Below are 115,343 nucleotides of genomic sequence, written 5' to 3'. Positions count from 1 at the left end.
TGTTTAAGCGCTGTTTTTCTAATTCTTCGGTTTTTTTTCTTTCGTTGATGTATCGCATTAAAAAATAATAACCTGTAGAAAAGCACATGAAGTAAATACAGCGGTAAAGCGATGGTGTAAAATACTGTAAATCAAGGGTAATCTTTCTTGTTCCGGTGTAATTAGTGTGGTGGATAATGGTATAATCAAGGATGATGGTTAAAATTAAATATCCTATAATTTCCAAAACAAGGAGCAAAGGAAGTTTCCAGGCCGTTTGCTTTGGCTTTTGTAAACCTATTGAAAGCACAACATGTGCATGTACATAAAAAGTAATAATATTGAGCGAATAATAAAGGATATAGGAAGCAAGCTGACCAAATTTTCCATTTATTAAACCAACAATGATGGATTCGTAAAAAATAAAGATGATCCAAATGATGATGTGAAGTTTTTTGCTGGCAATCCATTCCAGGATGCTGCGTTTTTTTTGATGCTCTTTTTCGATAATACGACTCATTTGGCTAGTAAATAGGGGAACGGCTATAAAATATGGTTAACAAAAAAACATATGTTTTAATGTTCTGATAACGAAAATACTAAAAATTTAGTTTTAAGAACGATTTGTTTTAATCGTTTTTTCTTTAATGTACTCCTGTATGCTCTCACGATAGCTATTGCCAATATTTATGGTGAGGTTATTAATCATTTTTAAGCTATTGCCTTCTACCTTTTCAATGTAATTTTTAGCAACAATGAATGAGCGGTGAGCCTGTGCAAAATTATGGTAGTCTTTTAATATTATTTTAATTTCAGATAATGCGATGTAAGAAACAATGGTTTCGTTTAAAGTAAATATGCGTACGTAATTCTGCAGACTTTCTATTGCAACAATATCTGTATACCTTACTTTAATTAAGTTGTTTTTTTCGCTTTTATTCCTCACAAAAAAATAATCATCTTCTGGCTTAATGCTTACGCTTTGCGTGCCCGGGTTATGTGGAAAAAGTCTGTTAATGGTTTCGGCCAGGCGGGCAAATGTGTAAGGTTTTAGCAGATAGGCACTTGCATACATCTCAAAAGCTTCGTAAGCGTATTTGGAGTGCGATGTGGTAAATATGAGTTTATCTGTTTTATGCCTGATTGCCTTTGATAATTCAATGCCCGAAATCATTGGCATATCTACATCCATAAAAACAATATCAACCGCATTTCCAGCTGTAATCTCATTAAGTGCCAGTATCGGATCGGTATAAGATTTGATTAGCTGGATGTTTGAGAGGTTGTTAATATAAGATTTTATACCGTTTACGGCATGGATATCGTCGTCAATTACGATACATTTTAATTTCATTAGGTGTGATGTTAAGATTCACGAAATTATGGCTTGCATTTTAAATAATGAAATTAAATTCCGCTTTGTATTGATTTTTAGTTGCATTGGTAAAGAATATGATACAAATATGATTTGTATGCTAAATAACTGCATCAGCGACACTTAGGTATATCTTCGACAAAAAATGAACAAAACAAACTGATTTAAACGCTTGTATTACAATATATTGCATTTTGATTCGTAATTATTAATACCTACATTGAATAACCTTTAAATCATACCTAAACCAGTGTCCCATGAAAAATATTGCCCGAACCACCAATAGATTGAATGTTTCCATCACAAAAAAAGTAATTGAATTACAAGAGCGGGGTTACGACTGCGACTTTCTTTTGTTGGCCAATGGAAACTTGTTGTGCATGCAAACCAATTTTAATTATCCATTAAATACAGTAGCCATTAAACAGATGGAACATGGATACGATTTTTTTAGCCATTCGTATAAACACGTGCATACCATCGAAACCGGTAATGGCGAAAAAGGGGTGCTATTAACCGAAAAAGCTTTTTAACGGGTTTTCGTTTTCTTACAATTTTATTCCTATGCAAGGGTTGAAATTTGTGGTGTAATTAAATATAAAAACATGACAGATTTAATAAACCCTTCTATACTGATCACCGGAGCAACGGGAAGTGTAGGTTTGGAATTGGCAAAACAATTGGCAGCTAAAGAAATTCCTTTCAGTGCCTTGGTAAGGTCGTTAGATAAAGCAGAAGCTCTAAAACATTTAAAAGGTGTGAAGCTGATAGTTGGCGATTTTAACGATCAGCAAAGCATTTTAAACGCCTTAAAAGGAATAGAAAATGTTTTTTTGTTAAGTAACTCGTCTGATGAAGCCGAGCATTTACAATGCAATTTTGTAGATGCAGCTGTTAAAAGTGGTGTAAAACATATAGTTAAGCTATCACAGTTTGCGGCAGAATTAAATTCTCCTGTGCGCTTTCTTCGCTACCATGCGGTTGTAGAAGAGAAGATAAAAAGTACTGGTTTGCAATACAGTTTTTTAAGGCCCAATTTGTTTATGCAGGGATTACTTGGCTTTGCCGATGCCATAAAATACCAGCAGCAATTTTTTGCCACAGCCGGCGATGCAAAAATTAGTTTGGTTGATGTTCGGGATATTGCCGCTATTGCAGTTGAAAGATTGATTACGCGCAACAAGGAGAGTGAAATTTTTAATATTACCGGACCTGAAGCCATTAGTCATAATAAAATAGCAGAAGTGCTTTCAAAAGTACTGCAAAAACAAATTAATTATGTTAATGTTGCTGATCAGGAGATGTTATCGGCCTTACTTCATTTTGGTTTTCCCGAATGGCAGGCCGAAGGTTTAATAGAAGATTATGCACATTATGCACGCGGTGAAGCGGCTATTGTAACCGACACAGTTAAGGATGTTACCGGTAAATTGCCAAGAAAGTTCTCCGAATTTGTTGAAGATTATAAATCATATTTCGAATAATTTTTTTTAGTAATGGCAGATTTATTTGTCGATATATAGCTATGCCATTGTTTAAAGGCTATTTAAGTTAACTACGTAATTTTAAAGCGATAGCAACTAGCCTTCGCTTTAAAATTGCTTTAAGCCTGGCAATAACGGTCTCCATAACACATCATTATTAGACAAAATCTGGCAAAACATTTAGGTGCACTTGTTGAAAAAACTTTCCAGTATTCTTTTTGTTTATATTTTATTGAATATATTTAAACAAAATAATGAATTATTCCATTTCAGATCTTGAACAGCTTTCGGGCATTCATTCTCATACCATCAGGATCTGGGAGCAACGTTATAATGCCTTAACGCCTTCACGATCGGAGGGCAATACCCGCTTATATGATGATAAACAGCTTAAAAAACTGTTAAATATCGCTAGTTTAAATAAAAGCGGTTTAAAAATTTCTAAAATCTGTAGTCTTTCCGAGCAGGATGTTGACCAACTTTTAAACGAACATTTTTCTTACCCGTCGGATGATGAGCATCTGGAATATTATATTTCCCAACTCATCAGTCATGGCTTAGCTTTTGATGAATTATCTTTTAATCGTTTACTTGATGATGGGATAGCCCAATTCGGACTCTCTGATTGTTACCGCAAAATAATTTATCCTTTACTGGTAAGGTTGGGATTGATGTGGCGCAAAGACGATATTTGCCCTGCACACGAACATTTTTTATCGAACATCATCCGGCAGAAAATATTTACCCACATTAATAATCTCCCACTGGCAAAATCGTCGAGTGGTACCTGGCTTCTTTTTTTACCTGAGGATGAAGACCACGATATCGGGTTACTTTTTGCAAATTATATGCTTAAAATGCACCATCATCAGGTTATTTTTTTAGGAAGTAAAGTTCCTTTAGATTCAATTGAAAAAGTATTCTCAACATTAAATGTGGATCATGTTTTACTTTTTATGGTAAAATCCAGATCAGAAACCACATCACAAAAATATATAGATCAATTATCATCCCTATGCTCATCCGCTAAAATTCATCTCGCCGGAAACGGCCAGGTAATCGGTAAATTAAAAAATATCGGTCACATCAATTGGTTTAAAACCCTTGATGAATTTGAAAAATTACTCCAATATCCCTAGTTACATGAAAGAAATCTTTGATCAATTATCGGCCGATTGTAGCAGGCTAACCACCAAAAAGTATAGCACAAGTTTTTCGCTGGGTATTTATTTTTTGGGTAAAGAACTGCGTTTGCCCATTCATGCTATTTATGGCTTTGTACGGTTGGCAGACGAAATTGTGGATAGTTTTCATCACTTTGATAAGAAATTTTTACTTGATAAATTTAAGCATGATACTTTTGAAGCCATCGATCTGGGCATCAGTTTAAATCCAATCCTTAACTCTTTTCAACGCACTATCAATCAATATCAGGTTGATCATGAGTTAATTAATTGCTTTTTTAAAAGTATGGAAATGGATCTCTCTGACCAGCAATACACGCCCGAACTGTACAACGAATACATTTTAGGCTCGGCAGAGGTGGTGGGCTTAATGTGCTTAAAGGTGTTTGCAAATGGCGACCCGGCAGAATATGAACGGTTAAAGCCTTATGCAATGAAACTCGGTTCGGCCTTTCAAAAGGTAAATTTTCTTCGTGATGTTAAAGCCGACCACCAGGGGTTAAACCGCACTTACTTTCCAAATGTAAATTTAGCTGTATTCTGCGATCGCCAAAAAAAGGAAATTGAAGATGAGATTGAGCAAGAATTTGCTTATGCCTTAAAAGGAATTAAAATGTTGCCTGCGGCCTCTAAAAACGGCGTATACTTATCTTACGTATACTATAGAAAATTATTTGTTAAAATAAAGCGGTTAAGTGCCGAAAAAATTATGACGGAAAGGATCAGGATTTCCAACACTCGAAAGGTTGGTTTAATGTTCGATTCGCTTATCCGAAATAAGTTAAATGCAATTTAAATGGAAGAACAAGTTATTCTTGTAAATGAGGAAGATGTGCCCAAAGGACAGATGGACAAATTGGAAGCGCATCAAAAGGGTTTATTGCACAGGGCCTTTTCAGTTTTTATTTTTAACAGCAACCGCGAGTTGCTATTGCAGCAAAGGGCCCTAAGTAAATACCATTCGGGTGGTTTATGGACCAACACCTGCTGCAGTCACCCCCGGATTGGCGAAAGCAATTTACAAGCCGCTAAAAGAAGATTAAAAGAGGAGATGGGGATGGACTGTGATATCAGTTACCTTTTTAAATTTACTTACCGTGCCGAATTTGCAGATGGTTTAACTGAGCATGAGGTAGACCATGTTTTTTTTGGGTTGAGCAATGATTTGCCCGTTATTAACCCTGATGAAGTGGAAACCTTTAAATATATGGATTTAGAAGCTTTGGCTAAGGATATCGAACATAATCCTGAAGCGTATACACCGTGGCTGAGAATCTGTTTAAATGAGGTTGTGAAGCATGCCTCAACTGCTAAAACAAAAAACGGGCATACAACCTAAGTCGTATACCCGTATCTAAATTAACGCTCTCGAGGACAAATATAGGACTAGTTTACAAAATTCCTAAAAGATTAACATTTCTTTTACTTTAAGATTATAGTTGGTTGTTTGGGTTTTTGTTAATAAAGAGAATAAGCTATTAATTTTTAGCGGTTTATGTATTTCACTTAAGAATTGGAATAATAAAATAATTTTCAGTAAATCCAATTTTCATTCCTTATCTGCAAATATTTTTAAGCCCGATGCTGAGTGGTTTGAGAATTACAAGACGTTATTTGAGAAAACATAACTAACATATTAACTACTGCAGCAGCCTCATTTATCAGTTGTATAATTTTTGGCATTTGGTGCAGTAATAAGTTTGCCTATGGGTTTTGCCCAATTCTTTTTTATCAATCACATGCTTAAGCGGACATTCTTTCTGGTTATACGCCTCCCAGTGTTTACTTAAGGTGTTTTCTTTTTTCCACTTCAAGAAATCGAAACTGTAATTTCTGGCTTCATTAACAAGGGCTTTTAGTTTTGCAGGTGTTAAGTTGGCAATTTTAGTTAAAGGATGGATTCGGGTACGGTATAAAACTTCATTTTTAATAATATTACCCACTCCACTAAAAATTTGTTGATCCAGTAAAACATCACAAACCAGGGCTTCGGGCATATTTTTTAATTTTTTAATGGCTGCAATGCAGTTCCATTCATCGGCCATAACATCATTTTCCCAATTGTAATGTTGGTTAACGTTTCCTTCTAATAGATCTACTTTGCAGGTATAAAAGTTAAGTTCATCTTTTTTAAAAATAAGTCCTAGCTTAAGTGGTATTTTCTTACTTTGATTAATTAAATAGCTTCCAAAAAGCATGAAATGGATGCGGACGGTAAAATCATCAAAACAGATCAGGAAATGCTTGCCCCAGCTCTTAAAGCTTTGGATCTTTTTGTGTAGAAGCCTGTCTTTGTCGAAATTTTTTGCATTGCCCGCTACCTCCAGTACTTCTGGCTTGCTCAAATGTAGCTCTTCAATTAATTCTCTTAATATGATAATAGATGGGCCTTCGGGCATGTTATTCGTTTTCTAATTTCTGAAATTTATATTTATCTTTTATGTAGCTGTTAAAATAGCGCCCTTTTGATCCGGAGGCTTTTAACATCTTATAAATCTTTTCGGGAACATTTTTATACAGGTATACCATATCGGTAACGAAAACTACCTTTAGTAATCTTTTAGCTGAATCATAACTGAAATGTTTAATTACCGATGATGGCATAACCTTTAAGTTTATGCGTTAAAAACAGCTCCTGTTAAGAATGGTTTTAATCGTTATTCAGCTCCGACTCTTCTTTTGCAACTTTAATTTTTTCCTTTTTAAGGTCAATCCTAATGATATTATATAAGCTCATGTAAACATTGGCAATCCATATGATGGAAAAGAAAGAAATAATATAACCACGCCAATCGGGGTAAATTAATGTGAATTTGGTAATGATCAGCAAAAGTGCGGTAACGTAATGACTGAAACAGTACTCGCAGGTAAAAACATAAAAAAACTTACGTTTAACCAGTTTGTTGCAGTTTTTTGACCGGTCTACACAAAATTCGCGTGCCTCTCTGAATATTTCTTCTTTTGTAACCGTCCACGCAATGCAGGCTACCGGTAATGCCATAACGAAGAGGTAATAGATATGTAGTTCCATTGATTTAATTGCTGTATATGTACAAACCTTAAACCCTTTAAAATGTTTAGTTAAGCAATAAACATTTTAAGTATATTTATGTTAGTTTAAATAAACCTAATCACTTATTGTTATGGAAAGATCAGAAATTATATCTCTATTAGAGGTTATTAATCAACAGGTTAGTTCTTCGGTTTTAGGTGGGATGGAAGATGAGTATGAGGAATTAGAAAGTATGGGATTAATCACAATCAACCGCGAATCGGTACAATGGTCGTCGGCAATGACGCCTGCCGGAAATGCATATTTAGGGCACGACTAGGCGATTTTAAATAGAATAGGGTTTTTTATTATCCTCGTCATTGCTGAGGAGGAACCCCGAAGCAATCTCTAATGCTGGTAATTCTTGCTAGAAAGATTGCTTCGTCAGCTGAAAAAGCCTTCTCGCAATGGACTGATTTATTTATGCTTTTTCAGAAGCTGATAAACATCTACCTACATAATTCCATCACATGCTTTACGACTAAACTTTGACGGTTTTATTGTCGGAATTCTGCTAAATTTGCTGCAAGTTTAGAATTGTGCCCAATGTAAACGGCGATTCTAATTGCAAATATGAACGATTTACAACTCAGAACAGTAAATGTAACCCGGTATGTTACGCCTTTGCGTGAGGGTGGCTCTATGCCAGCTATTGCAGAGGCCGATGATAATTTTTTATATGTACTTAAATTTAGGGGAGCAGGCCAGGGTACAAGGGCTTTAATTGCCGAGTTAATTGGTGGTGAAATTGCCCGCTTACTTGGTTTACGGGTACCAGAATTGGTTTTCGCCAACTTAGATGAAGCTTTTGGACGAACCGAACCGGATGAAGAAATTCAGGATTTACTAAAAGCGAGTGTTGGCCTTAATCTGGCATTACATTATTTATCAGGAGCAATTACTTTCGATCCAACGGTTACCACTGTTGATGCTACACTTGCCTCGCAGATTGTTTGGTTAGATTGCTTTTTAACCAATATGGACCGCACCTGCCGAAATACCAATATGCTGGTTTGGCATAAAGAACTTTGGTTAATTGATCATGGAGCAGCGCTATATTTCCATCATTCATGGCAAAACTGGAAAGAACAGGCCGTTAAACCTTTCTTTTTGGTTAAAGATCATGTACTGCTGCCCTGGGCCACCGAATTGGAAAGCGTACACGAAGCGTTTACTAAAATGCTAACCGCAGAGAAAATTGAGGCCGTAATTAAATTAATTCCTGATGACTGGTTGGAAGGCGAAACAAATTTCGAAACCAAAGATGAACATCGAAAAGCCTATACCTATTTTTTAACAGAGCGGTTATCACATTCGGATATATTTTTAAAAGAAGCGCAGCATGCAAGGGAAATTCTTATTTGAGTATGCTGTAATCCGCGTGATGCCGAGGGTAGAACGCGAGGAATTTATAAATGTGGGTATAATTTTATTTTGTGCTAAGCAGAAGTTTCTAAAAAGTGTTTTTGTTTTGGATGAAGCCAGGGTAAAAGCATTTTCTGCTGCTGTTGATTTAGTGGAACTGAAAGAAAATCTAGCTGCATTCGAAAGGATCAGTACTGCTGCAAAGGGATCTGGGCCTATCGGTCAATACGATCAGGCTTCGCGGTTCAGATGGCTCACCGCAACCCGAAGTACTGTTGTACAATGCTCAAAAGTGCATCCCGGTTTTTGCGATGATGCTGAAACAACCATGTTGCGGTTACACCAGGAGCTGGTTCTTTAATCATTTTCAACAACAATTAACCAGTTTATACCATTAAACAGTTAATCAATTTACCTTTTACCAAAATAACAATAAACCCCTTATTCCTTGCCTAAAGAATATTTTAAAAAACTTCAGGATTTGCTCAACATAGAGCGTGAAGAAGACCTGCAATCGTACTTAAAACTTACTGAAAATACTTCAGCCGCAGATCGCAGAGCTTTAGGTTTAACCTGGTACCCGATAGCGATCAGAAATACGGAAATTGGCCGGGGCGATTACTTAACGGTAGAGTTGGAGCGAACAACCCATCAGGATTTTTCTCATCAGTTTCGTTTTGGTTCTGCCGTTGTGCTATTTTCCAATCACGATGCAAAAGAAGACCGTGTTGAGGGGATTATAACCCATCAAAGTGCGAGCAGGATGAAAATCAACTTTAGGGTAGATGAATTACCTGATTGGACAAAGGATGGAAAGCTTGGTGTTGATTTACTTTTTGATAATAACAGTTACGATGAGATGCAAAATGCACTTAAACAGGCAACGCATTTGGCAGAAAATGATTCGGAGAATAAATTAATCAAAATATTGACGAAGGGTGAAAAACCATCTTTTCAAGGAGAAGAAAAGTTTATCATCCCAAATACTTTAAATGATTCGCAGCAATTGGCGGTTAACAAAATTATTGCTGCAGATCATTTAGCAGTGGTGCATGGTCCGCCCGGAACCGGAAAAACCACTACGCTTGTTCATGCCATAAAATCGTTGGCAAAACACAGTAATCAGAAAATACTGGTGGTGGCACCGAGCAATACGGCTGTTGATTTATTGACTGAAAAACTGGCTTTAGCAGGTTTAAATGTGATAAGAGTGGGTAATCCTGCCAGGGTTTCGGAAAAGTTACTGGCTGCCACGCTCGATCATCAAATGGCCGATCATCCGGAAATGAAAACCATTAAAGCCCTTAAAAAACAGGCCAATGAATATAAAAATATGGCCCATAAGTACAAAAGGAGTTTTGGCAGGGCGGAACGGGAACAACGTAAAGCCCTTTTTGATGAAGCACACAAAATTGGAAAAGAAGTAGAAAAAACCGAACAGTACATCATGGATAATCTGTTTACAAAAGCGCAGATTATTACGGCAACATTGGTTGGCGCAAACCATTATACTGTTCGGAATTTGAAATACAATACCATTGTAATTGATGAGGCCGGCCAGGCTTTGGAACCTGCCTGCTGGATTCCTATTTTAAAAGCACAAAAAGTAGTATTGGCTGGTGATCATTTTCAACTTTCGCCAACCATTAAATCAAACGAGGCCGCTAAAAATGGATTAAGTAATACTTTACTGGAAAAAATTGTAAAGCTTCATCCAGAATCGGTGGTTTTACTTGAGGAGCAATATCGGATGAATACCAATATTATGGGTTATTCCTCATCAGTATTTTACAATAACGCATTAAGAGCGCACCATTCGGTTGCAGATCGTGTTTTGTTTCCCGGCGAAAAAGCCATTCAGTTTATTGATACCGCCGGTTGCAGTTACGATGAAAAATTAGATGGTACAAGTACCACCAACTCTGATGAAGCCGCATTTTTAGTTAAGCATTTAACACATTTAGCAGAACGTTTAATCAGTGATCCACTACAAACCGGTTTTCCTTCGATCGCCATTATTTCGCCATACAAACAGCAGGTGCAGATTTTGAATGCTTTGGTACAGGAAAGTGAAATTTTGAATCCATACCTGAATCAGATTTCGGTAAATACAATCGATAGTTTTCAGGGGCAGGAGCGCGATGTGGTTTACATCAGTTTAACCAGGAGTAATGCGGAGGGCAGCATCGGCTTTTTATCAGATACACGGAGAATGAATGTTGCGATGACGAGGGCAAGGAAAAAGTTAGTGGTAATTGGCGACAGTTCTACCTTGTCGAAATCTAAATTTTATGCAGGGTTTATCGAGTACACCGAAAACCTTAATGCTTACCACAGTGCCTGGGAATTTATGGATTTATAATTAAACACTATTTGCAGCATCCTACAGTGCAAATTTTTAATAGCAGCTTTGGTTTTAAAGCCTAATCCTAAAATATAATTAAACCTTTTCCAGTTTCTTTTCTTCTTCAAGCTTGCCAGATATACTTGCACCTGCAATTAAAAGTTCATGAGTAATGGTTTTGGTATATTCAGTAATTTCCGATTTGAAATCTTTTACCGATGAACCTGAACGGATTTCTTCGAGCCTTTTTTCCCATTGTCCGGTAAGTTCTGCCTGTGCAATCTGTTTATCTTTAACCACTTCATAAACAGCCAAACCTTTATTTGTGGGTACGAGGTTCCGTTTTTCCCTTGTAATATACTCTCTTGTAATTAGCGTTTCAATGATGGATGCTCGGGTAGCAGGAGTACCCAAGCCACTATCTTTCATTGCGTAACGCAACTCTTCATCTTCAATTTCCTTACCGCAGGTTTCGAGGGCTTTTAACAACGATGCTTCATTGTACATCGATTTGGGTTTTGTTTGCTTCTCCAACAAAGTCTTTTCTGTTATTGGAAGCAACTCCCCAACAGCAACCTTTGGCAAAGCTGCATTGTCTTCATCTTTTTTATCGTCTTCCGGGTCATTAAATACTGCGCGCCAGCCTGCTGATCGGATAACCGTTCCGTTGGCAATAAATATAAGTCCTGATTGAATGGTGATTTTTGTCAGTTCCTTAAGGCATTCCTGGTGGAAAGCTTCTATCATTCTGCCCACAACCATATCATAAACCGCTTGTTTATCTGCGTTCAAGCCATAAGCCTGTTCTCCTGTAGGTAAAACCGCATGGTGATCGGTAACTTTTTTGGCGTTAACGCTTCGTTTATTTAAGGCCACTGTTTGCAGAAACTGTGCCTGTTTTCCAAAATCAGGATGCGTTGTAAACTTCGAAATCAAATCTGGTACGCCGGCATAAACATCATCACCAATATAGCGCGATCCGGTACGTGGATAAGAAACCAGTTTGCTTTCATATAAATTCTGCAATATGTTAAGGGTTTGATCGGCAGTATAGCCTTTTTTCTTATTGGCTTCTTGCTGTAAACTACTTAAATCGTGCAATAAAGGTGGTGGTTCTTTTCTAGGTTTGGCCTCTACTGCCGTAATATTTCCTCCCGTAGCAAAACCTGAGGCTACATCTTCTACCAGGGCAAATAGTTTTTCTACTTCTTCTTTATCTTTATAATTTGAGGTAGATATGGCTTTAAAAACCTGCTCATCTTTAATCAGCATAATGCTGATCTGGTAATAGGTTTGTGGTTTAAAGTTTTTGATTTCCAAAAAGCGCGCACAGATCATGGCCAGGGTGGGTGTTTGTACTCTCCCTAGGGATAATACGGTTCTGTTTCCGGCCGAAATACTTAAAGCCTGGGTGGCATTCATCCCCACTAGCCAATCAGATTCTGATCTGCAATGGGCGGAATTAAACAGAGTATCATAATCTGTTCCTGGTTTTAAATTCCTGAAACCATCTTTTATCGCTTCATCCGTTTGCGAGGAAATCCAGAGCCGTTTAAAAGGTTTTTTACATTTTAAATAGTAGTAAATGTACCTGAAAATTAATTCACCCTCACGCCCCGCATCCGTTGCTACAATAATCTCCGAAGCTTCATCAAAAAGTTTTTTAATGGTATCGAGTTGCTTCCTAACGGCAGGATCTTCCACAAAGCCATCTTTAGTTTTTATTTTTCTAATGGCGAGCTTAAATTTTTGCGGAAGCATGGGTAAATGCTGTTTTCTCCAGCCTATAAAGCCATAATCCTGTGGGGGTGCCAATTGTAATAAATGCCCAAATGCCCAGGTAAAAGAATATCCTTTACCTTCAATGTATCCATCTTTTCTGGTGGTGGCGCCAAAAACTTTTGCAAGTTCGCGGCCAACAGAGGGCTTTTCTGCAATTACAATCTTCATGAATGGGCTTATCTTTTCAACCCCAAAGATGATTAAAAAATTATCAACGGCTTAAAAAAATTACTCACAATGTCAGTTGCCTTTCGTTTTCAAAAACAATTATCAGGTAACTTTGTACAGGATTGGTGGTGTAAATTTTTATATCGAATTGACTAACAAATCGGTAGTAGATCAATCTAACAGCAACAATTGTTTATTAAATGAATGGATAAAGTTTACGAATTAGCAGGTTATAATATTAAAGTCGGTATTGAACCTCAGCTCATCCGTGTGTACAGTAATGCATCACTTTGGGACTACCTTGATGGTAAGGCAAACACACGCTTTGAACTGATGGTGGATACAATTAAAGCCGATTACGCACAACATTTTGGTAAAGAACTGGCTATCTCAAATAATTCGCTCATTGTAGAGATATTGGTGCATGTATATTGCGATTACCTTGGCTTATCGTTTAACCGCATAGTTCGCATAAAATGGATTCAGAATCTGGTTAAAAAACTGCTCACGCGTGCCGAAGTGGTAGATTGCGGAGAGAAATCGGTAGATAGCAACCGCTGGGTTTGGGATTTACTTGCAGGCAGCAAATCGCTTTTTATTGCCATTTTACCCAAAAACCTTAATTTCAGAAACATTAAAACTTATTAATCCATCTGTGCAGCAAAAATCTGTTCCTTGTTTAAGGCTACGCTGGCTGCAAGTGTTTCATTTAAAAATGCCGAATTATATTGCTGATCTGATTTATTAATGAAGAGTACCGTATGATCTGATATCGTATTGATTACCTTATCGGCCAGTTTAGCAGGCACTGCCGGACACCCCTGGCTTCGGCCCAGTCTGCCCAACTGATCAATACTTTGCTGACTCACATAACTTGCACCATGTACCACAATGGCCCGCTCTCTGGCGTTGCTGTTAAAACCCTGATCCATACCATCTAATTTGAGCGAACGGCCATGTTTGCCATAATAAATTTCTCCAGTTAGATAAAATCCCAAGCTGCTTTGGTTGGAATTGATGTTGTTCGAAAATGATGAAGGTTTATCTCCACCGCTATTCAGCCCATGAGCTACCCAAGTGTTTAACAGGAGTTTTTTATTTTCCAGATCGATAATGTACAAACGTTTTTTGCAGCTTTCCTGATCAAAATCGGCAATGGTTAAAATGGACCTGGCACTCACTAAGCCCGAATATTTCATGTTGTAAAATCCGGTAAGTGCCTTTTCAAAAACCTGTTCACTTAACCCTGCCGAATCCAGATGAACTTCATGGTATATATTTAAAATGTATTGATTGTAAATACTGTCTGCAGCAATATTTTTAACTGCTTCTTGTTGAGTGTTTGGATGCTCCACGGCTTTCCAACTTGTTCCGACAATGCTCATACCCACTAATAAAATCGCAGCAATGCCCAGGGTGTATTTCTTCATTCAGTATGGTTTATTGATATTGAGTAATTTATACGTTCGATTGGGCATTATGTTGCCCAAGTTGGTTTGTAGTGCTAAAAATACAAATTGTTTTTACAATTTAATGACTTAGCTTTAATAGTATAGCTTTTTGGAATATGATTTTAGCTTTATTCCGTTATTTATTCTAACAAAGCATTTCTTTCCGTGTTATCATAGGAAAACCAGGCGTTATGAAAATTCTATTAACCGGTGCAAATGGTTACATCGGTACAAGGCTAATTCCTTTGCTGCTCGAGGAATCGCATGAAATTGTTTGTATGGTGCGCGATAAGCGTAGGTTTATTGCTGAATCTGAATTGAGTGATCATGTTAAAATTATTACCGGCGATTTACTCCAAGCAGATACGTTAAATGAAATTCCTGAAGATATTGATGCAGCCTATTACCTGGTACATTCTATGTCATCCAGTCAAACTGGTTTTTCTGATATGGAAAAAGCTTCTTCTGAGAATTTTTCAGCAGCCATTCAGAAAACAAACTGTAAGCAGATTATTTATTTAACGGGTATAGCGAACGACGAACATTTATCTAAACACCTGGGTTCGAGACTCGCCGTAGAAGAAGAACTTAAATCATCAGGAAAGGCCTGTACCATTTTAAGGGCGGCCATTATTATTGGTTCTGGTAGTGCTTCATTCGAAATTATTAGGGATTTAACTGAAAAAATACCTTTCATGATTACGCCCAAGTGGGTAGAAACCCGTTGTCAGCCAATTGGTATCCGCGATGTTTTGGCGTATCTAATAGGGGTATTGCACAATGATAAAGCTTATAATCAAACCTTTGATATTGGTGGACCTGATATTCTTACTTATCGTGAAATGCTTTTAGGTTATGCCAGGGAACGCGGACTGAAAAGATGGATTATCACTGTTCCGGTTTTAACACCGAGATTATCTTCGTTATGGTTAAACATGATTACCCCAGTACCTTATTCACTGGCGAGGAGTTTGGTTGATAGCATGAAGAATGAAGTAGTGTGTAAGGATAACCGCATTGAGCAAGTGGTACCACGGAAATGTTTAACATACGCAGAATCCCTGCACCTGGCCTTCGAAAAAATCGATCAGAATTCTATCGTTTCCAGCTGGAAAGATGCTTTAAACCGTGGTTACCTGAACTCTAATTTTATGGACCAGATTAAGGTTCCCCAAAACGGAACGTTGCAGTATAAAGTAAAAGTGCCATTTGAGCGCAAAGCTGAAGAAGTTTTCGAGAATATTTGGAGCATTGGCGGCAGCAGGGGATGGTATTTTATGGATTGGCTTTGGCAATTGCGCGGGTTTTTGGATAAAATGTTCGGTGGCGTTGGCACGCGGAGGGGAAGAACTAGTAACATTGATCTTCAGGCAGGTGATGTGCTGGATTTTTGGCGGGTATTGCTGGCAGATAGAAAAAGTAAAAGGTTATTGTTATATGCCGAAATGAAAGTACCTGGCGAAGCATGGCTGGAGCTTAAACTGGTAGAATTTCACGGCAAATCATTTTTATCGCAAATCGCAACTTTCAGGCCTAAGGGCTTATGGGGCAGGATGTACTGGTATGCCATGTGGCCATTTCACATTGTGCTTTTTAAAGGTATGGCTAAAGAGATTACAACTTATAAACCGGGTAATTAAATCTATTTGCTTATTTTTGCAGAATAGAATATAAAAATGGCAAACGAAGAAAATGATTATTCATTCTGGACCAAATACAAAAGATTTGCCTCTACAGAAATCCTAATGTACCTAATTATGATTATTGGAATCGGATTAGGGATCATTTTTTTAAGCTAAACCCATTTTCCTCCCACAAAAATAGCACAAATGTGTTTCTTGTGTTTTTTTTAAAGTAGTAATTATTTCAAGCTAAGTGCTAATTTTAAATAATCTGAGGCATTAACATCGTTAATAAATTTCGAAAATTCAGTATACTGATCAGGAGGGAATGTGCCATCATTTAAAACCAGTTTGCGGTAATAGGTTAGTTTATTTCCGTTAACAGCTGCTTTGCAAACATATTCACCAAATACACTCTTAAAATGTTTATCCTGCGGTGTAATTAATGCGGTATTTACATTATCAGGAAGGGTATAAATAATGGTATCTTCATCAGTGTAGCCACGGTTAATGTAAACAGGTAAAGTTCTGTTCCTCATTTCAGGTATTGATCTTTTAACATTGAAAACATTGGGCTGCAAAAACATTTTATTACCGTTTACAGGTGCGTAATTCCTGATGTTGATGGAAATATCCTCTATCAATTTTGGGTTTATTTCTTTTTTCTGCGCCAAAGAAACCGTTTCAAAATCAATATTATCAATGTTGTAAGTTTCTTTTAACAACTTATGTTGTTCCGTTATGGATTTTCCGATCAGTGATTCCTGGTTATCGTATTGAGAACCTGCATAAACCGTTTTCATTTGTCCGGCAATACTTCCATCTTTTTGTATAGTTAAGTCGGCATTGCGTGTTTGCAGATTTTCGGCAGTGGTTAATTTTGGGGTATGCAATAATTTTCCGCCATCTGCGGTACAGGCCAGTACCAATCTATCATCGGTAAAGTCGCTTAAAAAGCCAAAGGGAATTTTCTGACTGGTGCATTCCAACCAGGTGGTATCGCCTTTTAACGGCATGCATAAAATAATGTGATTCCCTTGTACCATACTGGCATATTTGGGGTCCATGCTTTTCTTCTCTGAGCCAGCTTCTACCACGCAATAATAAGAATCTATATCTGCCGCATTAAGTAAACTTTGCATGTAATTTACCAATGCCTTACAATCTCCATAACCAAGTTGGTCTACTTCGCCGGCAGCAATAGGCTGAAAACCACCAATACCAATCTGAACGCTAATGTATCGCGTTTTATCCTGTAGGTACTGATAAATTTTGCGGGCTTTATCTTTTTCAGTTTTTTCGTTCTTAACCAGGTCCTTTATGGTTTGTATTGTGGTAGGCGGCAGCGATTTGCGTTCTCTTAACAAATCATCATAAATCCATTTGCCCAGTTCCTGCCAATTGGTATAAGTGCCTTTATGGTTGTAGTAATAAAAATCCTGAGGGGCAATCTGTATACTCGTGTTATACGTTTCGTGTGATGGGCTATAAGGTTCAGTTCTAACTGCTAATATGTTATTTGCTTTCCAAATGGTTTTTTTTTGCTTTTCATCAGTTGTAACCTCAGGAGTTCCGCTATAATTCTGCGTTTTTATTCTTACCTGGTCTGCAGGTTTACAAATAAAATTATAAGTGCTCTTTTCAACGGAAACATCATCTGCCGGTTTTGGGTTCCAATCGGGTATAATGAGGTTTTGTTTGTTTCTGATTTCGTAATTGTAAACGACGGTGTAGGGATATTGGTTTACAGCTGGCAGATAGTGTTTTACACGGCTATCAACAAAAAGCGAAAATCCATCAGCAGCACTCATATCAGAAAAATCGTTTTGGGAGAATTTATTGGTGAGCTTGCCTACGCTATTGTAAACTTCACCTTTTATCCCTTTAATTGCTATGTTTCTATCGTAATAAAGCACTAAACGCGCTTCCTCATCGCCATTTTGATTAAAAACTGTAATTGCCTTTTTAACGTTCAGCATTACATTATCCGGAGAACGCATATCAACGGTAGTTTCCTCATTTCGGATACAGGCATTAGCCCGGTTGCGTAAATTGGCAGGAATTAAATCGACATCATAATTATCTTGCGCAAAGCCAGAAACCGATACCAAAAGCAGGAAAGCCGCACTGAATAAAAATTTCATTTAATTTGCCTTTTTTAATAAAAATTCTGTCTTCTGGTTCTGAATAATTTTGCTGTAAAATTCTTTCAAAAACAGATATTCTTCTGGTTGGTAAATTGCATTGTTAAATTGCAAAACCTGGTTCATAGAAATGGTATTGTCTTCTAAATTCGTATTTAGTATATATTTTCCGCCGGCATTTGGTAAGCCAATGGCCATATCTTTTGGTTTTTCTATCAGCTGGTATTTTTCTGGTAAAGTAACATTGATAATGATGCGTTCGTCTGATGCCGCGCCTAAATCAACAGGGTAGGTGCGCTCATTTAAATTAAATGGATTTTTAGAAATGGTATTAATAAAAAACGGACTTAAATAGAATTGATTGGTGTTTGAGCCATCAGTTACCGTAAATTCTACTTCGTATTTTTCTGTAAGCGGATGTTCTACACTATCAATATTTATTATACTATGTTCAAGTATTTTAATTCTTGTTAAGCGCTCGTCTAACTTTTCTACATATTCATCTACAGAATTATAGCGCAAAATATCTTTTCTTTTATTGTATGCTGCATATCCCAGTGTATGGGTAGTCAAAGTACCTAGAATTTTTCCTTCTGGCGTCATTTTCCCGATCAGAATGTAACTGCTAACAGTTTTCTGACTTGCTGTTAAATCGATCCAGTAAGAAGGTTTTTTCAGGTTAATTACCCTGCCCTGATCATTAATACACCTCAATGGCAGTAAACCAAAAGGCAGGAGTGGCTCAGTGGCATCTAAAAGGTAACTTTTATCCCCGATATTTACTTTAGCAACAAGGTAATTAAAATCACTTATTACCGGATAAAGTTTGTTTACAGTTCCATTGTCGCGGGTAGAGAGAATCACCGCTTCGGCATCTAAATTGGCTGCTGAGAGGGCTGCGATTAAATTCAGATTGATATCCGCAACATTACCAGATCGGTTTTCGAGTGCTTTTTTAATATTGTCTACAGCGTATTTTCCGTAATAATTATCCCACTTAATCTGCTTCTTAATGTAATTAAATATGGCTTTTGCTTTCTCCAGATCATCATTGCTTCCCTTCGTAATTACCGGGATAAGATCTTTAAAAACATCTTTTCTTTTCATCTGCGCCCCTAATGATTTATCAGTTGATAATTCATAATCAACATCTTTCCATGTTTTGGTATAAGAAGTTTTGCTTCCATTTAAACTCTGAACATCAGAAAGCTCAAAATAAATGGCAGATTTAAAATTGCTGGGCGCCGTCATGTTATCTTCCTCAATAAATGCAGGAATATCTTTCATCAGGTAAGTAATTTTCGAACAATCTATTGCCGTGCCAGATAAACGCAGACATTCCTTGCTCAATTCTACTTTTTGATCAGTAAGTTTCTGAAATCCCCTTAAAGAAACATTGTAATTGTAAATTCCGGGTATGTAAACCAGGTATTCGCTCACTACCTTGGGTATATCACTTTGGAACTCCCAGGTTTTAAAGTTAAACATATTTGGCGACCTCAGTTTATAACTATATTCGATAATAGAACCTTCTTTAAGGTTGGGAAGGGTAAATTTGGTAAGCCTGGTATATTTAGAGCGGTTTTCGGTAAAAACAGCTTTTTTATCCATCACCGTTTCTACAAAATTATTTTGGATATAATTAAATGTAGAAGCTTTTAACTCGCTGATAGTTTCTTCGCGGGTATCGTCTTTATACGTAGGAATAATAATATTGGCTTCTTTAAAACCTTCTTTATTATATATTTTGATTTTTACGTGGTGTTCAAAAATCAGTTCCATACTTCCTGTATTGTCATCCCTTTGGATGGAAGCCGTGCCGAATTCTTTTAGCACTATGGCATTGGCGTTACTATCTAATTTTTTCCTGTCGAATTCGTAATCGTCGTAAGTAATGGCTCCGTAGTTAAAATTTTGTGCCTGAGCAGCCAGCGATAAAAATAAGAGAAACAGTAAGGTTAAGGTTTTATTCATTTGAGCGATAATAAATTGGTGCAATTTAACCCTACAAACTAACATTCAGAAATAATTTGACAATTAAATTTAGAAATTAATAAAGTTGTTTTAGAGAACTAATGAAACCTTTTTAGCACTTTTGAAAAAAATGAATTTGACATTCCGATACAAATCTAATGTCGCCAATCTCACATCATAAGAAATGAAATTAAATTTAAAGCGCCCTTTAGCATTTTTTGATTTAGAAGCTACTGGAATAAATGTTGGAGCAGATAGAATTGTAGAAATTGCGATTTTAAAAGCCATGCCGGATGGTTCTGAAATTGTTAAAACCTGGCGTGTAAATCCTGAAATGCCGATTCCTTTGCAAACTTCGTTAATTCACGGTATTTATGATGAAGACATTGCCAATGAGCCAACATTTAAAGCTTTAGCGGTAGAAATTGCCGAATTTATTGGCGAAAGTGATCTGGCGGGCTATAATTCCAATAAATTCGATATCCCGATGCTTTTAGAAGAATTTTTAAGGGCTGAAGTGGATTTTGATATGGCCAACCGCAAATTTGTTGATGTACAGAACATTTTCCACCAGATGGAACAACGTACTTTAAAAGCGGCCTATAAGTTTTATTGCCAGGAAGATTTAATTAATGCCCACGCTGCAGAAGCTGATGTAATTGCAACTTATAAAGTTTTACTCGGCCAGTTGGAAATGTACAAAGAAACAGAATTTGAAAGCAAACAAGGTGTTAAAAGTATTCCGGTTGTAAATGATGTGGATGCCTTGCATATTTTTACCAATATTAATAAGCCGGTAGATTTTGCCGGCCGTTTGGTTTACGATGATAACGATCAGGTGTGTTTTAATTTTGGAAAGCATAAGGGCAAAACCACTCATCAGGTATTTAGTGTAGAGCCAAGTTATTATGCATGGATGAAAAATGGTGATTTCCCTTTATATACGAAGAAGAAATTAGACGAAGAATGGGCAAAATTCAATGCCAAGAAATACGAAAACAGAGCTGCAAAACCACAAAATCCTGCACCTGTAAATAAACCTCCATACCAGCCTAAACCTCAACCCAAAAAAGAAAAACCCGCAGAGCCGATTAATACGGATATGTTGGAACAATTGAAAATGAAGTTTGGTAAATAAATATTTGATTAACTGTTAAGCTGCTTAATCGGTTACTGTTAATGTTTACTTATATAAATTAACCGCCAGGCGCCATGCGTTAAGCGCTATGCTAAGAAAAATGAAATCCTTACCAATATTTAGTTTATTAATATTAAGTGCGTTCTGTTTAAACGCGCAAACAACGTTGCCTATAGCAACTGAATTTCAGAAAACCTATCAAAAGGAAACCAGAAGTGCCAATGGCAAACCTGGCAAAAACTATTGGCAAAATAGCTCTAAGTACGATCTGAATTTAAATTTTAATCCTACCAGCAGGTTGTTGAAGGGTAAAGTGCAGGTAACCTATACCAATTACAGTCCTGATACACTTAAAGAGATCTGTTTTAAACTTTATCCGAATCTCTACAAAAAGGGAACACCTCGGAAATCAAAATTTGCAGAATCTGATCTTGGTGAAGGTGTTGCGATAGAAAAATTGCTTGCCAACGGCAAAGCAATAACCGATTTTAAAATAGATGGAACCACTATGACTGTTAACGTTGCAGCAGTATTGCCTGGTAAAACCATTAGTTTTTCAATAGATTACAATTATACCCTTAACAAGGGTTCGCATATGCGTACCGGTCAGGTAGATGAAGGTTCACATTTTGTTGCCTACTTTTTTCCCCGTATTGCAGTTTATGATGATGTTGATGGATGGAACAAATTTCCTTATACCGGTGCCGAAGAGTTTTACAATGATTTTGATCAATTTAATGCTTCGATAACGGTACCCGGTGGATATGGAGTTTGGGCTACCGGAGATTTGAAAAATCCTGCAGAAGTATTCCAGAAAGATATTGTTTCGAGAATGCTTTCTGCCGAAAAAAATGATGCTGTGGTAGATGTAATCACGGATAAAGACCTGGCAGATAAAAAAGTAACGCAGCCCAATACTTTCAACACCTTTAAGTTCGAAGCGAAAAATGTAACGGATTTTGTATTTGCTCTTAGCGACCATTATTTATGGAAATCGAGCAGTTTGGTTGTTGATCCAAAAACGAAAAGAAGAACCCGTGTTGATGCTGTTTTTAATCCAAAACATAAAGATTATTATGAAGTAATCGATTTTGCCCGTAAAACAGTAGAATCAATGAGTTACACCTTTCCGAAATGGCCTTTTCCTTATAACCACGAAACTATATTTGATGGGTTAGACCAAATGGAATATCCAATGATGGTAAATGATAATCCAGTAGATAATCGCGTAGATGCGATTACCTTAACAGATCATGAAATTTTTCATACCATGTTTCCTTTCTATATGGGTATAAATGAAACCAAATATGGATGGATGGACGAAGGTTGGGCAACAATAGGTGAGTGGTTGATCTCGCCAATGATCGATTCTACTATTGTTGATGAATATGGCGTTCAACCTACAGCATCCTCATCTGGAGGCAAAGATGATACACCAATTATGACCTTAACTCCTGATTTAAAAGGATCGGGATCATTTACCAACTCTTATCCAAAACCTGGCTTGGCTTATCTTTTTGTTAAAGATTATCTGGGTGATGAATTATTCACCAAAGCTTTGCATACTTATATTAAAAACTGGAATGGCAAACACCCAATGCCGTACGATTTTTTCAACAGTATAAACGAGGGTAGTGGAAAAAACCTGAATTGGTTTTGGAAAGCCTGGTTTTTTGAGGGCGGTGTAACCGATATGGCCATAAAATCAGTCGATAAAACTTCTGATGGTTATACAATTATAATCGAAAATAAAAGCATAAAGCCTTTGCCAATCGATTTAACTTTAACTTATAAAGATGGATCTACAGAAAATAACCACAGTACTATTGGTGTTTGGGAAAAAGGAAATCAACAGGTTAAAATTGAAATAAAAACCACTAAAAAGTTATCAAAAGTGTTAATGGGCAATCCACACACGCCAGATAAAGTAAAAAGCGATAATAGTTTCTCTGTAAATTAGAATGATTTGAGGAAGTTGAGTTTTCCTAGGCGATTTGCTTAGTAAATTCGACTTCCTAGCTATAGTTATTTGTTTCAAAATCTCATATTTAGGAAACACTTATTCTATCGTCATTCAAAGAGAATAAAGGTTTTATAAAAGCATTTGAAGTTTAGTAGATATTTACATCCGCTGACGTCATTCCCAACTCGATTGGGAATCGTAAAGCCTTATCATCATGCATTAAGATTCCCGCATGCGCGGGAAAGACGACCCTTCTTAGCGAAATTAGTTTTTGTTAATTGTTTATAGAAATTAAATAAATAAACGTTAATCTTTATATAAAAATATCGAAGTAAAATAATACATCCGCTGACGTCATTCCCAAATCGATTGGGAATCGTAAAGCCTTAGCATGATGCATTAAGATTCCCGCATGTGCGGGAAAGAAGACAGTTCTTCGCGAAATCAGCTATTTGAAATTGATCGCAGGACTATTAAACTTATTATAGATGCTGAAATGAATTCAGCATGACGACATTTTTAGTATTACGTGAATAAAATGCAATTATTCTGGCTTCAAAAAATCAATATTTCTTTTCAATCCTGCAAATTTGGTGCGTTTCACAGCTGATCCCTTAAACACTTTTTTGAAAACATCATCTGTAATTTCTGTTAAATCATTTGCATTCAAATCCAGTAATCCATTTTCAGGTTTAAAGGCGTTTTCGTTATGAACTTTTGAAAACCGGTTCCATGGGCAAACATCCTGACAAATATCGCACCCGAACATCCAATTGCTCATCTTCTCCTTAAATTCATTCGGAATCTCATTTTTAAGCTCAATGGTGAGGTAAGAAATACATTTCGTACCGTCAACAACTTGCGGGGCAATAATTGCATCAGTAGGGCAGGCATCCAAACAGCGGGTGCAGCTTCCACAATAATCAGCCTGGTAAGGATGATCATAATCCAATTCAAGGTCAACAATTAATTCAGCAAGGAAAAAAAATGAACCATCGGTTTTACTGATTAAGTTGGAATTTTTACCAATCCAGCCAATACCCGATTTTTTTGCCCAGGCACGGTCTAAAACCGGTGCAGAATCTACAAAGGCCCTTCCAGAAACCTCTCCAATGTTTACTTCAATAAAATGGGTGAGTTCTTTCAGTTTCTCTTTAATTACAGTATGATAATCTTGTCCGTAAGCATATTTTGATATTTTCGGTGCATCCGGATCTGATTGCTTTTCGTTGGTGTAATAGTTTAATGATAAGGAAATTACCGATTTTGCCCCATCTACCAGTAACCTTGGATCGAGGCGTTTATCGAAGTAATTTTCCATGTACTTCATTTCGCCATGTCGGTTTTGGTTCAGCCAGTTTTCAAGTCTCGGTGCTTCTTCTTCAAGAAATTCAGCTTTCGAAATGCCACAGGCCATAAAGCCCAAACGCAAGGCTTCATCTTTGATCAATTGGCTATATTTTGCAGAATTGTTATACACCTAACTGCAAAGATAAGGCTTAGGATTTAAAACATTTTCATTAATCGCTTGTTCTAAATACTGAAACTAAATTAATTGATTATGGTTCATCCAGAATGGCATAACAACTGGAATGGAGAACTTTTAGAGTATTAGCTATGGAAAATATAGATCCGCAACATACGGAATCAGGAGAAGCTCCTAAACCGATTGAAAAAGATTACGAAAGTCATAAACAAGATCCAGGACCAGCAAAGCCTGCTGTAACGGAAAAAGACGAAAACGGTGCGGGACAAGCCTTAAAATGGGTATTGCCAATAGCAGTTATTATTGGTCTGATTATCTGGTTTGTGATGAGAAAATAATTAGCTTTAGATTTAAAATGAAAATGCCGGCTCATTAATTTGACCGGCATTTTTTATGGCTTGTTATTTTAAAAGTTTAACCTGGTAAAGATCTTTTCGGCGGTCTTTAAGCACTTTTACTGTTCCGTAATGATGAAGTTCGTCCAGTAAGTGCAAATCGACATCCACTACCAGCACCATTTCTGTGTTGGGCGTAGCTTCTGCTTTTATTGCATTGGTTGGAAATGCAAAATCGGAAGGTGTAAATACGGCAGATTGCGCAAATTGAATATCCATATTATTTACCTTTGGTAAATTACCCACACAACCTGCAATGGCCACGTAGCATTCATTTTCAATCGCTCTTGCCTGTGCACAATGGCGAACGCGAGTATAACCGTTCTGTGTATCAGTTAAAAACGGAACAAACAGAATCTGCATGCCTTGATCGGCATAAATGCGGCTTAACTCCGGAAATTCTACATCATAACAGATTAAAATACCCACCTTACCACAGTCGGTATCAAAAACCTGTACTTTATCGCCTCCAATCATGCCATAATATTTCTGTTCATTTGGCGTAATGTGGATTTTTCTGTACTCATCTATTTTGCCGGTGCGGTGGCAAAGGTAGGTTGCATTATAAAGCTTGCCATCCTCAATAAGTGGCATACTACCTGTAATGATATTTGTATTGTAACTCAGTGAATATTCATGCATTTTTTGCACAATCTCTTCAGTTTTTTCGGCGAGTTTGCGCATGGCCTCAATTTCTGGTAAGTGATTGTAAGGTTGTAGTAATGGCGTGTTAAATAGCTCCGGAAACATTACAAAATCTGATTTGTAACCGCTCAACGCATCAACAAAAAATTCTACCTGCTCATAAAATGCTTCCATGTTAGGGAATAAACGCATTTCCCATTGCACCAATCCTAACCGGATAGTCATTGCTGATCGTGCTGAAGCATCTATACCCTGGTAATAAATATTGTTCCACTCAATTAGGGTGGCATATTCTTTTGATTCTTTATCGCCGGGTAAATAGTTTTTCAATACCTTTCTTACGTGAAAGTCATTGGAAATTTGGAAAGTTAGCGTGGGATCGTAAATTTCTTTGGATTTAACTTTATCGATATATTGTCGCGGACTAAGTTTTTCAGCATATTCGTGGTAACCTGGAATTCTACCTCCGGCAATAATACTTTTTAAATTCAGGCTTTCGCAGAGTTCTTTCCGGGCTTCATATAACCTTCTTCCTAAACGCAAACCGCGAAACTCAGGGTGAACGAAAATTTCGATGCCATAAAGTGTATCTCCGTTCGGATCGTGTGTAGAAAACGAGTAATCGCCAGTGATGAGTTTATAGGTGTGCCTGTCGCCATATTCATCATATTCAACAATAATGGCTAACGAACAGGCTACAACTTTATCATCAACAGCAATACAAAGCTGTCCTTCAGGAAAAATATTAACTAATTTTGCGATACTTGATTTTGGCCAGATGGAACCACCCATGCTGTCGTATGCCTGGAGCATAGATTCTTTAAGGTCTGCGTAATCTTCGAGCGTTAGCTTACGTAATTCAATATTCATAATGTTTGATTTGTAATTATTGAACATAAAAGTTGCCTTAATGTTTTTTTAAATCTGTTAAACAGGTTTTCTGTTCCGGGATTTAATATATTCCTTTTTAGATTAAATTATTATATTTAGATAATGACGGAAATGAAATATCATACATCATTCGGGGAAGTATTTTTAGAGTTTATAATGCACTTGGACCAGGCTTACTCGAATCTGCTTATGAAGCTGCCTTAAAATATGAAATAGAAAAGGCTGCATTACTTGTGAAAAGGCAGGTTTCATTACCTATGCACTATGAGGAAATTACAGTCGATGTTGGATATAGATTAGATCTTTTGGTAGAAAATAAGGTAGTTATTGAACTGAAATCAGTGGAGTTTATTATGAACGTTCATCATAAGCAATTGCTAACTTATTTAAAGTTGTCAGATTATAAATTAGGTATATTAGTCAATTTTAATACGGATAATATCGCGGATAGTATTTTCAGAAAAGCTAACCGATTAGATCTTTAAATACCTTGTGGCACTTTTCCCACAGATTTAGCAGATCAGGGCCGCAGATTGAAAATATTTTTTTATCAGTATCCTACATGTTCTATCTTTGATGATCTGTGTTTTTTATCTGAGTTAATCTGTGGGAAAAATATTGATGTTAAAACAACTTTCCGGTTTGCCCTGGGAAATTCTTTTTCAAATGTTTATAGGCAGCCTCGGTAACTTCTCTTCCTCTTGAAGTGCGCATAATGTATCCTTCCTGAATCAAAAATGGCTCATAAACCTCTTCAATAGTGCCTTCATCTTCTCCAACAGCAGTTGCAATGGTTTTTAATCCCACCGGGCCACCTTTAAATTTATCGATAATGGTTACCAGAATTCTGTTGTCCATTTCATCGAGGCCGTGTTCATCTACATTCAAGGCATCTAAAGCATAGCGGGCTATTTCGGTATCAATATTTCCGTTTCCTTTAATTTGGGCAAAATCCCTCGTTCTCCGTAAAAGTGCGTTGGCTATACGGGGTGTACCACGGCTACGGCGGGCAATTTCGTAAGCTCCTTCATCACTGATTGGGGTTTTTAATATCTCCGAAGAACGTAGAACAATCGTAGTCAGTAATTTGGCATCATAATAAGCTAACCTGGCATTGATCCCAAAACGGGCCCTCAAAGGTGCAGTTAATAATCCAGATCGGGTGGTGGCACCAACTAATGTAAAAGGATTGAGCGATATTTGAACTGAGCGGGCATTTGGTCCGGTTTCGAGCATAATATCGATCTTAAAATCTTCCATGGCCGAATAGAGGTATTCTTCAACCAAAGGAGATAGGCGGTGAATTTCGTCTATAAATAGAATATCACCTTCATCAAGCCCGGTTAACAAACCAGCCAAATCGCCGGGTTTATCTAAAACAGGACCCGAAGTTACCTTAATACCAGTTGCCATTTCATTGGCAATAATATGAGAAAGTGTAGTTTTACCTAATCCCGGAGGGCCATGTAAAAGCACATGATCTAAAGCTTCGCCACGAAGTTTTGCCGCCTGAACAAAAATCTTCAGGTTTTCCATCACTTTTTCCTGTCCGGTAAAATCTTCAAAAGCCTGTGGCCTTAAAACCCTTTCAATATCACGATCGGTAGGGGTAAGGTTGCTTGCTTCAGGATCCAGATTCTCATTCATACAGCAAATATAAAATTAAATGCTAAAAAAATTAGGATTTTTTAAATTTATCAGAAACCACCAGATCTTTTGAGCCGACCGTATATTTATAAAAGCCTTCGCCGGTTTTAGCACCTTTTTTGCCAGCAGCTACCATATTTACCAGTAAAGGGCATGGCGCATATTTAGGATTACCAAAACCATCGTTCAAAACTTTTAAAATTGCTAAGCAAACATCTAAACCAATAAAATCTGCCAATTGAAGCGGTCCCATTGGGTGTGCCATTCCAAGTTTCATCACCGTATCAATTTCATAAACCCCGGCAACACCTTCATATAAAGTATAAATGGCTTCGTTAATCATCGGCATTAAAATGCGGTTGGCTACAAAACCAGGATAATCATTTACTTCTACAGGAACTTTTTCCAAGCTTTGTGATAGCGACATGATGGTATTCGTTGTTTCATCGCTTGTGGCATAACCACGGATTACTTCTACCAGTTTCATCACCGGAACGGGATTCATAAAATGCATCCCGATTACTTTATCGCCCCGATTGGTTACAGCAGCAATTTGAGTGATGGAAATAGAAGACGTATTGGACGCAAGAATGGCATGAGCGGGAGCAAATTGATCTAATTCTTTAAAAATATTTAATTTTAAATCTACATTCTCGGTGGCTGCTTCTACAATTAAATCAGCATTTTGAAGGCCATCTTTTATTGATGTATATGTTGTAATGTTATCAATTGTTGCTGCTTTTTGCGCTTCGGTTAAGGTTCCTTTAGTAACCTGCCTGTCTAGATTTTTTGTAATGGTTTGTAAAGCCTTATCCAGTGCAGTTTGATTGATATCAATCAGGTTTACCTGGTAATTGAATTGTGCAAAAGTATGGGCTATGCCATTTCCCATTGTACCAGATCCGATAACTGCAATTTGTTTCATCTTTTAAAGGATTTAAAAAGCGAATTTACTTATTTGAAGCTGAGTTCCATCAATCATTATAATTAAAAATTCAAGCTTGAGTAACTGCTATGATGATGATTTTTGAATGTTTTTGTATTAATTTTTAATTTAATTTAAAAATTTTCATCATCAATTTTCTATCATGTCGGGAACGAAGATTACAGGTTGAAAATGACCTTTAACACAATAATTTTTTATTGCCTTATAAGCTTTTAAAATGCTGATTAACAAAAAATAAACTTAAATTTTATTGACTAAAATGTTAAATTTTTAAGGTGTTTATTGAATTGACGGAAAGTAGATATACATGGATATTACTTCATTTTAATGTCTTTTTTAAGGGTTTTTGAGCTATTAAGAAAAACAAAAACAGAATTAAATTGCTTTAAAATATAGAAAATAACCGTCGGCATTTTTAGAAAATGAAGACGCTTTAATAAAGGTACTTCCTAGTCAATTTAGGTTAGTTAATGATTAGTTAAAATAGAGATCTTGCTGGATAGCAGATCTCTATTTATTTTATCAACCCCTTAAGGAGCTAATCTGGTTTTGGTCCAGATTCCTTTAACTTTTTCGAAATTTATCCTATCGTGCAATCTGCTTCTTCTTCCTTGCCAAAATTCTATTCGTGTAGGTTTTACGATATAACCACCCCAGTGTGCAGGTTTAGGTATACCATCATCATTGCTTTTGGCTTTTAACGCTTCAAATTTTTCTTCCAAAAACCCTCTGTTTGGAATAATCTGACTTTGAGGTGAAGCTACTGCACCAATCTGACTGGCAATTGGCCTGGTGTTAAAATACGTTTCTGAGGTTTCTTTATCCAGTTTTTCTACTGTTCCCTCAATTCTAACCTGTCTTTCTAATTCTGGCCAGAAAAATACCAGAGCCGCATATGGATTTCGCTTTAGTTCTTTTCCTTTTGCGCTCAGGTAATTGGTAAAAAATCTAAAGCCATCTGTATCAACACCTTTAAGTAAAACGATGCGGGCATCTGGTCGGCCAGCTTTATCAGCCGTAGCCAAAGTCATTACATTCGGTTCGTATATCTGGGCATCAACAGCATGCTGAAACCACTTTTTAAACTGGGCAATAGGGTCTTGATCAACGTCAGATTCATCTAGCGAAGCGCTTTTGTAATCTTGGCGCAGGTTTTGTAGAAATTCATTTGTAACTTGCATTTAACAAAAATAGGCATCTTTTACGGTGTAACAAACGATTATCATCATGCTAAACAATATAAAACCAAAAACAGGCCGCCTGCTCATCTCAGAACCTTTTATGGCCGATCCTAATTTTAAAAGATCTGTAGTATTATTAACCGAACATGGCAATGATGGTACTGTAGGATATATTCTTAACCAGGTAGGAAATTTAATCCTTAACGACGTAATTCAGGATTTATGGGATGCGAAAAACTATATTTATTTTGGCGGCCCGGTAGCTGCGGATACCTTACATTTTATACATCGAAGTTTTGATAAACTACAGAGCGGAGAACCTATCGGCAATGGTTTGTACTGGGGTGGAAATTTTGAAACCCTTAAAATTCTCTTAAATACCAATGCAATAAGTACTGATGAAGTGAAATTTTTTATGGGTTATTCTGGTTGGGACCAGGGACAACTGGATCGGGAAATTGAAGAGAATGCATGGATGGTGAGCGATACTTTTAATCCTGATCTTATTTTTAGTAATGATGATGAAAAACTTTGGCGGGATGTGGTTGTAAATTTAGGTCCTAAGTATGCACATATCAGTAATTTCCCGGTTGATCCGAGTTTGAATTAGTTCTGAGTTGAGAGATTGGAGTATTGAGTTAATATCGCTTGTAATAAAAAAGAATTAACAACGTCGGGGATCCAGTTACAATTAATAATATAGTTGCTTCTGCTTTAACATAACTCCATGCCGGTTCTTTATTGATTTTTCTGGATAGAGAAATTATAATTAAAATAGGTGTACATATAGATATTGCCCACATGGTATATAAAAGTGAATACCAAATGAATATTGAGGTGAAATTATTGATGTTTAATTCATTAATTTCACCATAAACTATCAAAATAGAGCGGAAAGTATTAAAGAAGTAAATGATATAATCAATGTGATTTTGATTATTTTCTTTAATATTTTCATATTTTATTATTGTAAATTGAAAACTTACAACTGAGAACTCATTTCTTGAGCACTCTCCTCAACTTTTCTTCTCAACTCATCTTTATAAGCCTGCATTTTAACCGTTAAAGATTCGTCAGCCGTAGCTAAGATCTGCGTAGCCAGTAAACCTGCATTTTTAGCTGCATTTAAGGCTACTGTAGCAACGGGAATGCCATTTGGCATTTGTAAGATTGATAAAATACTGTCCCAACCATCAATAGAGTTTGATGATTTTACCGGAACTCCGATTACTGGCAATGTTGTAATGGATGCAACCATGCCTGGTAAATGGGCTGCGCCACCAGCACCAGCAATAATTACCTTTAAACCACGGCCTTGTGCTTCTTTAGCATAGTTGAACATGCGTTCTGGGGTTCGGTGTGCAGAAACTACTGTAATTTCATAGTTTATTCCAAATTCTTTAAGCACATCGGCAGCATCTTGCATCACAGGAAGATCTGATTTACTACCCATGATTATTCCTACCAAAAACCCCTCCGCCCCTAAAGGGGAACTTGAATTTCCATCGTTCATATCAATCGTTTTTTTTTTTACTCGTGTTATTTATTTATGCTATTGCCACCTTGTTATCGGTTTCCCCTTCAGGGCCTTTGAGTTCTAGACGTTCGTGTATATCGTTTAATTTTTATTCTTTAAACTTTTTGTTTTTCCATCCTGCTATTAGTTCCCCCTTCAGGGGGCTAGGGGGCTTATGCCACTACTTTTAATGTTTTTTGTACAAAGCGTGCTTTTTCAATGGCTTTTTCCCTGTCAATATCCACTATGGTTACATGGCCCATTTTGCGGAAAGGTTTTGTGTATTTTTTACCATATAAATGGACATAAACACCATCTATTGCCAATATTTTTTCTAGATTTTCATATTTAGCTACGCCTTCAAAACCTTTCTCGCCAAGTAAATTAATCATAATGGCATTGGTAATGCTACTGGTATCGCCAAGTGGCAGGTTATATATAGAACGTAAATGTTGTTCGAACTGAGAAACATAATTGCCTTCTATCGTTTGGTGGCCACTGTTGTGTGGGCGGGGAGCAACTTCGTTAACCAACAATTCACCATCTTTACAAATAAACATTTCTACGGCTAAAATTCCGGTAATGTTCATGGCTGAGGCAATATTTTTAGCAATATTCTCTGCTTTTTGCTGCAAACTTTCGGCAAAAGTGGATGGAGAAATTAAAAATTCTACAAGATTGGCTTCAGGATTGAATTCCATTTCTACCATAGGGAAAGTTTTCATATCACCATTGGCATTACGGGCCACAATTACCGCTACCTCTTTGTCAAAATCAACAAGTTTTTCAATAATACATGGTGCATCAAAAGCTTTATCAAGATCAGCAGCACTGTTAATTTTCATTACACCTTTACCATCGTAACCATCTTTTCGCAATTTTAAAATGTATGGAAAATGGAAAAGACTGTTCTCCATATCTTCTTTAGTATTTACAATCTGAAAAGGAGATGTAGGAATATCGTTTTCTTTGAAAAATTGTTTTTGTACGCCTTTATCCTGTATTAAGCGGATTACCCTCGATTGTGGGAAAACCTTTTTGCCTTCTTTTTCAAGTTGCTCCAAGGCATCAATATTTACTTTTTCAATTTCAATGGTAATAATATCTGCTTTCTTTCCGAAATTATAAACGGTATCAAAATCAGTGATTGAACCATTTTCAAAATAGTTGGAAATATTTTTGCAGGGGGCATCAGGATCCGGGTCTAAAACTAATGTGGTTACGTTGTAATTTATGGCTTGCTGAATGAGCATTCTACCCAATTGTCCGCCACCTAAAATACCCAATTTTAATTCGCTAATCTGTTTTGCCATGCGCTTGAAAATAATGCTACTTTTGTGCAAAAGTAACCATAATAAATTTTATTGATGAATGCTGATGCAATAATTATTGGTGCAGGTGCCTGCGGATTGATGTGTGCGGTGCAGGCAGGCTATTTGGGTAAAAAAGTAATTGTACTGGAAAAAAATGAAAAGCCAGGTGCTAAAATATTGATTTCGGGCGGGGGAAGGTGCAATTATACCAATCAATTTGCATCTGCTGAGCAGTTTATATCGGCCAATCCGCATTTCATCAAATCGGCTTTTACACAATGGACGGTTGAGGATACCATTGGTTTTTTCGAAACCTACGGGATTACAGGCAAAGAAAAAACATTAGGTCAATTATTTCCTGATGATAAGAATGCTAAAGATGTTGTAGCAGTTTTTACTTCCATTTGTGCAGATTTCGGACAGGAAATAAGATGTAATGCTGACGTTAAGGATATCGAAATACTTCCTGAAGGCTTTAAAATAAGCTATGAGAAAAATGGAAAAACGATTATTTTAAAATCTGAAAAACTGGTAATTGCAACTGGTGGTTTGCCGATCCCAAAAATGGGTGCTACTGATTTCGCTTTGCGATTTGCCAGAAAGCATGAGCTTAAAATTATAGAAACTGCACCAGCATTAGTGCCGCTAACCATTACCGGTAAAGATGAAGAATGGTTTGCGCAGCTCTCCGGCAATTCTGTTTTTTGCGAAGTGAGCAATAATGAAATCTCTTTTGAAGAAAATATTCTTTTTACCCATTGGGGCTTAAGTGGCCCGGCAATTTTGCAGATATCTTCCTTTTGGAGAAGGGGAGAAACAGTTAATTTAAACCTGTTGCCTCATCAAAATATTGTTTCCTTATTGGATGACGAAAGGAAAAATAACGGTAAAACCTTATTATCTACATTATTAAATAGGATTTATACTAAGAAATTTACCGATGCTTTAGGTAAATTTTTGCCTTTAAATAAACCTGTTGCAGCCTTAACAAAATCGGAAATTGATTTAATTGAGCAAACCATTCATCATTTTAAAGTTAAGCCTGCGGGTGATAAAGGTTACGATAAAGCCGAAGTAATGCGTGGCGGGATAGATACGAACGAAATTTCTTCTAAAACGCTCGAGAGTAAAAAGATTCCAAATTTGTTTTTTGGTGGCGAATGTTTAGATGTTACAGGTTGGTTGGGCGGTTATAATTTTCAATGGGCCTGGGCGAGTGGTTTTGTAATCGCACAAAATATTTAACTGTAAAATTTTATAATTGCTTCACCTGTAGAAAGTTAAGAAAGTGATCAGTGTTTGGAGGTTCTTAGAGGGAAGCTAAAATAAACTCCGCAAGTTTCTAAAGCTTGTGAGGTTAGTTTCACTACAAATAAACATTAGGCATTACTTCCCATGCCCATGGCTTTTTAAAGGTTTTGAAAGTCCTCATTTGAGAAAAGTATAAAACCTCACTCGTTCTCCGGTTCGCAATATCTCTTCTGTGCAGGTTGCCAACGGTGGTAAATAATTCACGCGTTTTGAAATCGTAAATCCTTTCGGTCATATCGCCGCTGTTTTGGTTAAAATAAAGATTGATTGCACTTGTTAAAAACCAGTCTTTATTTTCGAATTTAAAAGTATAGCCCAATTCCCAACGCCACTCAGAGCCACCTTGAAAGCGCAGATAAAGTTGTTGATCTTTAATGGCAATTTGTTGTAGTGGATCGCCTAATTTACCTCCTTCTTCTGATCGAAGAATAAAGTCATTGTTCTGGGTTGATAAATGATACGCTCCTGATGATTTATCTTTAAAAAAAAGGGCCAATATTCTCGGCTTTTGCGTTTCTTTTATGATATCGGTATTGTTGTCGCCATAAACGCGTGTTTCATCTATTGGTTTGTTAAATTCAAAAACCAAAGCTAAATCATCTGTCGCATCATTGTTAAGGTCACCATAAACCCGATCAATAGCGGTCCAGTTGGCAGGTGTAAATTGTTCAGCAGAAGTACCTTGCGCTTTAATTTTAGGAAATACAAATGCTTTTTGCGCAAAGCTGATTTGCACGAAGAGCATCAGGAAGAAAAAACAAAAAACTTTCATTCAGGTAGAAAATGCGTTGATGTATTGTTAAAACGTTTACATAGCGGTTTTAGTTTAAAATTGCGTCATCGATTATTCACGCTGAATTTATTTTAGCATCTTTTACGCATAATAGACCTTGATCAAGATGTAAAATCCGGATAGGGTTACTACGCTATTAATAATTCCCGTACTTTTGCAAGAAAAAACAATCCTTCTTGAAAACCGATATACTTGCAATTACGCCACCATTTACCCAACTGAATACTCCATATCCAGCAACAGCGTATATAAAAGGTTTTCTAAACACTAAAAATATCAGTTCTACACAAGCAGATTTGGGAATTGAAGTTATTTTAAGGCTTTTTTCTAAAAAAGGACTGCAAGATTTATTTATCCAAACAGAAGATAATCTTCTTCCAAAAAGCGATAACTCGAAAAGGATTTTTGCACTCAAAAATGAATATTTAAAAACTATTGATGCTGTAATTGCCTTTTTACAAGGAAAAAACCCAACATTGGCTTTGCAGATCTGTAGTGATGATTTTCTTCCTCAAGCTTCTCGTTTTTCAACTTTAGAAGAATTGGATTGGGCTTTTGGTGCCATGGGTACGCAAGATAAAGCCAAACATCTTGCCACACTTTATCTCGAAGATATATCTGATTATATAGTTGAATGTATTGATGAAAATTTCGGTTTTAGCCGTTATGCAGAGCGTTTAGGCAGAAGTGCCAATTCGTTTGATGAATTATATGGTGCTTTGATAAAAGAGCCGACATATATTGATCGAATTCTGATTTCGGTTTTGAAAGAAAAGATTGAGGCCGTTCAGCCAAAATTATTTTTAATTTCTGTTCCTTTTCCGGGTAATTTGTATAGCGCATTCCGTTGCGCGCAATGGATTAAGGCAAACCATCCGGAGATTAAGATTTCTATGGGTGGTGGTTTTCCAAATACAGAGTTAAGGTCACTATCGGATGCGAGGGTTTTTGAATTTTTTGATTTCATCACTTTAGATGATGGCGAATTACCAATTGAACTTTTATACCATAATATCACACATCCTTTCCCAACAGAAGCACATTTTTATAAAAGAACTTTCTTGTTAGAAAACGGTAAAGTTGTTTACCGCAATGATGCCTTCAGAAACGATTACAAGCAGGCTGATGTAGGAACACCCGATTATACAGGATTATTGTTGGATAAATACATTTCAGTAATCGAAATTGTTAACCCGATGCACCGCATGTGGAGCGATGGACGATGGAATAAACTTACCATGGCGCATGGCTGTTATTGGGGTAAATGTACTTTTTGCGACATTTCTCTTGATTATATTAAGGTTTATGAACCTGTTGCAGCCAAATTAATTGTAGACCGTATTGAGGATTTATATGCGAAAACAGGACAAAATGGTTTCCATTTTGTTGATGAAGCTGCACCGCCCGCGTTAATGCGCGAAGTTGCCTTGGAAATCATCAGAAGACAATTGGCTGTAACCTGGTGGACAAATATTCGTTTTGAAAAAAGCTTTACGCAAGATTTGTGCTTATTATTAAAGGCATCGGGATGTATTGCTGTTTCTGGTGGATTGGAAGTAGCATCAGATCGCCTGTTAAAACTAATTGATAAGGGCGTAACAGTAGAGCAGGTAGCAAAAGTTACCCGTAATTTTACTGAAGCAGGAATAATGGTACATGCGTATTTAATGTATGGCTATCCTACCCAAACCATACAGGAAACAGTTGATAGCTTAGAAATGGTACGCCAGTTGTTTGAAGTTGGGATATTACAATCGGGTTTTTGGCACCAATTTGCCATGACGGCCCATAGTCCGGTGGGGATGTACCCGGAAAAATTTGGCGTGGTAAAGGATACTGAAGCAATTGGTTCTTTTGCCAATAACGATATAAACTACACCGATAAAACAGGTATTGATCATAATAAATTTAGCTTTGGTTTAAAGAAATCACTTTTTAACTTCATGCATGGAATATGTTTTGATTACGAACTTCAGGATTGGTTCGATTTCAAAATCCCTAGAACAAAAATTCCTGCCGATTTTATTGAGAAAGCTTTAAACAACGGAGATCAGTTTAACACCAAACCAACTGCAAAAGTAGTATGGATAGGTGGTAAGCCTGCCACCAGTTACTTTACAAAATCTAAAAAAGGCCATACCTGGGAAATGGCATCGCTTACCTTCCACGATAAAAAGGAAACTTTTACGGTACAAACCAATAAAAAAGAAGGAGAGTGGCTGAATGCTATTTTAGATAAGGTTTCGATAGATAATGAAAAGGTGCTTACTTTTCAAGAAGTTAAAATAGATTTTGAACAGGAAATGGAAAATTTCGAACTTTTTTGGTATTCAAAACCTATTAATACTTTGAGAGAATACGGTTTATTGGTTTTGTAAATTCTTATTATAAATCTTCATTTCGAGCGATTGCAACGAAGTCGACAAATCTATGTATGTCTATCTCTCCATTCCGCTGCGGTATGGGGAGGATGATCAATAATTTAAAGATGGAATCAGCCTTACATCTTCATTTTAAAATGTGTAAGGAAATAGAGGATGCAGATCAATATAATTGAATTTAAGATCAGCAATAACCAGGATGGCGTAGATTTCCGATCTTTAATCACCGCAATGAAAGAGGTGATAAAAGCCATCGCAATCAGTGCCAGGAATAAGTTTACCGTTTGTATCCCCAGAATGTAATAGCCGCTATAGGAAAATACAAGTATACTAAGTATTAAAAATATAACACAGGCAATGGTATAGCGCTTGTTGGGTTTCATATAAGCAAATTGTAAATAGATGAGGTGTTTAACTTATATTAAATGATTACCTATTTATTAAATAAATGCAGGCTTAAAGATTTATTCGACTTACCAAGCTAACGTTTTTAACCCTTCGATTTTTAAGAAATGTTTATCCCTTGTGCTTAGCTTTAGCTTGTGTTGTATTGCAGTAGATGCGATCCAAATGTCATTTTCAGGGATCGGAGTGCCTTTTCTTCTTAAATCTGCCTTAATTTTACCATAAATAAGCGCTGTTTCATCATCGATAATTAAAACTTCGTAAGCTGAAATTAGCTGTTTAATGTTGGAAATATTCTGCTGGATTTTGGTTGAATATTCAGTACCATAACAAAGTTCCCCAATGATAATAGAAGATAAGTATACTTCTGATTTATCAATATGATTTGCAACAGTAATATCTCCTTTAAATAATGCTGATATGATATTGGTATCCAATAAAACCCTATTTCCAGCCATCTAAGTCGATATTTCCACAATCTTCTTCAATGGCTTTATCAATGAGATCCATATCCGATTTTGAAATCAGCCCTATAAAATCATGGGCTGATTTTTTTTTCTCAGTCAGTACCGTTTTCTTTAAAACTTTTACAATATTTAAATCCTCCAAATCTTTTAGGAGTTGGTATGCCTTATTGTTATTAATCTGAATCAGTACTGTTTCCATAAATCAAATTTACTCAATATTAGGTTATTATGCTAAAAAAATTAATCACAATGTGGCACAGTAAAAGTCCAGGTTTCTGATTCTCCATTTGGAATAATATATCCATTTCCCCTGCTATTTTCAAACCATAACTTACCCCTTAATTTTTCTCTGGTACCTACCTCATTTAACGTAGCACTATCGTAAAGTCTGCCATTGATCATTACAAATTTAATTTTCTCCGAATTTCTGATATCATCCAGAGGATTGGCATCCATGATTACCATATCAGCAAGTTTGCCAACTTCTAGTGAGCCAATTTCTTTACTCATGCCTAAATAACCTGCTCCATTTAACGTTGCAGCCCTAATGGCTTGTAGCGGACTGAAACCACCTTGTACCAACATCCACAACTCCCAATGAGCACCTAAGCCCTGTATCTGCCCATGTGCACCCAAATTAACTTTTGTACCGCCATCGGCAATTTGTTTGGTAGCTTTTGCAATGTCGATGTGGTTATAATCGCTATATTCTGAAGTGGTTCTGCGCCTGGCCCTTGCATCTATTATGGAACGCGGAGTATACGTCATTAATTTTTCGTTTTCCCAAACATTGGTTCTGTCGTACCAATAATTTTCGCCCCATTGGCCACCATAAGCTACAATTAAAGTAGGGGTATAGCCAACTTCAGTATTGTTCCAAAGCGTAGTAACATCTTTATATACCGGCAAAACAGGAATGCTGTGTTCAATTCCGGTATGGCCATCGGCAACCATATTCATATTGGTGAAAAAAGTAGATCCACCCTCTGGCACCACTTCCATTTTTAACTGGCGCGCAGCTTCTAAAATTTGTTGGCGTTGCTCTCTGCGGGGTTGGTTGTAAGATTTTACTGAGAATGCACCTACCGCTTTTAATCTTCTCAAATTGGCTAAAGCATCATCCAAACTGTTAATTACCACTTTAAAGTCACCATCTGCACCATATAAAATTGATCCTGTTGAAAAAACTCTTGGTCCAACCATTCTACCAGCTTTAAGCATTTCGCTTTGGCTAAATACCATTTCTGTATTGCTTGATGGATCGTGTGAAGTGGTTACCCCAAAAGCTAAATTTGCCATATAACTCCAATCGTTTTGAGGGGTAATTCCATCCGGACTGGTGCGTAAATGCGCATGCACATCTACAATGCCCGGCATAATGGTTTTGCCATTCACATCAATTACTTTGGCATTGGCCGGAACATTTACGGCATCAGATTTTCCGATTGCCATAATTTTATTTCCATCCGTAACAATAGTTCCGTTTTCAATCACCTCATCACCTTTCATTGAAATGATTCTGGCACCTTTTAATGCCACTATACCCGTTGGGATATCGGATTTTAATACCAGATTGATGTCTATAGCCGAAGCTTCAGTTTTAGGGGTAGTGCCATCAAAATTAAAAGCACTGTTTACATCAACAGTAAAATATTTTGGTCCTAACGTCCAATGTAAATTTTTACTGTCGGCACTCCATTGAATATATGTTCCGCCATCGGTGGTTACTTTTGTAACTGGTATAGCTTTATTACCTGCAGATGCATCCTGTGCAGTACCAATATTGATCATTGGCGTAATGTAAACATTAAACAATTCGTTAAATGCTAACCGTTTATTATCCGGACTGATGACGAATTGATTGGCATATTGAGAGGTAAAATGCGTTCTTTCATTTGCACCATTCAAATCGATACTTTTTAAAGCTTTTTTGCCATCTGCATAACTTTGGAAGTAAATCCGGGTATCGGTATTGTTAAATTGCGGACGGATTCCATTATCTAAAACCAATGTTTTGGCACCACCGGTGGCTGGCATGATAAAAATACCCGTTCCACGACCATAATTATAGCCTAAAACATCGTTTCCGCTTCCTTTCCTAAAAACTATTTTATCGCCTTTGGTAGAGTATTGTGGCGAATAATAAAAGCCTTTTTCATCACTTAACGTAATGGTTTTTCCCGATTTTAGGTCGGTTCGTTTTATTGCTCCACGCAGTTCATCACTCCAGGTGGTATAAACTATGTATTTTCCGTCAGGACTAAAAGCAGGTTCAAATTCGAAATCCAATCCATTAGTTAACCTTTCTGGTGTTCCGGCTGGTAATTCTTGTTTGTATAAAAATCCGGCAGCGTTAAAAACAACAACTTTTCCATCTGGCGAAGTAGTTAATTGCCTTAACATCTTAGCCGAAAACTCATTATTATAAACCTGCTGCTCAAAATGTAAGGCTTTTTGAACGGTTTGAATGGTATTTGCCTGAAAAGGAATGGTGCTGTTGATCAATGTGCCGATTTCGGTTTTCCTGATTTTACCTTTTGCATAAAAAACGAGGCTTTTACTATCAGGCGTCCAGGCGAAATTTGGATATACGCCAAAAATAGCCCATGTTTCTTGCTGATCGTGCGATAAATCTTCATTTATAGGCCATTCTTCACCTGTTTTAAGGTTTTGTACATATAAAGTAGATTTTAACCTAACCCTTTTTACAAATGCAATCAAGTTTCCATCCGGAGAAACCTGTGGTCTGCACGCCCCTCCCTGTTCATCAATAAGGGTAATTAATCTACCTGTGGTTAAATCCAGCTGGCGGATAGCATAAATGGTACCATTGGGATCTTTACTGTATTCGAAATTAGGCCCCGGACTAACATCTTCACTAAAATAGAGATACCTGCCATCTGGCGAAACATTGGGCTCACCCGCATCTTGCTGATCGTTTTTACGTTTGGTTAGTTGTACACCATCACCACCGTTTATATTGTACATCCACATTTCGCCGGCCCCTAAAGAACGGCCTGCTGTAAAATGCTTTCTGGCAACTACGTATTCGCTATTGGGCATCCATGTGGCATTATTTAATAACCTGAAACTTTCTTTAGTTACCTGTTTTTTGCCAGAACCATCGCGGTTCATTATCCAGATGTTATCTCCACCGCTTTTATCGCTTGTGTAAGAAATATATTTTCCATTCGGGCTAAAACGAGGTTGAACATCCCAGGCCGCACCGCCACTAATTAATTTTGCACCACCACCGGTAATCGGCATTACGTAAATATCACCTAATAAATCAAAAACAATCTCCTGTCCGTCGGCACTTACATCGAGGTTCATCCAGGTGCCTTCATCTGTGTTTAGGGTGAAATTTTTTGTCGTTCCCTGGTATTTTTCAATGTCCCACTTTTTTTCCTGGGCAGTAGAATACAAAAATAATAGGGAAAGAGCGGATAGAAAATAGAGATGTTTCATTATGTAAGGGATAGTTATTTGAATAATTTGTATGGTCGTTTTGTTAAAATGTATTTATCTCAATATTGTGAGCATTTTTTACTTCTTTTAATAATTAGCTAAAGATCTTTATAAAGCATTATTTTTTATTAATCCAGGCTGTGCTGAGCGTTATCATGCTTTCAGACCCTTATTTGTTGATGGAAATTGAGACAGGGTGACGCAACTCCGTAGAGAATATGATTTTCAAACTGTATTTGTAACATGTAACTGTCTTGTTTAACAAAGTTATAATCTTTTATAGATGATTTTTTCAATTTATGGCAATAATAAATGGCGATTTTGGATTAAATGTATAGTTTTGATACTGCCGATTTATGACAGCAATAGAGATTTTACAAAAATATTGGGGACACCAGGCTTTCAGACCCTTACAAGAAGATATTATTTCTTCGGTTTTAGAGGGGAAAGACAGTTTGGCATTGTTGCCTACCGGTGGTGGTAAATCAATCTGTTTTCAGGTGCCTGCCTTGGTTAAAGAAGGAATCTGTATTGTTGTTTCGCCCTTAATTGCGCTCATGAAAGATCAGGTAGAAAACCTGAAAGCAAAAGGTATTGAAGCAATTGCCATTTATGCAGGGATGGGAAAACGAGAAATCGATATTTTACTAGACAATTGCATTTATGGAAAAATTAAATTTCTTTATTTATCGCCCGAGCGTTTACTGGCTGATTTAGTGCGTGTTCGCATTTCGTATATGAATGTAAACTTAATTGCGGTTGATGAAGCACATTGTATCTCGCAATGGGGTTACGATTTCCGCCCACCTTATCAGCAAATTGCTAAACTGCGCGAAATTCTTCCCAATGTTCCGGTTTTGGCACTTACTGCCACAGCAACTGATTTTGTACGAAAGGATATTGTAGAAAAACTGGAAATGAAAGATCCACAGATTTTTGTTAAAAGTTTTGCAAGAGATAATTTAAGTTATGTGGTTTTCGGTAATGAAGATAAGTATAAAAAACTGATTGATATTTGCCAAAATGTTAAAGGTACAGGCCTTGTTTATGTTCGTAACCGTAGGGAAACCGCAGAAGTATCGAATTTTATAAACCGCAACCAAATTAAAGCCGATTTTTATCATGCCGGACTGGAACGTGATGTGCGTTTCGCAAAACAAGAGGATTGGAAGAATAACAAAACCCGGATAATGGTGGCTACAAATGCCTTTGGAATGGGCATTGATAAAGCTGATGTGCGCTTTGTAGTGCATTTAGACTTACCCGAAAGTTTAGAGGCATACTACCAGGAAGCAGGTAGGGCAGGCAGGGATGAAAAGCGAAGTTATGCTGTACTATTGGCCAATAACGCTGATGTTTTAGGGCTGGAATCAAGGTATCTTGATAGCTTTCCATCACCAGATGAGATCAGAAAAACCTATCATTATCTTGGTAATTATTTCCAGCTTGCATTTGGTGCAGGAGAGGGTTTGACTTTTACCTTTGATATTGCTGATTTTTGTAAACGATTTAATATTAGTGTTTTAAAAACAATTTCTGCATTAAAATTCTTGGAACATGATGGTTACCTCACTTTATCTGAAAGTGTTTTTTTACCATCAAGGATTATGTTTATTGCCAGTCATGAAGATATTTACCGTTTCCAGATTGAAAATAAGGTTTATGATGGTATCATTAAAACAATTCTGCGTTCGCACGGTGGGGCCTTTGATGGTTTTGTTAAAATTAACGAGGCCGATTTAGCGAAGAAAACCGGATTATCCTATAAAGAAATCGTCGCGTTATTAAATAAGTTGCAAAGTATCGAATTGCTAACTTACATCCAGCAAACCGATCAGCCGCAGTTACAATATGTTAGATCAAGGGTAGATATGGATCATTTTGATCTGGATGTGAAATACCTTGACTTAAGAATGGAAATTTTACATAAGCAGATTAATGCGGTTGTTGGGTATGCTTCCTCACATCTATGCAGAAGCGTTCAATTGCTTAACTATTTTGATGAACATCATGCTACAAAATGTGGTGTTTGCGATGTTTGTTTAGCTGAAAAACGGGCAGAAAACCAGAACCAGATAGGAGATGAAATTGAGTACGAAATTGTTTCATTACTGCAACAGCAACCTTTAAATCTTGATGATTTGGTTACCAACGTTAAAAATGGAGCTGAAACAGAAAGAATTAATGCCATTAGAGAACTATTAGATGCCGGCAAGATTAAAACAGACGGGAAGAAGTATTATCTTTAGATGTGAGATGTGAGATGTGAGATGTGAGAGTTGAGAGGTGAGAGGTGAGAGGTGAGAGGTGAGAAAAATGCATCTCAAGTTAGCGATAAAATATTAGTTTTGTGATGAACTATTTAATCAGTGTTACCCAAACAATCAGTATAGTCTTCCGAGAACCGAAAAATAAATGATAGAAAAAGATAATAAGAAAACCATACGCTCCTGGGCTTTCTTCGACTGGGCAAATTCTGCCTATAATTTAGTAATTACTTCGACCATTTTTCCTGTTTATTACGTAGCAATTACCACAACAGAGGCGCATGGTGATGAAGTAACTTTTTTTGGTAAAACCTTTATTAATACCGTTCTTTCTAATTATGCGCTTGCTTTCGCTTACTTATTAATGGTAGTTTTGCTGCCTGTACTATCTTCCTATGCGGATGCAAAAGGCAAAAAGAAATTCTTCATGAAATTGTTTACCTATATAGGATCTTTTGCCTGTTTTGGTTTATTTTTCTTCAAACTGGAAACTTTAGAAGCCGGAATTATTTGCTTTGTGCTGGCTGCAATGGGCTATGTAGGCGGTGTAATGTTTAACAATGCCTATTTACCCATAATTGCTTCAACCGATAACCAGGATAAAGTAAGTGCCCAGGGATTTTCATATGGCTATGTGGGTAGCGTGATATTGCAGTTAATCTGTTTTGTTTTTGTGCTAAAACCCGAATTATTTGGAATTACGGATAAATCATTGCCGGCTCAAATATCATTTTTGCTGGTTGGTATCTGGTGGTTTTTATTCGCTCAGATTCCTTTTAAGGCGTTGCCTAAAGATGTGCCTAATCCAGGCGCAGTAAACAAGGGAATTATTAAAAGCAGTTTCGGTGAATTTGCAAAAGTGTGGAATCAATTAAGGCAAATGAAGTTTTTAAAAACATATTTAATTGCCTTCTTTTTCTATTCGATGGGTGTACAAACCATTATGCTTGCCGCTGCGGGTTTCGGCGCCAAGGTTTTAAAAATGGAATCGGGCAGTTTGATTGCCGTTATCTTAATCATTCAATTGGTGGCAATCTTAGGCGCATGGATGATGTCGCTTTTAGCCAAAAAAATGGGTAACATTAATGTTTTAATCATCGTAGTTTTGGTTTGGGTAGCTTGCTGTATTTATGGCTATTTTATAGTTAATTCTACTCAATTTTACGCCTTGGCCGCCATTGTAGGCTTAATTATGGGTGGTATACAATCTTTATCACGTTCTACTTATTCAAAGCATATTCCGGAAAATACAACCGACACTGCTTCATTTTTTAGTTTCTACGATGCCACAGAGAAATTGGCAATCGTAATTGGCCTGTTTAGTTTTGCATTTATCGAAGGTTTAACACACAATATGCGCCAATCCATCATCGCTCTGGCATCATTTTTTATAGTGGGATTGGTGGTTTTAGTATTCCTGAAAAAAATCGAGCGCAATGAAACCGCAAAATTGTAAGTTTGCAGACTAAAGAATTTGTTGATGAAAGTAGAATTGTTTGTTCCCTGTTTTGTAGATCAGTTATATCCCGAAACCGCTTTTAACACTTTAAGGCTGTTAGAAAAATCGGGCTGTAACGTTACATATAATTCAAAACAAACCTGTTGTGGGCAACCTGCGTATAATGCTGGTTATTGGGATGAAGCTAAGGAAGTTGGTACAAAATTTTTGAATGATTTTACCGAAAATACCTATGTAGTGGCACCTTCAGCTTCGTGTGTAGGAATGGTTAAAGGTGGTTTTAATGATCTTTTTACCAATACCATTGTGCACAATAAATGCCGTAGTTTGCAATCCAACATCTGGGAACTTTCTGATTTCCTGGTAAATGTTGCCAAAAAAGATTATTTCGGAGCTGAATTAGAAGGAAAAGCTGTTTATCATGATTCGTGTAGTGCATTACGTGAATGCAAAATTAAAGATGAACCTCGCCAGCTACTTGCTAAAGTGCATGGTTTGGAAATGATCGAAATGGAAGATACGGATATGTGCTGCGGTTTTGGAGGAACTTTTGCCGTAAAATTCGATGCCATTTCATCTGCTATGGCCGAGCAAAAGGTTAACCATGCTTTAGCACAACAAGCAGATTATATTATCTCGACCGACTTATCTTGTCTTTTACACCTTCAGGGTTACATCGAAAAAAATAACCTCGCCATTAAAACCATGCATATCGCAGATGTATTGTGTAATGGCTGGTTGGAGAGTACAGAATATTAACCTCCAGCCATGGTCTGTGTCCTCACAGACCATCATTATCATTATCAAAAATTTCGGTCTGTGAGGACACAGACCGAGGAGAAATAATTTAAACCTCGCAGGTTTTTAAAACTTGCGAGGTTTTATTTTAAAAGAACCACAGTTTTTTGTTAAATAAACCTGACCGTCAGCGTTATCTCGATTTAAAGATCAATTTTTAATTAAAGAGTATGTTCAATCGGGATTAAGCAGAGGGCAGGACTACTGCAACCAAAGAACCACTGCAATTGCTTTTCAAAAAATAAGCTCTATTGTAAAAAATAAATTACATCTTCCTTTAAACACCCTGTCCAGCGAATCCATCCATTGATTTTAACACAATTTAACAGCTTTACGTAACAAGCAGCAATATCTTTGTTAAACCTTTTAAAAGCTTTCGTATCTAACAAGAAAACAAAATCATAATGAAAAAAATATTCATCGCTTTACTTGGAGTTATGTTCATTGCAGGTTATGCAAATGCGCAGAAAAAAACTTCCGGAGCAATTCAATTCGAAAATACAATCGATCCGGCGGCTATGGCTTCGGCCAGCGGTATACAATTAACCGATCAGATGAAGGCGAGGATGCCATCATCAAGCAAAAGTAATTTCGAACTGTTATTTACGGCTACAAACGCGAGTTATATGCCAGTAGAAGAAACTGAAGATAGTAATGGTGCAGGTGGTGGCGGTGGTGGCATGGGCCGTATGATGATGCGTTTTGGTGGTGGCGGTGGTAATCGTGAGTATTATTATACATTCGCCGATAAAGGACTTACGGAAGTATTCGATCTTAACGATACCACTTATTATATGCCAAGTAAATTAACTTTGGCAAGTTCAGGGCCAATTAGCTCGTTTAGAATGGGTGGTGGTAATTCTAACGATACCACTAAAGCAAAGCCTGCTCCGGCACCAACAATTGAAGTGGTTAAAACAGATTCGACCAAACAGATTATTGGTTTTACTTGTCACCAGGCCATTGTTAGATCTACCAGGGCAATTAAAATATTGGATATGGATAAAAATGTAGTGGAAGAAACCAAAATCTGGTACACAAAAGATTTGGGCTTCGATTTTTCTCCCAACCCAAATATGTGGACAGAAGGTGCGGTATTAGCGATTGAGGGTAGAGGCAATAGCTCGATTGCAAAAAGTATAGAATATAGAAACGTAAGTTCGAAAGATGTAACTGCACCTAAAAAAGCAAAATTGATTACTGCTGAAGAATACAAAGCTAAAATGGAGAACATGATGAAACGTTTTAGACAAAACAGACCAGGTGGTGGAGGTCAAATCAGATCTTTTGGTATAAATTAATTTATTCTATAAAGTTTACCAGATAGAATAGCGTAAAATATAACCACACCCAGTAAGATGGGTGTCGTAAGCCCTGAAGTTTTAAGCCTTTAGGGCTTTTTTGTATCATTTTTGAAATCCTTGGCTTTAGTTTTTGCTGCTAAATGAAGAATAACTATTATTGGGGCTTTCAATAATCTGACCAAGGTGATAACAACGGAAAACAAGACCAACTTACTTGCAACAAAACAACATTTCGAAATTTTAGATGGATTACGGGGCGTAGCCGCAATTGTGGTAGTAATATACCATTTTATGGAAATCGCCATTAATGATTACAATAAAAATTTCCTTTCACATGGTTTTCTTGCGGTCGATTTCTTTTTCTGTTTATCAGGCTTTGTAATTGCCTATGCCTACGATACCAGGGCACCACACATTGGGCTTATGCAATTTTTTAAATTGAGGTTAATCCGTTTGCATCCACTTGTTGTTATTGGTTCAATTTTAGGTTTGCTCACTTTTTTATTCGATCCCTTTAGCGATTTTTATCCTGTTTATGGCTTTGGAAAAACTTTATTACTGTTTTTAACATCCGCATTTTTAATTCCATATCCGGTTATGCCCGAAAGGTACACCAATCTTTTCTGCTTAAATGCGCCTGCCTGGTCGTTATTTTGGGAATATATTGCGAACATCTTTTATATTCTTTTGTTGTATAAACTCAATAAAAAGGTGTTGTTTGCACTCGTTTTGGTTGGCGCAGCATGCATTTGTTACGTAGCTTTAAAAGTTCTCAATTCGAATTTGAGTGGCGGCTGGGGCGGACAAAATTTTTGGGATGGAGGCGTTAGGGTACTTTATTCATTCTCTGCCGGAATGCTCGTTTACCGATTTAACTGGATCATTAAAAATAAACTGGGCTTTTTAGGTATGATTGTACTTTTACTTGCGGCCTTTCTTTTCCCTTATAGAGATGCTTACAACTGGATTACCGAACCTATAATTGTACTGTTTTATTTTCCACTATTGGTAGCTTTGGGTGCCGGGGCAACATTAAATCATGGATCAAAAAATCTTTGCAAACTATCTGGCGATATATCTTATCCTTTATACATGACTCATTATCCGTTTGTTTGGGTATTCCTCACGTATGTTGCCGTGGTTAAACCAACTATGTCAACTTTGTGGGTGGTAATTCCTGTATCGGTAATGCTTTTAATTATTTTAGCTTATCTGATCATGAAGTTTGTAGATATTCCATTGCGTAAATATTTGAAAACTAAATTTTTATAAGTCGGTACTTGCCAGTATTCAATCTTTACCCTTAACTTATTTCAGGGTAAGTTTTTAGGTCAGATGCTAAATCAATCTAGCATGACAATTTTGTTAGGCAGGCGTGAAATAATCAAGTCAACAAATAATTAGTAGAGGCCAAGTTAATCTAAAATTACCGTGTTCAAGTGTGTTTTTAGAATCTTCACCTTGCTTTTTAGTCTGAAAATGCTTACATTTGCACAAAATAAAATCACATTGTAAGTGATCTTTAAATCTTTTTTATTTAAAATTTAAATCATAGTTGTAGATGATTAACATTACTTTACCTGACGGCTCCGTTCGTCAGTATGAAAAGGGCACTTCTGCCTACCAAATTGCATTGTCAATTTCTGAGGGTTTAGCCCGTAACGTATTAGCCGCTGAGGTTAATGGCGAAGTTTGGGATTCAACAAGACCAATCGAATCTGATTCATCAGTGAAATTATTGACCTGGAATGATACTGCCGGAAAATCAACTTTTTGGCATTCATCCGCTCACTTAATGGCTGAGGCTTTAGAGGCACTTTATCCGGGCACCAAATTTGGTATCGGTCCGGCAATTGAAACCGGTTTTTATTATGATGTAGACTTTGGCGACCGTGAATTTTCTTCGGATGATTTCAAAGCCATTGAAACCAAGATGATCGAACTGGCTAAACAAAAAGAAACTTTTGTGCGCGAAAGTGTAAGCAAGGCTGATGCGGTAAAATATTTTACCGAAAAAGGCGATGAGTACAAACTCGATTTGATTGATGGCCTTGAAGATGGTAAAATTACTTTTTATACCCAGGGTTCGTTTACCGATTTATGCCGTGGGCCACACATTCCAAATACAGGTTTTGTAAAAGCAGTAAAACTGATGAATGTAGCTGGCGCGTACTGGCGTGGCGATGAAACTAAAAAACAGTTAACCCGTATTTATGGCGTAACTTTCCCTAAGGCGAGCGAGCTTACCGAATATCTTTTGATGATCGAGGAAGCTAAAAAACGCGATCACCGTAAATTGGGAAAAGAGTTGGAGTTATTTGCCTTCTCAGAAAAAGTAGGCATGGGCTTACCTTTATGGTTGCCTAAAGGAACTGCTTTGCGCGAGCGTTTGGTTAATTTTTTAACTAAAGCACAAGCTAAAGCAGGCTACGAGCAAGTTGCAACCCCACACATCGGGCATAAAAATTTATATGTAACTTCTGGTCACTGGGAAAAATACGGTAAAGATTCATTCCAGCCGATTAAAACCCCGCAAGAAGGAGAGGAGTTCTTTTTAAAACCGATGAACTGCCCTCACCACTGTGAGATTTACAAAACAAAACCACGTTCTTACAAAGATCTTCCAGTCCGTTTTGCAGAGTTTGGTACCGTATACCGTTACGAACAAAGTGGCGAGTTACATGGTTTAACCCGTGTACGTGGTTTTACTCAAGATGATGCTCACTTATTCTGTATGCCTGAGCAGGTGAAAGAAGAGTTTAAAAAAGTAATTGATTTAGTGCTTTATGTATTTAAATCATTAGGTTTTGATAGCTATACCGCACAGGTTTCATTAAGAGATCCGGAGAATAAGGCAAAATATATTGGTTCTGATGAGAACTGGAGACTATCTGAAAATGCAATAATCGAAGCAGCCGCAGAGAAAGGCTTAAATACTGTTGTAGAATATGGCGAAGCTGCATTCTATGGCCCTAAGCTTGATTTTATGGTGAAAGATGCTTTGGGTAGAAAATGGCAGTTGGGTACCATTCAGGTAGATTATAACTTGCCAGAGCGTTTTGAATTGGAATATACTGGTAGCGATAACCAGAAACACCGACCGGTAATGATCCACCGTGCGCCTTTTGGTTCATTGGAAAGATTTATTGCCGTTTTGATTGAACATTGCGCAGGAAACTTCCCGTTATGGTTAAGTCCGGAACAGTTTATTGTACTTCCTATTTCAGAAAAATATGAAGAATATGCAAAAAAAGTTTTAGATGAACTAAATAATTCCGATATTCGCGGGCTGATTGACTTTCGTGATGAGAAAATCGGTCGCAAAATACGCGATTCGGAAGTTAAAAAGATCCCATACATGCTCATTATCGGTGATAAAGAAATGGCAGAAGGAAAAGTTTCTGTCCGTAAACATGGTGAGGGAGATTTAGGCGAAATGACGTTGGAAGAATTCAACAATTTATTAAGAAAAGAAATAACAGTTTAAATTAAAATAGTACAAATTTGGCATTAGGAAGACCAGGATTTAACAGGGGACCACGTCCGCCTTTTAAGAAAAAAGAAGCAGAGCATAACATTAATCAGTATATAAAATCGCCCGAAGTGCGTTTAGCTGGCGATAATGTTGAACCGGGGATTTATCCTTTGGCGAAAGCTTTGGCGCTTGCTGATGAACTGGAATTGGATTTGGTAGAGATTTCTCCAAATGCCGTACCACCGGTTTGTAGGATTATTGATTACAGTAAATTTGTTTACGAACAAAAGAAAAAGCAGAAAGAAATTAAATCAAATGCTAAACAAACTGTAATAAAGGAGATCCGTTTTGGTCCTAATACCAACGATCACGATTTCCAGTTTAAATTGAAGCACGCTATAAGCTTTTTAGAGAACGGTGAGAAGGTAAGGGCTTATGTGCATTTTAAAGGTAGAGCAATTGTATACAAAGAGCAGGGAGAAATTTTATTGTTAAAATTTGCCCAGGCTTTGGAAGATGTAGGAAAAGTAGAGTTATTACCTAAATTAGAGGGTAAAAGGATGTTCCTTACAGTTGCACCTAAAGTAGCAAAAAAATAAAAATAGGTTTATAAATTAAAAAACAGGTTATGCCAAAAATGAAAACCAATTCCAGTGCTAAAAAGCGTTTTTCGCTTACTGGAACAGGTAAAATCAAAAGAAACAACGCATACAAAAGTCACATCTTAACAAAGATGAGTACTAAACGTAAACGTGCCTTAGGTCAAGCAAGTATCGTATCTGATGCTGATATGGGTAACGTTAAACGTATGCTTTGTATCGGAAAGTAATTTATTAATTCACCAGGTATCAGGCTTTAAGTTTCCGGTTAAACGGAACGCCGCTTGCCAAAAAACAACAACAACATGCCACGTTCGGTAAACGCAGTAGCTTCGAGAAGAAGAAGAAAAAAAATCCTTAATCTAGCCAAAGGCTATTGGGGAGCAAGAAGTAAGGTTTATACTGTTGCTAAAAACACAGTAGAAAAAGGTTTGCAATATGCATACCGTGACCGTAAAGTTAAGAAAAGAGAATTCCGCGGATTGTGGATCCAACGTATCAACGCTGGTGCACGTCAACACGGTATTTCTTACTCTCAATTGATCGGTAAATTAGCTTCAAAAGAAATCGGTTTAAACCGTAAAGTATTGGCTGATTTAGCAATGAATCACCCAGAAGCTTTCAAAGCTGTAATTGATGCAGTAAAATAGAAATTTTCGCTTCGGCGACAATCATATTTAAAAAAAGTCCTGATGTAAATCAGGACTTTTTTTTGTGGCTTAGTTTTTTGAAAATCTAATATAATCCCAGTTCTGCTAAGCTGGCAAACTGTAAACCATCCTGTGCCGTATTTAAAATCACCTTGAAATACTGGAATGTTTTTGCACTGCCAAAATCAAAGTATTGTGGTCCGTTTACATTTTGTGCCACATAATTATTAACGGAAGTAAAGTTTACCCCATCTGTACTGGTTAACAGTTCAAAATTCTTTACCGCCCTGCTTAAGCCACTTCTTTGTATTAAACTTAAGCCTGTAGCTGTTTTTGAAGCACCCAGATTAATTACGATTGTATGCGGATAACTTGTTGCCGAACTGCTCCACCTCGAGTGCCAGTAGGTGCTTATGTTGCTATCAATCAATCTTGCAGCTCTACCATTTGTTGCGCCTTCGCCACTGGTTTCTTCAGAACTGAATGAGGCAACGCTCCATCCGGTTTTACTCAGCTCATTTTTGGTTGAGAAAGTTAATACAGGTAAACCACCCGAAAACGTATAGGAATAAATTTGTTCTGTTACAGTTCCATTATCGTGTACCAACTTTACTTTCAACTCGTAGGGTATGCCGTCTGCTTTTTCCTGTAAATCGGCAATAGGCATTACTACCCTGAAGCTATCTGTGCCGATTTTTTTCGATTCCCAGGTGATGGCATTGTAATCGTGGTTTACGCCGGTGCCTTCATTGTTCACATTGGGGTCGTTATAGTATAAAATACTGGTTACGTTACCCGTTGATGTAAATTTTCCAGATACAACAATTGATGCTAATGAAGTGGAATAGCTGGCGGATATTTTATTAATATTGCTGGTTACTGCACCATAATAGGTATTGGAATTGTTGTTGAAAACCTGATTGGCATTTAAAATAGCGGCATCAGCAGCGGTTAAAAAGGTAGGGCTTTTACCTAAAGTTCCATTACCGGCCCACATCAATGCCATGCCAAGTGTTGAGTTTTCGGAAACTTTTTGTCGGTTATGCGGCAAATTTAATCCATGACCAATCTCGTGAACCATACCACCGAACCAGACGCTGAAACGGTTTCCCACAGCAGTACTCAAACCAAGGTTGGCAATATCCATTTCTTCGTAATCAAGTGCATAACACCATCTTCCGGTACCATAAAACGGACCTCCACTTGGTGTGCCATTTGTGCCGATAGAATAACGTGGAATAATAATTAACGTGTGATCGCTGGTTTTATCTGCCGGATGGGCTGCAAAGTAAGCATTTACCTCACTTGCCACTGCACCGTTCCCTCCGGAGTAAGGATAGCTGGCTTTTGGCAAACTCCCTCTTATGGTTAAAATTTTTACTCCTCCGGCTCCATCATTAACAAGGCCAAAAGTTTTGTTTCCATAACCATTGCGGTTCATTTCCTGTTTGTACCAGTCTTGGGTCCACAATAATAGATCGCTCAATCTTTTTCTATAACCGGCAAGGGTATCAAGATCATTGGGCACAAAATACACAATATTTACATTGCGGCTTTGGGTAATAATGTTGGTAGTGGCCAGCTTTTGGCTTAAGGTGGGTGTTTTTTCTTCCGTTTTTAGCGTTTCGGCTTTTTTACAGGAAAAAGTAAGCAAACAGGCTGAGACAATGCCTGTTAAGAGTAGACTGTTTTTTTTCATAAGATAATTTTAGGTTAGGGTTGATAATATTGCAATTGGTTATTTGTCTTTATTATTTTGCTGAGCCCAGCCTCTTGCCAATAAATCAGATATATTATGTCTGATTATGCCATCATTATTTGCCAGTCCAGGCCGCCATTCAAATCCTTAATAGAGAAAATCAGTTTGTTGGAGCGATGTGTGTTACTGATTCTATGGTTAAGTTACACACTAGTGTATAAGTTAATTCAATTAAACTCCGCGCAAACGTTTGATTGAAATTTCTCGCAATGGTTATCAAAATGTTTGTTTTCAGGTATTTAGATCTGTGATTTTAGAATGCTGAAGCTTTAATTTAAATGAAATACAGATTAGAACACGCAAACGTTTGCTTGCTTTGTGCGTTCACGGCGATTTGCGTGTATGCGGATGCTTACATAGTTTGTATGTATGCTGCAATGGGTATTTTACTATGTTAGTCAGATTGTTTTGAGTTAACCTAAACTATTGGTAAACTTCATCCTGATGCCACTTTGGAAGTTCTGTATAATTTTAAAGATTTCGATCAATGTTACCTTTTCAATTTTTGTTAGGGAATCAATTTCAATAAAGTTATTGGGTACGGCCTGGTCATTAATAATCAGATTGGCCTGGTGTTTTAACCTTAAGCCCATAAGGTAATAATATGATTGAGAAAGTTCATTAAACTGTTTTTCACTAAAAATACCCAGTTCTTTTAATGCTTTTAAACGTTCGCCGGTATTCTCTTTTTGAAAAATCCTGTTCTGCAAGGCATACACCCTCGCCAGATCTACAATTGGGGTCATGGCCGTTTTAATATCAAATACTTCCTTTTTATGGATCTTTTGGGTTCTGATGTTTCTGAAATAAGTGAGCGGCGGCTCATACAATAAAGCATTTTTAGCCAGGTATACATAAAACTTTTCTATAGGTTTTTGCAGTTCTTCATCAACAAACAACCGCAGGCTATCCATAATGGTTAAATCGCCATAAATGGCCCGGCAATCGAAAAATGCCGCAAATTTTACTGCTGCTTCCGGAAGGGCTTCCTCTATCCAGTTTTTGTAATTGTATTTCCAATGCGAAAGCGAGTGTGTCCAGTTAGGATTGGTAGCCATATAATCACCATCACAGTATACAAAACCAACAAAGTTGAGTTTATCGGAAACCTGTGTAGCCATATCAAGAAAATATGAGCGTACTGCCGCTCTTTTATCTTCGGCGGTATCTTCGTAAATAATGGCATTGTCCTGGTCGGTTTTAAGACTGAGTTCCTTTCTGCCTTCGCTTCCCAAAACCATGAAAACAAATTTTGCGGGCGGAGGGCCGAGTTTAGTAATTACATCTTCAATAATTTTAAATGAAATGGTATCTGCAATGGTGGTAACTACCTCATTAACGATTTTGGCATGTACCCCCCGAGCCAATAATTGTGCTACAATACCCGGAACTTTTTGCCATTTCAATTTTAAATCACTCGTATTTACAGCCGATTTTACCGATTGAATGAAAACCAACGGTGATTCTGCCTGCTCACTCAAAAGTCTGTTCCTGCTCAGAAAACCAACATAATTGCCATGATCATTAACTAAGAGATAACGCGATTTTTTACTGAACATCATCAATATCGCTTCATACACGTAAGCTTCGGGTGTAATGGTTACAATGTTGGTATCCATTACCTGGTCGATAGGTAGGTTGGTATCGAGTTGATTGGCAATCACATTATCCCGTAGGGTAATATCGGTTACAAAGCCCAGGTAGTTATTCTGATCTTTTATAAAGAGACAACTGGTTTTTTGTTCTGCCATTTTTATAGCAGCTTCAAAAATGGGTGTGCCTGGCGGGCAGCTAACTATTTTTCTGAAAGTTATGTCGCCAATGCGGGCGGTATAAATTTGATCTGCTAATTTATCTTCCATTAAAAAGTTCCTGTAAAATTCTTTTAAACGAAAATTTTTCTTCTTTCTTCTCCAATGTAAAAGTATGCTCCTGGGTATAAACTGTGTTTAAACTTATTGCACCTGTTTTTAAAAGGTGAAAGAAAATTTTTGCTGTATTTAAAGCGTCAGATAATGCGCTATGCATGTTTTCTGGTACTTCATTAAATAAAATGGTATAAAACTTATCCAATTTTAAGTGGCTGATCACCGTATTGGTAATGTATGGGGCACTGGCTTTCATGGTACAGAAGAAAACGAGGTTTTTAAAGGTATTTTCCTTGCCAATACGGTATAATTCTACATTCACCATGTGGTAATCCAGTTCGATAAAGTGGCCAATTACCAAAGGGTTGTACATTTCGATATCAGCAGCAAATTGCAGCATCACTTTTTCTTTATCTTCTCCATGAACAGCTAAATACTCGGGCGTAATTTTATGAATTTTTAATGCTGCTTTATCAATGGTGAAACCTGTATTCTTGATGTAATGGTTTTCTCTTTTAATTTCCTGATGTGAACTGTCGTAAATTATCCATGCAATCTGTACGATGTATGGCCAGTTTTTTTCACTAGAATAGGGGGCAGACCAGTTTTTTGGCAGACCAGATGTTTCAGTATCAACAACCAGAAAGTAGTTTTGCAATTTTAAATGCTTAGGTTAATTTATCTATTCAGTTCGACCGTATTTCAAAGGTAATTAATTAGTGATGATAAACGATTATTTATAGGAATTGAAAACCACTGGATTGCTGTTCTATTTCAATATTCCTAAGGTTTTGGGGCGATCGCTATTGCGAGAAGGCTTTTTCAGCCGACGAGCAATCTTAAAACTATCGGTATCAGCAAACGCATTAAGATTCCCGCTTGCGCGAGAATGACGACCGTGTTAAAAAAACACATAAAAGATTGTCTTGGATCGCTCTTCTATTTCACTATTCGTAAAGTTTTTGAGGCGATCGTCATTGCGAGAAGGCTTTTTCAGCCGACGAAGCAATCTTACAACTATCGGTATCAGCAAACGCATTATGATTCCCGCATGCGCGAGAATGACGACCGTGTTAAAAAAATACAAAAAAGATTGTCTTGAATCGCCGTTCTATTCACTATTTGTAAAGTGTTGAGGCGATCGTCATTGCTGATAAGGCTTTTTCAGCCGACGAAGCAATCTTACAACTATCGGTACCAGCAAACGCATTATGATTCCCGCATGCGCGAGAATGACGACCGTGTTGCCATTATGGTGTTGCTACAGGCTCAAATAACACCTAATCAAATTAAAATCGAATTACACAATGGCTACTTACTTATCATTAAAAATACAATTGCAGCCAGTGTAGATCCTATAATCGGCCCAACAATCGGTACCCAGACATAACTCCAATCGCTGTTTCCTTTACCTTTCATCGGAATTAAAAAGTGTACAATCCGCGGACCTAAATCCCGTGCAGGGTTTATCGCATATCCCGTTGTTCCGCCTAATGCCAAACCAATTACCCAAACTAAAAATGCAACCGGTATAGCACCCATTGAGCCTAAACCGATTGGGGTAACGGTTTCTTTGGTGCTCATGCTTGCATCTGTAAAATAGAAAATAACAAATATTAAAACAAAGGTGCCCACAATTTCTGAAGCAAGATTGGAAACTTTATTTCTAATGGCCGGGGCAGTTGCAAAAGGCGCGGCTTTTAAACCGGGATCTTCTGTGGCATCGAAATGATCTTTGTACATCAGCCAAACCAATAGCGAACCTGTAATGGCACCAGCAAGCTGTGCCATAATGTAATATGGTACTAATGCCCAGCTAAAGCCTTTGCCAATAGCCAAACCTAAGGTAACAACGGGGTTTAAATGCGCCCCACTATAGGGGCCGGCCACCACTACACCAACAAAAACAGCAAGTGCCCATGCCGTTGTTATCACCATCCAGCCGCTGCTATTACCCTTAGTATCTTTAAGCACAACATTCGCCACAACGCCATTTCCTAGAAGAATCATCAGTGCTGTTCCAATAAATTCTGCGAGATATACATTCATAAAATTAAATTCTTATCGGTTTAAATTTTGCTAATTAGTCTTCTGCATTTACCCTTGCAGCTTTTACGGCCCTATTCCAGCCTTTTATCCTGGCTGTATTGTCTAACCCTTCTTCGGCAATAAATGTGCTGTCGATTTTCCATTGGGAGCGGATCTGATCTATGCTTTTCCAAAAACCTGTAGCCAATCCGGCCAGATAAGCAGCACCAATGGCGGTTACTTCAGTAACTTCCGGTCTGATTACTTTACAACTTAACAAATCAGCCTGAAATTGCATCAGCAGGTTGTTGGCTGTGGCCCCACCATCTACCCTAAGCTCAGTAATGTTTACGCCTGCATCAGCCTCCATGGCTTTTAAAACATCCATGGTTTGGTAGGCAATGCTTTCCAGGGCCGCCCTGGCAATATGCGATTTGTTAGTCCCCCTGGTTAACCCTGTAATGGTTCCTCTCGCGTGCTGGTCCCAGTGTGGTGCACCTAAACCCGCAAAAGCAGGTACAACATAAACGCCATCCGTATCTTTAACTTTTTTAGCCAATGTTTCTACGTCTGCGGATTTGGAAATCAATCCCATTTCATCCCTGAGCCATTGTACAACTGCACCACCAATAAAAATACTTCCTTCCAATGCATAATTTACTTCGCCGTTAATTTGCCATGCAATGGTTGTGAGCAGGTTGTTTGCCGATATTTTGGGTTTTGATCCGATGTTCATCAGCATGAAACAGCCAGTTCCGTATGTATTTTTTACCATCCCGATTTCGGTGCACATCTGTCCGAACAACGCCGATTGCTGATCGCCTGCAATACCTGCTATAGGTATTTTGGCGGCTAAAATTCTTCCTGCTGTTTGACCATAAACTTCGCTTGATGATTTTACCTCTGGTAACATTGATTTTGGGATAGAAAACAAGGTAAGCAACTCCTCATCCCAACTTAATGTGTGGATGTTGTAAAGCATTGTTCGCGATGCATTGGTTACATCGGTAACGTGTTTTTCTCCGGCTGTTAATTTCCAGATCAACCAGGTGTCGATAGTACCGAAAGCCAGTTTACCGGCGTCAGCTTTTTCTCTGGCACCGGCTACGTTTTCAAGTATCCACCGGGCTTTCGTGGCCGAGAAGTAAGCATCTATGATCAATCCTGTTTTTTCCTGAATTTTAGGCGCTAAACCCTGCGCTTTAATTTCGTCGCAATAGGCAGAGGTACGCCTGTCTTGCCAAACAATTGCATTGTAAACGGGCATTCCGGTTTCTTTATCCCATACCACCGTCGTTTCGCGCTGGTTGGTAATGCCAATAGAATCTATATCGCTTACAGTAAGGCCTGCTTTAACAATAACTTCGGTTACTACAGCCAATTGTGTCGACCAGATTTCCATCGGATCGTGCTCCACCCAACCAGCTTTTGGGTATATCTGTGTGAATTCTCGCTGGGCAATGGCAACAATCTCGCCATTGTGATTAAAAATGATTGCTCTCGAGCTCGTGGTTCCTTGATCGATAGACAGGATGTATTTACTCATAACTGGAAATTTGGTTAGTGGGCTAAAGCCGTATCGGTTATTTTATTTGTCGCCTGGTAAATGTAACCGTCGGCTAATTTATTAAAAGTTTCAATTTGATTTTGTTCCCAATTTTCATCTGCCGATAATTCTTTGGCAAGGATTGAAGCTACTTTTGGTGCCATATCTTTAGCAGTCTGGGCATCAATAAAAAGTATGCGGAATCTTCTGCTTAAAATATCTTCTACAGTTTCTGCCATCTCATTTCTGGCAAACCAAAGTACTTCTGCTTCAGTATAGGGGAAGTTTGGGATGAGTTTAACACCGAGACTTGGATTTTGTACAATTAAAGCCTCAATTTTACTTCGATCTGATCCATAAATGTCTAAATAATGATCTCCTTTAATCGCCTGGCTACCATGGATGCTCAAATTTTTGGTTACGCATGCTTTCGGTTCCAATCCGGCATGTGTAATGGCCAGATTAACTGTTTCTTCAGCCATTCGGCGATAGGTGGTCCATTTTCCCCCGGTAATGGTAATTAATCCTTTGGTCGAAACAATCAGCTTATGGTCTCTGCTGATTTCTTTTGTACTGTTCCCTTCACCATTTGTGGGAGCCGCCAAGGGCCGAAGACCTGAAAAAACACTTAATATATCTTTTTCCAGCGGTTTACGGTTGAAATAACTGGCTGCAGTACCCATAATAAAATCTACTTCTTCTTTTAGGGCCCTGGGCTCAAGATTGTGTTCATCCAAAGGGGTATCGGTTGTACCCACCAGTAAATGCTCATGCCAAGGCACAGCAAATAAAACACGGCCATCCGACGTTTTAGGGATCATTAAGGCCGATTCACTGTTTAAAAAGCTTTTATCCAAAACTACATGTACGCCCTGGCTTGGGCGAACCATTTTCTTCGAATTGGGGTTGTTCATCTTCAAAATATCATCAACAAAAACCCCTGTGGCATTAATAACCACTTTGCCAATATATTTTGCTACCGTACCAGTAATTGCATCTTCAGTTTCGATGCCGGTAACGGTTTCACCATTTTTCAGCAAAGCGGTAACTTTTGTATAATTAAGCAATGATGCACCCTTTTCAATTGCTGTTTGTGCAATATTGATGGCGAGGCGGGCGTCATCAAATTTTCCGTCGTAATACCTGATGCTTCCCTTTAAACCTTCCGCTTTAATGCCTGGCATCATGGCCAATGTTTCTTTTTTAGAAAAATATTTAGATTTACCAAAACTGTATTTTCCGGCCAGCCAATCGTATAAAGTAAGTCCGGTTAAGTATTTTGCAACAGAGAACCAATCGTAACAGGGGATAAGAAATTCCTCTTTGTTAACGAGGTGATTGGCATTTTGCTGTAATAATCCTCTTTCTTTTAATGCATGCCTAACCAATCCAATATCGCCCTGCGCAAGATAACGTACACCACCATGTACCAGTTTGGTGCTGCGGCTTGATGTTCCTTTTGCATAATCCGATTGCTCAACCAAGAGGGTTTTAAGGCCTCTGCTCGCGGCGTCAAGTGCTGTACCTAGCCCTGTAGCCCCACCACCAATGATAATTAAGTCCCAGTTTGTGTTTTCCGCGATATCTGGTTGATGTAATCTTTTCATTATTGATTGTAAAGGTAATAAAACGAAACAATACGCAATTATAAGAAATCTCAATCGAAATCATATAATATGTATGTTAAAAATTTATTAATTATTTCTTTAAAATATTTTAAAGAATGTTTTTATTGCTAATTTGCGGCACGTTAATTAAATATACTATGATGAATTTGGCTGAAAGGCACCAGTTTATTTTAAGTCGCCTGCAACGTGATCAATACATTAACGTGGTTGATTTATGTAAGGAATTGAAAGTGTCGTCTGTTACAATAAGAAAGGACTTAAAACTGCTGGAAGATAAAAGCCTGTTGTTTAGAACGCATGGTGGAGCTACAGTAAATAATCCGTACACGGTAGACCGGCCTGTTAACGAGAAAGAAAAAATACAATCTACCGAGAAAAACAAGATAGGTATTGCCGCAGCGGCTTTATTGAATGATAATGACTCTATTGTTATTGCCTCGGGTACTACGGTATTGTATTTTGCTAAAAATATTACACCAGCTACAAATTTAACGGTGGTAACCTCTGCGCTTAATGTGGCTTTGGAATTAATGCGCGAGCCCAGTATAGAAGTGATTCAATTGGGTGGTTTGCTGAGAAAAAGTTCATCATCGGTAATGGGTGCTTATGCTGAGCAGGTATTGCAGGATTTTTATTTTAACAAACTGTTTTTAGGGGTTGATGGAATTGATCTCGATTTTGGTTTAACCACTACAAATGCGATGGAGGCACATTTAAACCGCAAAATGATCGGTGTATCTCAAAAAACAATTGTACTTGCCGATTCTACCAAATTTGGTAAAAGAGGCTTCGGAAAGATATGCGGATTGGAAGAAATAGATCATATTATTACAGATAAAGGAATTTCTGAACAAATTGTTAAACATTTAGAGAGTTTGGGTGTTACTGTTACTATCGTGTAGCGCATTCCACGCCAACGGTAAATCCCAAACATTATAATTTGAACATGGAAAAAAAACGAATACACATTTTAGAAGATGATCAGGAGATCAGAAACGTTATTGAAATTCTGTTAAAGGAAGAGGGTTTTGAATTACAGCTTTCATCATCTTTTGCAGAATTAAAGAAGAATATACAGGATGCAATGCCTGATCTTTTCTTACTGGATGTAATGTTGCCAGATGGAAACGGAGCAGAAATTTGTGAAGATTTAAAAACGGATATTTTCACCAAACACATCCCGATTATTGTAATGTCTGCACAAAACAATAGCGAACAAAAAGCTGTTGATGCATTTGCCGATGATTACATTAGCAAGCCATTTGATATTTATGATGTTTTGGAGCGCATTAATGCGCAGCTGAAAAGAAGTTCAGAAAATAGAACAAAGGTTTAAGGTATTATTATACGCATAAAAAAAGGGAAGCTTTAATTGGCTTCCCTTTTTTTTTTATAGTTAATTTTTAGGCCTGTTTCACGTCCTGCGCCTTATTAAACATTACAAAGCGTTTGGAGTTACCTACGCGTTGTGGTACCGAAGCATTGGATACAATGGCATAATCTTCTGTATGCTTATTGATAAATACCCCTGCTCCGATAATGTTGTGGCTTCCGATGGTGATATCTTCTTTTACGGCAGAATTAATACCTAAAAAAGAATTATTGCCAATGGTTACATTGCCTGCTAAAATATTTCCTGATAACAACACATTGTGCTGCAAAGTAGAATGGTGACCTATGCGGGCACCAATAAGCATACAATTATTGCCAATGGTTACAAAGGGCTGTATATCGCAGCATTGATCAATAAAGGTATTGTTGCCCACTACCAGATCAGGCCAAACATTGGCTTTTGATGAAATATAATTGGCGAAGGTATAGCCCAAATCACTTACTTTATTGTATACGCTCTCTCTGGCGCTGTTTCTGCCTATTGCAATGTGCATTTTGTGGTGATCTGGAGGAAAATCTTTAATCACCTGGCTTAGGCTTAATATTGGCAATTTTAAGAGCGTGCTTCCGGCTGGCGGAACATAAGCATCATCAACACAAAAGGCAACAACCTGGTAGTTGCTATCGTTCATAAATGAATAGCAAATAAACTCGGCCATTTTTCCTGTTCCATAAATAATAACTTTCATATTTTTTTGGTTTTCACTAATTTATACATTAAAGCACTGTTTAAACAGGTTAAAAGCATACTGTACTTATTTTGGAAAATGCTGTTTACAGCTTTACAATTGTGTAACACGGTCTTCTGATTTTCATATTCGCCTGCCTGTTAAACGATTTATCACCTTCATATTCCTAATATTCTCCTTTTTAACTAAAACGGCAGGATATCACGTTTATCTTTCCCAATTGTTTTTTTAGCAAATGCGATGTGAAACTGCTTTCACAACAATTGGTGATTTGAGCCATAGGTAAGGCAGAAAGTAGCAAACAATACAGCAGCGGATAGAAAATAAAATAAATTAGTCTAATGGAAAGACAAATTTTTTAGTGTTTATCAGAAAAAAGGATTTTAGACACCAGAAAAAATGTAGTATTAAACAGCTTTTTTAAATGTTAAATCATTTTTCGGCATTTTTTTATTTTCAGCAGTAATTTTTAAAACTGTTTTATCCTTTTCTGAGTAAAAATCGGCCGCCAAATTTTCACATCTTCTGTTCCGGAAAATTCACAAATCGTGTGTAATGTGTTAATGCGTTATTTAAAATGTTGTGCATGCTGCCTATAATTTATACAATTTAAATACAACCTAGGAGAGTATATAAAACATTGAACCTTAATTCCCTAGCTTAGTTCTCAATAAATCAAACGTAAATTAAAACATTACTTCAGTTATGAGAAAAGTAATACTATTAATCGCCATATACATATGTATCAATACAGGTTGTGCCCCAAGGAGAGACCTGGTATATTTTAGTAATCTTGCCAAACAAAGTGGTGAAGAGAAGTTGCTTGCGCAGGAAGTAAAAATCCAGCAAAATGATCTTTTAAGTGTTTCCATTAACAGTTTAAATCAAGAATCGAATGTGCTTTTTGCCGTAAATACCAAAAACCCAAGTTCGGATAACAATTATAAAATAGAAGGTTACCGGGTAAGTAAGGAAGGGATGATTAACCTGCCTGTTGTAGGCAATGTTCGGATGGAGGGTTTAACCCTTGAGCAGGCGCAGGCCACCATCTCCAGAGAACTGGATAAATATGTTAAAAAGCCTGTGGTAGATGTACAACTGGTTAATTTTAAAGTAACGGTAATTGGCGAGGTTAACAGGCCATCAACATTTACTGTGCAGGGTGATAACATTAACTTACTGGAGGCATTAGGTATGGCTGGCGATATGACGGTGTATGGCAAAAGAGATAATATCCTGGTAATTAGGCAGCAGAATGGACAGAGGGTAATGAAAAGGTTAAACCTAAACAATCAGGATGTGATGAATTCTCCATTCTTTTACCTCAAGCAAAATGACGTGGTTTACGTAGAACCAGATAAATCGAAAGCCATCGAATATAGTCCGAATACCCGTATTATGCCTGTAGTAATTGCTTCTATATCTGCCGTTGCGGTATTAATTACAGCTGTTCTTCGTCGCTAACGTCTCTTAAAATACAATATCATGCTTAAACAAAGTACAAATGTTGGTGCAAAAGATTTTGCAGAAACTATAACCAGGTTTGCCAAAAACTGGCATTATTTCTTAATCAGTATATTGGTTTCTATGGCTGCGGTATATACGTTTTTATACATTACGCCGCCAAAATATAAGGTAAGCAGCACATTATTGATCTCTGATGATAAAAACGGTGCCGCAATGTCTAACAGCACAGCCTTTAGCGATCTAAACATGTTCCAAACGGTTAAAACTGTTGATAATGAGATTGAAATTTTAAGATCGAGGGATTTAATTTTTAAAGTACTAAAAAAACTTAAGCTGGAAACTTCTTATTTTAAAAAGCAAGGTTTTAGAGAGAAGGAGTTATATGGTAAAACTGCTCCGATAGTGGTTACCGCCATTAGTTTAAAAAACGGTGCTTATGCCAGAAAAATCAATGTTTCTTACCTGGATGAAATTTCTTACCTTTTTCAGGATAGCTTAAGTACCAATATCGTAAAATATGGAGATACCATCCACAACAAAAATTATGCGGTTAAAATAGATAAAGGACCAGCTTTTGGCACCGAATTCGGTAAAATAAGGTTGCAGTTTAAAAACCTTTATAAAATGACAGAGGCTTACAGCTTGGTTTCGTTAAAAATTGTTCCTGTTGTTAAAGATGCCAATACCATCACCATCAGCCTTAATGATGCGGTTCCGCAAAGGGGCATAGATATTTTGAACGACCTGATTGAAACGTACAACATTAATAATGTAAACAATAAGAACGCCATTGCCAGAAATACCATTAAGTTTATTGATAACAGGTTAAAATACCTGGTGGCCGATTTATCTGGTACTGAAGAAGATGTAGAGAGTTACAAACAGCAAAACCGCGTTACGGATATTAATATGGATGCACAGATGAATGCTGCACGCTCAGGAGAATATAACCAGCTGCTCGAAAATTCATCTGTACAATTGCGGATATTACAATCAATAGAAGGCTATTTTAAAGGCAGGCAAAGTCAGTTTACGCTGGCACCAAGTGCGATGGGCTTAAAAGATCCTATCCTTAATTCATTGATTTCTAAATTTAACGACCTCCAGTTGGAGAGAAATAGAATGTTGCGTACTGCAAATGCAGAAAATCCATTGGTTTTAAACCTCACTGAGCAACTGGCTACATTAAAAAACAATATTTTAGAAAATTTGTCGAGCATTAAACAGGGCTTTGTTATTGAAAGGAGCAACCTTCGGGCTAATTATTCTCAGTTCGACAGTAAAATTAAGTCGGTACCAACAATAGAACGTGGTTTGATAGAAAGAAGCCGCGAGCAAAGTGTAAAATCTGGTTTGTATAAATACCTTTTACAAAAAAGAGAGGAAACTGCCTTATCACTTTCTGCTACAGTGCCAACCTCTCAGGTAGTGGATAAACCGGCTTACAATACCATTCCGGATAGTCCGAAACAACCACTATTATATTTATGTGGCTTTATTTTTGGTTTTTTCGTGCCAGCAGGAGCAATCTACGTAAAAGGGTTGTTTAACAATAAAGTTCAGGATGCGAGTACAATAGAACTAACCGGGGCTAAAATGCTTGGCGAACTTTCCCATAACTTGGATAAAAGTACCATTGTTTTTCAAAAAGATAACCGCTCCACCATATCAGAACTGTTTAGGTATATCAGAATGAATTTAGGGCTGATGTCTAACAATATTGAAAACAGGGTAATGCTGGTTACTTCAAGTATGAAAGGAGAGGGTAAAACATTTTTCAGTGTTAACCTTGCCACTACTTTGGGTATGCTGGATAAGAAAGTGGTTGTGCTCGAATTTGATTTGAGGAAACCCGATCTTTTAAATAAAGTTGGTTTAAAGCAAACTAAAGGGCTTACAGATTATTTGATCAGTGATTCTGTTTTCTTAGAGGATATAATTAAGCCAACTGCTGTTTCTGATCATGTTTCGGTAATTGGCTGTGGTAAATCGCCCGAAAATCCTTCGGAAGTAATGATGAGCCCTAAAATGGATTTACTCTTTGATGAACTGAAAGAAAGATTCGATTACATCATTATCGATACTTCTCCGGTTGGCCAGGTAGCAGATGCATTTAGCCTTGCCGAATACGCCGATGTAAGCATTTACCTGGTGCGTTATAATTATACCAATAAGTATCAACTGGCCATATTAAAAGATATTTGTGATAACAATAAGCTAAAAAACCCAATGGTTGTTTTTAACGACGCCAAAAGGGAAAAAAACCAAAAATACAGCTATGGAGGTTATGGTTATGCCATGGCAAACTAAAATCACCTTGTTTTAAAAGAGAATAACCTTACCCATTACCAAATAAAACGTCCCCAAACGATTTAAAATTTTTAACTGGTTAACTGTTTAAAGCGGTTAATTGGTTACCGTAAAATGCATGTTGCAATAAACCGGTTCCCGCAATTTAATAATAATAAACAATCGTCATGTAAGTGATATAGCGAAGCTGTATCCAACGGACAGATTGAACAATTTAGCCTTAAAAAAACATAAAACTTGTTACCTACTCCATGTAAGTGATATAGCGAAGCTGTACCAAATAGACTGAAAATTAAATTAATAATCCCTCAAAAATGGAATCCTCAATTAACTACAAGCCCTCTTTCGCAAAAAAATGGTTTGTGATTTATACCCGTCCCCGCTGGGAGAAAAAAGTAGACCGGTTACTGCAAGAGCAGGGCTTCGAATCTTTTTGCCCGGTGCGTAATGTGGAAAATCAATGGGCAGACAGGAAGAAAATAGTAAGTCTGCCGCTATTTACCGGATACGTATTTGTAAAAATCGACGAAAGAGATGGCTATAAAATCAGGTATACACTTGGTGTATTAAATTTTATCAACTATATGGGTAAGCCTGCGGTAGTGCGCGATAGCGAAGTAGATAAGCTGAAACACATTATGGAATTATACAATGATGTTGATGTGGTGAGTTTAACAGGTGTATCCAAAGGCGATCGTGTTCGCATTAGCAGCGGGCTTTTTCATAACCAGGAAGGAGAGGTGATCCAGATTCAAGGTAAACATGTGCTGATGTCTTTCGATCATTTAGATTGCGCAGTAGTTACCAGAGTGCCCTTAAGTAATTTAACATTAACCGCAAATACCCAACAACATTATGTATAGTAATGAAGAAAACCTGAAGATGACGGTAATTGGCCTTGGCTATGTTGGTTTGCCGCTGGCAGTGGAATTTGCAAAAAAATACAAGGTTTTTGGCTTCGATATTAACCAGGCCAGGATAGCTGAATTAAAATCGGGTTACGATAGTACTCTTGAAGTTAATGAAACGGAACTGAATGATGTGCTCACTTTTGAATGTACAACTTTAAAAGGCTTATACTGTACAGATGAAATTGAGAAATTACGCAGTTCTTCGGTGTACATTGTTACCGTACCAACCCCGGTTGATAAAAACAACAGACCTGATTTAACCCCGTTGTATAAAGCAAGTGCTGTTGTGGCCAAGGTTTTGAAAAAAGGTGATATAGTGGTTTATGAATCAACTGTTTATCCAGGTGTAACTGAAGATGAATGTGTGCCGATTTTAGAAAAGGGATCGGGCCTGGTTTTCAATAAAGATTTCTTTGCCGGTTATTCTCCAGAACGGATTAACCCTGGCGATAAGCAGCATACAGTAGCCAATATTTTAAAAATTACTTCAGGATCTACTCCTGAGGCTGCAGAAAAAATAGATGCCTTATACCGCTCTGTAATTACAGCCGGAACCTTTAAAGCTTCATCCATAAAGGTGGCCGAGGCTGCCAAGGTAATCGAAAATGCGCAACGCGATATCAATATTGCCTTTGTTAATGAACTGGCTATGATTTTTAATCAGCTCGATATTGATACTGGCGAGGTTTTGGCTGCTGCGGGCACAAAATGGAATTTCTTAAATTTTAAACCAGGTTTAGTAGGTGGCCATTGTATTGGAGTAGATCCTTATTACCTGGCACAAAAGGCACAGGAAGCTGGTTATCACCCTGAAATTATCCTGGCCGGAAGGCGGGTAAATGATGGCATGGGTAAGTACGTGGCAGATCAGATTATTAAAGAAATGATTGCCAGAAATATCCATATTGTGGGTGCCGAAGTGCTTGTGCTTGGGTTCACCTTTAAAGAAAACTGCCCTGATGTACGTAATACCAAAGTGATCGACATTGTTAGGCGTTTAGAGGCCTATAAAGTAAAGGTAGTTATCCACGATCCATGGGCAAATGCAGATCAGGCCAGTCATAGTTATGGGGTTATCTGCGAAAACGGCTCCTCTAAAACCAGAAAATACGATGGTATAGTGCTTGCAGTAGCACATAAAGCTTTTAACGATTTGGATATAGCCGAATTGCGTAAACCAACATGTGTGGTTTACGACATTAAATCGGTTTTGCCAGCATCAATGGAAACCGTTCGATTGTAACATCATGAGTTTAACATATAAAGCACGATCGGGCATTATATGGTCGATTGGGCAGCAGTTTAGTGTTAAATTCATCAACCTGTTCATAACCATTATATTGGCCCGTTTGTTGAGTCCGGCAGAATTTGGCTTAATTGCCATGCTCTCCATATTCATCGCCGTAGGCAACTCCTTAATGGATAGTGGTTTAACTTCGTCTCTAATCAGGACGAGAAGGGCAGGGCAAAAAGATTTCTCTACCATATTTTTTTTTAACCTGTTGGGCAGCATCATTGTGTATGGTGTTTTATTTGTTGCCGCACCTTTAATCGCTGCCTTCTACAAACAGCCCGCACTTACCGATATTGTTAGGGTTTATGGCTTAACCTTTTTAATTAATGCCTTTTTTAGCATTCAGAGTACTTTGCTAACCAAGGAAATGAAATTTAAGCTGCAAACCGTTATTCAGATTCCTGCTGTTATACTGGGCGGATGTTTAGGGGTTTACCTTGCTAAAAATGGTTATGGCACCTGGAGCCTGGTTTGGATGAGCTTATTGAGTGCAAGCATTTCTACAGCATTGCACTGGTATTATTCGGATTGGCGGCCAAGGTTGATTTTTAATAAAAGAAGTTTTAGCAGGCACTTTCATTTTGGTTACAAGATGACGCTTTCTGGCTTGCTTGATACCGTTTACCAGAATTTATATACAGTAATTATTGGTAGGTTTTATGCGGCTGCACAGTTGGGTTTTTATGCAAGGGCCGATAGTTTAAGTCAGTTGCCCATCGGCATAATTTCTACAGCGATCAATAAGGTTACCTATCCCATGTTTTCAACCATCAGCAATGATGATGTAAAGCTTAAAATGGTATATAAAAGGCTAATGCAACAGGTGCTGTTTTGGAATGCACCGATCCTGATTTTTTTAGCGCTTATTGCCCATCCATTAATCTCGCTGCTTTTAACCGATAAATGGTTGCCATCTGTACCATATTTTCAGATTTTATGCTTAGCAGGCATTTTGTATCCTTTACATGCCTACAACTTAAATATTTTAAAGGTTAAAGGGCATAGCGGGCAGTTTTTAAAACTCGAAGTTGTAAAAAAGGTACTCAGTGTTGTCGGGATTATCTGCGTTATCCCTTTCGGAATAATGGGACTTTTATATTTTCAGCTTTTTTTTACCGTTTTCGCCTATTATATCAATTCAACTTACAGTGGTAAACTCATTAATTATCCATTAAAAGAACAGCTTTCGGATATCGCACCTGCTTTAACGCTCTCCATTCTGTTGGGTTTGGGCTGCTTTTATCTCGATCATTGGTATGTAGCACACTACACCATCCACAATCTCCTCCGGATTATTGCTTTAAGCATAATCTATGGAAGTTTTTACCTCGGTATAAGCAGCAGTTTCCGATTGGCTGCACTAATTGATTTTAAACAATTAATCCTTAAACAATGATACCTGTAACCAAACCCTTTTTGCCTAAACAGGCAGATTTTAAAAGCTACGTAAGCAGCATTTGGGCCAGACAGTGGCTCACTAACAATGGTCCTTTAGTAAACGAACTGGAGTTAAAGTTGCAACAATACCTTGAGCTGCCACATTTGTTATATGTTACCAACGGAACAATAGCTTTACAGTTGGCCATACAGGCTTTAGAAGTAAAAGGAGAGGTAATTACTACACCATTCTCATTCGTGGCTACAACCAGCAGCATTGTTTGGCAGGGGTGCAAACCAGTTTTTGTGGATATAGATGAAGATACCCTGAATATTGATCCCAATAAAATTGAAGCCGCTATTACAACTAATACCACCGCAATACTAGCTACCCATGTGTTTGGAAATCCATGCGATATTGAGGCGATAGACCGCATTGCGAAAAAGCACGGATTAAAAGTGATTTACGATGCTGCACATTGCTTTGGTACCAAATATAAAGGCAAATCTATTTTCGCCTATGGCGATGTTAGCACAACAAGTTTCCATGCCACCAAATTGTTTCATACCATTGAAGGTGGTGCGGTATTTACGCAAAACCCCGATATTTTAAAGAAAATGGCCCTGATGCGCAATTTCGGTTATAGTGGGGTTGATACCTTTTCGGAAGTGGGTACAAATGCCAAAAACTCCGAATTTCATGCGGCTATGGGCTTGTGCAACCTGCAGCACATCGATCAGATCCTTAGTAAACGAAAGGAGCTGTGTTTGCATTACGAAATGCGTTTGAATAAGATTGAGGCTCAGTTTCAGGTTATTCAACCAGATACCGATTTTAATTATGCTTATTTTCCTGTAATCTTTAGATCTGAAGAAATTATGCTCGATTGCATGAAGCAGCTGGAGTTGGTACAGGTGTATTGCAGGCGGTATTTCTACCCATCTTTATCAGCCCTGCCTTACATTGATAAAATAAATATGCCAATATGCGATTCAATTTCAAAACGCATTATGTGTTTGCCATTGTATCATACCCTAACAAGTTCCGATCAGGATCTTGTGGTCAGAATTATTTTAAGGACTCAAAATTACCGCAAGAAACAAGTTGTTAAGCTGGCCGACTATGGAATCTTGGTTAATGGCAGTTTAGGCATAGCGGTTAACGGCAATTAACTAGGCTGCAATGAAGAAAGAAGACAGTACCGAAATAATGGTGAGCATTTTTTGCATAACCTATAACCACAGTAAATTTATTGCCAAGGCACTTGATGGTTTTTTGATGCAGCAATGTAATTTCAATACCGAAATCATCATCGGAGACGATTGCTCTACTGATGGCACAACTGAAATTATTGATGCCTACGCAGCCAAACATCCTGGTAAAATTAAAAGGTTAAAAGCACCTAAAAATATAGGTGCCACGCAAAATGTAATCCGGGTTGCATTGGCAACAAAAGGTAAATATGTGGCCACTTGTGATGGTGATGATTACTGGTCAGATCCAAATAAGCTGCAAAAACAGGTAGATTTTTTAGAAAATAATCCTGATTATATTATGTGCTGCCATTATACACGCGAAATTAATTTTGATGATACTGAACTGTTTTACATGGACTTTAACCCCGTTCCGTTAACGTATAGCTTTAGTGATTTAATGATTAATAAACAGGTAGAAACAAGTACGGCAACCATTGTATACCGCAATACCGAAGCCATTAGGGAATTATATAAAAATGAGTGGTTTTTGAAGTGCCATGCCTGCGACAAATTTTTAAAATTGTATTCGACATGGGTTAGCGGAAAAAAGATTTATGTGCTACCTGAGGTGATGAGCTGTTACCGCAGGCATGGTGGTGGCATTTGGAGCCCTGTTGCATATGTACCTTTAAAGAAAATGCAATTGAGTGATTTCTATCTTATCGCCAGGATTTTTACTTATACCGGGTTACAGAAAGTTAAATTACTGTATTTCTATTTCAAAAAATATTTCCTTTTCGAAGTGAAACATAAAACGATTGGAAACGCTTTCCAAACCATTAAAACCATTGTAAACTGACGCCTGATGGATACTAAATTATGCTTCGTAATCAACAGTTTAGAAGGGGGTGGCGCAGAGCGGGTAATCAGTAACATCGCCAATAAATTTTATAGCAAAGGTTACACTGTTACGATGATTTGCCTAAATACAGCTGAAGTTAAATATAAGATGGATAGTGGGGTAAAAATTGTAAATCTGGTAAACAGGAAAAACGGTCAAAATTTTTACAATAGGTTAAAATATGCCTGGTTGACATTTTATAGGTTAATCTCGATTTTAAAAAGAGAAAAGCCTGCCTGTACCATTTGTTTTATGACATCAGCCAACCTTTGGGCGGGATTATGCTGCCTTATTTTGCGACTTCCTTATCTCGTTTCAGAAAGGATTACCCCTGACTATACGATAAACAAATACAACAAACTATTGCAGTGGATTTCTTTCAAGGTTTATAGCAAATCGAAAGCAATTGTATTGCCTGCAGGAGAAATGGGCAAAGGGTTTAAGCGCAACAAACTGTTCAAAACCCTTAAAAACTTTAAAACCATTCATAATCCGGTCAATAATTTTAAACAGGCTACTGCTGCAATGGTAAATCAAAAACGTTTTATACTCGCAGTTGGCCGTTTAAATCATCAAAAGGGTTTCGATTTATTAATTGATGCCTATTCCCGTTTACAGCATACGGATGTGGATCTATTGATCTCCGGAGTGGGGCCTGAAGAAGCCAGTTTAGCGCAGCAAATTGTTGCCTTAAAGTTGGAAGATCGGGTGAAATTAATTGGTTTTAAATCCAACCTCCAGGATTACTATACGCAAGCTGAGGTTTTTGTGCTTTCATCAAGAAATGAAGGTTATCCAAATGTATTGGTAGAAGCAATGGGAATGGGTTGTGCCTGCGTTGCAATGGATTGCGAATTTGGTCCTTCAGAAATTATTAACAATGGAATTAACGGCCTTCTTGTTGATAAAGAAGATGTAGCAGCACTTTCAGAAGCGATAGCTAAAATTCTTAATAACAATTTATTAAGAAAAAATATTTCTGAAAAAGCAAAGTTAATTAACGAAACAAATTCAATCGAAAGAATTTCTGCCAATTGGGAACAACTCATCATGTCATGACGAAAAAAATAATGTTTCTCCTTTTGTTGTTCGCGTATGTTTATGCAACCACATTCAACATCTTCATGACGGGTGTATTTAGAATTCCGGCGCCCATGGTTTTCCTGGCGCCGCTAATCTACTTCTACCGTACCAAAGAAAAATCTTTCAGTTATGGCAAAGAATTGTTTGTTTTCTTTATTGCAGCACTGTTTTTTTACCTGATTGGTCAGGCTGATGTAACAGGCTTTTTTGCCCTTTTAATCGTTGCAAGTTGTTTTGCATTGCTTTTTAACTACGTTATCGGCACCGATTTAAAACGAATGAATATTGCAGTTTGGTTTTTCTTTGGTGTTTTATTGCTCTCCGGAATAATTATGTTTATCGATCACCAGTATAATATGGCACCCATCAGGTCGCTATTGGTGCAAGAAGATGTATTACAGGCACCGGCAGGTATTTCTACCACCATTTTTACATTCGGCTATCAAATGGCCGCTTTAACTCCTTTTTTGGTCATTAATGCAATATTATTTAAAAGAAGCTGGTTAATTAACCTGTTGTTATTTGGGCTGTCGCTCTGCCTGATTTTCTTTGGCATGCAACGTTCGGTTCTGGTTGCGTTTGCAATAGTAACCGGGCTGTTTTTTTTAAGTTATTACAAAGCTAAGTCAGTTTTAATTTTTGGTGCTTTATGTGCGCTATTTTTTATAGCCCAAAGTTCGATAGAGCAGTTATCGGAAGGTAAAAAGCAACAGAATATTCTAAATAAAAGTGCAGAAAACGCAAAAGGAAAAGAAGAACGCGGTGATTTAATGGGTGAAAATATCGAAATCATTACCGATTATCCTTTTGGTTTATTGTTTTATGGTAAAACCTGGAATGATGTGGTTCAGCATAATTTTGTATACAAAAAAGGACCTATCGTAATTACCTCTCATAATGCTTATTTAATGTTTATTACCTATTTAGGGCCACTATTGGGCATTATTTTGCTTGTTTTATTGTACCGAAAGGTTGGCAAGATCATTTTTTACGCTTTTTTGCACATCAAAGATAAAAAGAATGCTTTGCTAGTTTGCTTAAGTTGTTCATTTATAGCCATATCGATTAACTCGTTTTTTCATAACGAATGGTTGCTGGCTACAAGCGGGCCTACCTTATTTCTCTACTTTGCCATTTTACAACTTTCAAAAATAAAAATGGAAGACCCACTTCTGGTCACATATAATTAACACAATTAAATTGACGAATATGAATATCCCATTCTCTCCGCCTTATATCGATCAGTCGGTTATTGATCAGGTATTGGAAACACTTAACGATAAATGGATTACCACCGGACCAAAAGTTAAAGCCCTTGAGCAGGAAATTAAAGTAATTACAGGTACTGATGAGGTAATCTGTGTAAACTCATGGACATCGGGTGCTATATTGATGTTAAAGTGGTTTGGTGTTAAAGCTGGCGATGAAGTAATTGTGCCTGCTTTTACCTATAGTGCTACAGCATTGGCAGTTATGCATTGCGGTGCAACGCCTGTAATGGTAGATGTGTTGGATGATTTTAACATCGATCCTGAAAAGGTTGCTGCGGCCATAACCTCAAAAACAAAAGCCATAATTGCTGTTGATATTGCAGGCTGGCCTTGTGATTATGCAGCTCTTAAAGAGTTGATTAATCGGTTCGACATTAAGAAAAAATTTAAATGTAAATCTGATAAACAAGCTTTGCTTAAACGAATCTTATTGATTTCGGATGCAGCACATTCTATTGGTAGTTTGTATTACAATAGGCCTGCTGCACAAATGTGTGATGTAACCATATTTTCTTTCCATGCGGTTAAAAATATCACAACGGCCGAAGGTGGTGCCATTTGCTTAAATCTTCCGGCAGCATTTGATCCTCAGGCAGAATACAGCTATTTAAAAATGTATACGCTTAATGGACAGAACAAAGATGCGCTTTCAAAATCGAGAGGTGCCGGCTGGCGTTACGATATTCTATTTCAGGGTTTAAAGATCAATATGCCAGATATTTGCGCCGCAATTGGCTTGGCGCAGATCAGGAAATATAACCAGGAACTTTTGCCGCAACGGAAAAAAATTGCACAGCAATATTGTGATGGCTTTGAAAATGAAGATTGGTTTATTGCTCCGCCTTTAGTAAGTACCCAACGCGAATCCTGTTACCACCTTTTCCCCTTACGGGTGAGCGGTTTAAAGGAAGAACAGCGCGATCAGGTAATCGACGATCTGGCTTCTTTAGGTATAGCGAGCAATGTTCATTTTATCCCGATGCCAATGCTTACACTCTTTAAAAATTTAGGTTATAAAATTGAAGATTATCCAATGGCCTACCAAAATTATGCCTGCGAAATCTCCTTACCCATTTATCCGCAGTTAACAGCATCAGAAGTAGAATTTATCATTACTTCGGTAATCAGTTGTGTGCAAATTCAGTTAAATAGCCATTTAGCACTAGATGAAGATGGATTTTCTAAACACAAACAAATGGCAGTAGCATCATGAAAATAAACAAGAAAAGAATATTCGACGTGGTATTTGCAATCTTCTGTTTGCTTTTGTTCAGTCCGCTTTTAATTCTGATTGCAATTTTAATTAAACTCGATTCAAAAGGACCGGTGATTTTTAAACAGATCAGGGTTGGCAGAAACATGAAAGATTTTCATTTGGTGAAATTCAGAACCATGTATGTAACACAGCGCAGCGATAGCCTGTTAACTATTGGAAACCGGGATAGCCGCATTACACGCATTGGCTACTGGTTGCGCAAGTATAAACTGGATGAGCTGCCACAACTTATGAATGTTTTAAAAGGGCAGATGAGTTTTGTGGGGCCAAGGCCTGAAGTACGGAAATATGTTAACCTCTATAATGAAGAACAACGTTACGTATTATCTGTAAAACCGGGCATTACCGATTGGGCTTCAGTAGAATTTTGCAATGAAAACGAACTCCTTAAACATGCCGAAGATCCAGAAACGTATTACATCGAAAGGATTATACCAGCAAAAATTAAACAGAATATGCGGTACATCAACGAACACGATATTCTAACTGATTTTAAAATTATCTGGCTAACGATTAATAAAATTGTGATCAACTAAAATAGTATGTACGCGTTACAAAATATTATTAGCGAAGATGTTAAGCATAAAAAGAAAGTCTTTTTTGTGCTTAGCTCACTCACCTCTGGCGGATCGGAAAGGGTATTCTGGAATTTGGCACAAGGCTTTAATAAAAACCGTTTTGATGTAACCATCATCATCCTTGATTCTACGGTAAACTGTTTCTCGATGGATTTACCAGGAGTACGTTTTATTGATTTAAAAACCAGAAAAGCTTCAAAGTCGTTTTTTGCCCTTTACAATGTATTGAAAAACGAATCTCCGCATGCTGTTTTTTCAACTACGGATCATATAAACATTCTGGTTTCGCTTGTTGGCAGGTTTTTAAAAATCCCGATGCTTATTGCCCGTGCATCTAACATTCCGCACGAACAAAGGCTATATGAAGGCTTTAAATCAAGGTTTTATGAACTTTTTGCCAGTGCAAGTTACCGGGGCTATAAACAGATTGTTTGTCAATCAAACGAAATGAAACAATCGCTGGTAAATACCTATCGCGTTAACCAGCAGCTCATTAAAGTAATTGCCAACCCGGTTTTGCCGACCAGTAAATTAAAGGAATTTAAAACACCCGATAAGATTTATAAATTGTTGGTAGTGGCGCGTTTTGCCCTCGAAAAAGGCCTGGAAAGATTGGTTGATATTATGGCTGGTTTGCCCGAAAATTACCACCTCGATTTTGTAGGCACCGGAGTACTTAAAGAGAAGATTGCCGCTAAAATTCGCGATTTGAAACTCGATCATCGGCTTAAAATAATAGGAGAAATTAAAAACATTCACGAAGTAATGGTACAGCATGATTTAATGGTGCTAAGTTCATACACTGAAGGATTTCCTAATGTTGTTTTAGAAGCCCTTACCGTTGGCCTGCCTGTGGTAACCTTTAAAGTGAGCGGCATACCGGGGTTAATTTTAGATGGTTTTAACGGTTATGTTATTGAACAAGGCGATTTAGCCAGGTTTAGGGCAAAAATTATCCAGGCCTGCACAAAAGATCACTGGAAACCTTCTAAAATAAGAGAAAATGTTTACCAAAAATGCGCACTCGATAAAATCAGTGCAGCATATGAAGAATTAATCAGTTAACCATCTTAATTTTTATTGTTATGTGTGGAATATACGGCACAACTATACCTTACTCAGACGGAACAATCCGCCAGAAAATGGCAAGGATCAGTTTTCGCGGTCCCGATTATACAGGGGTTCAACGCTACGATCAAGTTGTTTTTGCGCATAACCGCCTGGCAATTATCGATCTTGATGCCCGCTCAAACCAGCCGTTTTCCTATTTGCATCTTCATATTGTTTTTAACGGAGAAATATACAATTACAAAGATATCAGAAGAGAATTAGAACGTAAAAACTACCAGTTTAGCACCAGTTCTGACACCGAAGTAATTTGTGCTGCTTATTTAGAATATGGCGCAGCCTGCCTTACCCGTTTTAACGGAATGTTCGCTTTTGTAATTTACGATACCCGAAAAAATGAACTTTTTGGTGCAAGAGATCGTTTTGGCAAAAAGCCATTTTATTATGCTCATCACCATGGATCGTTTGAATTTGCAAGCCAACCATCACAAATTAGCATTGATAGGAGCTTAACTGTTGATGAAGATGCCATTAGCCAATATTTAATCTGGGGATATGTACCAGAGCCACAATCTATTTTTGCGGAAGTAAAACAGCTGCCTGCCGCAAATTATTTTACTTACGACCTGGGCAGCCATAAAATTAAAATTACCGAATACTGGACACTTGATTATGGATGGAAGAACAAGTTTATAGGCACTTATGATGAAGCAAAAGAGGCTTTGGAACTGATCCTTACCGATGCTGTTAAAATCAGGATGAATGCAGATGTGCCGCTTGGTGTTTTTTTATCAGGCGGGATAGATTCGTCGCTTATTGCTGCGCTGGCCACGAAAGAGATCGATCATGTTAAAACTTTCTCTATAAAATTTAACGAAAAAGGTTTTGATGAAAGCGCTTATGCGGCACAGGTAGCCAAACATTTAGGCACCGATCACCATACAATTGAATGCAATTATGATGATGGAATTAAACTGATTGAAAACTTCAACCGTTACTATGATGAACCTTTTGCAGATTCGAGTGCCATACCAACCATGCTGCTCAGCAAAAATACCAGGCAGCATGTTACCGTTGCCCTTAGTGGCGATGCCGGTGATGAAGCCTTTTTGGGCTACCACCGTTATAAATGGATTAAACAAGTAAATAGCCTGTTTTATGCCCCACATGGCGTAAGAAAAGCGTTGGCAGGTTTAATCAATCACTCGCCAAGCTACCGCCATAAACTTATTGCCATGGGCATATCGATGGAAGATGTAGAAAAACTCTATGTAAAAATGTTCGGCAATATGGAAAACTCATGGGTAAAACAACCCGATTTAGCAAAGTTTAATCCATTGATGCATATTCTCACCAATCCATCCAAACCGTTATTGGAGCGGATTTCTGATTTCGACATTAAAACTTATTTAAATGGTGATATCAATACCAAAGTAGACCGTGCATCAATGGCATTTTCATTGGAATCGCGTTCTCCTTTAATGGATTACCGGGTAATGGAATTTGCAAGAAGTTTGCCCACATCCTTTAAATATACCAGCGGAAACCAAAAACGGATTTTAAAAGATTTATTGTTTGATCGGGTGCCTGCACAGTTGTTTGATAGGCCAAAAGCGGGTTTTACCATGCCGTTTCAAAATTGGTTCAGAAATGAGCTTAAAGATTATGTAATGGATAATTTATCAGCAGATAACCTGAAAAACATTCCTGGCATCCACTTAAAAAGAACACAGGAAATTATTAACGAACACATGAGCGGGAAGTGGAACAGGTACCCTCAAATATGGAAATTGTTGGTGCTTTCGCAATGGCTGATTAAAAATAAATCAACCGCCCGTCAAATTCCATTAGTAGCCTAATATGATGAATGCAACAGTTAACCTCTTCAATAAAATTTTTGCTGCTGATAAATGGAATATCGGCTATGTGCACCAAACGGCAGAAGAGCTGATCAGGACTAAAAAGCTTGCCCCATCCATCAACTGGTTAAAAGAAGACCGCGTAGATTATGCTGCAGATCCCTTTGTGGTAAATGTGAATGATAAACCTCGGATTTATTATGAAGAACTCGATTTCTGGAAAGGAAAAGGAGAGATTATGGTAATTGATGGTTTTGATTTTAAAAATAAACAGAAAGTAAAGGGCATTAAACCTGGTCAGATTCATTTATCCTATCCTTATTTAATTGAAGAAAATGGTGTTTTGTACTGCATCCCCGAAACCTCCGCAGGAAACGAAGTTGCGCTCTATCAAATAGATGAGGAAAACCCCAGCCAATTAATTAAAATAAAAGTATTGGTGAGCGGAAAAGCTTTTGTAGATAGTTCTGTCATTTACCATGCCGGTAGCTATTGGCTTTTTACCAGTGTATCCGGAGATCATCAACACCTCTACATTTACCATTCAAAAACTTTGGATGGCCAATACACGGGGCATTATCTAAATCCTATCCCTGTAGAAAGAGAGTATTGCAGGGCTGCTGGCAATCTTTTTAAGGTTGGTGGATCACTTTATCGGCCAACGCAGAACCCAAGCAATTGTTATGGGGGATCAATTATCATCAACGAAATAGAAAAACTTAACGATAAGGAGTTTAAAACTAGCCTTCAGTTCGAAATATTACCTGATAAAGCCTACAACCAGGGATTGCATAACATCAGCTTCGCTCATAATATTATCGTAATAGATGGCAAACGCAAAGTACTCAGTATGATAACGCCCTTTAAGAAGTTTGTAAGGAACTTTAAAAACAGATAAACAACCGAATGACTATCGCTCCACAAAAAATAATTCTCATTTCACTTACTGATGCGCCAAATGGTGCAGAAAATGTACTGTTAATGATGGCTAATGCTGCTGGGGGAGAAATGTACTTTTTAAAAAAACATCCTTTTTCGGGACTCAAAATTTCTGAACAGATTACAAAGCGGTACCTTTCAAAGCATACCATTTTTTGGGGTTTTATTAAACTGACCCCCATGCTGAGAAAATTTAAAAAAGATGATGTAGTAATGAGCACGCATCCTTATTTAAATGCCTTTTTAGGTTTTTTAAAAAGAATCGGTTACCTCAAATCAAAATTGATTGTACGCGAATGTACGTCGGTATTTACCCGTTTTACCGGAATAAAAAAAAGCATCTATAAAATTATTTACCGCATGGGTTACCCCGCGGTAAATTTAGTGGTTTGCCAAACCGAACTGATGAAAATACAGCTATTGGAACATAACAGATTCCTGGTAGCAGGAAAGGTACTGGTGCAGCCAAATCCGGTTGATTTTGATAAGATTATCTCTAAATCTACCCAACCGCTGATTAATGGTGATGCAAAACTCGAATTTATCTGCTCGGCAGGCCGGCTGATCCCTGAAAAAGGGTTTCCGGTTTTGATAAGAGCTTTTAAACTGCTAAAGCAGGCGCATCCGGAAATGAAATTACTTTTATTGGGAGAAGGAAAAGAAAGAGCAGTACTCACCAGTATTATCAAGGAAAATAATTTAGCTGATTCGGTTTTTTTAAAAGGACAAATCGATAATCCGGTTCCGTATTTTAAACAGGCTAAACTTTGTGTAGTATCCTCTATAAAAGAAGGTTTCCCAAATGTACTGTTAGAAATGATGTCGGTAAACAATGCAGTGGTGGCCACACTTTGCGCCGGGGGGATTAACGAAATTCCGGCAATTGCCAAAGTGGAGGTGAACAATGTAGAAGCACTTGCCGAGGCGATGGGTAAAACCCTTAAAGGCCAAGCAAATCACAATGCTGAAATCACCATGCAGTATTTGTATGGCCGTAAGCCCGAAATATTTGCGCAATCTATTCTGAGTGCGCTAAAACAACAAAACTAAAACCCAAAAAATATAAACAATTATTACTGCATTGCTAATGGGATGCATTCTTGCGTCCCGAAAAAAACGAAAACTAAGCCCTTTGAACGGGCAATTCTTAACAGTTTCTCAAACTCAAACTTTATGAAAATTTTAATTACCGGTACAGCCGGATTTATTGGTTTCCACCTGGCAAAACGCTTATTGGAAAGGGGAGATGTTGTTGTTGGCGTTGATAACATTAACGACTATTACGATGTAAACTTAAAACATGCCCGTTTGGCCCAAAGTGGTATCGATCATCATCATCTGGTTTATGGAATCCCTCAGGTTAGTGATAAATATGAAAATTATACTTTTATAAAATTGGACATCTGCGATAAAGAAAGCCTAGAAAACTGTTTTAAAACCTACCAGTTTGATGCGGTATGTAACCTGGCTGCTCAAGCTGGTGTACGCTATAGTCTTACCAATCCAGATGCATACATTGAGGCCAACATTAAAGGTTTTTTAAACGTTTTAGAATGTAGCCGCCATTTTAAGGTTGGTCATTTATTGTATGCAAGTTCATCCAGCGTGTACGGCTTGAACAAAAAAATGCCTTTTTCGGCACATGATAATGTAGATCATCCGGTTTCATTATACGCCGCCTCTAAAAAGAGCAACGAATTAATGGCGCATGCCTACAGCCACTTATTTAATTTGCCAACTACCGCTTTGCGTTTTTTTACCGTTTATGGTCCGTGGGGCCGCCCGGATATGGCTCTTTTTCTATTTACCAAGGCAATTTTGGAAGGTAAACCGATCGAAGTTTTTAATAATGGCGAGATGAAGAGAGATTTCACTTATGTGGATGATATTATAGAAGGTATCGTAAGAATATTCGATCAGCCTGCACAGCCAAATCCGCACTGGAACAATCAAAATCCTGATCCGGCAACCTCTGCAGCACCCTTTGCCGTATTTAACATAGGAAGAGGAGCACCCGTTAACCTGCTTGATTTTGTAGAAGAAATTGAGAAAGAAACCGGATTAACAGCACAGAAAATTTTTATGCCGATGCAGGATGGCGACGTAGCCGAAACATCAGCAAATATTGATGATCTTAAAAACCTGCTCAATTATGAACCATCAGTATCCGTGCATGAAGGTGTGAAGAATTTTGTAAACTGGTTTACAGCTTTTTACCACCCAGATTTACAAGTTTCGCTCAAAACAGCATAACATGCAATCTGGTTTGTCATTTATATGTAAACTAGGTGTATAATAAACTACTATATCTTGAATAATTAAATCTTCATTTTACAATCTGTAAGCAATTGGTTTACAGTATAAATAATCGTAAATATTATTCCTATTAATTAATTATCAGCGTTTTACCTGCATTTTCTTAGATATACTCATTTATCGCGCATAGCGTTAAGTTGTAAATTTAAAAAAATAAAAATGCAGAGAATGACAAAATTGTTTAGAGAAGTGAGTTTAATTGGTTTAATATTAATGACAGTTATTTTTTTTAGTAACTGTAAAAAAAGTGTGAAAGCAGATGATGTGCTGGTTGATAGTACTCAGCTGTTTTCGAAAGATTCGAGCGCGGTATTGGCCGCAACCAGTGGCAGTACTGGCAAGTTAAGCCTTTCAGGATTAAAATCAGAAGGTGGTTACGCCTTTAAAATTGCACAATCAATTTCTGGTGGTGATAGTGAAAGCGCAAAAGAGCAATCAGTATTAAGGTTATTTGAAAACGGTGTAGAAATTGGCCCTGCCCATAGCGTACACGATGATATAAGAAACATTGGTAAAGGTAGGTTTAGCCATTGGGGCACCACGGTTATATTTTCAGCATCTGATAATTCAGACCCGAGAACAAACGGCCGTTCTTATACTTATTTAATAGGCGGTACAAGCGCAGCTTTGCCTCCGGCAGAGGTACAAACATCCAGCACACCAGCAAACACCACAGTTAATGCAGCGTTGGTAGGTTATGCTTTGGTAAATGGTAAAACAACCGGTGGCCAGGGCGGGGTAGAAACTACTGTAAGCACTTTGGCGCAGTTAAAAGCTGCACTTGGCGATAATGTAACCCGTACAGTTTACATCAATGGTACCATTAAAGGCGCAGGTACCGATCCGGTTTATGTTAAATCCAACAAATCCATTATTGGTAGATCTGGTGCTGTTATAGAAGGTGTTAACCTATTTATTTATACGGTAAACAACATTGTAATTCAGAACATTACCTTTAAAAATTATGTAGAACAAGCTGCGGTACAGATTAAAGAGGCTGCCCACCACATTTGGGTAGATCATTGTGATTTTTCTACAGACCGTTCACGCGGTTGGGAATATTGGGGTAAAGACATTACCATTACCAGAGAATCTGATTATGTAACAGTATCATGGAATAAGTTTCACGATACAAATTTATCTGTGCTGATTAGCGGCGGTATTGAAGGTCATGAATCCGATAAGGGAAAATTACACATCACCATGCACCATAACATGTGGTACAATGTTACCGAGCGCGAGCCTTCAATGAATTATGGAAGTGTGCATATGTTTAACAATTATCACCTTAACAATGCCGGTTACTCTATCGGTACAAGAGCAGGTGGTATTGTAAGAACAGATAACGAATATTTCTCTAACTGTGCCAAACCTTTAACAACAAAAGTAGCAAGCGATCCTGAAGGATATTTTAGTGGCATTAACACCAATATTTACGATAAATGTGGTGCAAACAATATAACGACGACAGTTTCTAACTGGATTCCAGATTATGATTACAAATCATTCCTTAACGATGCAGCCAGTGTGCCTGCCATTGTTATGGCTAATGCTGGTGCCAGATAAGTAAACCAAAATCTTCATATTTTTTCTGCAAAAAGCCACCTGGATAGGTGGCTTTGCAGTTTAAATTAAAATTTTGAGATGATGAATATGACCAAAAAAAAGATTTTTATCGTGTGCGATTCTTCCAGGTCATTGCTCGATTTTCGCGGCAAACTTATCGAAAAGATGCAGCAGCACAACCAGGTGTATGTTTTTACACCTAAAATAGAACTAGAATCGGTTCGGAACAGATTAAAAGAACTCCAGGTAATTACTTACGAAAGTAAGCTAGATGGCAGTAATGTTTCTGTCTTATCCGACCTAAGGTTTATTTACTCACTTTATAAACTAATCAGGGCAATTAAACCCGACGTTTTTTTTCCTTACACTTTTAAACCGGTTATTTATGGCTCATTTTTAGCCAAAATATGCAAGGTTAAATTAATTGCCCCAATGCTCACCGGGTTGGGCTATAATTTTACAGAGAATAGCACCAGTAACAAACTGATTGTTAAAATAACCCGGTCATTGTTAAAGTTAAGTTTAAAACCCAATCCCAGTTTAAATATCATATTTCAGAACAAGGATGATTCTGAGCGATTGATTGATTTAAAAATCCTAAATAAAAAACATCAGGTATATGTGGTAAATGGCTCAGGCGTAGATTTAAGCCACTACAACTACTCAAAACCAAGTACATCGCCCATTACCTTTTTAATGGTATCCAGATTGATCAATGCAAAAGGAATAAAAGAATATTACGATGCTGCAAAACTGATCAGAAGCCGCTTTCCGTTAACTGTTTTTAAATTAATTGGTCCTTATGATAGCAATATAGATGCAATTACCCCTGCCTTATATCAGGAAATAGCCTCTGGAGATACCATACAATACATGGGGCAGGTTGATGATGTGCGGCCAGAAGTAGAAAGTTCTTCTGTAATGGTGCTTCCATCTTATTATGGCGAGGGTGTACCAAGATCTGTACTGGAGGGAATGGCCATGGGAAGAGCGGTAATTACCAGCGATTCTGTGGGTTGCCGCGAAACGGTTAATAACGATCCTAAACAGGCTAACGGCTTTCTTATCCCGGTTAAAGATGCCGGTGCACTGGCCAGTAAAATGGAGTACTTTATCAATAACAGTGATGATATTATTGCTTATGGAAACAATGGGCATCAATTTGCAAAGGCAAAATTTGATGTAAACATTGTTAATGCAGCACTTTTTAAGATTATGCAATTACAGGCCTAAACAGCCCGTGCACACAAATAAACTAACCAAATAAATAAACTAAACCTTAAACTGTGAACAATACATTTATTTACAAACGAGCCACCTTAGCCGATTTCAGAGAAGCTATAGATGAGTATGGATGGGTTGTATATGAAAAAGCAATCAGTCAGAAATTAATTTCAGAAATCACCACAGGTTTTGAAACATCTTATCTTTTAAGGAGAGAAATACAGGTTTTGAATGGAATTGATGAAAATATGGAGGGTACGCTGCATCATTTGCTCGAGAAAGACAATTTTGCAATTGAACTTTTGAGCAAATTATACTGCCACAGGGAAATTCGCGATTTTTTGGGCGGTAACTATATCCTCAATGGCATTAACGGGGTAATTAACTCCAAAAAAAGTAAATCTTATATCCAGAATATCCACCGTGATGTGCGCACCTTTTCATCCGAATCGAAATTTATGATCCAGATGATTATTGTACTTGATGATTTTACCATTTTTAATGGAGCCACACATTTTCTTTCAGGTTCTCATAAGCTGGATATTAAGCCTGATGAAAAGCATTTTAAGGCTTTTTCTAAACAGGCCATTGCTAAAAAGGGGAGTATCATCCTCTTCGATTCCAATATCTGGCATGCCGGAGGAATCAATTTTACCCGTAAACACCGCAGGGCTTTAACGCTGGGCTTTACAAAACCTTACATTAAACAACAGTTCGATTACCCTCGTTTTCTGGGTTACGAATTCGGCGAAAAAATAGATAGCGATTTAAGGCAGATCATTGGCTATAATGCCAGGGTGCCAGCCAGCTTACAAGAATATTACAGGCCGGTAGAAAGCAGAATGTATAAAACAGATCAGGGATAGATGCTATTACAATGGAAACAATAACGCATGCAGCCAAAACAATTGGAGGCTATATACCACTCGAATTATCAAAAGGAGCAGTTTATTATCCAAATTTAATTGCCCTTAACACAGGTAGGAATGCTTTGGAATATATCCTGAGGATAAGAAAGTACACCAGTATTTACCTGCCATACTTTACCTGTGGAGTTTTGTTGGAGCCCTTAAAAAAATTAAATGTAAAGTATCATTTTTACCATATAGACGAGGATTTAGATCCGGTAATTGATTTCGAAATTGGCGAACGAAGCTGTTTCCTTTACACCAATTATTTTGGGATAAAAACTGCTACCGTTAAAAGGTTGGCTAAAGAGATTAAACATCTGATTATTGACAATGCACAGGCCTTTTTTTGTGAGCCTATAGCAAATTGCGACACTTTTTATTCCTGTAGAAAGTTTTTTGGCGTACCCGATGGTGCGTACCTTAATATTTCTACCCAACTCGGTTTAAGTTTAAAACAAGATCAATCTACAGACCGTTTTTCGCACCTGATTAAAAGTATCGATCTAAATATTGAGGAAGGTTATGCCGATTATATTGCAAATAACAATGTGCTTTGCCATAACGAAATCAAAAAGATGTCTGTTTTAACAGCAACAATCCTGGCCAGCATTGATTATGAAAAATGTGCTCAAATCAGAAAGAGCAATTTTGCTTACCTCGATGAGCATTTAGGTGAGGAAAATATTTTAAGGCTAAATTTCTCAGGCGATGATGTTCCGATGATTTATCCGCTTCTGCTAGAAGATCCTTCCATAAAAAAGCAGCTCATCAATCAAAAAATTTTTGTGGCTACGTATTGGCCCAATGTTTTTGAATGGGCCAATGCAGATAGTTTTGAATTTTTCCTGGCGGCAAATCTGGTTTCAATACCAATCGATCATCGCTACAGCTTAGCAGATATGGCCCTGATAGTTAAAGCATTAAAGCAACTGATATGACCACGGAAATTTACCTTAGGCCATTGGCATTGAAAGATGCAGAGGTATCGTACAGATGGCGGAATGACCCTGAAGTATGGTTATATACCAAATTTATGCTTAAACAACCCATCACGGCCGAAATTGAGAAACAATGGTTACTGAATAAGCTTGATTTAACAAATGAAAAACGTTTTGCCATTTGTGTAAAAAACACAAACGAATATATCGGCAATATTCAGCTGCTTGATATTGCAAATGAAACCGCCGAATTCCATCTTTTTATTGGCGAAAAAAAATACTGGGGCAAGGGTATTGGCTACCATGCATCGTTAATGCTGCTTAAATATGCCTTTTATAACCTTAACCTTAAAAATGTGTTTTTAGAAGTGCATGCAGAGAATTTGGCAGCATATTCAATTTATAAAAAAGTTGGCTTTCAACCTGTTTCACAACAATCAGATTTTATAAAAATGGTAATTAATGCTTCAGTTCTAGCAACCATACATTAATCTATCCTGTAAAGAAAAACAATAAATACAACTTCCAAATGAGAAAGATTATTACAATTGATAATAAGCAAGAATGGTCTGACTATGTAAGACGTGCGCTTCACTACGATTTTTATCACACCTGGTATTACCATTCATTAGATAAAAGTGGCCTGCCAATATTATTTGTATACGAAGAAGATGAAAACTTTATTGCATTTCCGCTTTTAAAACGAAATATTCCGGGCTCCGATTTTTTTGATTTTACCTCTGTTTATGGATATACAGGCCCAATATCCAACATGGATTTTGAATTCCTCGACGATGATTTTATGGAGCGTTTTAAAACATCTTTTGTCGGTTTTTTAGAAACAGGGCAAAATGTAACGGTTTTTTCGAGGTTACATCCATTTTTTAACCAGGAAAGGTTGATGGAGAAGTTTTCGGGCGTACATGCAAATGGGAAAACCGTTGCGATTGATTTAACCACAACAATTGAAAGCCAGCGTGCAGGTTACCGAAAAAGTGTAAAAGAAAAAATAAGGCGTTTACGCAAGCGCGATTACGAAGTCAAAATTTCTACTGATATTAATGACGCAAGCATATTTTCTGAAATATATACAGAAAATATGATCCGCATTGGGGCCAAAGATCACTATCTTTTTAACAATGCATATTTTGTGGCACTGCTTTCTTCGGATGAGTTTGACAGTAAACTTTTTCTGGTGTACAAAGATGGTATAGCCATTTCGGGGGCGATTGTGGTTTGTACCAATGAAATTATGCAGGTACACCTGCTGGCCACTAAAACTACTTACCTGTTCGAGTCTCCTGCAAAATTATTAACAGATGAAATTACCGTAATCGGCAGGCAGCTTGGCTTTAAGTATTTTAACCTGGGTGGTGGGGTTAACTTTAAAGAAGATAACCTCTTTGGCTGGAAAATGGGTTTTTCTAATTTATGCTTCGAATTTAACAGTTGGCGTTACATTGCCAATAACGATTTATACAATAGTTTATTAAATGAAAGATCGCTTGATCCTTTCTCAAACATCGATTTTTTTCCACTCTACCGTAGTCCCATAATTGCTTCTTAATCAATTAAGTTTTTTTAAAACACTGTTATGCAGATTGAAAATAATGCTACCGGTACTGCTTTACAATTTACGTTAAAACAAAAAGACGATTGGATAAAGTATGTTAAGCTTGCTGCGGATTATGATTTTTATCATTCCTGGCATTATCATTCTTTAGCAGCAAATGGTAACCCCATTTTATTTGTATATGCAGAGGCGGGTAATTTTATTGCCATCCCGTTATTGGAACGTGCCATTCCGGATACCATCTATTATGATCTGCACTGTGTTTATGGTTATACCGGACCAATTTCGAACTTAAAGTTTGCCGATTTGGATGATGGCTTAATGGATAATTTTTTAAATGCTTTTTTTCTATTTCTAGATAAAGGCAATTACATATCGGTTTTTTCAAAATTACATCCGTTTTTCAGCCAGAATGAACTTTTGCAGCGAACTGAGGGTTTATTTGAGAATGGAAAAACCATCGCCATTAATTTACAGCAAAATATAGAAGAACAGCGTAAACAATACAGGCAAACCACAAGAGATAGCATTAAAAAGTGCCGCAAATTTGGTTATGTTGCTGTAGAAAGTAAGTTGCAACCTGATATTGCTGCTTTTGCCAAACTTTATCAATCAAACATGACCCGCATCAGTGCGGCAGATTTTTACCTTTTTGATGAAGCATATTTTACAAACCTTATTCACTCCACCGAATTCGACTGTAAACTGATCTTAATTTATGCTAACCAAGATATTGTTTGCGGAAGTATTATTATGTGTACCAACGGCATTATACAGGGCCACTTAATTGCTACCAATGCCATTTACCTTAAAAACTCCCCGGCCAAGTTTTTAGTGGATGAAGTGAGTGAACTCGGGCGGAAATGGAATATGAAATACTACCACTTAGGTGGTGGCCTTGCTTTTAAAGAAGATTCCCTTTTCGAATGGAAATTGGGCTTTTCCAATATGGTTTTAGATTATTATAGTTGGCGTTATGTTGCCAATAAAGCCGTTTACAATCAATTGGTAGAAAACTCGGGTAACCATTTGCAAAGCAATGCAGATTTTTTTCCCCTTTACAGAATGATCCCTCACTAAACCAAACCTTACACAAATATTTAATGATTCTCAATTATGAAAAAGATTTTTTTTCCAGATAAAGCGCACTCAAGATGGTTGATTTTACTGATCGATCAGTTAATTGTGGTTTGGACATTGTTTGTATCAATCGTATTAACCAATACTTTGAGCTATGCAGATGTATTTAGCTCCAGCAACTCCATTTATGTAGCCTTATATTGCTTTATTGCGGCCGGTGTTTTTATGTCGTTGAGGATCCATACCGGTATCATCCGCTATTCCAATACTGAAGATATTTTGCGGGTTTTTATGGCTGTTTTTGTAACCAGTTTACTTTTTATAAGCGTAAACAAAATCTTGTCTCAACGGTTTCAATTGCTTTGGAGCCAGATGGATAAGGCCTTGATCCTGAACTTTTTTATCTCTTCATCACTACTTATTCTTTTAAGGATTTTGGTAAAAGGCGTATTCTTGTTTTTTAAAGAGCTTAAATCAGAAACCAAAGAAAATATTTTAATTTATGGTTCAGAAAAAAAGGCAATCCTTATTAAAAAGGCAATAGAGCAGAATGAAGATTCAGATTTGAATGTTGTTGGCTTTATTGATGATAACAGAGATCGGGTAGACAAATACCTCGAACAGAAAAAAGTTTATCATTCGTGCTCAGTTGAACTTTTGAAAGATAAACACAGCATTAAAAAAATTCTGTTTGCCGAAGATGCACTGAATACGCTGAATAAAAAGAAAATTATCGATATCTGCGTTAACCAGGGCATTAAAGTAATTATGGTGCCCCCATCAGATAAGTGGCTTTATGGCAAATTGGATGCCCATCAATTAAGGGATTTAAAAATTGAAGACCTTTTGGAGCGCGAACCAATTAAGCTGAACAAGAAAAATATCCTTAAAGATTTAAGCGGGAAATGTATTTTGGTAACGGGTGCTGCGGGCTCAATTGGCTCAGAAATTGTTCGCCAGGCTTTGCAGTATAATCCTAAAACTGTTGTTTTGTGCGATCAGGCCGAAACTCCGCTTCACGATTTAAAACTCGAACTCGAAGATAATTTTCAATCGGCCAACGTGAAAATTTTTATGGCCAATGTGCAGAATGTAAACCGCATCAGAACGTTGTTTGAACTCTATAAACCCGAAATTGTGTTTCATGCGGCAGCCTACAAACATGTACCCATGATGGAGGATAACCCTGCCGAAGCCGTTTTAACCAACGTATTGGGCACAAAAAACATGGCAGATGTATCAATGGAATATAATGTAGAAAAATTTGTAATGATTTCTACCGATAAAGCTGTAAAACCGACCAATGTTATGGGCGCATCCAAACGCCTTGCAGAAATCTATATTCAATCTTTAAACAGTCCTGAAATATTAGCCAATGGCGAAATTACTACCCAAGCATCCAGTACCCGTTTCGTAACTACCCGTTTCGGCAATGTATTGGGCTCCAACGGATCGGTAATTCCAAGGTTTAAAACCCAGATTGAAAAAAGAGGTCCGATTACTGTAACCGATCCAGAAATTACGCGGTATTTTATGACCATCCCTGAAGCCGTTCAGCTGGTGATGGAAGCCGGAGCAATGGGAAAGGGAGGCGAGATATTTCTTTTTGATATGGGCAAGCCCGTTAAAATTGTAGATCTGGCTGTAAATATGATCAAATTGGCAGGTTTAACACCTTATGCCGATATTGATATTGTGTTTACAGGTTTAAGGCCAGGAGAAAAACTTTACGAAGAACTTTTGCTAATGGAAGAAGAAATTATGGCAACCCACCATCCTAAAATAAAAATTTCTCAAAAAGTAGCATATAATTACCTCTATGTTAACCAGATTATTAAAGATCTTATTGTGCTCAACAACAATGGAAATGATTTAAACATGGTAAAGAAAATGAAAGAAATTATACCAGATTACATCAGCAACAACTCACGTTACGAAGAGTTGGATCTGTTGGTGGCCAATTAACTACCGTAAAATCACCCTAATAAAATTATTTAGTATTAGTTATCTAAATAATTATTAAATTGCATCAAGTAGTCGTCCCAGATTGTTGATCGAGTTTAAATGTTTATTTTAAATTAAATTAACTGCTATGAGTTTAAATGTAGGCCAGGTTCTTGAGCGTGTTGTACGCCGGGATAGAATGGGAATAAGTGAATTATCCCGTAAATTGAATGTAAGTAGAAGAACCATTTACAATTGGTTTGATCAAAAAAGCTTAAACCCTGAAATTATCTGGAAAGTGGGTACCGTAATCGGTCATGATTTTTCTGTAGAATTACCAGAAACCTTTTCTAAAAGTGGAAATCAGCTTAACGAAGCTTTCGATACCCATACTGAAGATTACACAAAAGGCGATCCCAATTCTGTTTATTTCTGGATGAACAAATACATTAAGCTGCTGGAAAAATATAATGAAATATTAAGCCACACCAATCTTGAAAAAAACGCTTCCGAAACAGTGGCCCATCACACCATGCCCAGAAACAACCACCGTACAATTTCTTAATACCAACTTATTATCTTTTAGTTTCCATTAAAAATTCAATATATCCCTTTGAGTTTGCAGCCCTGCAGGCTCTTTTTTAATTAGTATTTATCTCTCTAAGCACATGCGCCATAAATTTTTTTATGGTGCTGGATTTCTATTCACTAAATTTTTTTGAATCATGAAAACAATTAACGCGTTAACTCTACTGTTATCACTATTTATTTTTCAGGGCGCTAAAGCCCAATCTCAGGTTTATGGTGGCACAGGTATCCGGTATTCTGTAGGTATCGAAACCGGCCTTGCAACTGGTTATTTGGCCGATAAATATGAAGCTCCACTGGGTGTTTCAGCTCAGGCGGAGTTTCCAATAACCGAAAGCATACTTTATGCTACCGTAAATACCGGTTTCAATAACATTTTTGCATCTGCCAGCTATGCGCATTTGGTAGACGATTTAAAACTTGTGCCCTTTAAAGCAGGACTAAAATATTTTTACCGGAGCAATCTTTATCTCCAATCTGAAATTGGTTTTTCCTTCCTGCTCAACAAAGCAGATTGCGTTGAAGGAAAAAATGCAGCCTTTGTTTATGCACCGCAGGTTGGAATGATATTTTACCTGCACGATAGCAATTATATCGATGCCGGGCTACGCTTTGAAAGCAATGGCAAATTCTACCTCTGCGATCATACCAACAACTTTGTTGGTTTCAGAATTGCCTGGGGCTTCAGCCTGTAAAAAGGTGAGGTGCCTCAGTGATCATCTTTAATCGCTTTATACATGAAAGCAAGTATACAGTACAATACCATGAATGGGTTGTGGATCCTTTTTATCGACTGCAAATACGAAGATTCGCCTAAGTATATCAGGATGATTACGAAAATTATAATCAAAATGCTCTCCGGAACAATTATTTCCGGTAACAGGCGCAGGGTTAGATCCGGGCGACATTATCTGATTCATGAGCATGTGGTAGAACTGCACACCGATGAGTGGTTTCCATTGGTTTTGGCCAGTGATAGAAAAGAACTCCTGGAAGGTATAAAGTCTATTTTTATGGATATGAGCGGCAAAAAGTAACAGCCAGTTGAGCATTTTATTAAAATAACCGTGCAAAGCGGTTGCGGAATAAAGTAAATTTCAATAACAACTAATTAAAAAATTATGTGCGGAATTATAGGTTACATCGGTTTTAGAGCGGCATGGCCAGTTGTATTAAAAGGTTTAAAACGGTTAGAATACCGTGGTTATGATAGTGCAGGCATTACTGTAATGAATGGCCTAAAGCAAAATATGTACAAAAAGGCAGGTAAGGTTTCTGTTTTAGAAGATTATGCCAAAAATTTCGATTGCACAGGTAATGTTGGAATGGGACATACTCGCTGGGCCACCCACGGACAGCCATCTGATCGTAATTCGCATCCTCATACCTCAAATAATAAACAACTTTCCATCATCCATAACGGAATAATCGAAAATTATGCAACCCTTAAAGAAGAGCTTTTAACCAGAGGACATCAGTTTAGTAGCGATACAGATACAGAGGTTTTAATTCATCTGATTGAAGAAATACAGATCATGGAAGGTACCGATTTACTAGAATCTGTTCGTTTGGCCTTAAACGAGGTAGTAGGTGCCTATGCAATTGTGGTTATGGATAAGCGGACTCCAGATTGTTTGGTCGTTGCACGTAAAGGCAGTCCGATGGTAATTGGTGTAGGCAGTGGCGAATATTTTATTGCTTCTGATGCCACACCCATTATAGAATATACCAAAAATGTAATCTACCTGAATGATAATGAAGTTGCTATAATTAGTAAAAGCGAACTTTTGATCAAACGCCTGGATAACGTTATTCAAACACCAACCATACAGGAATTAAACATGAAACTCGAGATGCTGGAAAAAGGCGGGTTCGATCATTTTATGCTGAAAGAAATTTTTGAACAGCCCCGTTCCATTCAGGATTGTATGCGCGGACGTATTTACCCGCAACAAGGCAAGGTACAATTGGGCGGGATTAAAGAATTTGCCGAAAAACTTAAAAATATAGACCGGATTATTATTGTGGCCTGTGGTACCTCCTGGCATGCGGGTTTGGTAGGCGAATACCTGATAGAGGAGTACGCAAGGATACCTGTAGAAGTAGAGTATGCCTCCGAATTTAGGTACCGTAATCCCATTATAACAGAAAAAGATGTGGTTATTGCCATTTCTCAATCTGGCGAAACGGCAGATACCATGGCAGCGATTGAGATGGCTAAAGAAAAAGGAGCAACCATTTTTGGCATATGCAATGTTGCCGGAGCTTCTATACCGAGGTTAAGTCATGCCGGAGTTTACACCCATGCCGGACCAGAAATTGGAGTAGCCTCAACCAAAGCTTTTACCGCACAGGTAACGGTTTTAACCTTAATGGCCTTTTACATTGCCCAGCAAAAAGGAACCATCAGTAAAGAGAAATTAGTAAGCCTACTTGCCGAATTGGAAAATATTCCGAACAAAGTTCAGGAGGCTTTGGCGGCCAACGAGTTGGTTAAATACATTGCAGCTGAGATAAAAGAATCGAGCAACTGCCTGTTTTTAGGCCGGGGCAGTGGTTTCCCTGTAGTGCTGGAGGGTGCTTTAAAACTCAAAGAAATATCATACATCCATGCTGAAGGTTATCCTGCGGCAGAAATGAAACACGGACCAATTGCATTGATTGATGAGCAAATGCCGGTTATTTTTATTGCTACGCACAATTCATCTTACGAAAAAGTAATCAGCAATATTCAGGAGGTTAAGGCACGTAAAGGAATTGTAATTGCCATTGTAACCAAAGGAGATACAAAGGTACGGGATATGGTTGATTACTTTATCGAAATACCCGATGCGGATGAAGCTTTTTTACCACTGTTGGCCACCATTCCATTGCAATTGCTGGCCTATCATATAGCTGTAATGAGGGGTTGTAATGTTGATCAGCCAAGAAATTTGGCAAAATCGGTTACAGTAGAATAATTTTTTAATAATATTCGGGAAGGTTGCTCCGAAAGGAGTGGCCTTTTCTTGTTTTCGGGCAAATGTAAACGACAACCATACTTATTTAATAACATTTATCATGTTGCTAGTCTGAAGCCTGTTAAATACATGAAGAAATCAAACTTTTAATATCGATGGATTTCATTAAAGCAATCGCCACTGCTCAGGAACGAAGCAATCTTAAAGTACACGCTTGGTAGCGATCGTTGTAGGATTGCTTCGTTGGCTGAAAAAGCCGGCTCGCAATGATGAATCCGTGTTTACTTTCATCCGAAGTCAACACTTAAATTTAGCGGCAATCGTTACTTCTTAATATTCGATTACAACCTTACCAATTGTTTTTCCGCTTTCTAACAAACGGTGTGCTTCCTTCAAATTTTCAACTTTAAACCCTTTTAATGTGGTTTTTAAAGTTGCCTGAAGCGTACCATTATCCAGCAGTGCCGCCATTTTATTTAAAATACGGTGTTGCTCCTCCATATCTTCTGTTTGGTACATCGAACGGGTATACATCAGTTCCCATGAAAACGTAACACTTTTGTTTTTTAGTTTATTCAGTACAATTGGGGTGGCAGAGCCGGTTATAGAAACAATATGTCCCTGCGGCTTTATCAATTCTACTATGGCATCCCAATAGCTGTTTAAGTCAACAAAATCAAGCACAAAATCTACTTCCTTGTAACCTGCCAGCCGTATTTCTTCAATTAAGTTGTTGTGGTTAACCACCAAATCTGCACCCATAGCCTTACACCATTCTTTGGTTTCATTGCGCGAGGCAGTGGTAATTACCTTTAATCCGCTTATTTTTTTTGCAAGCTGAATTGCAATTGAACCTACGCCACCAGCTCCTCCAATAATCAGTATACTTTTTCCTTTGTCCTTTTCAGCATCAATACGGATGCGGTCGTAAAGCGATTCCCATGCGGTTAGGGCAGTTAATGGCATTGCTGCGGCCTCAGCATCACTAAGTTTAGTTGGTTTTGTACCTACAATACGCTCATCTACCAACTGATATTCAGCATTTGATCCGCTGCGGGTTAAATCTCCGGCATAGTATACTTCATCGCCAACTTTGAAAAGTGTAACTGCATCTCCAACAGCTTCCACTGTTCCACTCGCATCCCAGCCAATTATTTTAGGCGTATCAAGTGTGGTATCCTTAGCCCCGCTTTGGCGAATCTTAAAATCAACCGGATTTATACTGATGGCCTTAATCTTTACTAAAATATCACGCCCCTGTGCGGTCGGAATCGGGGTGTCAAATTCGATAAAACTGTCATTTTCTGCAATCGGGAGCGATGTTTTAAATCCTATAGCTTTCATATTATTTACTTATATAAATGTGCAATGCTTAATTATTTTATATAGCAAATATAAACTGATATTGTGTTCATATTCAGTATAAATTTGCTTTTTATTGGTAAATTTGCGCTATATTAAAACGTAATGAATAGAGAAACTATATATAATCCCTACGAAATTGTTTACGAAAAATTAGATGAAAGCCCTAAGTACGGCCATAAACACCTGTTTTTCGAACTGGTTTATATCTTATCAGGCACAGGGAAACAATGTATAAACAACAATAAGTTCGATTACCGGCCTGGCCATATGTTCCTGATTACTCCGGAAGATTGCCATTCGTTTGAAATTGAGACGACTACCGAATTTTTCTTTCTCCGTTTTGGTAATGTGTACATCCGCTCCAAAGATTTTAATACCGGTGATGTACAGCGGATGGAATATATTTTGCAAAATGCAAGTCACCAGGCAGGGTGTATCCTTAAAAACCAATCAGATAAACCTTTTATCAAATCACTTATACAAGCTGTAATTGCAGAACACCTTAACCACGATTTATACAATAAAGAGCTGATTACTAAAATGGTTGATACGATGATTGTAGTGGTTGCCAGAAATATTGCTAAATACATGCCCGCGGCTGTAAAAGAAGATGCTGAAGAAAAAACGTTGGCCTTGCTTAATTATATTCAGGCCAATATTTATAATCCGGAAAAGTTGAGGGCAGAAAAACTAAGTAGAGAATTTGGCATTTCGGAGAACTATTTCGGTAAATATTTTAAAAAACATACCAACGAAACATTACAACAGTACATTGCCAATTTAAGGATAAAACTTATTGAAGCACGTTTACGCTTTAGCAATATGCGGATTAACGAGATTGCCTACGAATTGGGCTTTACAGATGAAAGTCATTTAAATAAATTCTTTAAATCGCAAAAGGGATTGAGTTTGAAAGCTTTTAGAAGTGCTGTTGCAAGTTAATTGTGAATGATTTGTTCTTAGTATCTTCAACATCAATTTAAGCGTTTTTAACCACAGTTAGAGACAGATATACACGGATCTTCATATCTGTGTGCATTCTTTTTATCTGTGGTTAAATTATATTTGCCGGGGATTAGTGCTTTACACCAAAAATACCCCATCCCAAAAGCAATTTAGCTCCTATTAAAACTCCTAAAAATATTAATCAATCTATCAATTTTTATAATAGGATTGTAGCTCCAGAATCCGTTTTGTTTTTAAATCTTTTTCTCCAGAAAAAAACTGATCAATTATCTGGTTAAAAATAGGAGGTGCACCAGGCACAGAAGCGAATAAACTCATGCAAGAACAGAGTTTAACGTCATCCGGACTGCCAAAAATCCTGTGTGCACTAAGGTCTTTGTGGCTTAACAGTTTCTCCGAAATTGCTATAAGCCTTTTACCCAATATTGGGTGAGCTAAATAATCTGAAGCCTGTTGAAGGTCGCGGATGGCATAATATTTAGCCGTATCAGAAAACCCCAATCCCTGAATCTGCGGAAATATGTACCACATCCAATGCGACTGTTTTCTTCCTGAGGTAATTTCATCAAGTGCCCTGGCATAATCACGTTCCTGGGCGGAGATAAATCTTTCCAGTTCCTGCTCATCCAGATTTTTAAGAGATTGCATTTGGTTGGTTGTATTTTTCATAACAGAATTTTAAACTACAATTATTTAACCATATGATTCTTGAAATGGTTTGGAATATTCCACCCAATTTCCGCTTAAAAAACCAAGCTGCTGTTCTTATTGTTGTAATAAAATACTAAAGGCTATGGAAAATTATCAGATCAATATCATTGCAGATAAAGAAATTCATCATTTTAAAGTTATTGAATACCTGCATCATAATGGTCAAAGCTGCAAAGTAAAAGTATTTCAGCAGGGCAAGTTTGTAGCAGCTTTTGAGCCCGATCCGAATAATTTTCTTCACATCTGCCAAAATCCCGCGGGGCTTAATGAAGAACTGCTTCATTTACTGGCTGATAAAATTGAGGCACATCATCCATATGGAATTTATAAAGACCTATCAGAGGAAATATAAAATTAAACTTAAAGGGGATTGATTTTAAACAATTCTGACTCCTTTTTTTATAGAATGCGACCTTAAAACGCGATATATACTGGTTTACACCCGATAATTACCTGTTGGCGGTGCAAAAATACCTGTAATTCAAAAATGCCGAACTTTCAGCAGAATCCGCTTGTCATAATAATAGATATGAAATAAGGGTAACTAAAACTTACAAAACTTCATTCACTTTAATTTATTGTTATGGAATTGCAAAATGAATCGCACAGCGAAGGGAAAATTGCCCGCGTAATCGAAGAACAAACATCAAAGCTGCCATCTGATACCTTTTTATGGGCTTCAATCGCTGCTATGGGTGTTTCATTAACGTTAAAATGCCTTGGTCACCGTCATAATGCTTTATTTGTGGGCCAATGGGCAGCTCCATTTCTGCTATTGGGTATTTACAATAAAATAGTGAAAACCCAAGGACATGATCAACAAGATCCTCAACCGTAACGCAGCAAATACCGAAACGCAAGGCCCCTATATTTTTCCTTTAATCAATTAAATACCTCTTTAGTAATGGCTTATGTTAATGGATAAGAGGAAAAGAAAAGGCATCAGAATATCAAATTCTTATTTGATATTCTGAAATACGTTCGGCGTGCGAACAATTTTTTGAGCTTAAATTTAGCGTAATACATGGATTTAATCGATATCATAGGCATTGTAGCGGGCATCCTTACCTCATCTTCAATTGTTCCGCAGATTGTAAAAACACTTAAAAAGAAAAAGGCTACAGAGGTTTCGGTATTTATGTTTATTGTAATGATGACAGGTAACGCACTTTGGGTATACTATGGTTTCGATAAATCCGACGTTGCAATTATTTCCACCAATTTTTTGGCACTGGGTTTAAACATCACCATGTTGGTGCTAAAATACCGCTATCGATCCTGATTATTAAGAAATTAATCTTCACTGCCAGTTATAACTTACCAAACATTAAATTAAACAGATAATGAAAGCTATTATTTTTAAAGTTTATTGGTTTTTAGTGATTTTTCTGGTTGCCTGCGGCGGAAACAATACAAAATCAAATGTGCAAAGTCCGGGAGATCAGAAAACGGCAAAAGATAATGCCCTGAACAGCGGTGCCGATTTGCTGCAAGATAAACGTCCACTTGCGGGCTTTGATGCCTATCTTGATGGTTTCCACTTTTATAACGGAAACATCAATGCCCAAATGGAGGCACACCACTATGTTAATCAATTAAATGAAGACTTTTACCAGGCCATCATTTTCGATGGGAATGGGCGGGATGCCAAGCTCATGGGGATCGAATATATCATAACGCCTAAATTATTTAAAATGCTTTCTGATGAGGAAAAGTTATTGTGGCACTCGCATCACTATGAAGTAAAATCGGGTTCGCTCATCGCCCCGGGAATTCCTGATGTTGCCGAGCATGAATTAATGGAGAAATTGGTATCAACTTATGGTAAAACCATACATACCTGGCATACAGATCAACAAAGATCACTGCCTGTAGGATCACCGATGGTTATGATGGGCTTTACTAAAAACGGCCAGTTAAAACCCAATCTTTTAGCTTCAAGAGACAAGCGTTTTAAGGTTTCGAGCGAAGAAATTAAGCAGAAAAGGGCAGATATCGCCATGCCAAAGGTAGATCCATTGGCCAATGCATGGGAAAAAGGAAAAATCAGGCAGTTTATTATTTCCAGTGATGCAGACAGTGCCCAAACCAAACATCAGGGAGAAGCGCACATACATTAATATGTATTCTTGCTAATTTATTAAGGTTATTTTTGAGCAAAAATATAAATATCCATTCTTAACAGGAATAAAATGCCGCTATCTACCAAGGCCTAACATATATTCTTAAACTTTAATCACCAGGCCGTGTTGTTATGTTATTCAGTTGAAAAAAACATATCAATTTACAATGGAAAACTTTAATATAATTACGGATGATGGTGAATATACCATCGAACCACAGGAAAACGGTACCTATCGTATTCTTCAGGAAGAAAATAAAATCGGTACAGTATATGCCGAGCCTGGCGATCAAGGTGTTGTTCAATGGCGCACCATGGACGAACTGGATGATCAACTCGTATTGACAATTGGGGAACAAATTACCGAGCATAACAACAGCATTTAGCACCCTGACACAATATTTAAACAGCTTTAATAACCAAAACTTTCTGTTATTAAATTTCTATAACTGATGTTAATGTGCTATATATCAGTTAAATGTTATACAATCTATTTATAAAAGAGTTAAAGTTATTAAAATGGCGAAATGTGGCCTCGTGTGGTTCAAAAATGATTTAAGACTGCACGATAATGAAGCTTTAACCAAAGCGAGTGAAGCGTGTGAAACGCTTGTGTTTTGCTATTGTATAGAAAAAAAAGATTTTGAAATACTTGAGCTTGGTTTCAGAAGGGTAGATGTGGTGAGGTTCAGGTTTTTGGAGCAATCTCTTCTTGATTTAAAAAAGAATTTGAAATCTCTCGGTGTGCATTTAATCATCGGAGAGGTTTCGGCACTTGTTACCATTCCCGAGCTGATTGAAAAATATGGCATTACTGATGTTTATGCCGAAGAAGAATACGCAAGTTATGAGCTGGATTTGGTAAACAAGCTCATCCATGAGCTTCCCAAAACTAATTTTCATTTCTTCTGGGGAAAAACGCTCTATCATCAGGACGATATTCCTTTTTCAATACCAGATATCCCACTAACGAGCAAAGCTTTTAGAATTCCTGTTGGTAATCAGGCTGCCCCACGCAAAACTTTTAGCCGTCCTACACAATTAAATGAGGTTCCGAATATAAAGAACAAGCCTTTTCCTGCTTACAGCATTTATGGATTTGATGAGGATGAATATAAAAATGCAAAGCCTTTGCTTAAAGGTGGCGAAACGGCAGCTTTGGAAAGACTTGAATATTACACCTTTAAATCGGAACTTTTAACAGGATACCGTTGGAGCAGGAATAAATCGGATGGGTTAGACTATAGTTCTAAGTTTTCGCCTTACCTGGCATTAGGCTGCATTTCGGCCAGGGAAATTTATGAAAAGGTAATCGACTACGAAAAAAACGTCAAAAAAAACCAGAGTACATGGTGGCTCGTTTTTGAACTGGTATGGAGGGATTATTTTACCTTTAAGGCCATGCGTTTCGGTTCGTCAATTTTTAAAACCACCGGCTACAAAAATAAGACGATGGAGTGGGAAAATGACGAAGCGAAATTTGATAAGTGGTGTAAAGGTAATACAGGCATTCCTTTTATTGATGCACACATGAGGCAATTGAACCAAACCGGTTACATGAGCAATCGGGGCAGGGTTAACTGTGCAAGTTATTTTGTGCATGATTTAAAGATAAACTGGACCTGGGGTGCAGCTTATTTCGAAGCCAAATTAATCGATTATGATGTAAGCTCAAACTGGATGAACTGGCACATGCAGGCTTTTGAAATTTGGTACACTAACCCCGTTCATCAATCCAATAAATATAAAGCACAGGATTTTATCAGGAAGTGGGTGCCCGAACTATCAGATCGGAATAATATAGAAGTATTAATCCCATGGATATTCGATATTCCTGCTTATCCAAAACCCATCCAGGTATATAAAAAATGGGATAGAGCGATAAATTTAATACAACAATTAAAGGTTAAATAATCAATTGTAACCATTTGTTTATGTGTTACTTATGTTAAATAGAAATTCTCTTGCTGAATTAAATTGGGAGGATGACTCAAGTTTAACAGGCAGTTGCGTTTGTTGGATTTTTTTTTCAGTAAAAAATTTGAGATCAAATTTAATATTTGGTATGTTTAATCAAAATTAACCAGCAAACAAATTAACGCCTCTCCAATGTTTAAAGATCCCTTTTCCTTTTATGGCAGAATCCGCCGTACCGAATTAGCCTTAACACAGATTTTCTACATTATTATTAACTTTTTTGTTATTATCCTGCAAGAAAATAAAACCTTTGGTAGCTGGATTGAAATTACGTTGCTTTTACCGCTCTATCTGTTAATTTCTCAGGGAGCAAAACGCTGCCATGATCTGGGTAAATCGGGCTGGTGGCAGTTGATTCCTTTCTATGCAATTTTTATGTTTTTTGCAGCTGGTGATTATGGGCCAAATGAGTATGGTGATAATCCCAAGGGAGAAGGGAATGATAATTTTGATGCCTTTGGCTATGATTTTAAATCAGGTAAAATGGCAGAAGCTAATGCAAATAATATACCCCAAGAGTTGGATTAAAAAAATACATTAAAGCTACATAATCAACCATTTAGGTATATGGTATGTACAACCATATTTTTTGACCTTCTGAATGGATTTACCCTCATAACAGGAATTTCTCTCCCAGGCTAAATTTTATCCATTTCATTAAACAATTCAATTGAGGTAAATCCCAACCATTCTGAATACTGCCATTTAAATTACTCCACATATTAAAATAAATGGCTAAATGTGAAACTATATCCTCTTACGGCTGTTGAACAACCAAATAAAATCAGAAAATATGAGGCATCATTTACAAACAGCTTTAATCCTTTTAATTACATTAACTTTTTCTTTTCAGGCCTGCAAAAAGAAAACGCCAGTTGAAAATCCTCCTGCGCCTACATCACAATTTGATATATATGCAGCTGGGAGAGAGGGTTATGTAGCCAAATACTGGAAAAACGGTAAAGCTGTAAATCTTGATAGTGGTGTCGGCTCATCTGCTGCTAATGCCCTAGCCATAGCTGGTACTGATGTTCATATTGCCGGTTACGAAGTTAATGCACAAGGAAAATATGTGGCCAAATACTGGAAAAACGGAATATCAACCTCACTTACCGATGGTAGCCGTGATGCTTTTGCGAATGACATATTTGTACAAGGAACTGATGTTTACATTGCCGGACAGGAAATTGCACCCGGCAAATCGACCTACCAGGCCAAGTATTGGAAAAACGGTGTGCCGGTTATTTTAACTAATGATACACAGCAGGCCATTGCCACGGGGATAGCCCTGATCGGGAATGATGTTTATGTTATCGGCGAGCGAAGAAACCTTGATTGGCTTAATTCTATCACAGTATATTGGAAAAATGGCCAGCTTTTTGACCTTACCGACAGAACTACAGGTGCTTCAGAGCAGGCAATTACAGTATCTGGAAGCGATTTATATTTATTATGGTCTGAAACTTATAATAACTCCGGCCAGTCGCGAACCAGCTACAGTAAAAATTTAGGTACCCCAATACTGATTAACGATGGTACCCCGGATGTGAGGGGAAACTCGATTTTTGTAAGTGGAAATGATGTTTATGTTGGCGGATCAGGCACTACAAATTTGAATAGTGCAATTATGGCTAAATATTGGAAAAACGGATCTCCAGTTATTTTATCCAACGGACCTGAAAGTGCTTTTGGTTTATCTATTGCAGTTTCGGGTTCTGATGTTTTTGTTGGTGGGTACCGCGATGGAGGTTCAGGATTTGCGCAATATTGGAAAAATGGAACAGTTGTACCCCTAACAGATGGATCACAGGCTGCATTGATAAGTAAAATCGTTGTCATCAAGAAATTTTAATGTAGTATATAAATAGCCAATTATCAATGTCCATAATAATAAATAATGTTCAGTTTATTAAAAACCTTTATAACAGAAAGAAGTGAGGCATCAGAAGCAACACTAAATTTAATCTGCAGTCACTTTAAAATTGTAAAAGCCAAACGCAATGAAATACTTGTTGGTTTTGATGAAGTATGTAATGGATATTATTTTATAAACGAAGGCTGTTTAAGGTTATTTACCTATAGTGATGATGGAAATCCAATTACACGATATTTTGGATTTAAAGGAGGATTCTGTACCGCATTACCAAGTTTCATTCAACAAAAATCTGCTCAGGAATATCTTCAGGCAATAGAAAAATCAGAACTGCTGTACATTAACCACAAGCATTTTTTCCAACTTGTAGATAGCGTTCCTCAATTTGCCATGATTTACCGCGAAATACTTGAACAGGGATTTATCAACGCACAAAAAAGAATTTATGGTTTCCAGGGTTTCGATGCGCTGCAAAAAGTGCGTTGGGCGATTGAATTTCAACCCGATTTTTTAATGCGGTTATCCAATAAAATGGCTGCATCATATTTAGGCATATCGCCATCTACGCTTAGCCGAATAAAAGCCAAAATGTAAATGTTGACCCAGGTCAACGTTTTTGCATAAATAGAGAGTTACCTTGGCTGCATGAAAATAAAGTATCCTTTATGCCTGCTTTTTCTTATTTCCTTAAACAATTTAATTGTTGCCCAGGTTAAAACCGCGAATATAAAACACCACGAAAACCCAGTTTTACCTATCGATCTATATTTTACATCAAATACGCAGCTTACCTTAAAAGCAGCTTATACCTTAACAGAAATTGCAAGAAATGCAGCAGCCACCCTAGGAAAAGATGTTAGTATTGCAATTCTCGATCAATCAGGCGTTACCATATTAATTAGTCGTGGTGATGGGGTAGGCCCACATAATACTGAGGCCGCGCGTAGAAAAGCCTATACGGCACTCTCTACCAAAACAGCAACGCTTGCTCTAGCCAGGAAGGTGAGAGAAGACCACGACAGTGAAAACCTTGCCAATTTACCAGAATTGTTATTGCTAGGAGGCGGAGTGCCTTTGTGGTACGAAAACAAAGTGGTAGGAAGTATTGGTGTGGCAGGAGGCGGAAGTGTTGAAAACGATGATAAAATTGCAAAAGCTGCTTTAGATGCAATTTCAGATATAAACAAAAATAGATAAAAAATGATAAGAATAATTTTAAGTATACTGTTGGCAACAATGCTTCAACTTGCGTATGGGCAGGAGCAAACTTACCAGTTATCAAGCCATATATTGGATGTTTCAACAGGATTACCAGCCCCAGGGGTTACAGTTCAATTAAATAAGTTGAATCCAAAAACCAAAGTGTGGACTTTTGTTGCAGAAAAAGTTACTGATGAACAAGGAAGAATTAAAGATTTTTTGGATCAACGACAGGAAAATACAGGCATTTATAAGCTTACATTTTTAGTGCAGGATTATTTTTCCAATAAAAAAATCAAAAGCTTTTATCCGTTTATTGATGTGGTATTTGAAATAAATGACAAAAAGCATTATCATGTTCCCATCACGCTTTCAGCCTATGGCTACTCTACCTACCGTGGAAGTTAAATCTGATTTCTAAACCTTGGGTTTAAGTATTAATAAAATAGGCACCTTAATTTGCTGCCTGGAAAAATTGAATGTTAGATTTTTCCAGGCAAAGCATTATTTCAATTTATCCGGCAGCAGCTCCGGCAGAGTCACTTTGGTCATCTTCTTCTTCTTCATCTGGTCCTTTTTTGTAAATATTTCCTGCTAAAGTTTCAAAGCTTAATTGCTGAGTAAATTTCTTTTCTGCGTTTCCAAATGATGGTTTGTGGTTCTGGTTCATTTGTTTTAAGTTATCATGGATCGAATAAGCTCGCCCATGCTTAAATTTATATTTATTTATCGACCATTCAAAGTACAAGAGAAAATAATTTCCTAATTATATCGAATTTAAAATGGCTTTAAAATGTTTGGGAAATTCTCTTAAATGTAAGTATCTCGTTTTCAAATAGATTTAGTAATTATTTACCCAATTCATGATGAATCATATTGGAGGATTATTTCCGACGAAATAATGGGTGAATACACTTTTTTTTCTAACCTGCTTATTTCTGCCAGAAGGCGGCGTAACATTAACAACGCTCACATATTTTGTAGGATCGCCTTGTGATTCATAAATGACCACTTCTGCATAATCGGGCTGTCTGATGGCATCAGGATGGTTTTTTAAGATCTCAAAATTTTTATTTCTTAGCTCATTTAAAAACTGGTCCTTATCGGCAACAAATGGAATAAGAGGATTTGGAGTTCTGGCTTTCATCCAAGCATCATTCAACTCAGAAAAGGGCTTGCTTACCTGTCCATTCCAAGCTACAACCAAACTTCCGCCTATAATCACTAAAAATTCTCCCAACCAGATTATCCAAAGTAAAATCCCGGAAACATTACCACTTCCCTGAATGCTAAAGGTGCCAACGTTGTTTAGCGCCATTATTTCGCGAAACAGAATACCGGGATGTAAAAATAAGAAGCCCATATCTGCAAGTAACTGTTTCAGCTCAGCAGAACTTTGGTTAAAAGTAAAGCCCTTTTGGCTGTACATTACGGCATCGAAGAAAACCCATTGCATATAAAATGCCAACAAACCACAAACACAAGCAATAACCACAGCCGCCTTTAAGTTCCTTATTTTTCCTATTCGGATTCCCAGATCAACAGCCAAGCCTAACAACATGCCCAATGAAAACGCACATGTTGCAATAAACCAGATATTTGGAATCAATTGCGACAGAATAATATAAAGTATGGAAAGTAATAAAGAAGCAACGATGCCTATACCAAGGGTAATTAAAATACTGGAAGCAGAGGCATGCCCGGCAGGAGTGTATTTTTGGTCCATATGAGTGTTTTTAGATTTATGTTGAACAACGAGTAAATGAATTTGTTTGTAACTGTAAGTAAAACCCGCCACTAATTGCTTTAATAAGTATTATAATATTAGAAATGGTTAAACCTGGAGGCTACTATTTTGTTAATTGGGTTATGATATTTAAACTTCAAAAATGGCAGCTTGGTCTGGCCATCGGAATTGGTGCAGCAGCTGTGGCTGTTAATTTTGCGGCTTGCGTGTCTATTCCAAAAGGGGCGGTAGCCGTTAGTCCATTCCGTACCGATCGCTATTTGGGTAAATGGTATGAAATTGCACGAATGGATTTTAAATTTGAAAAAAACCTGGATCATGTCACTGCTGAATATTCAAAAAATGCTGACGGATCGATACGTGTGGTAAACAAGGGTTATAATTTTGTTGAAGAGAAATGGAAAGAAAGTGTGGGCAAAGCAAAGCTGGTTAAAGGACAGGAAAGTGCCCGATTGAAAGTTTCCTTTTTTTGGCCCTTTTATGCCGGATACAATGTTATCGCACTTGATCCCGATTATAAATACGCATTGATTGCTGGAAATAACTTAAGCTATCTATGGATTCTTTCCCGTGATAAAGCGGTACCAGAAGAAATTAAAGCCGCCTACCTTAAAAAGGCCCAAAGTTTAGGTTATGATACAAGTAAACTGGTGTGGACTAAGCAGGATTAGATTGATTTGCGACATTAATTTAACTAATCACTTTTTTGTAACCGCTATCTTTGCCGGATAGATATACGATTATGAGTAACACAGATATTTTTGAAAAGTTACGTAATGGAGAAGCCATTTCTCCAAACGATCCGGATGCATATAAGATGTTAGCGGCTTCTTATGCAACAAAAAAGCTTTTGGTTCAAATGAATAATGCCACCGAACCAGAAGAAATCAGAAATTTTTTAAGTCAAATTACAGATGCTGAAATCGACAGCACGGTTAATGTGTTCACACCTTTCTATATAAATTACGGTAAGCATATTAAAATCGGTAAAAATGTTTTCATCAACTTCGACTGTGTGTTTCTGGACTTGGGGGGAATAACCATTGATGACAATGTATTTATCGCTCCAAAAGTTAGTGTATTATCCGAAGGTCATCCTACCTCAATTGAAGATCGCCATACATTAATTCCAAAAGCAATTCACATTAAAAAAAATGCCTGGATAGGTGCAGGAGCAACAATCTTACCTGGAGTAACCATTGGAGAAAATGCCGTTGTTGCTGCCGGAGCAGTTGTTTCTAAAGATATTGCACCAAATACAGTTGTTGGTGGCATACCGGCAAAATTTATAAAAAACATTTAAGCATAAAAAGCTTGTTTTTATTGCAAAAAGTGAAAATATCTTTTTAATCTTTTCTAATTCTCGCCCAATGTGGTCCGCTCTCCGCCAACCACTTTTCCCTTTCCCCAATAATCATTACATTTGCTGGCAATGAGATACTTTGTATTGCTATTTTCTTTTTATCTGATCTTGCTGGGTATTACGCCTTGTCAGGATAGGGAAGATATGCTTACAAATAACCAGTTCGAAACCGTTGTTCATCATGATGCAGCCAAGGGAGAACATGCCGGAGGCGAAATGTGTCCGCCGTTTTGTAGTTGTGCCTGCTGCTCAGTAGCCCGGCATTTTCCTCTTGAAAAAAATGTTGTTGTTATGGCTTCCGTTTTTCAGCAATCTTACCCAGGCTTTTATTGTTCTGATTTAAAAAAACAGCCTGTTGATGTTTGGCAACCGCCTAAACTTGTTTAATCAATAATTTCTTCACCATGGCCCGGCCATAAGTTTAGTGGGCATTATGCAATAACCATAAGGTTACGTGTCAGGCTATGCTGCTATTTCCTAATTTTTGATTCATTACAACAATGCTGAACAAAATAATACTGTTCTCCATCAGGCAGAAATTGCTGGTGGCGATTATGATGATGGCGTTAATTGCCTGGGGTATATACTCCCTAAAGCAATTGCCTATTGATGCACTTCCCGATATTACCAATAACCAGGTTCAAATTATTACCAATTCGCCAAGCAACGGCGCCGAAGATATCGAAAGGTTTGTAACCTATCCTGTAGAACAAACCATGGCAACCATCCCCGGAATTGAAGAAATTCGTTCATTTAGCAGGTTTGGCCTCTCCGTGGTAACGGTGGTATTTAAAGAAAATGTAGAAATTTATTGGGCACGCCAACAGGTAAGCGAAAGGCTTGCCGAAGTGGAACGGGCCATTCCAAAGGGGATAGGAACACCAGAAGTGGCACCTTTAACTACTGGTTTGGGCGAAATTTATCAATATGTTATCCACCCTAAAAAAGGATATGAAAAAAAATACGATGCAACCGAACTCCGTACCATTCAGGATTGGATTGTACGCCGTCAGCTTTTAGGTGTAGAAGGCATTGCCGATGTAAGCAGTTTCGGCGGGTACCTTAAACAATATGAGATTGCACTTAATCCTGATAAACTCAGGAGTATGGACATTTCCATCAGTAATATATTTTCAGCACTCGAAAAAAACAACCAAAATACCGGAGGTGCTTATATTGATAAGAAACCCAATGCCTATTTCATCAGAAGTGAAGGTTTGATTAAAAGCATTGAAGATATTGAAAACATTGTTGTAAAAACCAACAACAATAGCATTCCCGTACTGATCCGCAATGTAGCAGAAGTAAGAATTGGTGCCGCAACCCGATATGGTGCTATGACGAGGAACGACCAAGGAGAGGTTGTAGGTGCTGTGGTAATGATGCTTAAAGGTGCCAACTCATCAAAGGTAATTGCCAATGTTAAAACCAGGATGGCGCAAATTGCTAAAAACCTGCCCGAAGGTGTGGTAATTGAACCTTTTCTTGACCGTACAAAACTGGTAAATAATGCAATAGGAACTGTGGCCAAAAACCTGGCTGAAGGTGCGCTGATTGTTATTTTTGTGTTGGTTTTGCTATTGGGCAACTTTCGCGCCGGACTCATAGTCGCTTCTGTAATTCCATTAGCCATGCTCTTTGCGGTGTGTTTAATGAATCTTTTTGGCGTAAGCGGCAACCTGATGAGCCTTGGTGCAATAGATTTCGGACTGATTGTAGATGGAGCCGTAATTATTGTAGAAGCATCGCTTCATCATTTGGGTATTCGAAAAAATAAGAACCGCTTAAACCAACACGAAATGGATGCGGAGATTTTTGAATCTGCTTCTAAAATCCGCAACAGTGCCGCTTTTGGCGAAATCATCATCCTCATCGTATATCTGCCCATTCTTGCACTTGTAGGCATCGAAGGTAAAATGTTCAGACCAATGGCGCAAACCGTGGCTTTTGCCATTCTTGGTGCATTTATACTATCATTAACTTATGTGCCAATGATGAGTACCTTGTGCCTGAATAAAACCATCAGCACCAAAAGAAATATTTCAGATAGGATCATGTCATTTCTACAACGGGTATATACACCCATACTTAATTTTGCGATAAGGGCAAAACTTGCAGTTTTAGGTATTGCTTTAACGCTATTTGCTATTTCATTGGTTATCTTCAGCAACTTTGGGGCAGAATTTATCCCCACTTTGGAAGAAGGCGATTTTGCTGTAGAAACACGGGTATTAACTGGCAGCAGTTTGTCGCAAACCATCGAGGCCTCAACACGGGCAGCAAAGGTATTGAAAGCCAACTTTCCGGAGGTAAAAGAAGTAATCGGGAAGATTGGTTCAAGTGAAATTCCAACCGATCCAATGCCTGTTGAAGCCTGCGATTTAATCATTATCCTCAAAGATAAAAGTGATTGGACGAGTGCTTCATCAAGAGATGGACTTGCCGAAAAAATGCAACAGAAGTTAGAACAGTATATTCCGGGGGTAACTTTTGGCTTTCAGCAGCCTATTCAAATGCGTTTTAACGAGTTGATGACGGGTGCGCGACAGGATGTTGTAATTAAAGTTTATGGTGAAGATTTTGCCAAGTTGGGCAGTTATGCATCAAAGATCGGTGCCATTGCAGGTAAAATAGAGGGTGCTCAGGATATTTATGTAGAACAGGCCTCAGGCTTACCGCAAGTGATTATTAAATTCCACAGAGATAAAATTGCACAATTCGGGCTAAATATTGAAGATGTAAATACCGCCATCCGCTCGGGTTTTGCCGGTGAAGTAGCAGGCCTTGTATTTGAAGGTGAGAAACGTTTCGACATGGTGGTGCGCCTTGAAAAGGAGAACAGGCAATCTTTGGAAGATGTAAAAAACCTTTTCGTAACTGCACCCAATGGCAATCAAATCCCTTTAGAACAGCTGGCTGATATCCAATATAAGGAAGGCCCAAACCAAATTCAGCGCGATGATGCAAAACGACGTATTACTGTCGGTTTTAATGTTCGTGGCAGGGATGTAGAAAGCATTGTCAAAGAAATTCAGCAGAAAATAGATCGCAAAATTAAATTTGAACCAGGTTACTATCCAACCTTCGGCGGAACGTTCGAAAACCTTCAGGCGGCCAATAAAAGGCTGAGTATTGCTGTTCCATTGGCATTGTTACTCATCCTGCTCTTACTTTACTTAACATTTTCATCAATTAAACATGCGCTGTTAATTTTTACAGCTATCCCATTATCTGCAATAGGTGGCATACTGGCTCTATGGGCCAGGGGGATGCCTTTCAGTATCTCTGCAGGTATCGGTTTCATCGCACTTTTTGGTGTAGCAGTGCTCAATGGAATTGTATTGATCAGCGAGTTTAACCGCTTAAAAAAAGAAGGAATGACAAATACCATCTACATTATAAAAAAAGGAACCACTATAAGGCTGCGCCCTGTAATTATGACCGCTTTGGTAGCTTCACTTGGCTTTTTGCCAATGGCAATTTCTGGCGGTAGTGGGGCAGAAGTACAACGTCCGTTAGCAACGGTAGTAATAGGCGGCCTGCTTTCGGCTACATTACTTACCTTATTGGTATTGCCAATTCTCTACATTTGGGTAGATAAAATAGGAACAAGAAAACGCGGTACATCCCCACTTGCAGGGGCGCTTGTTTTGATGATGTTTCTTTTTGGATTACCATCCGTTAAGGCACAAAGTACTGATATTACATTAAACCAAGCCATTTCATCTGCGCTCGAACGAAACAAAACCATAAACAGTGCAAACCTCAACGTCGGTTTACAGGAGCAATTAAAAAAAACAGCTTTCGAAATGCCCAAAACGGATATTTCGATGCTTTACGGACAATACAACAGTTTGGTTAAAAACGATAAAAACTTTACCATTTCTCAAACGATTCCATTTCCAACACTTTTTACAGCCAATGCAGCTTTAGGTGATGAACGCATTAAAGCAGGTCAGTTTCAGGTTGCTGCTACTAAAAATGAGTTAATTTACCAGGTAAAAACCGTTTACACCAACCTTCAATACCTCTATACTAAAGAAAAACTGCTACAGCAACAGGATAGTATTTACAAGGGCTTTGTTAAATCAGCCTCGTTAAAATATAAAACTGGAGAAGGCAATCTTTTAGAAAAAGTAGCTGCTGAGACACAGTTGAAAGATGTGCAAAACCAATTGGAACAAAATAATGCCGACATCGAAATTTACAAAAATCAGCTAAGTATACTTATTGGAGGGCCAATTAAAGAAATTGCAGAAAGGTATCTGAATGAGCAAAAAATGATCACTTTGACTAACAGATTATCCGTTCAGGAAAATCCTTTATTGGCATATTTTAAACAACAAATCATTATTGCCGATAAACAGCGAAAGATAGAATTGGCAAAAGCATTACCAGATATTACAGTTGGCTACTTTAACCAATCGCTAACCGGTTTGCAAAACGTGAATGGCTCAGAAGTGTATTTTAATCAAAATAAACGTTTCCAGGGTTTCCAGCTTGGACTAGCTGTTCCCTTGTTTTACAAATCGTATTCGGCAAAGGCAAAAGCAGCGGCTATAAGTAAAGATATCGCCACCACCGACCTCGAATTGCAAGAACGTAAACTAACAGGACAGTTTCAACAGGTGCTTCAAGAATACCTTAAAAACCAACAGCGTTACGGTTATTACCAAACTTCGGCACTTGCCAATGCTGCATTAATATTAAAAAACAGCAGAATTGCCTACCAGAATGGTGAAATTGGATACTCCGAATATCTCCTCAACCTTAAACAGGTAAATTCTATTTATGAAAGCAACCTGATGGCTCTGTTACAGGTTAATCAAAGCATTAACCACATCGAATTTTTGACTGGTAACCTTAAATCATTATAAAATAATAAACATGAAATCCATATATAAATATATTGTTCTAATCGTGGTAACGTTTTACCTTGCAGCATGTGGAAGCCCCAAAGAGGAAAACGCAGTAGAAAAAGAGCCCGTTCACCAAGAGAACGATATGGTTACTTTAACGCCAGAGCAGCACAAACTTGCCGGAATTACCCTTGGCGAGATTGAACTTAAAGCATTAAGCGGAACAACGAAAGTAAACGGGATGCTCGATTTGCCTCCCCAAAGTTTGGTTTCAATCTCTACACCGCTAGAGGGCATTGTAAAAAGCACGGATATGCTCCAGGGCATGAAGGTAAAAAAAGGTGCTTTGGTTGCTGTAATGCAAAATCCCGAATTTATTCAGATGCAGCAGGATTATATGGATTATAAAAGTCAGCTGCAATTTTTAAAACAAGAGTTAGATCGGCAGGAAGAACTGGCCAAAGAAAACGTAAATTCAAAAAAAGCATTGCAAAAAGCCCGGAGCGAATACCAAAGTGTGAGTGCCCGATTGCTTGGTCAGCGGTCTAAACTTTCGCTTATAAACATCAGTTTTGCTGTGCTTGAGAAAGGTGAGATTCTTAAAACCTTTAACCTTTATGCGCCTATGGCAGGTTACGTAACACAAGTAAACACCAATATCGGTGCTTTCGCGAGTACTACGGATGAACTTTTTAAAATTGCCGATACCGAACATCTACATGCAGAACTTACCGTGTTCGAAAAAGATGTGCCTAAACTAAAAATTGGCCAAAAAGTACGGTTTACTTTAGCAAACGAAGATAAAGAGCGCATGGCTACGGTGCACCTGATCGGCAGGGAAATTAGTAAAGAACGTACTGTACAAGTGCATTGCCACCTTGATAAAGAAGATACGCAACTGCTGCCTGGCATGTACCTCAAAGCTTATGTAGAAAGTGGTACCAATAAGGTAGAAGCTTTGCCCGATGCCGCTATTGTTGAATTTGAAGGTAAAAAATATGTATTCATAGAAAAATCTGCTTCAAAATCAGCCTTTCATTACCAAATGATAGAGGTGAAAACAGATGTTTCAGAAAATGGCTTTACTCAGATATCATTTGCAGAAGCACTTACCAAACCGAAAATAGTGGTAAAAGGAGCTTATGATTTATTGAGCAAAGTTAAAAACGAAGAGGAGGAAGGACACTAATTGAACAA

107 protein-coding genes (1 of these 107 cut by a window edge) are annotated in these 115,343 nt (G+C 37.6%); 76 read left to right on the top strand and 31 right to left on the bottom strand.

What is annotated here, in order from left to right:
• On the bottom strand, positions 1-499 hold the start of the coding sequence (locus ASE74_RS17710) for a sensor histidine kinase (protein ID WP_055911900.1). It extends 590 nt beyond the left edge of the window; 499 of the gene's 1,089 nt are visible here — the first part of the coding sequence; it begins with the start codon at positions 497-499; the stop codon falls past the left edge of the window.
• Between the two features lie 93 nt (positions 500-592).
• Positions 593-1,333, bottom strand: coding sequence for a LytTR family DNA-binding domain-containing protein (locus ASE74_RS17705; RefSeq protein ID WP_055911899.1), 741 nt, complete (start codon positions 1,331-1,333; stop codon positions 593-595).
• A gap of 278 nt (positions 1,334-1,611) precedes the next feature.
• On the opposite strand from ASE74_RS17705, the gene ASE74_RS17700 reads away from it, so the two are divergent.
• The 5 genes from ASE74_RS17700 (at position 1,612) to idi (ending at position 5,361) form a co-directional block, all read left to right on the top strand.
• Positions 1,612-1,887: a hypothetical protein gene (locus ASE74_RS17700; RefSeq protein WP_055911898.1), complete on the top strand. Its 276-nt coding sequence runs from the start codon at positions 1,612-1,614 to the stop codon at positions 1,885-1,887.
• A 72-nt stretch (positions 1,888-1,959) separates the two neighbouring features.
• Complete coding sequence (locus tag ASE74_RS17695; protein WP_200912320.1) at positions 1,960-2,838, top strand: SDR family oxidoreductase; 879 nt, start codon at positions 1,960-1,962, stop codon at positions 2,836-2,838.
• Positions 2,839-3,092: 254 nt separating this feature from the next.
• Complete coding sequence (locus ASE74_RS17690; protein WP_055911896.1) at positions 3,093-3,977, top strand: MerR family transcriptional regulator; 885 nt, start codon at positions 3,093-3,095, stop codon at positions 3,975-3,977.
• Positions 3,978-3,981: 4 nt separating this feature from the next.
• Positions 3,982-4,818: a phytoene/squalene synthase family protein gene (locus tag ASE74_RS17685; protein WP_055911891.1), complete on the top strand. Its 837-nt coding sequence runs from the start codon at positions 3,982-3,984 to the stop codon at positions 4,816-4,818.
• Positions 4,819-5,361, top strand: coding sequence for an isopentenyl-diphosphate Delta-isomerase (gene idi / locus ASE74_RS17680; RefSeq protein WP_055911888.1), 543 nt, complete (start codon positions 4,819-4,821; stop codon positions 5,359-5,361). It begins immediately after the preceding gene.
• Positions 5,362-5,683: 322 nt separating this feature from the next.
• On the opposite strand, the gene ASE74_RS17675 is transcribed toward idi, so the two are convergent.
• Genes ASE74_RS17675 through ASE74_RS17665 form a run of 3 tightly spaced genes read right to left on the bottom strand, consistent with a single transcriptional unit; the run spans position 5,684 to position 7,053 of the window.
• On the bottom strand, positions 5,684-6,421 hold the full coding sequence (locus ASE74_RS17675; protein WP_055911885.1) for a DNA-formamidopyrimidine glycosylase family protein: 738 nt from the start codon (positions 6,419-6,421) through the stop codon (positions 5,684-5,686).
• Position 6,422: 1 nt separating this feature from the next.
• Positions 6,423-6,626 carry a KTSC domain-containing protein gene (locus ASE74_RS17670; RefSeq protein WP_055911883.1) on the bottom strand — a complete coding sequence of 68 codons (204 nt, stop codon included), beginning with the start codon at positions 6,624-6,626 and terminating at the stop codon, positions 6,423-6,425.
• Between the two features lie 46 nt (positions 6,627-6,672).
• Positions 6,673-7,053: a hypothetical protein gene (locus ASE74_RS17665; RefSeq protein ID WP_055911881.1), complete on the bottom strand. Its 381-nt coding sequence runs from the start codon at positions 7,051-7,053 to the stop codon at positions 6,673-6,675.
• 112 nt (positions 7,054-7,165) lie between these two features.
• Here ASE74_RS17665 and ASE74_RS17660 point away from each other — a divergent pair, with 112 nt between their 5' ends.
• From ASE74_RS17660 to ASE74_RS17645, 4 genes are all read left to right on the top strand, one after another.
• A complete protein-coding gene (locus ASE74_RS17660) occupies positions 7,166-7,354 on the top strand; it encodes a hypothetical protein (protein ID WP_055911878.1) in 189 nt (62 codons plus the stop codon).
• A 293-nt stretch (positions 7,355-7,647) separates the two neighbouring features.
• Positions 7,648-8,439, top strand: coding sequence for a HipA family kinase (locus ASE74_RS17655; protein ID WP_055911876.1), 792 nt, complete (start codon positions 7,648-7,650; stop codon positions 8,437-8,439).
• Positions 8,417-8,800 (top strand): DUF3037 domain-containing protein, encoded by a 384-nt coding sequence (locus ASE74_RS17650; protein ID WP_055911873.1) that lies wholly within the window; start codon positions 8,417-8,419, stop codon positions 8,798-8,800. Before ASE74_RS17655 ends, ASE74_RS17650 begins: the two co-directional genes overlap by 23 nt.
• A gap of 87 nt (positions 8,801-8,887) precedes the next feature.
• Complete coding sequence (locus ASE74_RS17645) at positions 8,888-10,801, top strand: AAA domain-containing protein (RefSeq protein ID WP_055911870.1); 1,914 nt, start codon at positions 8,888-8,890, stop codon at positions 10,799-10,801.
• Positions 10,802-10,879: 78 nt separating this feature from the next.
• Here the strand turns inward: ASE74_RS17645 and topB are convergent, their stop codons facing one another.
• The gene (topB, locus tag ASE74_RS17640) at positions 10,880-12,733 is read right to left on the bottom strand and encodes a DNA topoisomerase III (RefSeq protein WP_055911867.1); all 1,854 of its coding nucleotides are present in this window, start codon (positions 12,731-12,733) and stop codon (positions 10,880-10,882) included.
• A gap of 204 nt (positions 12,734-12,937) precedes the next feature.
• Between topB and ASE74_RS17635 the strand changes: the two genes are divergently transcribed.
• The gene (locus tag ASE74_RS17635) at positions 12,938-13,381 is read left to right on the top strand and encodes a hypothetical protein (protein ID WP_055911864.1); all 444 of its coding nucleotides are present in this window, start codon (positions 12,938-12,940) and stop codon (positions 13,379-13,381) included.
• On the opposite strand, the gene ASE74_RS17630 is transcribed toward ASE74_RS17635, so the two are convergent.
• Positions 13,378-14,163: a murein L,D-transpeptidase catalytic domain family protein gene (locus ASE74_RS17630; protein ID WP_055911861.1), complete on the bottom strand. Its 786-nt coding sequence runs from the start codon at positions 14,161-14,163 to the stop codon at positions 13,378-13,380. The two genes, ASE74_RS17635 and ASE74_RS17630, sit on opposite strands and share 4 nt — an antisense overlap.
• A gap of 212 nt (positions 14,164-14,375) precedes the next feature.
• Between ASE74_RS17630 and ASE74_RS17625 the strand changes: the two genes are divergently transcribed.
• Positions 14,376-15,824: an SDR family oxidoreductase gene (locus tag ASE74_RS17625; RefSeq protein WP_055911858.1), complete on the top strand. Its 1,449-nt coding sequence runs from the start codon at positions 14,376-14,378 to the stop codon at positions 15,822-15,824.
• A 36-nt stretch (positions 15,825-15,860) separates the two neighbouring features.
• A complete protein-coding gene (locus ASE74_RS25360) occupies positions 15,861-15,983 on the top strand; it encodes a hypothetical protein (protein ID WP_255352049.1) in 123 nt (40 codons plus the stop codon).
• Positions 15,984-16,045: 62 nt separating this feature from the next.
• Here ASE74_RS25360 and ASE74_RS17620 read toward each other — a convergent pair whose 3' ends face one another.
• Both ASE74_RS17620 and ASE74_RS17615 read right to left on the bottom strand, forming a co-directional pair.
• The gene (locus ASE74_RS17620; protein WP_055911855.1) at positions 16,046-17,950 is read right to left on the bottom strand and encodes a DUF3857 domain-containing protein; all 1,905 of its coding nucleotides are present in this window, start codon (positions 17,948-17,950) and stop codon (positions 16,046-16,048) included.
• On the bottom strand, positions 17,951-19,924 hold the full coding sequence (locus ASE74_RS17615) for a DUF3857 domain-containing protein (protein WP_055911852.1): 1,974 nt from the start codon (positions 19,922-19,924) through the stop codon (positions 17,951-17,953).
• Between the two features lie 184 nt (positions 19,925-20,108).
• Here ASE74_RS17615 and ASE74_RS17610 point away from each other — a divergent pair, with 184 nt between their 5' ends.
• Both ASE74_RS17610 and ASE74_RS17605 read left to right on the top strand, forming a co-directional pair.
• Positions 20,109-21,062, top strand: coding sequence for a 3'-5' exonuclease (locus tag ASE74_RS17610; protein WP_055911849.1), 954 nt, complete (start codon positions 20,109-20,111; stop codon positions 21,060-21,062).
• A gap of 166 nt (positions 21,063-21,228) precedes the next feature.
• Complete coding sequence (locus tag ASE74_RS17605) at positions 21,229-23,022, top strand: M1 family metallopeptidase (RefSeq protein WP_235526146.1); 1,794 nt, start codon at positions 21,229-21,231, stop codon at positions 23,020-23,022.
• 547 nt (positions 23,023-23,569) lie between these two features.
• Here the strand turns inward: ASE74_RS17605 and queG are convergent.
• Positions 23,570-24,505, bottom strand: a complete 936-nt coding sequence (gene queG, locus ASE74_RS17600; RefSeq protein ID WP_055911846.1) for a tRNA epoxyqueuosine(34) reductase QueG — start codon at positions 24,503-24,505, stop codon at positions 23,570-23,572.
• Between the two features lie 137 nt (positions 24,506-24,642).
• On the opposite strand from queG, the gene ASE74_RS17595 reads away from it, so the two are divergent.
• On the top strand, positions 24,643-24,849 hold the full coding sequence (locus ASE74_RS17595) for a hypothetical protein (protein WP_055911843.1): 207 nt from the start codon (positions 24,643-24,645) through the stop codon (positions 24,847-24,849).
• Positions 24,850-24,912: 63 nt separating this feature from the next.
• Here the strand turns inward: ASE74_RS17595 and ASE74_RS17590 are convergent, their stop codons facing one another.
• Entirely contained in the window at positions 24,913-26,421 is a 1,509-nt protein-coding gene (locus ASE74_RS17590) for a bifunctional GNAT family N-acetyltransferase/carbon-nitrogen hydrolase family protein (protein WP_055912022.1), read from the bottom strand.
• Positions 26,422-26,522: 101 nt separating this feature from the next.
• Here ASE74_RS17590 and ASE74_RS17585 point away from each other — a divergent pair, with 101 nt between their 5' ends.
• Positions 26,523-26,927, top strand: a complete 405-nt coding sequence (locus ASE74_RS17585) for a GxxExxY protein (RefSeq protein WP_055911841.1) — start codon at positions 26,523-26,525, stop codon at positions 26,925-26,927.
• A gap of 139 nt (positions 26,928-27,066) precedes the next feature.
• On the opposite strand, the gene ruvB is transcribed toward ASE74_RS17585, so the two are convergent.
• From ruvB to pdxH, 3 genes are all read right to left on the bottom strand, one after another.
• Positions 27,067-28,089 carry a Holliday junction branch migration DNA helicase RuvB gene (gene ruvB / locus ASE74_RS17580; protein ID WP_055911838.1) on the bottom strand — a complete coding sequence of 341 codons (1,023 nt, stop codon included), beginning with the start codon at positions 28,087-28,089 and terminating at the stop codon, positions 27,067-27,069.
• Between the two features lie 31 nt (positions 28,090-28,120).
• Positions 28,121-29,014, bottom strand: a complete 894-nt coding sequence (locus ASE74_RS17575; protein WP_055911835.1) for a 3-hydroxyacyl-CoA dehydrogenase family protein — start codon at positions 29,012-29,014, stop codon at positions 28,121-28,123.
• 551 nt (positions 29,015-29,565) lie between these two features.
• Positions 29,566-30,216 (bottom strand): pyridoxamine 5'-phosphate oxidase, encoded by a 651-nt coding sequence (gene pdxH, locus ASE74_RS17570; RefSeq protein ID WP_055911831.1) that lies wholly within the window; start codon positions 30,214-30,216, stop codon positions 29,566-29,568.
• 46 nt (positions 30,217-30,262) lie between these two features.
• Between pdxH and ASE74_RS17565 the strand changes: the two genes are divergently transcribed.
• Positions 30,263-30,826 carry a YqgE/AlgH family protein gene (locus ASE74_RS17565; protein WP_055911827.1) on the top strand — a complete coding sequence of 188 codons (564 nt, stop codon included), beginning with the start codon at positions 30,263-30,265 and terminating at the stop codon, positions 30,824-30,826.
• 372 nt (positions 30,827-31,198) lie between these two features.
• Here ASE74_RS17565 and purE read toward each other — a convergent pair whose 3' ends face one another.
• Together purE and ASE74_RS17555 are read right to left on the bottom strand one after the other, a co-directional pair.
• Positions 31,199-31,729, bottom strand: a complete 531-nt coding sequence (purE, locus tag ASE74_RS17560; RefSeq protein ID WP_055911824.1) for a 5-(carboxyamino)imidazole ribonucleotide mutase — start codon at positions 31,727-31,729, stop codon at positions 31,199-31,201.
• Between the two features lie 176 nt (positions 31,730-31,905).
• Positions 31,906-33,045 carry a 5-(carboxyamino)imidazole ribonucleotide synthase gene (locus ASE74_RS17555; RefSeq protein WP_055911821.1) on the bottom strand — a complete coding sequence of 380 codons (1,140 nt, stop codon included), beginning with the start codon at positions 33,043-33,045 and terminating at the stop codon, positions 31,906-31,908.
• A gap of 54 nt (positions 33,046-33,099) precedes the next feature.
• Here ASE74_RS17555 and ASE74_RS17550 point away from each other — a divergent pair, with 54 nt between their 5' ends.
• Positions 33,100-34,290 (top strand): NAD(P)/FAD-dependent oxidoreductase, encoded by a 1,191-nt coding sequence (locus ASE74_RS17550; RefSeq protein ID WP_055911818.1) that lies wholly within the window; start codon positions 33,100-33,102, stop codon positions 34,288-34,290.
• A 121-nt stretch (positions 34,291-34,411) separates the two neighbouring features.
• Here the strand turns inward: ASE74_RS17550 and ASE74_RS17545 are convergent, their stop codons facing one another.
• Positions 34,412-35,128, bottom strand: a complete 717-nt coding sequence (locus ASE74_RS17545) for a hypothetical protein (protein ID WP_055911815.1) — start codon at positions 35,126-35,128, stop codon at positions 34,412-34,414.
• A 197-nt stretch (positions 35,129-35,325) separates the two neighbouring features.
• Between ASE74_RS17545 and ASE74_RS17540 the strand changes: the two genes are divergently transcribed.
• Positions 35,326-37,527, top strand: a complete 2,202-nt coding sequence (locus tag ASE74_RS17540; protein WP_055911812.1) for a radical SAM protein — start codon at positions 35,326-35,328, stop codon at positions 37,525-37,527.
• A 159-nt stretch (positions 37,528-37,686) separates the two neighbouring features.
• On the top strand, positions 37,687-37,833 hold the full coding sequence (locus ASE74_RS24790; RefSeq protein WP_157255465.1) for a hypothetical protein: 147 nt from the start codon (positions 37,687-37,689) through the stop codon (positions 37,831-37,833).
• 170 nt (positions 37,834-38,003) lie between these two features.
• Here the strand turns inward: ASE74_RS24790 and ASE74_RS17535 are convergent, their stop codons facing one another.
• From ASE74_RS17535 to ASE74_RS17525, 3 genes are read right to left on the bottom strand one after another with little or no spacing between them, the layout of a single operon-like run.
• Positions 38,004-38,393, bottom strand: coding sequence for a type II toxin-antitoxin system VapC family toxin (locus tag ASE74_RS17535; protein ID WP_055911809.1), 390 nt, complete (start codon positions 38,391-38,393; stop codon positions 38,004-38,006).
• A complete protein-coding gene (locus ASE74_RS17530; protein ID WP_055911806.1) occupies positions 38,380-38,601 on the bottom strand; it encodes a hypothetical protein in 222 nt (73 codons plus the stop codon). Before ASE74_RS17530 ends, ASE74_RS17535 begins: the two co-directional genes overlap by 14 nt.
• Before the next feature lie 41 nt (positions 38,602-38,642).
• Positions 38,643-41,870 carry an amidohydrolase family protein gene (locus ASE74_RS17525; protein WP_055911803.1) on the bottom strand — a complete coding sequence of 1,076 codons (3,228 nt, stop codon included), beginning with the start codon at positions 41,868-41,870 and terminating at the stop codon, positions 38,643-38,645.
• A gap of 356 nt (positions 41,871-42,226) precedes the next feature.
• Between ASE74_RS17525 and ASE74_RS17520 the strand changes: the two genes are divergently transcribed.
• The 9 genes from ASE74_RS17520 (at position 42,227) to rplT (ending at position 52,422) form a co-directional block, all read left to right on the top strand.
• A complete protein-coding gene (locus ASE74_RS17520; protein ID WP_055911800.1) occupies positions 42,227-44,119 on the top strand; it encodes an ATP-dependent DNA helicase RecQ in 1,893 nt (630 codons plus the stop codon).
• Positions 44,120-44,285: 166 nt separating this feature from the next.
• Entirely contained in the window at positions 44,286-45,593 is a 1,308-nt protein-coding gene (locus ASE74_RS17515) for an MFS transporter (RefSeq protein WP_055911797.1), read from the top strand.
• 24 nt (positions 45,594-45,617) lie between these two features.
• The gene (locus ASE74_RS17510) at positions 45,618-46,355 is read left to right on the top strand and encodes a (Fe-S)-binding protein (RefSeq protein ID WP_055911794.1); all 738 of its coding nucleotides are present in this window, start codon (positions 45,618-45,620) and stop codon (positions 46,353-46,355) included.
• 443 nt (positions 46,356-46,798) lie between these two features.
• Positions 46,799-47,695: a hypothetical protein gene (locus ASE74_RS17505; RefSeq protein ID WP_055911791.1), complete on the top strand. Its 897-nt coding sequence runs from the start codon at positions 46,799-46,801 to the stop codon at positions 47,693-47,695.
• A 186-nt stretch (positions 47,696-47,881) separates the two neighbouring features.
• Positions 47,882-48,970: an acyltransferase gene (locus tag ASE74_RS17500; RefSeq protein ID WP_055911789.1), complete on the top strand. Its 1,089-nt coding sequence runs from the start codon at positions 47,882-47,884 to the stop codon at positions 48,968-48,970.
• 289 nt (positions 48,971-49,259) lie between these two features.
• Positions 49,260-51,185 carry a threonine--tRNA ligase gene (thrS, locus tag ASE74_RS17495; protein ID WP_055911785.1) on the top strand — a complete coding sequence of 642 codons (1,926 nt, stop codon included), beginning with the start codon at positions 49,260-49,262 and terminating at the stop codon, positions 51,183-51,185.
• A 17-nt stretch (positions 51,186-51,202) separates the two neighbouring features.
• Positions 51,203-51,772, top strand: a complete 570-nt coding sequence (gene infC, locus ASE74_RS17490; protein ID WP_055911781.1) for a translation initiation factor IF-3 — start codon at positions 51,203-51,205, stop codon at positions 51,770-51,772.
• A gap of 29 nt (positions 51,773-51,801) precedes the next feature.
• Complete coding sequence (gene rpmI, locus ASE74_RS17485) at positions 51,802-52,002, top strand: 50S ribosomal protein L35 (RefSeq protein WP_029279105.1); 201 nt, start codon at positions 51,802-51,804, stop codon at positions 52,000-52,002.
• Positions 52,003-52,077: 75 nt separating this feature from the next.
• The gene (gene rplT, locus ASE74_RS17480) at positions 52,078-52,422 is read left to right on the top strand and encodes a 50S ribosomal protein L20 (RefSeq protein WP_025144714.1); all 345 of its coding nucleotides are present in this window, start codon (positions 52,078-52,080) and stop codon (positions 52,420-52,422) included.
• An 85-nt stretch (positions 52,423-52,507) separates the two neighbouring features.
• Here the strand turns inward: rplT and ASE74_RS17475 are convergent, their stop codons facing one another.
• The 6 genes from ASE74_RS17475 to ASE74_RS17450 form a co-directional block, all read right to left on the bottom strand.
• The gene (locus tag ASE74_RS17475) at positions 52,508-54,121 is read right to left on the bottom strand and encodes a discoidin domain-containing protein (protein WP_055911778.1); all 1,614 of its coding nucleotides are present in this window, start codon (positions 54,119-54,121) and stop codon (positions 52,508-52,510) included.
• 473 nt (positions 54,122-54,594) lie between these two features.
• The gene (locus ASE74_RS17470) at positions 54,595-56,043 is read right to left on the bottom strand and encodes a DUF294 nucleotidyltransferase-like domain-containing protein (protein ID WP_055911774.1); all 1,449 of its coding nucleotides are present in this window, start codon (positions 56,041-56,043) and stop codon (positions 54,595-54,597) included.
• The gene (locus ASE74_RS17465) at positions 56,033-56,707 is read right to left on the bottom strand and encodes a 3'-5' exonuclease (RefSeq protein ID WP_055911771.1); all 675 of its coding nucleotides are present in this window, start codon (positions 56,705-56,707) and stop codon (positions 56,033-56,035) included. Before ASE74_RS17465 ends, ASE74_RS17470 begins: the two co-directional genes overlap by 11 nt.
• Before the next feature lie 653 nt (positions 56,708-57,360).
• Complete coding sequence (locus ASE74_RS17460) at positions 57,361-58,098, bottom strand: MIP/aquaporin family protein (RefSeq protein ID WP_055911769.1); 738 nt, start codon at positions 58,096-58,098, stop codon at positions 57,361-57,363.
• Positions 58,099-58,132: 34 nt separating this feature from the next.
• On the bottom strand, positions 58,133-59,623 hold the full coding sequence (glpK, locus tag ASE74_RS17455) for a glycerol kinase GlpK (protein ID WP_055911766.1): 1,491 nt from the start codon (positions 59,621-59,623) through the stop codon (positions 58,133-58,135).
• Positions 59,624-59,637: 14 nt separating this feature from the next.
• On the bottom strand, positions 59,638-61,230 hold the full coding sequence (locus ASE74_RS17450) for a glycerol-3-phosphate dehydrogenase/oxidase (protein WP_055911765.1): 1,593 nt from the start codon (positions 61,228-61,230) through the stop codon (positions 59,638-59,640).
• A 158-nt stretch (positions 61,231-61,388) separates the two neighbouring features.
• On the opposite strand from ASE74_RS17450, the gene ASE74_RS17445 reads away from it, so the two are divergent.
• Both ASE74_RS17445 and ASE74_RS17440 read left to right on the top strand, forming a co-directional pair.
• Positions 61,389-62,153: a DeoR/GlpR family DNA-binding transcription regulator gene (locus ASE74_RS17445; protein WP_055911762.1), complete on the top strand. Its 765-nt coding sequence runs from the start codon at positions 61,389-61,391 to the stop codon at positions 62,151-62,153.
• Positions 62,154-62,197: 44 nt separating this feature from the next.
• A complete protein-coding gene (locus ASE74_RS17440; RefSeq protein WP_055911756.1) occupies positions 62,198-62,587 on the top strand; it encodes a response regulator transcription factor in 390 nt (129 codons plus the stop codon).
• 67 nt (positions 62,588-62,654) lie between these two features.
• On the opposite strand, the gene ASE74_RS17435 is transcribed toward ASE74_RS17440, so the two are convergent.
• Positions 62,655-63,332, bottom strand: a complete 678-nt coding sequence (locus ASE74_RS17435; RefSeq protein ID WP_055911754.1) for an acetyltransferase — start codon at positions 63,330-63,332, stop codon at positions 62,655-62,657.
• A 705-nt stretch (positions 63,333-64,037) separates the two neighbouring features.
• On the opposite strand from ASE74_RS17435, the gene ASE74_RS17430 reads away from it, so the two are divergent.
• The 28 genes from ASE74_RS17430 to glmS all read left to right on the top strand — a co-directional run bounded on the left by ASE74_RS17430 (position 64,038) and on the right by glmS (position 95,963).
• Positions 64,038-64,796 carry a polysaccharide biosynthesis/export family protein gene (locus ASE74_RS17430; RefSeq protein WP_055911750.1) on the top strand — a complete coding sequence of 253 codons (759 nt, stop codon included), beginning with the start codon at positions 64,038-64,040 and terminating at the stop codon, positions 64,794-64,796.
• Between the two features lie 21 nt (positions 64,797-64,817).
• Positions 64,818-67,109 (top strand): polysaccharide biosynthesis tyrosine autokinase, encoded by a 2,292-nt coding sequence (locus ASE74_RS17425; protein WP_055911748.1) that lies wholly within the window; start codon positions 64,818-64,820, stop codon positions 67,107-67,109.
• A gap of 314 nt (positions 67,110-67,423) precedes the next feature.
• Positions 67,424-67,972, top strand: a complete 549-nt coding sequence (locus ASE74_RS17420; RefSeq protein WP_055911744.1) for a UpxY family transcription antiterminator — start codon at positions 67,424-67,426, stop codon at positions 67,970-67,972.
• Positions 67,965-69,263 (top strand): nucleotide sugar dehydrogenase, encoded by a 1,299-nt coding sequence (locus ASE74_RS17415; RefSeq protein WP_055911739.1) that lies wholly within the window; start codon positions 67,965-67,967, stop codon positions 69,261-69,263. Before ASE74_RS17420 ends, ASE74_RS17415 begins: the two co-directional genes overlap by 8 nt.
• A 4-nt stretch (positions 69,264-69,267) precedes the next feature.
• Positions 69,268-70,710 carry a lipopolysaccharide biosynthesis protein gene (locus tag ASE74_RS17410; protein WP_055911736.1) on the top strand — a complete coding sequence of 481 codons (1,443 nt, stop codon included), beginning with the start codon at positions 69,268-69,270 and terminating at the stop codon, positions 70,708-70,710.
• Positions 70,707-71,864, top strand: a complete 1,158-nt coding sequence (locus ASE74_RS17405; protein WP_055911733.1) for a DegT/DnrJ/EryC1/StrS aminotransferase family protein — start codon at positions 70,707-70,709, stop codon at positions 71,862-71,864. Before ASE74_RS17410 ends, ASE74_RS17405 begins: the two co-directional genes overlap by 4 nt.
• Before the next feature lie 10 nt (positions 71,865-71,874).
• Complete coding sequence (locus ASE74_RS17400; protein WP_055911730.1) at positions 71,875-72,747, top strand: glycosyltransferase; 873 nt, start codon at positions 71,875-71,877, stop codon at positions 72,745-72,747.
• A 6-nt stretch (positions 72,748-72,753) separates the two neighbouring features.
• Positions 72,754-73,848: a glycosyltransferase family 4 protein gene (locus ASE74_RS17395; RefSeq protein ID WP_055911727.1), complete on the top strand. Its 1,095-nt coding sequence runs from the start codon at positions 72,754-72,756 to the stop codon at positions 73,846-73,848.
• Positions 73,845-75,062, top strand: a complete 1,218-nt coding sequence (locus ASE74_RS17390) for an O-antigen ligase family protein (RefSeq protein WP_082458831.1) — start codon at positions 73,845-73,847, stop codon at positions 75,060-75,062. Before ASE74_RS17395 ends, ASE74_RS17390 begins: the two co-directional genes overlap by 4 nt.
• Positions 75,063-75,081: 19 nt before the next feature.
• A complete protein-coding gene (locus tag ASE74_RS17385) occupies positions 75,082-76,356 on the top strand; it encodes a DegT/DnrJ/EryC1/StrS aminotransferase family protein (RefSeq protein WP_055911721.1) in 1,275 nt (424 codons plus the stop codon).
• Positions 76,353-76,955, top strand: coding sequence for a sugar transferase (locus ASE74_RS17380; protein WP_055911718.1), 603 nt, complete (start codon positions 76,353-76,355; stop codon positions 76,953-76,955). The genes ASE74_RS17385 and ASE74_RS17380 overlap by 4 nt, the downstream gene beginning before the upstream one ends.
• 6 nt (positions 76,956-76,961) lie before the next feature.
• The gene (locus ASE74_RS17375; RefSeq protein WP_055911715.1) at positions 76,962-78,062 is read left to right on the top strand and encodes a glycosyltransferase; all 1,101 of its coding nucleotides are present in this window, start codon (positions 76,962-76,964) and stop codon (positions 78,060-78,062) included.
• A 20-nt stretch (positions 78,063-78,082) separates the two neighbouring features.
• Positions 78,083-79,924: an asparagine synthase (glutamine-hydrolyzing) gene (asnB, locus tag ASE74_RS17370; protein ID WP_055911713.1), complete on the top strand. Its 1,842-nt coding sequence runs from the start codon at positions 78,083-78,085 to the stop codon at positions 79,922-79,924.
• Position 79,925: 1 nt separating this feature from the next.
• Positions 79,926-80,822: a hypothetical protein gene (locus tag ASE74_RS17365; protein ID WP_055911711.1), complete on the top strand. Its 897-nt coding sequence runs from the start codon at positions 79,926-79,928 to the stop codon at positions 80,820-80,822.
• Positions 80,823-80,830: 8 nt separating this feature from the next.
• The gene (locus tag ASE74_RS17360) at positions 80,831-81,913 is read left to right on the top strand and encodes a glycosyltransferase (RefSeq protein ID WP_055911708.1); all 1,083 of its coding nucleotides are present in this window, start codon (positions 80,831-80,833) and stop codon (positions 81,911-81,913) included.
• Positions 81,914-82,036: 123 nt separating this feature from the next.
• Positions 82,037-83,116, top strand: a complete 1,080-nt coding sequence (locus ASE74_RS17355) for an NAD-dependent epimerase (protein ID WP_055911704.1) — start codon at positions 82,037-82,039, stop codon at positions 83,114-83,116.
• A gap of 231 nt (positions 83,117-83,347) precedes the next feature.
• Entirely contained in the window at positions 83,348-84,745 is a 1,398-nt protein-coding gene (locus ASE74_RS17350) for a polysaccharide lyase family 1 protein (protein WP_055911701.1), read from the top strand.
• An 87-nt stretch (positions 84,746-84,832) separates the two neighbouring features.
• Positions 84,833-85,978, top strand: a complete 1,146-nt coding sequence (locus ASE74_RS17345) for a glycosyltransferase family 4 protein (protein WP_235526144.1) — start codon at positions 84,833-84,835, stop codon at positions 85,976-85,978.
• Positions 85,979-86,031: 53 nt separating this feature from the next.
• Positions 86,032-86,835 (top strand): phytanoyl-CoA dioxygenase family protein, encoded by an 804-nt coding sequence (locus ASE74_RS17340; protein ID WP_055911694.1) that lies wholly within the window; start codon positions 86,032-86,034, stop codon positions 86,833-86,835.
• 11 nt (positions 86,836-86,846) lie between these two features.
• A complete protein-coding gene (locus ASE74_RS17335; protein ID WP_055911692.1) occupies positions 86,847-87,818 on the top strand; it encodes a hypothetical protein in 972 nt (323 codons plus the stop codon).
• Entirely contained in the window at positions 87,815-88,309 is a 495-nt protein-coding gene (locus tag ASE74_RS17330) for a GNAT family N-acetyltransferase (RefSeq protein ID WP_055911689.1), read from the top strand. Before ASE74_RS17335 ends, ASE74_RS17330 begins: the two co-directional genes overlap by 4 nt.
• A 38-nt stretch (positions 88,310-88,347) precedes the next feature.
• On the top strand, positions 88,348-89,385 hold the full coding sequence (locus tag ASE74_RS17325) for a GNAT family N-acetyltransferase (RefSeq protein ID WP_055911686.1): 1,038 nt from the start codon (positions 88,348-88,350) through the stop codon (positions 89,383-89,385).
• A gap of 27 nt (positions 89,386-89,412) precedes the next feature.
• A complete protein-coding gene (locus ASE74_RS17320) occupies positions 89,413-90,471 on the top strand; it encodes a GNAT family N-acetyltransferase (protein ID WP_055911683.1) in 1,059 nt (352 codons plus the stop codon).
• Between the two features lie 36 nt (positions 90,472-90,507).
• On the top strand, positions 90,508-92,436 hold the full coding sequence (locus ASE74_RS17315) for a nucleoside-diphosphate sugar epimerase/dehydratase (RefSeq protein WP_055911680.1): 1,929 nt from the start codon (positions 90,508-90,510) through the stop codon (positions 92,434-92,436).
• Positions 92,437-92,563: 127 nt separating this feature from the next.
• The gene (locus ASE74_RS17310; protein WP_055911676.1) at positions 92,564-92,980 is read left to right on the top strand and encodes a helix-turn-helix domain-containing protein; all 417 of its coding nucleotides are present in this window, start codon (positions 92,564-92,566) and stop codon (positions 92,978-92,980) included.
• Positions 92,981-93,140: 160 nt separating this feature from the next.
• Positions 93,141-93,698 (top strand): hypothetical protein, encoded by a 558-nt coding sequence (locus tag ASE74_RS17305; RefSeq protein WP_055911673.1) that lies wholly within the window; start codon positions 93,141-93,143, stop codon positions 93,696-93,698.
• Between the two features lie 42 nt (positions 93,699-93,740).
• The gene (locus ASE74_RS17300; RefSeq protein ID WP_055911670.1) at positions 93,741-94,040 is read left to right on the top strand and encodes a hypothetical protein; all 300 of its coding nucleotides are present in this window, start codon (positions 93,741-93,743) and stop codon (positions 94,038-94,040) included.
• An 84-nt stretch (positions 94,041-94,124) separates the two neighbouring features.
• Positions 94,125-95,963 carry a glutamine--fructose-6-phosphate transaminase (isomerizing) gene (glmS, locus tag ASE74_RS17295; RefSeq protein ID WP_055911666.1) on the top strand — a complete coding sequence of 613 codons (1,839 nt, stop codon included), beginning with the start codon at positions 94,125-94,127 and terminating at the stop codon, positions 95,961-95,963.
• A 330-nt stretch (positions 95,964-96,293) separates the two neighbouring features.
• Here the strand turns inward: glmS and ASE74_RS17290 are convergent, their stop codons facing one another.
• Positions 96,294-97,307 carry a zinc-binding alcohol dehydrogenase family protein gene (locus ASE74_RS17290; RefSeq protein WP_055911664.1) on the bottom strand — a complete coding sequence of 338 codons (1,014 nt, stop codon included), beginning with the start codon at positions 97,305-97,307 and terminating at the stop codon, positions 96,294-96,296.
• A gap of 123 nt (positions 97,308-97,430) precedes the next feature.
• On the opposite strand from ASE74_RS17290, the gene ASE74_RS17285 reads away from it, so the two are divergent.
• Positions 97,431-98,270 (top strand): AraC family transcriptional regulator, encoded by an 840-nt coding sequence (locus ASE74_RS17285; protein ID WP_055911661.1) that lies wholly within the window; start codon positions 97,431-97,433, stop codon positions 98,268-98,270.
• Positions 98,271-98,483: 213 nt separating this feature from the next.
• Here the strand turns inward: ASE74_RS17285 and ASE74_RS17280 are convergent, their stop codons facing one another.
• Positions 98,484-98,963 carry a DUF1810 domain-containing protein gene (locus ASE74_RS17280; protein ID WP_235526143.1) on the bottom strand — a complete coding sequence of 160 codons (480 nt, stop codon included), beginning with the start codon at positions 98,961-98,963 and terminating at the stop codon, positions 98,484-98,486.
• 124 nt (positions 98,964-99,087) lie between these two features.
• Between ASE74_RS17280 and ASE74_RS17275 the strand changes: the two genes are divergently transcribed.
• From ASE74_RS17275 to uraH, 11 genes are all read left to right on the top strand, one after another.
• Positions 99,088-99,357: a hypothetical protein gene (locus tag ASE74_RS17275; RefSeq protein WP_055911658.1), complete on the top strand. Its 270-nt coding sequence runs from the start codon at positions 99,088-99,090 to the stop codon at positions 99,355-99,357.
• A 231-nt stretch (positions 99,358-99,588) separates the two neighbouring features.
• Positions 99,589-99,843, top strand: coding sequence for a hypothetical protein (locus tag ASE74_RS17270; RefSeq protein WP_055911655.1), 255 nt, complete (start codon positions 99,589-99,591; stop codon positions 99,841-99,843).
• Positions 99,844-100,029: 186 nt separating this feature from the next.
• Entirely contained in the window at positions 100,030-100,287 is a 258-nt protein-coding gene (locus ASE74_RS17265) for a SemiSWEET family sugar transporter (protein ID WP_055911652.1), read from the top strand.
• A gap of 61 nt (positions 100,288-100,348) precedes the next feature.
• Complete coding sequence (locus ASE74_RS17260) at positions 100,349-101,125, top strand: OBAP family protein (protein ID WP_055911650.1); 777 nt, start codon at positions 100,349-100,351, stop codon at positions 101,123-101,125.
• Between the two features lie 169 nt (positions 101,126-101,294).
• Positions 101,295-101,513 carry a hypothetical protein gene (locus ASE74_RS17255; RefSeq protein WP_055911647.1) on the top strand — a complete coding sequence of 73 codons (219 nt, stop codon included), beginning with the start codon at positions 101,295-101,297 and terminating at the stop codon, positions 101,511-101,513.
• Between the two features lie 133 nt (positions 101,514-101,646).
• Positions 101,647-103,041 carry a DASH family cryptochrome gene (locus tag ASE74_RS17250; RefSeq protein WP_055911644.1) on the top strand — a complete coding sequence of 465 codons (1,395 nt, stop codon included), beginning with the start codon at positions 101,647-101,649 and terminating at the stop codon, positions 103,039-103,041.
• Positions 103,042-103,236: 195 nt separating this feature from the next.
• Positions 103,237-103,632 carry a DUF805 domain-containing protein gene (locus ASE74_RS17245; protein WP_082458829.1) on the top strand — a complete coding sequence of 132 codons (396 nt, stop codon included), beginning with the start codon at positions 103,237-103,239 and terminating at the stop codon, positions 103,630-103,632.
• Positions 103,633-103,897: 265 nt separating this feature from the next.
• On the top strand, positions 103,898-104,956 hold the full coding sequence (locus tag ASE74_RS17240; protein ID WP_055911641.1) for a hypothetical protein: 1,059 nt from the start codon (positions 103,898-103,900) through the stop codon (positions 104,954-104,956).
• Between the two features lie 45 nt (positions 104,957-105,001).
• Complete coding sequence (locus tag ASE74_RS17235; protein ID WP_055911638.1) at positions 105,002-105,571, top strand: Crp/Fnr family transcriptional regulator; 570 nt, start codon at positions 105,002-105,004, stop codon at positions 105,569-105,571.
• 51 nt (positions 105,572-105,622) lie between these two features.
• Positions 105,623-106,174, top strand: a complete 552-nt coding sequence (locus ASE74_RS17230) for a heme-binding protein (RefSeq protein ID WP_055911635.1) — start codon at positions 105,623-105,625, stop codon at positions 106,172-106,174.
• Between the two features lie 3 nt (positions 106,175-106,177).
• Positions 106,178-106,585 carry a hydroxyisourate hydrolase gene (uraH, locus tag ASE74_RS17225; protein ID WP_157255464.1) on the top strand — a complete coding sequence of 136 codons (408 nt, stop codon included), beginning with the start codon at positions 106,178-106,180 and terminating at the stop codon, positions 106,583-106,585.
• Positions 106,586-106,691: 106 nt separating this feature from the next.
• On the opposite strand, the gene ASE74_RS24785 is transcribed toward uraH, so the two are convergent.
• Together ASE74_RS24785 and ASE74_RS17220 are read right to left on the bottom strand one after the other, a co-directional pair.
• Positions 106,692-106,847: a hypothetical protein gene (locus ASE74_RS24785; protein WP_157255463.1), complete on the bottom strand. Its 156-nt coding sequence runs from the start codon at positions 106,845-106,847 to the stop codon at positions 106,692-106,694.
• Between the two features lie 201 nt (positions 106,848-107,048).
• Positions 107,049-107,903, bottom strand: coding sequence for a hypothetical protein (locus tag ASE74_RS17220; protein ID WP_055911625.1), 855 nt, complete (start codon positions 107,901-107,903; stop codon positions 107,049-107,051).
• A gap of 143 nt (positions 107,904-108,046) precedes the next feature.
• On the opposite strand from ASE74_RS17220, the gene ASE74_RS17215 reads away from it, so the two are divergent.
• The 5 genes from ASE74_RS17215 to ASE74_RS17195 all read left to right on the top strand — a co-directional run bounded on the left by ASE74_RS17215 (position 108,047) and on the right by ASE74_RS17195 (position 115,335).
• Positions 108,047-108,595, top strand: a complete 549-nt coding sequence (locus tag ASE74_RS17215) for a lipocalin family protein (protein WP_055912018.1) — start codon at positions 108,047-108,049, stop codon at positions 108,593-108,595.
• Between the two features lie 71 nt (positions 108,596-108,666).
• Complete coding sequence (locus ASE74_RS17210; RefSeq protein ID WP_055911622.1) at positions 108,667-109,227, top strand: DapH/DapD/GlmU-related protein; 561 nt, start codon at positions 108,667-108,669, stop codon at positions 109,225-109,227.
• Positions 109,228-109,356: 129 nt separating this feature from the next.
• The gene (locus ASE74_RS17205) at positions 109,357-109,674 is read left to right on the top strand and encodes a DUF6660 family protein (RefSeq protein WP_055911619.1); all 318 of its coding nucleotides are present in this window, start codon (positions 109,357-109,359) and stop codon (positions 109,672-109,674) included.
• Between the two features lie 113 nt (positions 109,675-109,787).
• Positions 109,788-114,164 carry a CusA/CzcA family heavy metal efflux RND transporter gene (locus ASE74_RS17200; protein ID WP_055911616.1) on the top strand — a complete coding sequence of 1,459 codons (4,377 nt, stop codon included), beginning with the start codon at positions 109,788-109,790 and terminating at the stop codon, positions 114,162-114,164.
• Between the two features lie 10 nt (positions 114,165-114,174).
• On the top strand, positions 114,175-115,335 hold the full coding sequence (locus ASE74_RS17195; RefSeq protein WP_055911613.1) for an efflux RND transporter periplasmic adaptor subunit: 1,161 nt from the start codon (positions 114,175-114,177) through the stop codon (positions 115,333-115,335).
• The last annotated feature ends 8 nt before the right edge of the window (positions 115,336-115,343 follow it).

Source organism: Pedobacter sp. Leaf216 (assembly GCF_001421515.1).
Taxonomy (GTDB): Bacteria; Bacteroidota; Bacteroidia; order Sphingobacteriales; family Sphingobacteriaceae; genus Pedobacter.
This window is presented reverse-complemented; position numbering and strand designations above follow the sequence as displayed.

What these genes read in the sequence shown, in the direction of transcription:
- ASE74_RS17705 (WP_055911899.1), bottom strand. Translation starts at nt 1,333, where the DNA reads ATGAAATTAAAATGTATCGTAATTGACGACGATATCCATGCCGTAAAC.
- ASE74_RS17700 (WP_055911898.1), top strand. Translation starts at nt 1,612, where the DNA reads ATGAAAAATATTGCCCGAACCACCAATAGATTGAATGTTTCCATCACA.
- ASE74_RS17695 (WP_200912320.1), top strand. Translation starts at nt 1,960, where the DNA reads ATGACAGATTTAATAAACCCTTCTATACTGATCACCGGAGCAACGGGA.
- ASE74_RS17690 (WP_055911896.1), top strand. Translation starts at nt 3,093, where the DNA reads ATGAATTATTCCATTTCAGATCTTGAACAGCTTTCGGGCATTCATTCT.
- ASE74_RS17685 (WP_055911891.1), top strand. Translation starts at nt 3,982, where the DNA reads ATGAAAGAAATCTTTGATCAATTATCGGCCGATTGTAGCAGGCTAACC.
- idi (WP_055911888.1), top strand. Translation starts at nt 4,819, where the DNA reads ATGGAAGAACAAGTTATTCTTGTAAATGAGGAAGATGTGCCCAAAGGA.
- ASE74_RS17675 (WP_055911885.1), bottom strand. Translation starts at nt 6,421, where the DNA reads ATGCCCGAAGGCCCATCTATTATCATATTAAGAGAATTAATTGAAGAG.
- ASE74_RS17670 (WP_055911883.1), bottom strand. Translation starts at nt 6,626, where the DNA reads ATGCCATCATCGGTAATTAAACATTTCAGTTATGATTCAGCTAAAAGA.
- ASE74_RS17665 (WP_055911881.1), bottom strand. Translation starts at nt 7,053, where the DNA reads ATGGAACTACATATCTATTACCTCTTCGTTATGGCATTACCGGTAGCC.
- ASE74_RS17660 (WP_055911878.1), top strand. Translation starts at nt 7,166, where the DNA reads ATGGAAAGATCAGAAATTATATCTCTATTAGAGGTTATTAATCAACAG.
- ASE74_RS17655 (WP_055911876.1), top strand. Translation starts at nt 7,648, where the DNA reads ATGAACGATTTACAACTCAGAACAGTAAATGTAACCCGGTATGTTACG.
- ASE74_RS17650 (WP_055911873.1), top strand. Translation starts at nt 8,417, where the DNA reads ATGCAAGGGAAATTCTTATTTGAGTATGCTGTAATCCGCGTGATGCCG.
- topB (WP_055911867.1), bottom strand. Translation starts at nt 12,733, where the DNA reads ATGAAGATTGTAATTGCAGAAAAGCCCTCTGTTGGCCGCGAACTTGCA.
- ASE74_RS17635 (WP_055911864.1), top strand. Translation starts at nt 12,938, where the DNA reads ATGGATAAAGTTTACGAATTAGCAGGTTATAATATTAAAGTCGGTATT.
- ASE74_RS17630 (WP_055911861.1), bottom strand. Translation starts at nt 14,163, where the DNA reads ATGAAGAAATACACCCTGGGCATTGCTGCGATTTTATTAGTGGGTATG.
- ASE74_RS17625 (WP_055911858.1), top strand. Translation starts at nt 14,376, where the DNA reads ATGAAAATTCTATTAACCGGTGCAAATGGTTACATCGGTACAAGGCTA.
- ASE74_RS25360 (WP_255352049.1), top strand. Translation starts at nt 15,861, where the DNA reads ATGGCAAACGAAGAAAATGATTATTCATTCTGGACCAAATACAAAAGA.
- ASE74_RS17620 (WP_055911855.1), bottom strand. Translation starts at nt 17,950, where the DNA reads ATGAAATTTTTATTCAGTGCGGCTTTCCTGCTTTTGGTATCGGTTTCT.
- ASE74_RS17615 (WP_055911852.1), bottom strand. Translation starts at nt 19,924, where the DNA reads ATGAATAAAACCTTAACCTTACTGTTTCTCTTATTTTTATCGCTGGCT.
- ASE74_RS17610 (WP_055911849.1), top strand. Translation starts at nt 20,109, where the DNA reads ATGAAATTAAATTTAAAGCGCCCTTTAGCATTTTTTGATTTAGAAGCT.
- ASE74_RS17595 (WP_055911843.1), top strand. Translation starts at nt 24,643, where the DNA reads ATGGAAAATATAGATCCGCAACATACGGAATCAGGAGAAGCTCCTAAA.
- ASE74_RS17590 (WP_055912022.1), bottom strand. Translation starts at nt 26,421, where the DNA reads ATGAATATTGAATTACGTAAGCTAACGCTCGAAGATTACGCAGACCTT.
- ruvB (WP_055911838.1), bottom strand. Translation starts at nt 28,089, where the DNA reads ATGAATGAGAATCTGGATCCTGAAGCAAGCAACCTTACCCCTACCGAT.
- ASE74_RS17575 (WP_055911835.1), bottom strand. Translation starts at nt 29,014, where the DNA reads ATGAAACAAATTGCAGTTATCGGATCTGGTACAATGGGAAATGGCATA.
- pdxH (WP_055911831.1), bottom strand. Translation starts at nt 30,216, where the DNA reads ATGCAAGTTACAAATGAATTTCTACAAAACCTGCGCCAAGATTACAAA.
- ASE74_RS17565 (WP_055911827.1), top strand. Translation starts at nt 30,263, where the DNA reads ATGCTAAACAATATAAAACCAAAAACAGGCCGCCTGCTCATCTCAGAA.
- purE (WP_055911824.1), bottom strand. Translation starts at nt 31,729, where the DNA reads ATGAACGATGGAAATTCAAGTTCCCCTTTAGGGGCGGAGGGGTTTTTG.
- ASE74_RS17555 (WP_055911821.1), bottom strand. Translation starts at nt 33,045, where the DNA reads ATGGCAAAACAGATTAGCGAATTAAAATTGGGTATTTTAGGTGGCGGA.
- ASE74_RS17550 (WP_055911818.1), top strand. Translation starts at nt 33,100, where the DNA reads ATGAATGCTGATGCAATAATTATTGGTGCAGGTGCCTGCGGATTGATG.
- ASE74_RS17545 (WP_055911815.1), bottom strand. Translation starts at nt 35,128, where the DNA reads ATGAAAGTTTTTTGTTTTTTCTTCCTGATGCTCTTCGTGCAAATCAGC.
- ASE74_RS24790 (WP_157255465.1), top strand. Translation starts at nt 37,687, where the DNA reads ATGCAGATCAATATAATTGAATTTAAGATCAGCAATAACCAGGATGGC.
- ASE74_RS17535 (WP_055911809.1), bottom strand. Translation starts at nt 38,393, where the DNA reads ATGGCTGGAAATAGGGTTTTATTGGATACCAATATCATATCAGCATTA.
- ASE74_RS17530 (WP_055911806.1), bottom strand. Translation starts at nt 38,601, where the DNA reads ATGGAAACAGTACTGATTCAGATTAATAACAATAAGGCATACCAACTC.
- ASE74_RS17525 (WP_055911803.1), bottom strand. Translation starts at nt 41,870, where the DNA reads ATGAAACATCTCTATTTTCTATCCGCTCTTTCCCTATTATTTTTGTAT.
- ASE74_RS17520 (WP_055911800.1), top strand. Translation starts at nt 42,227, where the DNA reads ATGACAGCAATAGAGATTTTACAAAAATATTGGGGACACCAGGCTTTC.
- ASE74_RS17515 (WP_055911797.1), top strand. Translation starts at nt 44,286, where the DNA reads ATGATAGAAAAAGATAATAAGAAAACCATACGCTCCTGGGCTTTCTTC.
- ASE74_RS17510 (WP_055911794.1), top strand. Translation starts at nt 45,618, where the DNA reads ATGAAAGTAGAATTGTTTGTTCCCTGTTTTGTAGATCAGTTATATCCC.
- ASE74_RS17505 (WP_055911791.1), top strand. Translation starts at nt 46,799, where the DNA reads ATGAAAAAAATATTCATCGCTTTACTTGGAGTTATGTTCATTGCAGGT.
- thrS (WP_055911785.1), top strand. Translation starts at nt 49,260, where the DNA reads ATGATTAACATTACTTTACCTGACGGCTCCGTTCGTCAGTATGAAAAG.
- rpmI (WP_029279105.1), top strand. Translation starts at nt 51,802, where the DNA reads ATGCCAAAAATGAAAACCAATTCCAGTGCTAAAAAGCGTTTTTCGCTT.
- rplT (WP_025144714.1), top strand. Translation starts at nt 52,078, where the DNA reads ATGCCACGTTCGGTAAACGCAGTAGCTTCGAGAAGAAGAAGAAAAAAA.
- ASE74_RS17475 (WP_055911778.1), bottom strand. Translation starts at nt 54,121, where the DNA reads ATGAAAAAAAACAGTCTACTCTTAACAGGCATTGTCTCAGCCTGTTTG.
- ASE74_RS17470 (WP_055911774.1), bottom strand. Translation starts at nt 56,043, where the DNA reads ATGGAAGATAAATTAGCAGATCAAATTTATACCGCCCGCATTGGCGAC.
- ASE74_RS17460 (WP_055911769.1), bottom strand. Translation starts at nt 58,098, where the DNA reads ATGAATGTATATCTCGCAGAATTTATTGGAACAGCACTGATGATTCTT.
- glpK (WP_055911766.1), bottom strand. Translation starts at nt 59,623, where the DNA reads ATGAGTAAATACATCCTGTCTATCGATCAAGGAACCACGAGCTCGAGA.
- ASE74_RS17450 (WP_055911765.1), bottom strand. Translation starts at nt 61,230, where the DNA reads ATGAAAAGATTACATCAACCAGATATCGCGGAAAACACAAACTGGGAC.
- ASE74_RS17445 (WP_055911762.1), top strand. Translation starts at nt 61,389, where the DNA reads ATGATGAATTTGGCTGAAAGGCACCAGTTTATTTTAAGTCGCCTGCAA.
- ASE74_RS17440 (WP_055911756.1), top strand. Translation starts at nt 62,198, where the DNA reads ATGGAAAAAAAACGAATACACATTTTAGAAGATGATCAGGAGATCAGA.
- ASE74_RS17435 (WP_055911754.1), bottom strand. Translation starts at nt 63,332, where the DNA reads ATGAAAGTTATTATTTATGGAACAGGAAAAATGGCCGAGTTTATTTGC.
- ASE74_RS17430 (WP_055911750.1), top strand. Translation starts at nt 64,038, where the DNA reads ATGAGAAAAGTAATACTATTAATCGCCATATACATATGTATCAATACA.
- ASE74_RS17425 (WP_055911748.1), top strand. Translation starts at nt 64,818, where the DNA reads ATGCTTAAACAAAGTACAAATGTTGGTGCAAAAGATTTTGCAGAAACT.
- ASE74_RS17420 (WP_055911744.1), top strand. Translation starts at nt 67,424, where the DNA reads ATGGAATCCTCAATTAACTACAAGCCCTCTTTCGCAAAAAAATGGTTT.
- ASE74_RS17415 (WP_055911739.1), top strand. Translation starts at nt 67,965, where the DNA reads ATGTATAGTAATGAAGAAAACCTGAAGATGACGGTAATTGGCCTTGGC.
- ASE74_RS17410 (WP_055911736.1), top strand. Translation starts at nt 69,268, where the DNA reads ATGAGTTTAACATATAAAGCACGATCGGGCATTATATGGTCGATTGGG.
- ASE74_RS17405 (WP_055911733.1), top strand. Translation starts at nt 70,707, where the DNA reads ATGATACCTGTAACCAAACCCTTTTTGCCTAAACAGGCAGATTTTAAA.
- ASE74_RS17400 (WP_055911730.1), top strand. Translation starts at nt 71,875, where the DNA reads ATGAAGAAAGAAGACAGTACCGAAATAATGGTGAGCATTTTTTGCATA.
- ASE74_RS17395 (WP_055911727.1), top strand. Translation starts at nt 72,754, where the DNA reads ATGGATACTAAATTATGCTTCGTAATCAACAGTTTAGAAGGGGGTGGC.
- ASE74_RS17390 (WP_082458831.1), top strand. Translation starts at nt 73,845, where the DNA reads ATGACGAAAAAAATAATGTTTCTCCTTTTGTTGTTCGCGTATGTTTAT.
- ASE74_RS17385 (WP_055911721.1), top strand. Translation starts at nt 75,082, where the DNA reads ATGAATATCCCATTCTCTCCGCCTTATATCGATCAGTCGGTTATTGAT.
- ASE74_RS17380 (WP_055911718.1), top strand. Translation starts at nt 76,353, where the DNA reads ATGAAAATAAACAAGAAAAGAATATTCGACGTGGTATTTGCAATCTTC.
- ASE74_RS17375 (WP_055911715.1), top strand. Translation starts at nt 76,962, where the DNA reads ATGTACGCGTTACAAAATATTATTAGCGAAGATGTTAAGCATAAAAAG.
- asnB (WP_055911713.1), top strand. Translation starts at nt 78,083, where the DNA reads ATGTGTGGAATATACGGCACAACTATACCTTACTCAGACGGAACAATC.
- ASE74_RS17365 (WP_055911711.1), top strand. Translation starts at nt 79,926, where the DNA reads ATGATGAATGCAACAGTTAACCTCTTCAATAAAATTTTTGCTGCTGAT.
- ASE74_RS17360 (WP_055911708.1), top strand. Translation starts at nt 80,831, where the DNA reads ATGACTATCGCTCCACAAAAAATAATTCTCATTTCACTTACTGATGCG.
- ASE74_RS17355 (WP_055911704.1), top strand. Translation starts at nt 82,037, where the DNA reads ATGAAAATTTTAATTACCGGTACAGCCGGATTTATTGGTTTCCACCTG.
- ASE74_RS17350 (WP_055911701.1), top strand. Translation starts at nt 83,348, where the DNA reads ATGACAAAATTGTTTAGAGAAGTGAGTTTAATTGGTTTAATATTAATG.
- ASE74_RS17345 (WP_235526144.1), top strand. Translation starts at nt 84,833, where the DNA reads ATGACCAAAAAAAAGATTTTTATCGTGTGCGATTCTTCCAGGTCATTG.
- ASE74_RS17335 (WP_055911692.1), top strand. Translation starts at nt 86,847, where the DNA reads ATGGAAACAATAACGCATGCAGCCAAAACAATTGGAGGCTATATACCA.
- ASE74_RS17330 (WP_055911689.1), top strand. Translation starts at nt 87,815, where the DNA reads ATGACCACGGAAATTTACCTTAGGCCATTGGCATTGAAAGATGCAGAG.
- ASE74_RS17325 (WP_055911686.1), top strand. Translation starts at nt 88,348, where the DNA reads ATGAGAAAGATTATTACAATTGATAATAAGCAAGAATGGTCTGACTAT.
- ASE74_RS17320 (WP_055911683.1), top strand. Translation starts at nt 89,413, where the DNA reads ATGCAGATTGAAAATAATGCTACCGGTACTGCTTTACAATTTACGTTA.
- ASE74_RS17315 (WP_055911680.1), top strand. Translation starts at nt 90,508, where the DNA reads ATGAAAAAGATTTTTTTTCCAGATAAAGCGCACTCAAGATGGTTGATT.
- ASE74_RS17310 (WP_055911676.1), top strand. Translation starts at nt 92,564, where the DNA reads ATGAGTTTAAATGTAGGCCAGGTTCTTGAGCGTGTTGTACGCCGGGAT.
- ASE74_RS17305 (WP_055911673.1), top strand. Translation starts at nt 93,141, where the DNA reads ATGAAAACAATTAACGCGTTAACTCTACTGTTATCACTATTTATTTTT.
- ASE74_RS17300 (WP_055911670.1), top strand. Translation starts at nt 93,741, where the DNA reads ATGAAAGCAAGTATACAGTACAATACCATGAATGGGTTGTGGATCCTT.
- glmS (WP_055911666.1), top strand. Translation starts at nt 94,125, where the DNA reads ATGTGCGGAATTATAGGTTACATCGGTTTTAGAGCGGCATGGCCAGTT.
- ASE74_RS17290 (WP_055911664.1), bottom strand. Translation starts at nt 97,307, where the DNA reads ATGAAAGCTATAGGATTTAAAACATCGCTCCCGATTGCAGAAAATGAC.
- ASE74_RS17285 (WP_055911661.1), top strand. Translation starts at nt 97,431, where the DNA reads ATGAATAGAGAAACTATATATAATCCCTACGAAATTGTTTACGAAAAA.
- ASE74_RS17280 (WP_235526143.1), bottom strand. Translation starts at nt 98,963, where the DNA reads ATGAAAAATACAACCAACCAAATGCAATCTCTTAAAAATCTGGATGAG.
- ASE74_RS17275 (WP_055911658.1), top strand. Translation starts at nt 99,088, where the DNA reads ATGGAAAATTATCAGATCAATATCATTGCAGATAAAGAAATTCATCAT.
- ASE74_RS17270 (WP_055911655.1), top strand. Translation starts at nt 99,589, where the DNA reads ATGGAATTGCAAAATGAATCGCACAGCGAAGGGAAAATTGCCCGCGTA.
- ASE74_RS17265 (WP_055911652.1), top strand. Translation starts at nt 100,030, where the DNA reads ATGGATTTAATCGATATCATAGGCATTGTAGCGGGCATCCTTACCTCA.
- ASE74_RS17260 (WP_055911650.1), top strand. Translation starts at nt 100,349, where the DNA reads ATGAAAGCTATTATTTTTAAAGTTTATTGGTTTTTAGTGATTTTTCTG.
- ASE74_RS17255 (WP_055911647.1), top strand. Translation starts at nt 101,295, where the DNA reads ATGGAAAACTTTAATATAATTACGGATGATGGTGAATATACCATCGAA.
- ASE74_RS17250 (WP_055911644.1), top strand. Translation starts at nt 101,647, where the DNA reads ATGGCGAAATGTGGCCTCGTGTGGTTCAAAAATGATTTAAGACTGCAC.
- ASE74_RS17245 (WP_082458829.1), top strand. Translation starts at nt 103,237, where the DNA reads ATGTTTAAAGATCCCTTTTCCTTTTATGGCAGAATCCGCCGTACCGAA.
- ASE74_RS17240 (WP_055911641.1), top strand. Translation starts at nt 103,898, where the DNA reads ATGAGGCATCATTTACAAACAGCTTTAATCCTTTTAATTACATTAACT.
- ASE74_RS17235 (WP_055911638.1), top strand. Translation starts at nt 105,002, where the DNA reads ATGTTCAGTTTATTAAAAACCTTTATAACAGAAAGAAGTGAGGCATCA.
- ASE74_RS17230 (WP_055911635.1), top strand. Translation starts at nt 105,623, where the DNA reads ATGAAAATAAAGTATCCTTTATGCCTGCTTTTTCTTATTTCCTTAAAC.
- uraH (WP_157255464.1), top strand. Translation starts at nt 106,178, where the DNA reads ATGATAAGAATAATTTTAAGTATACTGTTGGCAACAATGCTTCAACTT.
- ASE74_RS24785 (WP_157255463.1), bottom strand. Translation starts at nt 106,847, where the DNA reads ATGAACCAGAACCACAAACCATCATTTGGAAACGCAGAAAAGAAATTT.
- ASE74_RS17220 (WP_055911625.1), bottom strand. Translation starts at nt 107,903, where the DNA reads ATGGACCAAAAATACACTCCTGCCGGGCATGCCTCTGCTTCCAGTATT.
- ASE74_RS17215 (WP_055912018.1), top strand. Translation starts at nt 108,047, where the DNA reads ATGATATTTAAACTTCAAAAATGGCAGCTTGGTCTGGCCATCGGAATT.
- ASE74_RS17210 (WP_055911622.1), top strand. Translation starts at nt 108,667, where the DNA reads ATGAGTAACACAGATATTTTTGAAAAGTTACGTAATGGAGAAGCCATT.
- ASE74_RS17205 (WP_055911619.1), top strand. Translation starts at nt 109,357, where the DNA reads ATGAGATACTTTGTATTGCTATTTTCTTTTTATCTGATCTTGCTGGGT.
- ASE74_RS17200 (WP_055911616.1), top strand. Translation starts at nt 109,788, where the DNA reads ATGCTGAACAAAATAATACTGTTCTCCATCAGGCAGAAATTGCTGGTG.
- ASE74_RS17195 (WP_055911613.1), top strand. Translation starts at nt 114,175, where the DNA reads ATGAAATCCATATATAAATATATTGTTCTAATCGTGGTAACGTTTTAC.